Source organism: Caloramator proteoclasticus DSM 10124 (assembly GCF_900129265.1).
GTDB lineage: Bacteria > Bacillota > Clostridia > Clostridiales > Caloramatoraceae > Thermobrachium > Thermobrachium proteoclasticum.
In genome coordinates this window covers 1-99,930 of sequence record NZ_FQVG01000003.1, presented here as the reverse complement: position 1 = coordinate 99,930, position 99,930 = coordinate 1, and the positions used below count along the sequence as shown (strand labels likewise).

Genomic DNA, 99,930 nt, shown 5'->3' with positions numbered 1-99,930 from the left:
TAGATTTTGGCTTGGTGTTTTAAATGAACTTAAAAATAGAGGAGTAGAAGATGTATTGATATTTTCAGTGGATGGTTTAGCTGGTATTAAAGAAGCTATTCAAGCAGCTTTCCCAAATTCAGAAATTCAAAGATGTGTTATTCATCAATTAAGAAACTGTTTTAAATATGTTTCGTATAAACATTTAAAGGAATTTAGTAAGGATTTTAAAGCTGTATATCAAGCACCTAATGAAGAAATAGCAAGAGAAGAATTTGAAAAATTAAAAAGCAAATGGCAAGGTCAATATCCCTATGCTATTAAAAGCTGGGAAAATAATTGGGATGTATTGAGTCCATTTTATAAATTTCCTAATGAAATCAGAAAAATTATGTATACAACTAATATTATTGAAGGCTTTCATAGGCAATTGAGAAAAGTTACAAAATCAAAAACTATATTCCCTTCAGATGAATCACTAGAAAAAATGCTTTACCTTGTTAGTATGAATGTGGTAAAGAAATGGACTCAAAGATATAAAAATTGGGATATGGTATTAAACCAATTATTAATAATTTACCCAGGTAGAATAGAAAAATACATATAATATACACAAAAAGCAAAAAATTTTCTGGAGACCTTTTCAGACCAAGGTTTTCAAAGGTCTCCACAAAAACTCTATACTACCCCTTAATTAATTATTTTACCCAATTTTATTCGAATTAATGCATAAATTTTTAAAAAATTGGATATACTCTCAAATGAAATTACTAATTCGAACCCTATATTCTTACCTTGAAAAGAGGTATAATTACTAAAAATACACAAATTATTTTACACTACCTAAATAGGAGGGTTTAATACTTAAATATTTAATAAAGATTTAAGTTCGATATTTAGAATCAATATAACTTGTAATTGCTTACTGAATTAAAGTTAATAAATTTTTATTTTAAAAATCCAATACTTTTATTAACTTCATTTCTTTTACTTAATAGTTTTTCGTTATTTAGAAGAGCTTTTGTAGCTAATTCTATTTCTGAGATATTTATAGTATTAAAATCTAATGGGTTATTAATAGACTTATATTCAATTGCGGTTTTAAACAGTTTTCTCATAAGTCTACCATTTCCTAAGTTTGTAGATTGAAGTTTATTAATTTCATTTAAAAAGTTATAAATTATATTTTTTGTTCTTTCATAATCATCTAAATGATAATTTTCTTGCTTTAACATATAATTAAATATGTCAAACATTTCTTGATTACTATAATCTTTAAATTCAATAATTGCAGTGATTCTTGATCTTAAGCCTGTATTTGCCCTTTCAATAAAATCTATCATTTCCTTTGTATATCCTGCAAAAATTACAAGTGTATCTGGATTATTCTCCATTTGTTGTATGATTTCTGACAATGCTTCAGATGAAAAGCTTGCTGAACCATTTTCGTCCAACAAAGAATAGGCTTCATCTATAAATAAAGTTCCACCTTTTGCCTTTTCAAATACATCTGCAACAATATTTGATGTCCAACCTACATACTTGCCAATTAGGTCTTTTCTACTAACTTCTACAAATATGTTATTCTCTAATATACCTTCAGCACATAGTATTTGTCCTAACAATCTTGCCACTGTAGTTTTAGCGGTTCCTGGATTGCCCATAAAAACGAGTGCTTTATGAGTTAAAGAAGTAGTAAGATTGTTTTTTCTTCTCTCTGATTCATACTTAAATTGACAAACAAGTCTTTTGATTTGTTCTTTAACATCTTTTAGTCCTATCATATTATTTAGAACTTTAAAAGGGTCATTTGTATTTTCTTTGTTTAATGAATTAGAATTATTAACTATATTAAAATCTCTGCTTGTTAAAAGTAATGAATTTTTTCCCTTCTTTTTTGTTATTTTTGATACTAATGTATTTATATCTTCTAGCCCTAAAAATAAGTTTTTCCTAAAACTCATCAAATTAGATATTATATCAGTTGTATTAATGTTTTTATCAAGTTTATATCCGTTTTCCCCTATAAGTTGTAATAGGAATGATTCATAATAGCTAATATCTGGCTCATTTATTTCTATATATTCAAAGTTTGTTTCAAACAGCAAATTATTGATAAATTCATTAATATCAGTATTAGAAAAAGGTGAATTTGATAGATTTTCTTCTATTATGTAGATAATAAATCTTTTTTCCTCATTTAATTGATTTATGTGGCTAATATAAGGTTGAGTTGTTTGGTGTATAATTATTGGGAATTCATAGTCTTTGTATGAACCAAAATGAGTATTATGGCTAATATTAAAATCATCATCATCTATTAATTTAGGTATTGGTGAAAACTCGTAAGATGTAAAGCTATATGGGCTATCAAAATGATTTTTTGCTTCAACTATAGGTAATTTAGTTTGTCTTGAGTTTTTATATATTTCAACTTCACAATCATTTAATTCACAAAAATCATAGATTGTTTTATTATCCTGTTCATATTTTCTTATTATATACTGTGATGCAATTAGGGCAGTATGGAATTTGGATGTTTTTAGTATTATTCCATTAACTCCTGTAAAATCTATTGTATCTATTTCTTTTAGATGTTTAGCTATTTTAAAATCTTCTTTTAAAACATTGTAGTCAAATAAAGGAATGTTGATATAATTAATTTGAGTGCCTTTAATTTTTTTATCATTGTAGATTTTTGAAGATGTAATTTTTAGGGGCATATGGATTCCTCCCTTATTAAAAATTGAAATATGTATTGTTTGTTTTATAATATCAAGAGAATAAATGTGTTACAACAAATTACCACACAATGCTTAAATAAAAATATGTGATAAAAGGGAGGAAATATTTAAATATTATTTGCAAAAAAATGTACTTTAAAATTAACCAATGTTTTAAAGTGCTATTAAATAATAAAGGGCAGGTATTTTAGTTTAAATACTGCCCCAACTGTTGATAAATATTTTTATATTATAGAATGGTTATTGTATAAATAATAAATTGCAAATAAAAATTGATTGCTTATGATTTTTTAAGTCTTTAGTGTATAGAGGAAAGATTTATACTTTATTCTTAATTATATGGAAGATTGCAATACTCTAATTCTACAATAAAAACTTAAAAAGGAAAATCTACACTTGTTCCTAATGAAATATTAATACACTCAGAACTACTACTTCCATCAGGATATAAACAAACTTGATATATTTTTTTATCGTCAATACTATTAAGAAAATAATACAATATATTAAATTCTGAATTTTCTACTTTATTTTCAATTTTTAATAGTTCATCATACTCAACAGGTATAAAAAACCATACTTCTTCATTTTCTTCTTGATTAATCATAGTCGCTATAAAATATACTCCTTTTTCATTTTCACAACTAAAAGTTATTGGTTCTTCATACATTACAGAATCTAAAACTTTTCTCATTTTTACTTCCCCTATTTTATCAATATAATTATTTTTGAAATCCATTTTAAATACCTCCCATTCATAATTTTGAATAAGTAAAATTTTCGAAAAATGTATGTTTATAGTTTATCTAATGCTTGTTTGGATTTCAATATTAAAATACAGTATTTATTTTTAATAAAGTTATTTTTTCGAAAAACATAATGCCTGTGATTTTGTATAACTTATTAAATATATACAATCCAATAAGGATATGTTTAAATAATAATTTTATTTGCGTCAAGTTTTTGGTAGTGACGGATTACTAAAGATATAGTTATTATAGTTATATAAATTCTCATTTAATTGAAGTCTGTTTGAATTTTTAATGCCAAAAGAGTATATGTGTAGTGAAAAAATTATCACACAATAATATTTAAAAAATATGTATTAAAATGGAGGTTTATTATGTTAAATGAGGGGATATTACAATTCTATCTAAATCTATTATTTAAAAAAGATGAATTTTTGGAAAAGATTTATGATTTAGTAATTGACAGCATAAAAAGTACATTAGATGAAAGTGAAAGAGAAATTCATTTTCATACTTATATTGAACTTTTGAAGGAGGAATGTGATATCAATTGTAGTATTAAATTGATTGAATGTGATATAGAAGAAGAACCTGTAGTTCCAATAATGATAAAGGATATTAAAGAATATGTAGTAGAGGTGTTTTCTAATCAATATAAATCTTTATATATATCTTTAATTGAATGTAATGGGAAAATATATATTGTGAGGATTTTAAATAACTATGATAAAAGACCAGAAATAAGGTTAATTAAGATTGACAAAGATATAACAGATACTTGGGATGATGAATGGTGGGGTAAATATATTTTTCAAAGTATGATATTAGGTGATGTACTTTGGGATATCATTGAAGTTGAAGATGGAGGATATATTAAATATAAAAATGAAGAGTCCCAAGAACAATATAATAGAATACAAAAACTAATTAGTTTAGTAAAAAATATTATTTTAGATTATATGTTTGAAATGAAAAAGAATAACAAAGATAAATTAATTGAGAAAGAAGTATTAAAAAAATTTATAATAAATAAAAATGGTGAATATATAAAGGAAGTTTTAGATGAAAGAGCAAACATATTTAGCATAATAACAAATACAGAAGAGAAAATCACTTTTTCATATCACGAAATCAGTGCAAAATATAAAGATGCCCATAAAAAATATGTTGCAAAATATGCAGTAACTATTAAAGACGACATTGATGCATTAATTATAAAAGTGTCAATTGATGAGGAAAATTATGATTATTTTGTTGTATATGGATTCAAGAATAAAAAGTTTAATTTAAATAGAAAAGGTAGTAGATATACAGGATATATATATTTTGAAGATAAAAGTTTAGAAAAAATTTATAATACGAAAAATGAAGAAAATGGACTTAAAATAGTAAATATTAGTGAATATAACATAAATTTGTTGAAAAATTAAGAATAATGATATAAAATTAGTATATGTATTTAAGGAGGTGGAAGAATAATGGAAAAATTATATACATTAAAACAAATAGGAGAATTAAAAGATGATGAAGAAGTAAAAAAAGTATGGGAAAATGCAGAGAATAAGGGATGTAAAGAATTATTAGAAAGTATGGTAAATGGTTTAGGTGAAGAAATAAAATGTTCATATGGTGAAAATTTACATTTGTATAAAAAAGATTCAAAAGACAATTCCCAACAAGAGTATAGAATATGTTACGTTAGATTTATAAAAGAAAGTAAAATTGAGATTGGTAAGCAACTTGTTAGGGGTAATTATTTAATTTATGGTGAAGGTAAAGATAATGATGGTAAAGAAATTCAAGATATATTATTAAAAAAATTATTAAGTGTTTTAAAAGAAAAAAAAGGAATTAAAAATTTAAATATTGACTCTGAAATAATGGAAAGAAAGAAATTAGAGTATGGAATAAACCAATTTGATAAAGAAAATATATGGGATTTGATTAATGCTCTTAGAGAATTAGTAGGTAAAGAACCAATTGAAAAAGATAAAGGGGGAAAAAATATGATAGATATAAACAAGGGAATAAATGAAATAAAAGAAGAAATAAAATCAATTTTAAAACATAATCCTCAAATAGTTCTTACAGGAGCACCAGGAACAGGTAAAACATATATGGCAAAGGAAATATGTGAAGAATTGTTAAAAAAGCAGTTGAATAAAGAAAATCTAACTGATGAAGAAAAGAAAAAATATATATATTTTGTCCAATTCCATCCATCATACGATTATACAGACTTTGTAGAAGGATTAAGACCTGTTAAAAAAGGAAATGAAATTGGATTTGAGAGAAGAGATGGAATATTTATGGAATTATGCAGACAAGCAAAGGAAAATCCTAATAAAAATTACTATTTAATTATAGATGAAATAAATAGAGCAGATCTATCAAAGGTGTTTGGAGAATTAATGTATTGTTTAGAGTATAGAGGAGAAGAAGGAAGATTAAAAACACAATATAACAATTTAATGGAAGAAGATCATCCATTTAAAAAAGGTTTTTATGTACCAGAGAATGTATATATAATTGCAACAATGAATGATATAGATAGAAGTGTAGAAGCCTTTGATTTTGCATTGAGAAGAAGATTTTTCTGGTATGAAATAAAATCAAATGATGTAATGGGAGATGTTATGAAAAGTATGTTAGGTGAAAAATTAGAAGAAGAATTAGTTAATAAACTAATTGAAAGTACTAAAGAATTAAATAAAGCCATTTCAGATAAAGGTAAAGATTATGGACTAAATGAACATTACCATTTAGGCCCAGCATATTTTGGTAAGGTTAATGGCTTGTTGGAAGAAGAGGACAAAACAAAAAGTATAGATGAAAAGATAAAGATTATCAAGGATAAAATATGGAAATACAGAGTTGAACCAATATTGAGAGAATATGTAAGGGGATATGATAATGTAGATAAGTTTATAAAAGATTTAAAGGATGTTTTTGAAAAAGCTAATTCAGGTAATAGTGATAATTCAGGTAATAATAGCTCAAGTGATACTAATAGAAATGATAATAGTTCAAATACTGAAGGTTCAAATGATAAAGGTGAATAATTATGCAAAAAGTAATATTTAGATTTTCAGATTACAGTGGATCTAAAAATGAAGAAAATGGAAAAATCATAAAAAATGAACAATGTGTTGAAATAAAAGAAAAATATAAATTTAACAAAGAAGACAAAGAAGAAGACAAATATTTTAAGCTATTATGTAAATTTGCAGAGAATGTTGAATCAAAAAATAATGATAAGCAAAATGAAGAAGATGAATATGATATATACATAAGTTATGGTAAAAAGATTTCTTTAAATATAATGGATATAAATTTAGATACAGGAGAATTAAGAACAAAAGGTTATATTGGTGTTTTGAGGAAAATTGTAAAATTAGAAGAAGATTATGATGTTACAGTTGAAATAGGCTCAAGATTTGATAAGTGTGATAAACAGTTTTTTTTAAGGTACATACTTTCAAGTATTTCTAATTATAATAAAAATTATAATAAAAAATATGAAAATTTTAATCCTAAGTCAGACGAAAATGACTCAATTTGGGATTGGCTTTTGATATTTGCCTTTACATATCAATTGGAAAAGGCATATACAAGTGGACTGTTTAATAAATATAAAAGATTTGAATATAATGATTCTAAAGTCAAGGGTGTTGTTGATATTAATAGACACATTAAATACAACATACCATTCAATGGTAAAATTGCATATAACAAAAGAGAACTTACACATGATAATGAAATAATGCACTTAATTTTACATGCCTATGATATTTTAAATAAAAGATATCCAAATGAAATATTTGCATTTAAAGATAAAAATTCTAAAGCCTATGAAGCAATTTGTGCAATTAAAGAAGTAGCACCAAATTATAAAAGTGAAAATGTACAAGCATTGATTCACAAATGTTCAAGAAAGATAACTCATCCATATTACCACAGTTATGAACATTTAAGAAGGATTTGTTTATTGATAATTAAGAATAAAGGTATATCCTTCTTTGATGGAAATTCATCAGATATTATTGGGGTTATGGTAAACATTAGTAAGTTGTGGGAAGAGTTTTTGAAAAACATTGTTTTAAGTAAAATTAAAAACGAAAATACAAATGTAGAATATCAATATGAAATTAAATTAGAATTAAAAGGGAAACCAGAACAATTTATTTTAAAACCAGATTATGTAATACAAAAAGAAGATAAAAAATATGTGTTAGATGCAAAATATAAAATAGGTTGGGAAAAGTTTATTTCGGAGTTAAATATGGAATATATAATTGATGATTACAGGCAAATAACAAATTATGTATATTTACTAGATGCACAATGGGGAGGAGTAATTTTCCCTTATAAAGATAATAGCGATTTTAATGGATATTATTTTAATTATAATGGTGGTAAGCATTTTTACATATTTCCTTTAAAAGTTCCTAAATACGATGATGGAACTAATCCTGACGATTGGAAGAAAGAATTTGAAAATAATATAAGAGAAGTTATAGAAAGAATACAAAACAAAATGGAAATTAAAAAAGAAGATAAAAATCAATAATATACTTACATTTAATATGTTGGGGTATTCCCCCAACATTTATTTATGTTTTTATATTGCTTTTTTAAAAATATAGAAATAAAATATAATTAACTTGAAAAATTACCAAATTATTGGGGTGATATCTTGTTTGATAAAATTGTAAATGAAATAAAAAACAACAAAAGGGTTATATATCTTGCACCAACAAGAGAGCTTATAGAATTCGTTAGAGGTGAAATTTTAAAAAGGGCAGGTTGCTTATACAATGTAGATGTTATAACCTTTGATGACTTATCAAGAAGGATTTCTAAAAATCATTTAGGCAGTTCTGAATTAATCACCTATGAGGCTTCTCTTGTGCTTGTTGAAGAAATACTAAAGGAGCTTGGAGAAAAAAAGATTAAATATTTCTCTAAAGTTTATGATAAAAAGGGATTTGCAGTAAATGCACTTAATGCAATAAGAAGTTTAAAAAGGGAATATATGAATATAGATGAATTTAAAAATATTATAAACTCCATAGGAGATGAAGTATTAAAAAGAAAAACAGAGGATTTAATAACAATATATACAGCATATCAAGAAAAATTAGCCTCATTAAACCTCATAGATATGGACGATATAATAAAGATTGCAGTAGAAAATGTAGATAAAACTACATATTTTGAAAATGTATCTCTATTTATTATTGATGGATACATAGATATATTTAAAAGCGAGAAGAAACTACTTGAGGCAATAAAAAATAATTTTAGTGAAATTGAGTTTATATACCATATTCCTCTAAATGTCCCTTATGTGCTTAATTTTGCAGAAAAAGAAGCTTTAGGATTTGCAAAGGAATTAAAGTTTGAAATTAGTGATGATGATTTTTTAAATACAAAATACAGATACCTTGCCGAAACACTATTTACCGACAGAGCTTTAGATGAGACCTTTGATGTTAAAATACTTGATGCACCCTGCATTGAGGATGAGGTAAGGCAGGTGGCTTCAAATATAAAAGAACTATATAAAGAAAGAAAAATTGAACTTGATAAAATAGCAGTAATAGTTCCAGATAGGGAGGAATATGAGGATATACTGCTTGAAATATTCAATGAATATGGAATTCACATCTCCTTAAGTGATACAGAACTTCTCTCTAAAATACCATTTATAAAAACTATAATGGCACTGCTTCGACTTAAAAATGAAAGATATAATAAAAATCTTTTAGAGGATATAGCAACAAGTCCATATCTATCTATTCCTGAAAGAAATGATGTTTTAAGAGTTTTAGAGAGATATTTTATAGGTAAAGATACATCTGCTTTCCTTGAAAGACTTCCAGAGGAATTTAAGGTTAAAAATGAAGATGAAGAACAGCAGAGGGAATATACAGAAAAAATATCAAAATTAAGACAAAGCTATATTAAATTTGAAAATATGATAGATGAGAAACTTTCAAAAATAAAGTATAATGCAAGTTTTGAAGAGTATAAAAGGTCAGTAGTAGATATTTTAGATGAATTTGGTATAAAAAAGAGAATAGTGTGTCTGTATAACAAAGGAAATGGTAAAATATCACAGGATATAATGCTACGCGACCTAAAGTCTCTGTTTGGTTTTATTGAAATGTTAAATAATCTTGGTGAAGTATATAAATATCAAACTTCAAAAATAGATTATACAGAGTTTTTAGATATATTAGATGAAAATATAACTACTACCACAGTTACTTTAAGCCCTAAAAAGAGTTATGGTGTCAAGGTTTTAACTCCAGATTTAATAAGAGGAACAAGCTATGGCTATGTATTTATAATGGGGCTAAATGAAGGAAAATTCCCTAAAATATCAAAGGCAGCAGGCATATATACAACAAGAGAAAAGGAGATAATTTATAAGAAGGGTGTAAACTTTGGAAGCAGCATATTTGAGATGGAGAAGGAAAAGATAAGGTTTATATTATCAATAGCATCATCCAAGGAAGGACTATTTTTATCCTATAGAACATCTGGTGAGGACGGTTCTTATATTTCAAAATCACAATTTTTAGATGAGGTTATATATAAACTGGGACTTCACAAAAATTTTGAGGAAAGAAAAGTTAGAACTATGAGGGACAGGTTTAGCCTAAATAGAATCTACAGCAGAGAAGAGCTTGTTAAAAGATACTGCATAACAAAGGACAGTAGAATTAAAGAGGGTGGATTAGACTATTTAGACATAGCAATTCAGGTAGAGGAAAAGAGAAATGACGATAAGTTTACAGAGTATGATGGACTTGTTGATATAAATAAAATGAAGGACAGCAATAGGAGGGATGTATTTAGTGCCTCTAAGATTATGTCCTATAACAAATGTCCATTTAGGTATTTTATAGAGGATGTACTTAACATAAGAAAATGGGAAGATGATGTTTATTCAAATTTAAACTTTGGAAACATATATCACTATGTGCTTGAAAACTACTATAAGGATTATATAGAAAAAGAACTTGAATATAAGGAGGATAAAATAGAAGAACTTACAAAGGAAGCCTTTAAAAACTTTGGTTTGGTATTAGAGGATAACTATACAGATATAACAAGGGAACAGCTTCTTGAAAACATAAAGGGCTTTATTGATGTTGATGTGAAATATAAAAATGAAATCAAATTTAGACCATATCTTATAGAAAAGGAGTTCGAATTAGATAACTTAATTGAAGGAATAAAGATAAAGGGAAGAATAGATAGAGTTGATATGGAGTATAATGGAGACAAACCAACAGGAAGATATATAATACAGGACTACAAGATATCTAATGCAAAGTCCTTAGGAGATATGTTAAAGGGAGAGGCTATACAGGTGGTGCTGTACTATTATGTAGTAAACAGTATTTTAGAAGAGGAATTAGAAATAAAGCCAGAATGTGTTGGATTGTTATATTATGATATAAATAAAACTTTAGATGAAAACAAGAAAAAGCTAAGCGGTATTATCATAGAAGAGCATAATAATGACTTTGAAATAGTTAGCAAAAAAGCTTGGAATAGAACAACTGTTGCAAAGGAAAACTTTGATGTCGTTATAACCCACATAACCCAAAACTACATTAAAGAAAGTATAGAAAAAATCAAAAGGGCAGTATTTACGCTTCCTAAGATATGTGAAGTACAAAGTGCCTTTAATTTAAGCTGTGATTATGAAGATGTCTGCAGATACAATAAATTAAGGCTCTTAAATAAATGTGAGGTGGAAATATGAACATAGAATATATAAAGAATGTGTATGGGGTTAATGATGAACAGGCAAGAGCCCTTGATATAAGTAAAAACATTGCACTACACGCTGGGGCAGGTTCTGGTAAGACAAGGGTTTTAACAAGAAGGTTTTTAAGGCTTCTTCTTGAGGGGGGTGCCAATGTTGACGATATTGTTGCAATAACTTTTACTAAAAAGGCAGCCCTTGAGATGAAGGAGAGGGTTATAGATTTAGTAAATAAGTTTATAGAGCAGGAAAAGGACAGCAAAAAAAGAGACGCTTTAAGAAAAATAAAAGAAGAACTGCCTCTTGCCAACATATCAACCTTTCACAGCTTCTGCGATACGCTTGTAAAGGAAAATTATTATATTGTTGGCATTGAGCCTATGTATAAAATTGTTGAAGAGGTTGATACATTAACTTTACTTAACAGAATAGCCGATGAAGTACTTGATGAGTTTGTAAATAACTCTGAATATAGAGATAAATTTGAAACGGTTGCAGAAATTTTAGGGGTTGATTATTTAAGTAAAAAGAAAATAATAGAGGATGTAAAGCATTTATATAAAGAAATAAAGACAAAGGGAGACAGCATAGAGGAGGCAAAGAAATTTACAGAGAATAATATAAATAGGTTTAACGAACTTAATCCTAAAGAAAATGAGAAAAAGAAGGGAAAGAAATCAAATATAAATGAAGAAGATTTAGAAAAACTACAAAAAATAATCCATCTTGTTATGGAGATGGTGGAGGCTTTAGATAGAAGGTATTCAGAAGAAAAGAAAAGTCTTGGAGTATTAGATTTTAATGACCTTGAAAAATATACCCTTCAGATACTTGAAGTGGAGGAAGTTAGAAATAGGATAAAGGAAAGATATAAATACTATCTTGTGGATGAGTTTCAGGATACAAACGATGTTCAACTAAAGATATTAAGCTACCTAACAGAAGAAGGAAATAAAATAAAAGATGGTAAACTATTTGTTGTTGGAGATATAAAGCAGTCAATTTATCTTTTTAGAGGTGCAAATTATAAAGTATTTGAGGATGTTACAGATAAAATTAAAAATTCAGGTGGAGAAAAGCTAAACCTTTCAACAAACTACAGAAGCCACGACAAAATTGTTGATATTATAAATAATATGTTTGAAAATTTAATGGATGCCTATGAACCTTCAAATGTTTCAAATGGTGTAAAGGGTGAGGCAGGTTTTGATTTTTGTATATTAGAAACGGAAGAGAAAACAAATTTTGATACAAAACAGCTAAAGGAAAGAAGGGTAGAAGTAGAAGAGCTTAAGTTTTTTTTAGAAAAAGAGGACAAAGATGAAAAGAGGAGAAATGAAGCAGAATACGTTGCAGAAAAAATATTAGAATTAAAAGAAAAGGGAATAGAATATAAGGACATCGCAATTTTATTTAGAGGAAGAAGTGGAGTATTGGAATTTGAAAACTCACTAAAGAAGAGGCAGATACCCTATACAATTCTTGGAGGAATAGGATATTTTGAAAGACAGGAGATTAGGGATTTAATAAACATAATAAGGTTTATATATAGATATGAGGATAAGCTCTCTCTTCTTGGTGTATTAAGAAGCCCCTTTGTGGGACTTTCAGATAATGAGGTATTAGATGTATATAATATAATAAATGAAAATAAATATATAAGCTCAGCACAAAATTATAATGACAAGGTAAAAAGGCTCTTTGAACTTAAGGAAGAGGCTCCTTTATACAGTGTATCAAGTTTCTTAAAGAAGTTAGATAAGGAACTAAAAATAAAGGAGATACTTCTTCTTCAGGAGGATGGAGTACAAAAGTATAGAAACTTTGAAAAGTTTTTAGAGATTGCAGAGGAGTTTGATAGAAAGGGAATCTATTCATCAATTGAGTTTGTTGATTATTTAGAAAACCTAATAGAAGTATCCCAAAAAGAGGGGCAGGCCTTTTTAGATACAGAAAACAGCAATGCAGTAAAGATAATGACAATACACGCATCAAAGGGACTTGAATTTGAGGCGGTATTTATTCCTTCCCTTGATTATCAAATTGAAAAAAGCAATAGGAATAGGTTTGTTTATGATAAATTTAATGATGAAAAGGGAAGATATGGTATAGTAATAAACCACGATGCAATAAAAAAGGATGGTTTATACAAATATGTGGAAGAAAAACGAAAAGAGGAAGAAAAGAAGGAAGAAATAAGAATATTTTATGTTGGTGTAACAAGGGCAATAAGATATTTGTCCTTAAGTGCAGTTAGGAAAAAAAGCGAAAAAACATTGATAAATTATTTGGTAGATTGTGGAATAAATTTTGAGAGGTATGTTGAAGAAACAAGTACATTTAAGGACTATAAAAAGGAAAAAGAAGAAAATAATTATGAAGAAGACATCTTTGATATTAATAATGCTTTAGAAAATATCAACACAAAAATTGATTACATACCAAAATCAATATTCAGCATATCAAGGTATATGCTATATAAGGATTGCCCAAGAAGATACTTCTTTAGATATGTTGCAAAAATAGACGAAGGCTTATTGGATATTGATTTTTTAAATAAAAAAGAAGATGAAGATGAACAAAATGAAGCAGAAATAGTAAAAAACATAAACGCAGCAGAGGTTGGAAAATTTGTTCACAGCATCCTTGAGGATGTATCAAAGGGTTATAAAGTAGATATTGAAGATAGGATAAATAGAGAGTTATACGAAATTTCAAATGAACAAAAAGAAAAAATAAAAACAATGGTACAAAACTATGAAAAAATAGAAAAAAGTATAAAAATAAATGGAGAAAAGTTATTCTCCCATCAAGAGTTTAACTTTAGAGTACCTCTACCAAATACAGATATTATCTTAATGGGAATAATTGATAGATTAGACATATATCAAATTGGTGATACTAAAAAGGCAGTTGTTATCGACTACAAAACAAACAAGGTTAATAGCGAAGAGGATAAAGAGAGAATAAAAAATCATTACCTTCATCAATTTATTGCCTATAGATTTGCAGTAGACAAAATATACAATATAGATATTGAGAAGATGTATCTATATCTACTTGATACAGGTGAATATATAGAAATGGATATAAAGGATGAAGATATACAAAATGGTATAAATGATATTGTAGAAGTATTTAACTTTATGGAAACAAACAGGGAATTAAATAATTACGACAGATGTGAAAAATGCTACCTATGTAATTATAGATTTATCTGCGAATAAAATTAACCATATTTTTACCATATTAAAAGATAATTTTAGTAGAATAAAATTAATAAATATTAATGAGGTGGAAATTATGAGATATAGGGTTATAGGTGAAGGCTTGCCAGTTGTAATTTTAAACTTAGATAGGGGAGAAACAATAATAACAGAATCTGGCGGAATGTCCTGGATGAGCGATGGCATTGATATGTCAACTAATATGGAAGGTGGACTTTTTAAGGGAATTGCTCGTGCCTTTGGTGGTGAATCAGTATTTTTGACAAGATATACAAGCAAAAGAGACAACACAGAAATAGCTTTTTCGTCATCATTTCCCGGGAAAATTGTTCCTTTAAACCTATCACCAGGGCAGTCAATAATTTGTCAAAAGCACGCATTTTTGTGTGGAGAAAGCTCTATAAATCTTGATGTTATATTCAACAAAAGGCTTGGAGCAGGTTTCTTTGGAGGAGAAGGCTTTATTCTACAAAAAATAACAGGACCGGGTATTTGCTTCCTTGAAATAGATGGAGAGGCAGTTGAATACAACCTTGCCCCAGGTGAAATCCTAAAGGTTGATACAGGTCACGTTGCAGCCTTTGAACCATCCGTTAGCTATGATATTGTAACAGTAAAGGGCTTTAAAAATGTATTCTTTGGAGGAGAAGGACTATTCCTAACAGAATTAAGAGGCCCAGGCAAGGTTATATTACAATCACTACCAATTCAAAACCTTGCAAGAGAGATAATACCTTATATACCAGTTAAGCGTAATGATTAATTTTTAAAAAATTTACACAATTTCAAAGGGGATTATATTATAATAGTAGAATAAGGCAAATATTACCGCCTTATTTTACTATTTATTTTTTAGAGGGGGAACAATAATGCTTTCCAAGGAAGATTACCAAAAGATAGTAAATAGATTAATGTATATATTGGGTAAAAATATAAATATAATGGATATAAATGGAATAATAATTGCGTCGGGTGATGAGGAAAGAATTGGAACCCTTCACGAAGGTGCCAGGGAGGCTGCAACTTTTAAAAAGGAAGTAATAATATGCGATGATAATAAACATTTATATAAAGGAAGTAAAAAAGGAATAAACATCCCTATATTTAACAACGATGATGTTATCGGCGTTGTTGGAATTACAGGAGAACCTAATGAGGTATTAGGTTTTGGTAAGATTATAAAAGAGCTTGTAGAACTTATGGTTCAAGAATATGAAAACAACAAATTTCAAACCTTTCAATCAAGAGCTATCGAAAACTTTACAAAGGAGCTCTTTAAAAAGCAGACCTTTGAGAAGGAGGAGCTTTCTGTTTTAAAACATAGAGCAGAAATTGTAGGTTTTAATTTAAAAACAAAAAGATACATTATTGTACTTGATATAATAACCTTTAATAGTTATATTAACGCAAATTCTCTTAATGAATTTGACGTACAACAAATTAAGCAGAGTATTATAGATGATATTAAATTAAAGCTTTCGAAAAAAGATATAATTTACAATATCTCAGAGGATAGGTTTGTAATAATAACCCAAAATGAAAATCCATTAGATTTAAGTAGAAGTATCCAAAAGGAAATATATGAAAAATACAAACTTAAGTTTAATATTGGTATAGGAAAAGAATGTCAAGATATAGAGGATTATTCTATATCATTTAATATAGCAAATAAGCTAATTAAAATAGGAAGAATATTAAATGAAGAAATATTATACTATAAGGATTCATTACTTTATATAATGTTAGATGATGTTCCAGAATATATAAAAAAGCTATACATAAATGAACTTAAAACAAACTGTTTTGATTTAAACAAAAATGTAGAACTATAAAACACACTAAAGGTCTATTTTGAAACAGGTATGAATATAAAGGAAACGGCAGCAAGGCTTTATGTGCATACAAATACAATAAAATATAGACTCGACAAAATAGAAAAAATGTGCAATGTAAATATAAAGGATCCCTTCGAATGTATGAAAATATATTTTTATATAGCTTTAAAACAAATATCCCACTCATAGGGATATTTGTTTTTTTGGTACAAAAAATAAATTTTAAATCCTTAAAAAATTATATAATTTTTACATTTTATAGTCTTATAAAGAGTAATAGAATTAATATAGGTGGTGGTTATATGAGGGTATTAATTGCTCCAGACAAATTTAAGGGAAGTCTTTCAGCAATGGAAGTATGTAAAAACATAGAGATAGGAATAAAAAAGGTTTTTAATGATGTAGATATAGAAAATGTCCCAATGGCAGATGGAGGAGAGGGGACTGTTGAATCATTAGTAGATGCCACAGGAGGAAATATAATAAAAACTATTGTAAGAGATCCTATTTATAGGCAAATACTAAGCTTTTACGGAATATTAGGTGATGGCAAGACAGCAGTTATAGAAATGGCCGCAGCATCGGGACTTTATCTTTTAAAGGAATATGAAAGAAATCCACTTTTTACAACAACCTATGGAACAGGTCAACTGATTTTAGATGCATTAGATAAAGGGTGCAGAAAATTTATAATCGGCATTGGTGGAAGTGCTACAAACGATGCAGGTGCTGGTATGGCAATGGCACTTGGAGTAAAATTTTTCGACTCGCTTGGCAATGAAGTAGGATTTGGCGGAGGAGAGCTTGGGAAGGTATGTTATATAGATACATCTAAAATAGATAAAAGGATATTTGAAAGTGAATTTATTGTTGCCTGTGATGTAAAAAATCCTCTGATTGGTGAAAATGGTGCCAGCAGAGTATATGGGCCTCAAAAGGGAGCATCTGAGGAAGTAGTTGAAATACTTGAGAAAAATTTGAGCCATTTTGGAATGCTACTTGAAAATACATTCAATAAAGAGATAATAAACTACCCTGGTTCAGGGGCAGCAGGTGGACTTGGTGCAGGACTTCTTGCCTTTTTAAATGCAAAATTAAAAAGCGGTGTTGATATAGTTATGGATGTTTTAAACCTTGAAGAAAAGGTAAAGGAAGCAGATATTGTTGTATCAGGAGAAGGCAAGGTAGATTCCCAAACAGCCTATGGCAAAACAATATATGGTGTATCAAAGCTCTGCAAAAAGTATAACAAACCTTTAATTGTTATTGCAGGGGCGGTTGAGGATGTTGATGCACTGTATGATATGGGGGTTACAAGTGTATTTTCTATTTTAGATAAGCCAATGGTATTAGATGATGCTGTTAAGGAGGCACCAGTTTTAATTCAAAATATTTCAGAGAGGGTATTTAGGTGTATAAAAGCCTTTAAGGCTTAAAATATAAGGAGGGGGATTTATGTCAGGTCCATATTTAGTATTTGTTCTTTTACTTGCCATTGTTTTTATAGTAGTTACAACTTCAAAGTTTAAACTAAATCCATTTTTAGCTCTTATATTTGCTTCTTATTTACTTGCCTTTGCTGCAAAACTACCCTACGATAAAATCACAACAATAATTACACAGGGGTTTGGAAATACCTTAACAAATATAGGTATAGTGATTATAGCTGGTGTAATAATTGGAACAATACTTGAAAAATCAGGTGCGGCAATTAAAATGGCAGAGACAGTTATAAAGCTTGTTGGAGAAAAGAGGCCAACTTTAGCAATGAGCATTATAGGTTATATTGTTTCAATTCCTGTATTCTGTGATAGTGGTTTTGTAATTTTAACCCCACTTAATAAGGCACTTGCTAAAAAGACAAAGACCTCTTTAGTTGCTATGTCAATTGCACTTTCCACAGGTTTATATGCAACACACGTTTTAGTTCCACCAACACCAGGACCAATTGCAGCAGCTTCAAATTTAGAGCTAACTAATATTCTTCTTGTTATTGTTTTTGGTCTTATTCTTTCTATTCCTGCATTAATTGTAGGTAATGTGTATGCTAATAAGGTTGCATCAAAATATAGTTCAAATATTACAGATGATGTTAGCTATGAAGAGGTTATGAAAAACTATGGCAAGCTCCCAAGTGCTTGGAAATCCTTCGCACCAATAGTTGTTCCAATAATTTTAATGGCATTAGGTTCAATCGCAAAGTTTCCAGGAGATCCATTTGGCAAAGGACTTATATTTAAACTATTTGTTTTCCTTGGAACTCCTGTTAATGCACTATTATTTGGTATGTTCTTTGCCTTCTTGTTGATACCAAATGTAGATAAGGAAACAAAGAACAAATGGATACAGGAGGCTATGAAGGATTCAGCAATGATTTTAATAATAACAGCTGCAGGTGGTTCACTTGGAAATGTTATAAAAGAGATAAAGGTAGGCGAATATTTAGGACAAACATTAGCAGGCCTAAACATAGGTATAATCCTTCCATTTATAATTGCAGCGGCAATAAAGACAGCACAAGGTTCATCAACAGTTTCACTTTTAACAACATCAGCACTTATGCTCCCACTACTTCCAACACTCGGATTTACTTCTGAAGTTGCAAGAGTTCTTGTGGTTATGGCAATAGGAGCAGGTGCAATGACTGTAAGCCACGCAAATGACAGCTACTTCTGGGTTGTATCTCAATTTGGTGGAATGGATGTAAAAACAGCCTACAAGACACAAACAGTTGCAACTCTACTTATGGGTATAGTAACAATAATATCAGTTTATATTGCATCATTAATATTGTTGTAATGGATAGGCAGCCGCAAGGCTGCCTTGAAACATTTATTATGATAAAATATAATTTTTTATAAAGGATTTTCTATAAAAAAGAAGAAAATATAATTATAAAACAAAAGAAAGGCAGATAATTATGGGTGTTGAAAAGTTAGAATTACTAAACAGAGGATTGAAGGATATAGAATATAAAGATATAGGGGATGTATATAGAAAAATTGAAGAATTGTATAAAAGGCTTCAATTAAATCAGGGAATAGATTTAAAAAAATGTTTTACAGGTTGTAGTGATGTTTTTTTAACAGAACTTAAAAAAGCATTTGGTAGAGCCAATGAAATAAATATTATTGTATCATTCTTAATGGAATCAGGGGTTAGACTTATTTTAGATGATTTAATTTTTGCGAAAAATAGAGGAGCAAAAATTAGAATAATAACAGGTAGATATTTAAATATAACACAACCATCAGCAATATATCTTTTAAAAGACAGGTTAGGGGACTATGCTGATATAAGATTTTATAAGGAAGAAAATATATCGTTTCATCCTAAGGCATATATTTTTGATTATAATAATGGGGGAGATATATTTATAGGTTCATCTAACTTGTCAGAATCAGCATTAACAATGGGTGTAGAATGGAATTATAGGATAGAAAAAACAACAAATCCAGAGGATTTTCAAGAATTTAAAAGTGAATTTTTTAGAATATTTGAAGAGAATTCTTTGAGGGTGGATGATGACTTATTAAAAAAATATAGTATAGAATGGAAAAAGCCAAAGCTCATTTTTGATGAAAATAAAAAGGACAAAAATGTAATTAATCTTTTTAGACCTAAAGGTGTACAGATAGAAGCTTTGTATGAACTAAAAAGAAGTAGATTAGAGGGATTTAACAAGGGACTTGTTGTAGCTGCAACGGGTATAGGAAAAACATATTTAGCTGCTTTTGATTCTTTAGAATTTAAAAGGGTATTATTTGTTGCACATAGAGAAGAAATATTGAAACAAGCCGCTGAGTCCTTTAAAAATGTTAGGACGAAGGATAAAATAGGATTTTTTAATGCTGAAGTTAAGGATTTAGATTGCGAGATATTATTTGCATCTGTTCAAACACTTGGTAAAGAAGAATATTTAAGTGATGAGTATTTTGATAAAAATTTCTTTGATTATATTGTAATAGATGAATTTCATCACGCTGTATCTTCAAGGTATATGAATATAATTAAATATTTTGAACCTAAATTCTTATTAGGTCTTACAGCAACACCAGAGAGACTGGATAATAAGGATATATTTGAACTATGTGACTATAATGTTGTTTATGAATTAAGGTTAAAGGATGCAATAAACAAAGGGTATCTTGTTCCTTTTCATTATTATGGCATATATGATGAAACAGACTTTTCAAATATTCCAGTTATAAATGGAAAATATAACGAAGAAAAGTTAGAAGAAGTTTTAATGTTAAATAAAAGGGCTGATTTGATATTAAAAAACTACTTAAAATTTGATAAACAGAGGACAATAGCCTTCTGTTCCTCAAAAAGACACGCTGAATATATGGCAGAATACTTTAATGAAAATAAAATAAAGTCCTGTGCTGTGTATAGTGGTGAAAAGGGAGACTTTTCGTTGGAAAGAGATAAGGCAATAGAAAAATTAAAAGAAGGAGAAATAAAGGTTATTTTTGTTGTTGATATGTTTAATGAAGGAGTAGACATACCTGATATTGATATGGTAATGTTTCTAAGACCTACAGAGTCTCCGACTGTGTTTTTACAGCAATTGGGGAGAGGTTTAAGAAAATCAAAGAATAAAAATTATTTAACTGTTTTAGATTTTATAGGAAACTATAAAAAGGCAAATTTAATTCCATTTTTCTTAAGTGGTTCAGACTATGACATAGAAAGAATAAGAAAAAGTAAATATGTTGTTAAGGAAGAAGATTTTCCAGATGGATGTATTGTAGATTTTGATTTTAGAATAATAGATATTTTTAAAAAGCAGGCTAATGATTTGATGGGTATCGAAGAGATAATTCTTAATGAATACTTGAGAATAAAGGAATTTTTAGGGTATAAGCCATTGAGACACGATTTTTATAAATACATTGATGATGCAATATATTCTAATATGAAAAAAGCTTCTAAAATAAATATACTAAATGATTATATTGAGTTTCTACATAAAAATAATGAACTTGATGAAGATGAAGAAAAAATTTATGGTACACTTGCACATAAATTTATAAATTTTATAGAAAAAACATCAATGTCAAAAAGTTATAAAATGCCAGTACTTCTTGCTTTTTATAATAATGGCAATATAAAATTAAAACTGTCTGATGAGGATATATATAAAAGTTTTAAAGATTTTTATTCTAATCCCTCAAATGCTGTTGATATGCTTAAGGATAAAGGTACAGCAAATTATAAAAGTTGGGGGAAGAAGGAGTATTTAAAGCTTTCAAGAGAAAATCCAGAAAAATTTTTAGCAAAAACAAATCCAGAATTTTTCTATAGGGATGGAGAATACTTTTGCTTGGTTGATGACTTAAATGTTTATTTAGATAATAAAGCATTTATTAAACATTTTAAGGATGCAGTAGATTATAGAACAATTAGATATTATAAGGAGAGATTTAAAAATGAATGAAACAATAGAATATTACAATAAAAATGCATTAGATTTTTATATTAATACCAAGGATGTGGATATGCAGAAGCTATATGATTTTTTTCTAAAATATTTAGAAAAAGGAGCCAAGATACTTGATTTAGGATGCGGCTCTGGGAGAGATGCAAAGCATTTTTTGGATAATGGTTATGATGTAGTTGCATTAGACGCGTCAATAGAAATGGTTAGATTATCAAGTGAGTTAACAGGTAGAAAAACAGTACATAAAACTTTTAACGAATTGGATTATGAAAATGAGTTTGATGCTATTTGGGCTTGTGCTTCTTTACTACACGTATCAAGGAAAGAGATAGACGATATATTATACAAAATCTCAAGGGCTTTAAAACCAAATGGTATTTTATTTGCATCCTTTAAGTATGGAGATAAAGAGGAATTTAGAAATGGTAGGTTTTTTAATTTTTATGAAGAGAAGTCATTTAGAGAGCTAATAGAAAGACATAGATATTTTATTTTAAGTGAAACATTAATTACAACAGATGTAAGACAAGGTAGAGAGAGTGAAAAGTGGTTTAGTGTAATATTAAAAAAGATATAGAAGAATTAAAAAGTATCTAAATAATAAAGCAATTTTTAAAGAATTATCTTTAAAAAAGTTTAGGGATTTATTTTTAAATATTGTTTTAAAGTATATTTTAAAAAACTTTTTTAAAAACAAAACAATTAAATTGTATATGATATTTTGGGAAAATATAAATAAAGATAATTATTAGAAATAGTGTTTTTATAAATAAAAATAAATTAGAAAAGGACGAAAATCTAATATTAACGTCCTTTTTTCATTTACTAAGTTATTATTATTCATTAAATATAGAGGTGGATCCACCCAATACAATAATAAGAATTATAATAACAATGAATAAAGTTAAAATAATTTGAACTTGGATTCGGTATCACTTGCAGAATCCAAGTTTATGTTACCTTATGTGTATTTTAATATAAATGCCCATTGCTAATAGTTGTGACAGGTTTTTAATTAGAATACCTGTCTAATTTTGATTTTTTGGAAAATTTGAAGGAATATAAATTTTAATGTAGAAATATTAAATAAATGAAAGAAATAAATTTAAGGAGATGTTAAAGTGAAGTTTGATAATTCTATAGGTAATTTTAATAGCTCGATAATAGATAATGAAAAAAATAATAATCAAAATATTATTAGAGAAAAACTTGAAAAACGCATTTTAAAGGAGTTTAAAATTAAAAAACTTATTGGAGATATAATAATAAACGATAGTGAATATGAGATTCTAATTGAAGACTTTAGAAATAAATGTAAAATAATAGAAAATTCAGCATCACACTCAATTATTGATCCTCTCTTTGCAACAGCACTTGTATATATAGGTATTAAGTATTATGATGGAAGCTTTTGGCCTCATGTCGCGAAGATACTTTCTGTTGATAAGTTGACAATAAATTTTCAAGGATGGATAGGAGATTCATTTATAAATACATTAAAAAGGTATAATAAGGTTATAATTGATGAAAATGAAAAAGTAAAAAATATCTTAATGCATGGATTTGTATCTGATTATTATGCAAATGATATGTTTAATTTTTTGTTCAAATATTATGATATTGATTTAGAAAGGGATCTTAGCCGTAATAATAAAGAGATGATGAATAATCTTATAGAAATTATTCAAAGAAACGATAACACAGGAAGAACATATCTTCTAGTAAAACAAACAGCTAATGCAATAATAGCTAATAAACGTGGAGGAAAAATTAGAATAAGAAGACTACTTAAACTAATAGATAAGTGTTTTTATGATCAGGTTACACCAATTAATCCAGTCAGTAGAATGTCTATACTTTTCAACAAATGGCAAGAGAATAGTGAAGATTTTAAGATTAAAAGAAACCAATACAATTTATCATTTTCAAAGAAGAAAAGTTTTTCATCACCTTATTTAAAATGTGATTTAAAAAACACTAAGTTTAAACTGATTCTTCCATCACAACTTATAAAATTTGAAAATGAAGGCGAAATTAAATGGAAAATTAATACGTCTAATAAAAATATTATTGTTGATACATATACTTATGAAGCAGTAACAGGAAATAAAACACAGGAAATGTTTATAGATATTAATCCATTAGAAATATTTGATGAATTTATAGTAGAACTTTTAAACGATGAAAAAAGTATTAGGTGTTTTAAACTAAAATCTCATTGTATTAGATTTTTTGATAAAGATGGAAATCTATTAAATACTAATTCTAATCTACCAAAAGGGGAAGATGTGTATTCATTTACAAAAAAAGATGAAATACCTATATCAGAAGCAATATTAGATAACGAAATTATAGGAAATCTTTTAAGAACGTGTTTTAATTTTAGTTTGGGTGATTATGTAAGACTTCCTGATGGGAAAGTTATATCTATAGATAAAAAAATAGAAGAAGGTCTTTTATATAGAAATTCTTTAAAAGATTGCTATGCAGAATATAATAATGAGATATTACCCATATATAAATCTCCACCTGTTATATTAATAAAAATTCAAGAAAATAGAGCAAAAGGAACAATAATAAATATTAACGGAAAAAACAATAGGATGTTTGATGAAATAGCAATAAAAGTTGATTTGAATGATGGAAGTAATGAGGTTGGATATATTATAAATTTAAAAGATTATGGTTGTATAAAGGATGGAGTATATGAGGTGTTTATTGATGTTCCAAATGATAGGACAAACAGATATTGGAGATTTGCACTAATTAATGGAATTGAATATAGTTTTGAAGATGCTCCTTACATATTTAAAACTAAAGCAACAATTGTATTTAATGAAAATTTAAAAATTATTTCTAATGATATAACTACCGAAAAAAATCGAGATGACAATTCGTTTAATTTTGAAATAAATTCTAATAAAGATTATATTGATTTTTTATATGAATTTAATAATGAGAATATTAAATTGTTTTTTAAAGTTCCTGTTTTAAAATGGAGCTTAGACAATAATATATGGAATATTGAAAAAATGTTGGATATTTGGCATAGTGAATTTCCATCAAAAATATACATAAAAGGTCCTTTTGATAAAATGAAATTTAGCTTAGATGAAAATATAGGAAATGAGGAAAAAGTAGTTGAACAGGCAAAAAGCTATTTAAAATCCAAAGATGGAGTTTTTGTATGCGATATATCAGTTTTTAAATCTTGGTTTGGAAGGGAAAAAATAAAAAGAAGTATATTTATTGAATTTGATGGATATCGAATAGAGTTTTTAAATGTAATAACCAAAAGTGTTGTAGCGGATCATATACTAAAGGGTAATTTCACTGAAAATGAGCTTATTGGAAATTTTAAAATAATAGGAAATGCAAATTACTATGTAGATATAGTTTATACTAAAACATCAGAACCAATTGCAAGTAAACTTCCAATTATAAACGGTACTTTTTCGATAAAACAAAAGTTATTAAGTGGTAAATATGAATTAACTATATATGAAGATGAGGAAGATGACACAGGATTTGGTATAAGTAACTATTTATATGTTGATAGATTTTATGAAGAGATAATAAATCCATATGATTTATCAGGGAAAAGTTTGGAAATAAAAGGGATAAAAAAAGGAGAAAATAGTTTATTTGAAATAAATTTGAGCTGTAGATATGTAATAAATGATTTGAAGAAAATAGATGATAATAATTACGCTGGAGTACTTTTGGTAGATTTTCAAAATAAGAGTCCAATTAATTATAATGTTAAAGTTAATTTTTACGATTTAAATAAAATTAAGTTTGTCTATCTTACATTTTATGATGGATATGAGTATGTTGAATTTTTACTGGATAATTTTAAGAACATAATAGTTAAAGAAGAGGAAAAAGGATTAAAAGGTTCAGTTAAGTATAGAAGATATACAAGCCTTTATCCTGAGGATTATGTTTTTATAGTAGACTTTACAGATTCTATACCTATGTTAAAAGAGGATATAGTTAATTTTTCAAAATATAATAGTTTTAAAAATGATGATATAGATTTAATTCCAATTGAAAAATTGGGACTTAGTACGAATACATATAACATCCTTAAATCGGCACATATTAAAACTGCTAACACTATTGAAAAAATGACTTACAATGACTTATTAATGATAAAAAACTTAGATAAAAATGCAATTTTGGAAATTATAACAGCAATGAGAAGAATAGGAATAAAAGTAGATCATTTAAAATATAACAAACAAAATAAATAAAGAGGAAAACTAAATTTGAAATACAAAAGTTATAAAATTAATACAAAACAAGGGGGATGGGAAAATTGTCATTTTTACCAGTTAGTGCTTCTAAGACAATAGTTGATAAGTATATTAGATATTTAAAAACTATTTTTCAAATAAACGATAAAACTTATTCAGATCAATTTGAAAAAGCCCTTTATGATGAAAAATCCTTTGCTAAAGGACCTTATATAGAAATTTCAGCTTCATTTGTAAAAGGTAAATCAATAAATGAACTTATAAATGATGGAATATTATCAAGGGGATTTAAAAAAGTTAATATGCCACTTACAAGACCATTATATAAACATCAAGAAGAAGCTATATTAAAGGTCATTAATGAAAAAAATATAGTTGTGTCAACTGGTACAGGTTCAGGTAAAACAGAAAGCTTTTTGATACCAGTACTTAATTATTTGTTGTGTCAAGAAGAAATTGGACAATTAAGTTCTGGAGTTCGTGCACTTATTATATATCCTATGAACGCATTAGCGAATGATCAAATAGAAAGGTTAAGAGAATTATTAAAGGATACTAATATTACTTATGGATGTTATACAGGACAAACAAAGGAAAAATATGAAGATGCACTTGTTGAATATCAAAAATTAAATGATGGTAAAAAGCCCTATAAAAATGAGCTAATTTCAAGGGAACAGATGAAAAAAAATCCTCCTAATATATTAATAACTAATTATGCTATGCTTGAATATTTAATGGTTAGACCAGATGATAATGTATTTTTTGATGGTGAATATTCGGATAATTGGAAATTTATTATATTAGATGAAGCTCATGTTTATAGAGGTTCTACAGGCATTGAGGTTTCTATGCTTTTAAGAAGATTAAAAGCAAAATTAAAAAAAGATGATATAAGATATATTTTAACAAGTGCAACACTTGGAGGTGAAAAGGATAATATAGAAGTTGCTGAATTTGCGTCAAATTTATGTGATAGTAATTTTGACAAAGATAATATTATAAGAGCAAAGAGAATAAAAATAGAAGTTGAAGATTCATATAGAGAGATTAATCCAAACTTTTATAATGAAGTGGTGAAACTTTTAAATAATGGAGAATCTGATAACAAAATCATAGATTTTATTTGTAATTCTATTGATATAGAGCGAAATGAAAAAATAGAGGAGTTACTTTATGATATTGTCGTACACGATAAAAATTATTGGGCTATGAGAAGTTTTTTAGATATACCAAAGACGGTTTCAGATATTGCTCAATATATGAAATGGAGTGAGGAGGATGTTCAAAACTTTATAACTGTTGCTTCTAAATGTGAGAAAAACTTCGAAAGGTTATTAGATGCAAGATATCATATGTTTTTAAGGGCTACAGATAGTGTATTTATAACTTTAAAGCCAAGTTCAAAATTATTTTTAACAAGAAAAGAAAAACATTTTGAGGGTAAAGAAGAATATAGGGTTTTTGAAATTGCAACTTGTTCTTATTGTCATTCTATATATATTATTGGTAAAAAGGATGAAAATGATTACTTAGTTCAATCAAATTTTGCAAACGAAGAAATGGAATATGTATTTTTGCTTTCAGATAGTATTTCTAATGATGATGAAGAACATTCATTAGAAAATGAAGGACTAGAATTTGAAGAATATAATCTATGTTCAAGGTGTGGTAGATTAAATAGAATAGGTGCTAAAAAAGAAAATTGTTGTGAACATGATTCAAAATATTATGTTAAAGTTTTTAAAATTGAAATAAAAAATGATTCAAAAAGGCTTACTAAATGCCCAAATTGTGAAAATACTAATTCAACAGGTGTACTTAGAATGTTTTTTACTGGACAAGAGGCTGTAACAAGTGTTATTGGTACGGCATTATTTGAAGAACTTCCTTCTTATTCTATAAAACAGGAAATAATAGAAGAGGAAGATGATACAGGGTTTGGATTTAATCATACAATTGTAAACATTACTAAGACAAATTTAGCAAAGCAATTTATTGCTTTTTCAGATAATAGACAGGCTGCTGCTTTCTTTTCAAGTTATCTTGATCAAACTTATAGAAATATATTGTACAAAAGACTTATAATTGAAACTTTAAAAGATAGTAATTATTCAAAAAGAGGTAAAACATTTAATATCTTTATTGATGAATTAATAAGCAATTTTGAAAAATATAAAATTGCATCAAATAATGTAGATTTAATAAAGAAAGAAGCTTGGAAAGCAGGTCTTTTAGAACTTGTTGATAATAATGGTAATACATCTTTGAACAGCTTGGGATTAATAGGTATTTGTTTATCTGGTGAATTTAAAGAAAATAAAAGATATAATCTTTCGGCAAAAGATGTTGAAACTATATGTAATGTATTTGCACTTGGAATGATGACAGATTGTGCTATTTATTATGAAGCCAACTTAAATAGTTTTGATAAAGAATATTTTACATATAATCGTATAGAATGGAGTTATACATTATCAGATAATGATAATAAAAATTTTAAACGTTCCTTTGTACCATTAAAATACAACAAACGTTTTGATTATCTTTCAAAAGTACTTAAAAAAGCAGGTTTTGATTTGTTAGATGATGAAGTTAGACATCTTCTTGAAGGACTATGGAAATTATTTAGCACATTTTACCTTAAATCCTCAGATGGTGGATATAAAATAGATTGTGAAAAGATATTGATAAACCGTCCTTCAAAGTGGTACATATGTTCAAAATGCAAAAGAATAACTATTCACAATGCTTTTAATGTTTGTCCTTCTTTTAAATGTGATGGAGAACTTGTAGAAATAGATATTAATGAATATCTAAAGAACAATCATTATTATAATATATATAATCAACTTGATATAAAAGAGCTTAGAGTAGTTGAACATACTGCACAACTTAGCAAAGAGATGGCATATGAATATCAAAGAAAATTTAAAAATAAAGAAATTGATGTTTTAAGTTGTTCAACTACTTTTGAGATGGGAGTTGATGTTGGAACACTTGAAACAGTTTTCATGAGGAATATGCCTCCATCACCATCTAATTATGCACAAAGAGCAGGACGTGCAGGAAGAAGTAAGCATTCTTGTGCATATGCAATTACTTTTTGCAATAAAAGCTCACATGATTTTACTTTTTTTGTTACTCCAGAGAAAATGATAAAGGGAACCATAAGCCCTCCTAAATTTAAAATTGAAAATGAAAAGATAGCTATAAGGCATCTTTATGCATCCGCGTTAGGTTTCTTTTGGAAAAATATCCTGAATATTTCTCAAATGCATCTTCTATGAATGAAGAGTTTGAAAATAAAAGAAGTGGATATGATGTGTTTAGTGAATATTTAAACTCTCATCCACAGGATTTAAAAAATTATTTAAAGGCTTTTTTACCTAATGAACTTGCTAAAAGGTTTAAAATAGAAAGTTATGGTTGGATAGTTGGGCTTTTAGGAGATGAAAAGAATAATGAAGGTGTTTTAACAAAGGCAAAATTAGAATATGAATATGAAGTTAATACTCTTAATGAAGCGATAAATAAAGCACTTGAATCTAATGGTAGAGTTGATAATTTAAGAGAAAGAGTGAGAGTTTATAAAAATGAGGATATTTTATCATTTTTGTCACGAAAAAATGTGCTTCCTAAGTATGGTTTCCCTGTTGATACAGTTGAAATGTCTATAGTAGATAAAAAAAATAAAACTAAACTTGGGCTTCAACTACAACGTGACTTATCTATAGCTATTTCAGAATATGCTCCGGATTCACAAATAGTCGCAAATGGAAAGTTAATAACAAGTAGATATATACGAAAAATACCCAATATGAATTGGAAACAATATGAATATGTAATGTGTGATTGTAATACTTTAAACATAGAAGTATATACTTCTGATGATTCTTCAAAACTTAAAAATTGTAAAGTATGTGGAAAATCTTTAGAAGATAAAATGAAAAAGGTATTTTTAGTACCTCAATTTGGTTTTGAAGCTGATGGAGACAAGATTAGAAAACCTGGTCTTAAAAAACCTGAAAGAAGCTATAAAGGAGAGACAGCTTATGTTGGATATAGGAAGGATATAAATTTTGAAAATTTTAAAATAGGAAGAGGAAGTTTTCAAATAGGAATGAGTCAAGGAGATGAGATGGCTGTTTTAAATGAATCAAATTTCTATATTTGTGAATATTGTGGTTATGCTGTACTGAATGACAAAAAGTTTTCAAAAACAATAATAGAAAAGCACAAAACTTCAACAGGTTTTACATGTAAAAATGATGGAAGTAATAGATTAAAAAGATTTTCATTAGGTTATAGATTTGAAACTGACGTTGTTCAGATTAGATTCATAAATCCTGATTTAGTAGAATGGGATATTGCTCTTTCTGTATTGTATGGAGTCTTAAGAGGAACTTCAAGCTACTTAAATATAGAGGAAAACGATATTTCAGGATGTTTACAATATTTTTATAATGAAGTGACTTCAAGGCCTAATTTTGAATTAGTTTTATATGATAAAACGCCTGGGGGTGCTGGACATGTTAGAAGAATTAATGATGAAAAAATTTTTGAAGGAGTTTTAGTTGAGACTTTAAGACTTATGGAAAACTGTAGTTGTGGAGGCGACGATAGAGATTCCTCATGTTATTCTTGCCTAAGAGGTTATTATAACCAAAAACATCATGATAAACTAAAAAGAAAATATGTAATAGATTTTCTAAAAATGATATTATAAAAACCAACTATAGTAAAAGGGGATGATTAGATGGGATTTAGTTTTTTAGCAACTTCAGACCTGCATATTGGTATGAAGTTTAAAAACTATATTGATAATGTAAGTAGAGAACTTCAGGAGGCAAGGTTTAGAGCATTAGAGAATATGGTTAACATAGCAAATGAAAGAGGTTGCAGCCTATTTTTAATTGCAGGGGACCTTTTTGAAAGTGCAGCAGATACAAATAGAAAATACATAGATGAAATCATATCTATACTAAAGAAATTCCACGGTGAATATGTTGCAATTCTTCCAGGAAATCACGACTTTTTCAATGTTACAAACTTTTGGGTAACCTTTATAAACAGCATAAAGGATACAAATATAATACTTTTAAATGAGTATAAACCCTATGAACTTGAAATAAACGATGAAAAGGTTGTTCTATATCCTGCATATTGCGATTTAAAACACTCAAAGGAAAATAGGCTTGACTGGATAAAAGAGCATAGGGATTTTGACAAGGATGCCTTCAACATACTTGTTGCCCACGGTTCAATAAAGGGTATTTCACCAGATATGAAGGATGAATATTTCAGTATGAGTATTGATGAAATAAATTCCTTGGGAGTAGATATGGCTGTTGTAGGTCATATGCATATAAACTATCCCTTTGTAGATGAGGTTAAAAATCAAAAGCTTCTAATCCCAGGTACTCCAGAACCAGATGGACTTGATTGTAGACACGAGGGGTATGCCTGGGTTGTTGATGTGGTGGACAAAGGGAATTTTAGTGCAGCAAAGGTTAAAACAGGTACATACAGGTTTGTAGATGATAAATGCATAATTAACTCATATAAGGAACTTGAGGATTATAAAAATAAGCTTTTAGAGGACAATCCTAAGTTTAAGATTGTAAGAGTTTCTTTTTCAGGAAGTATTGAAGATGATTATAGTGATGAAAGAAAAAAGTGCTTTGATGACCTATCAAAGAAGCTCTTCTATTTTGAATACAGCGATAATATAAGAAAGAAATTTGATAAGAGCCAGATAGATAAAGAGTTTTCAATAGGTTCACTTCCACATAGAATTTTAAGCAAAATAGATGATAAAGAACTTTTAGAACTTGCCTATGAAAAGATAATGGAGGTGAAAAAATGAAGCTAAAGAAGGTAGAATGTAGACAGTTTGCTGGTTTGAGGGATAAGAAGGTTGAGTTTTCTGATGGGTTGAATGTAGTGTATGGTAAAAATGAGGCAGGAAAGAGTACAATTGTCGAGGCAATTTCAAACACAATCTTTAAGGATGCGAAATTAGGAAGTAGAAGTAAGGAGGATAAGGAGTTTAAGAAGCTGTTTTTTCCTTATCCAAATGGTGATTTTGCGGAATCTTTTTTAGAGATTGAAAATGATGGGGTTGACTTAAAAATAAGTAAAAAGTGGTCTGATAAAAATCCATCATCTTATTTAGAAATAAAGGGAACAAAAATATCAGATGAAAAAAGGATAAAGGAAGAGATACTTAAAATATTCTCCCAAGGGGAGGCAACATATAATAAGCTTGCATTTCAAAGGCAGAGGGATTTTAAAGAATCTATACAAAAAATTGCCGAGGATAAAGATATAAGAAATTCTATATTTGAATTTGTAAGTACATCAACCCTTGAACTTGATGGTGTATCTATAGAGGACTTAAAGGCTAATATAGATAATGAGATTAAGGAGTTGATAAATAGCTGGGATATGGATAAGGAAATGCCTCTTAATAATAGGGGAATAAATAATCCATATGTTAAAAATGTTGGATTAATTTTAGGAAGCTACTATAACAAAGAAAGAGCAAAGTTAGAGCTTGAGGAAGTAATAAAGAAAGAGGATGAGAGGGATGAAGTATTAAAGAGTTTAAAGGAGTTAGAAAAGGAATATACTGTTGTCAAAAGGGAGTTAGATGAGCTAAAGGCCTTTGAAAAGGATGCATTAAAAAGGGCAGCGATTGAACCTAAAAAGGATAGGCTAAAAGCTGAATATGATAAGCTAATTGAGGTTCAAAAAAATTGGCCACAGTATCAAACTAAATTAGATGATAAGAAAAAAGAATTAGTGGTGATTGAAGAGAATATTAAAAATCTAATAAAGGAAGAGGAACAAAATATAAAGGCAAAGGAAAAAGAAGAGATAGAAAAGAAGTTAAAGCAGGTAAAGGAAAAACTTGAACAAGTAGAGGATTTAAAGAAGAAGCTTGATGAATTAAAGGAGATTTCAGAACAGGATGTTAGAAACCTTGAAAAGATAAGAAGAGATATAGAAAGGTTGGAAAATCAAATTAATTTAGGGGAATTTACAGTAAGTATAAATATAAAAAATAGAAAGCCAATATATTTGACAAAGGATTTAGAGGAAAAAAGCAGAGTAGAAGAGTCGGTTCAGGCAACTGCAAAGGGATATGCAAAGGTTGAAACAGATGATTTTGATTTTGAGATAAAACTTAAAGATTTTGATGTAGAAAAGATAAGGGAAGAGTACGTAAAGTTAAAGAGTGATTATACTGGCATTTTAGAAAAGTTTGGGGTTAAGGATGTTGATGAGGCAAGGGAGATTGCAACAAAGAGAAGTTATTTAAGTATAGAAATAGTGAATAAAAAGAAGGAGATACAGATTGTTTTAGGTGAAGATACAGTGGATGAATTAGAAAAGAAGCTTGTTGAAATTGGGGTTGTTACTCTAACAAGGTCAATAGCAGAGATAAGAAAAGAGAAGATGGAATTAGAAAATAAGAAGATCACAATATTAGCCGAGATAAAAAATATAGAGTCAACTATAAAGGAATGGGAGAATAAGTATAAAACACCTGAGGAGTTATTTAATAGATTAGTAGATATTATGTCAGAAATAAAATTATTAGATAAGGAACTTGATAAATTAAAACCACTTCCTGAAGGGTTTACTTCGGTTATGGAGTTTAATGAGTATTTGAATGATATTAAGGAGAAGGAACAGAGTTTGTTTAATGAGAGAGGAAAACTACAACAGCAGTACTATACGATAGAGATTGAACTTCAAAACAAAAAGTCAAGTAAGGATCTTGAGGAAGAGATAAAGATATATGAGGAAAACTATAAAAACTATCTAAAGAAGGCAAAAAATTTAATTAAATTAAAGAAGTTAATAGATGAAACTTTAGATGATATAAATAGTAATACCTTTGATCCAATTGTAGATAGCTTTAATAAGTATTTAGCATATATAACAGGCAATAAGTATAAGGTTAAGGACTTTAATGAATCATTGGAGTTTGAAATAGGAAATGATGCATCTAATCTTTCAGTAGACCTATTATCAACAGGAACGTATGATACTGTTGCCCTTGCACTTAAGTTTGCACTGATTGAAAATATGTTTGACAATGAAACTTTTATAGTGTTAGATGATTGTTTAGTTGATTTAGATGAAGAGAGAAAACAAAAGGCAGCAGAGCTTATAAAGGAATTTGCAAAGAAGCATCAGGTGATTTTTACAACCTGTAGTATGGATACAGCAAAATTATTAGAAGGAAAATTGATTAATTTATAGTAGAGTGATATGGCTTCCATATCACTTATTTTTATTATTTAATATTTTCTTTTATAAATAAGAGGAATATTATATAAGAAAATTGTGTTGTTGCAATTATTAAACATTTACCACATTAATGCGGAAATATAAATATAGGCTACAAGTATTGAAAAAACTATATTTTTAGAAATATAATATAATTAAGAAATGTAAATAAAATAAAATTAATTGAATAAGTATTACCATATTCAATGTGGTAAAAAGGGGATAAATATGAGCCAAGATAGAGTAGATAAAATTGTAGAAATTTTATTAGAAACAAATCAGTCTTATATAACAATTGATGAAATTGCTGAAAAATTAAATGTATCAAATAAAACAGTTAGAAATGATTTGAAGGAAGTTGAAAAAATTCTATTTAATAACGGAGTTTATCTTGAAAAGAAGCCAAGATATGGGATAAGAATAAAAGTTGATGAAGAAAAACGAGTAGAGTTACTACAAAATTATAAATTTAGAAGTGGTTTTATAGAACCATATACTCCAGAGTTCAGAAGAGATTATATTATAAAAAGGTTATTAATGAAAAAATCAAATATAACAATCGCAGAACTTGCACAAGAACTGTATGTTAGTAAAGTTACAATTCATAAAGATATTGATTATGTACAAAAATGGTTAATGAATTTTAATCTTAAACTCATTAAAAAGACAAATTATGGTATTCAAATAATTGGGAATGAAGAAAATTTTAGAAATGCAATAGCACATTTGATTGTAAGTGAAAAAGATAAAAAGGAATTAGAAGAAATTTTATTTAACAATATTACAACAAGATTAGATTTTAAAACAATTGAAAAATTAAAAGAGTTGGTAGATTTAGATTATAAATTGTTAGAAAAAATAGTAGAAAATTCAGAAGAAAAAATGGGAGTTAGATTTACAGATGATGCTTTTATAAGTCTTATAATTCACATTGCAATATCTATCAAAAGGTTAAAAGAAGGTAATGATATAGATATACCACAAGATATAGTTTATGAAATTAAGGAAAAGGAAGAATTTAATGTTGCGTTAGAGGTTACTAAAAATATAGAAAAGGCCTTTGACGTAAAATTCCCAAAATCAGAAGTTATATATATTCTCCTACATATACTTGGAGCAAAAATGCAACAAAATAAAAAGGACGATGTGTTTAATTTAGTAAACAATATAAAAGAAGATGATTTGTCTGTTGTGATGGCAAAGGAAATAATTGATATTGCACAGAGGTCATTAGGTACATATTTAGAAAAAGATGAACAACTATTAAATGGACTTATACTACATTTAAGGCCAACAATAAACAGATTAAAATATGGTTTAGCCTTGAGAAATCCAGTTTTAAATGAAATTAAAGAAAATTATTCAGAATTTTTTGGTGTAGCTTGGATGGCCAGCACTGTATTTAATAAATATTTAGGTGTAAAAATTCCAGAAGAAGAAATTGGATATATAGCATTACATATAGGTGCAGCTGTTGAGAGAAATATAAAACCATTCAAAGTATTTGTTGTTTGTTCAAGTGGAATAGGTACATCACAGTTATTGGCTGCCAGAATACAAAAAAGTTTTAGAGAAATTGATATAGTCGATACAGTATCATATTTAGAGCTTGAAAAACTTAAATTGGATGAAATTGACTTTATAATTTCTACTATACCAATATATAGTATAAAGCCAGTGCTACAAGTAAAGCCAATTCTAACTCAAGCTGATATAAAAAAAATAGAGTATTACATTAATTATATGAAAAACAAAAAAGATAGTAAGTTTTTTGTAGAGAGGATTATTGATGAAAATTTGATATTTTTAAATTGTAATTTTAAAAAACAAAATGAAGTGTTAAAGTTTTTATCAAATGAACTTATAAAGAGAGACTATGTAGATAAAGAATACTATAAAAACTTAGTAGAAAGAGAAAAAATGACATATACATCTATTGGAAATGGTGTAGCTATACCACATGCAAATCCTGAGTTAGTAAAAAAATCAAAAATATCGTTGCTAACCTTAAAAGAACCCATAATATGGGGGAATGAATATGTTGATGTTATATTAATGATAAGCATAGCACAAAAGGATTTAAAAGAAGGAAAATTTCTATTTAAGAATCTTTACAATGCTATAGAAGATAAAAGTTTTATTAAAAAAATTAAAACTTCAAAGGAAATCATAGAAGTAAAACAAATAATAGGGTGAGTTTTAAATGGTGATTGATCAAAATTTAATAGTATTGAATTTGAAATCAAATAGAAAGGAGGAGGTAATTAAAGAATTAGCAGAGTTAGCATTTGCTCAAGGCAAAATTACATCTGTTAATGATTATGTACAAACTGTTTTAGACAGAGAAAAATTATTTACAACAGGAGTTGGAAATGGTATAGCAATACCTCATGGTAAAACAGATTCTGTCAAAGAATCAATGATGGTTTTTGCAAAGCTTAATCAACAAATTGAATGGGAATCATTAGATGGTAAACCGGTTGATTTAGTATTTTTGTTAGGAGTTCCTGAAAAAGATGCGAATGATTTACACCTACAGATTTTATCACGAATTTCAAGAAAGTTAATGGATGACACTTTTGTAGACAAGCTCAGAAGATCCCAAACAAAAGATGAAGTTATGGATATTTTGAATTCAATTTAAACAGAAGGACTTATTAGTTCTAATAAATATTAAATTAATGAGGGGGATTTAAAATGAAAGAAGAATTAAAGAAAATCAGAGAGTATTTGATGACTGGTGTGTCCTATATGATACCAATAGTAGTTATTGGTGGTGTGCTTATAGCATTTTCAATTGCACTAAGCGGTGTTAAAGCAGGAGAGGGTGCTGTAGTTACAAATCCTATGTTAAAAAGTATGATGGATATAGGAGTAGCAGCTTTTAGTATGATGGTTCCAGTACTTGCAGGATTTATAGCATTTGGTATTGCAGATAGACCGGGTATAGCTCCTGGACTTGTAGGTGGTGTACTTGCAAACAATCTTAAAGCAGGCTTTTTAGGAGGTATTGTTGCAGGATTTATAGCGGGATATACTGCAAGATGGATTAAAGGATGGAAAGTTCATAAAAACTTAAGACCTATTATGCCAATATTTGTTATACCTTTACTTACTTCACTAATTGTAGGTTTCTTAATGATTTATGTTATAGGTTCTCCAATAAGTAGTTTAATGACAAGTTTAACTAATACGTTAAAGTCAATGAGTACTGGAAACGCAGTTGTATTAGCACTTATAATGGGAGCAATGATTGCGTTTGATATGGGTGGACCAGTTAATAAAGTAGCATTTATGTTTGCAGCAGCTATGATTGGTGAAGGTGTAGTAACAATAATGGGACCAGTAGCTGTAGCTATATGTATACCACCACTTGGAATGGGAGTTGCAACATTGTTAAACAAGAAAAAATATACTAAGGCTGAGCAAGAAGCAGGTATAGGTGCAATTGCTATGGGGTTAATTGGTATAACAGAAGGAGCAATTCCTTTTGCAGCAGCAGATCCATTAAGAGTAATTCCTTCCATAATGACTGGTTCAGCAGTAGGTGCAGCAATTGCTGCTATAGGTAAAGTTGGGGATCATGCTCCGCATGGTGGACCAATAGTTCTTCCAGTTGTAGATAATAGATTGATGTTTATAGTGGCTGTTATTGTAGGTGTTATTGTGACAGCACTTATGGTAAATGCATTAAAGAAGAATGTTGAAGTTGTTGAGGAATAAGTTTTATAATATAGAGAGGTGAGACAAATGAAGATAGTAGCAGTGACAGCTTGTCCAACAGGGATAGCACATACTTATATGGCTGCAGAAGCATTAGAAAGAGCCGCAAAAAGCTTAGGATATAGTATCAAAGTAGAAACACAAGGATCAATAGGTATAGAAAACAAAATATCTCAAAAAGAAGCAAATGAGGCAGATTTAGTTATATTTGCAGCTGATGTAGCAGTTAAAGAAGAAAATAGGTTTAAAGATAAGGCTATATTTAGAGTTGAGGCTCAAAAGGTAATAAAAAATGCAAAGGCTGTAATAGAAGAGGCAGTAAATCAACTAAAAAATAAATAACAGCTTTAATTAGTACAATAATTGGCCACTTAAGTGATTTAGTTACTTAAGCGGCTTAATTTTTTATTTATATAAAGGGGTAACCAAGGTAGAAAAAACTTTAGAAGTTAAAATAGAAAATTTGAGAATAAATAGTATAAAAATGTTTTATTGTAAATTCATATAAAAGCAAATTATGCTGTGTTTTTACTTTGTGAGTTTATTTATAAGTTGCAAACAAAGTCTTTTGATATTAAATTAAAATAAATTGAAAGTAAATAGTTGATTATATATATTTTTCATTTTTTAATTATGATAATATTATAATGAAATTGAGGCATTATAATGATCTGTGTATACTAAAGCTTCGTTACAATAAATGAATAATGTCACATTTCACCTGGGTGGCACTTTTAGGAGGGATAGTATGTGTGGAAGAGTTATTCTTGAGAGCGATTTTCAGGATATTTTGAAGAGGTATATGGTTCAAGAATATAATAGGTTTGAATATAAAAAAGGAGAAGGATTTCCAGGAGACAATCTTCCTGTTATAATAAAGGAGAATAAAAAAATGGCAGATGTGTTTTTGTGGGGATTTTTGCTTGATAATAAAAGGGTTATAAACGCAAGAAGTGAAACTATATTAGATAAGCCTCTTTTTAAAAATGCCTTTTTATCAGGAAGGTGCATAGTGCCTGTAAATGGATTTTTTGAGTGGAAAAATGAAAAGGGTAAAAAAATTAAATATAGAATAACTTTAAAGGATGAAGATATTTTTTCACTGGCAGGGATTTATAGGGACTTTAAAGACAAGGATGGAAGCATAAAAAGATGTGTAACAATACTAACAACCGAACCAAATGATGATATGAGAGAAATTCATAATAGGATGCCTGTTATAATAGATGAAAAGGATGAGGAATTATACCTATATGAAGGCTTTGATAAAAGTATAATGGATCTATTAAAGCCCTTTGAGAATGGGAGGCTGGTTATCAAAAGGGAAGATAGGGTAAGGTATGAGAATGTTAGTTTTTTATAGATCAAGGAGGGGGATGAGGTGCAAAGTTTAAGACGAAGGCTACTTGGAGGTTTAGATGGCAATGCCTATTATAGTATAATAATGGAGCCTCTTTGGGCTGTTTTTGGAGGAATGATTTTTTTCTATCAGCCACTTTATATGAAACATTTAAATGTAACAGAGGTGCAGATGGGATTTTTAAACTCTCTTGCAGCGGCACTTGCAGTAATTACATCCTTTGTAGCAGGCCCAATAACAGATAGATTTGGTAGAAAGAGAACAACACTTGTTTTTGATCTTGTTTGTTGGAGTATGACTATGTTTGTTTGGGCAATATCCCAAAACTATTGGTATTTCCTGCTTGCTGTAATTTTAAATTCCTTCAATAAAATATCCTATATTTCTTGGACTTGTCTATCCATTGAGGATACGCCAGAGGATAAAAGGGTATACTTTTTTAGCCTTATTATGATAATAAATTTAGCATCAGGAATTTTTGCTCCTCTTGCTGGTGTTTTAGTAGAAAAAATTGGTGTTGTGGATGCGATGAGGATAATTTATGGTTTAGGCTGTATTAGTATGACGACAATGTTTTTGATTAGAAATAAGTATGTTAAGGAAACAGAAATAGGTAAGAGGATGATGAAGGAACACAGCGAGTTTTCTGTTAAGGATAAAATAAGGGATTATAAAGAGGCGATAGTGTATTTTTATAAAAGCAAGGTTACTCTTCTTATGTTCTTTATTTTATTAATAGGACAACTTCAAATGTCGTTTTTGTATTTTCAATCAGTCTATTTAAAGGATGTTATAGGTATAAAGGAATCATTAACATCAATGGTTCCAGGAATTTCAGCAGTAGTAAATTTGATAGTCTATTTTGTGTTTATGGATAAGCTAAGAATAATTGGTGATAAGAAAAGTTTATTTTACGGTTTAGCCTTTAACACTATTGGAGTACTGCTTTTAATACTTGTTAGGCCGAGAGAATACTTATTATTATTTATTAGCATTGTATTTATGGCGGCAGGCAACTTAATTACAATAGTATTTAGAGAAACTATATGGAATAATGTTATTGGTGAGAGGGAGAGGGCAAAGATATTCTCAGCAGCCAGTGCATTTATTGCCCTAATCTCAATTCCAGCAGGTTATGTTTCGGGATATATGTACAATCTAAATCCTATATTCCCATTTTATGCGAGTCTAATTTTATACATAGTTGCAGTATTGCTGTCTATGAGGGTAAATAGGATTTATAAAAACAACATTGAAGAAGCAGGGATATAAACTGCTTCTTTTTTATATAAAGATGAATGGTTTATAGTACAGGATAAAAGATAAAAGCAAAATATTCAGAAAAATATTGAAAAGTAATATCCTGTTTGATATAATAATATATAGAAATAGTTAAAATATTAACAATAAAGGGGGGATACACGTGTTGTGGGAAACAAAAATGCCCATTAATGAAGTAAGGGAAATTAGATGTAAAACAACAGTATTCTTTGGGGTTGGAGCAATAAAGAAGATTTTTGACATCTGCAAAGACCTAAAAGAGAGAGGAATTGACAAGGTTGTAGTAGTTACAGGAAAAGGTGCATATGAAAAGACAGGAGCTTGGAAGTATGTTGTTGATGCATTTAAGGAATATGGAATAGAATATGCACTATATAACAAGGTTACTCCAAATCCAACAACCCATCAAGTTGATGAGGCAACACAATTAGGTAGAGAACTTGGAGCAAAGGCTGTAATTGGTATTGGTGGAGGAAGCCCAATAGATGCAGCAAAGAGTGTTGCTATATTATTAGAATATCCAGACAAGAACTGTCAAGAGCTTTATGAATACAAATTTACACCAAATAAAGCTGTGCCTATAATTGCTATTAATTTAACACACGGTACAGGAACAGAGGCAGATAGATTTGCAGTTGTTAGCATACCAGAGAATGAATATAAGCCAGCAATTGCATATGACTGCATATATCCTCTTTATTCAATAGATGATCCAGCACTTATGACAATGCTTCCAAGAAACCAAACACTTTATGTTTCTGTTGATGCAATAAACCACATTATAGAAGCAGCAACAACAAAATCAACTAACCCATATTCTGTACTTCTTGCAAAAGAAACATTTAGACTTATATCAAAATATCTTCCACAGGCACTTATGCACCCAGAAGACTTAACAGCAAGATACTATTTACTATATGCTTCAATGATTGCAGGAATATCCTTTGATAATGGACTATTACACTTTACACACGCATTAGAGCATCCATTAAGTGCTGTAAAGCCAGAACTTGCCCACGGATTAGGTCTTGGAATGCTTCTACCTGCTGTTATTAAGCATATTTACCCAGCTTGTTCAGAAGTTTTAGCAGACATATTATCGCCAATTGCACCTGATTTGATGGGCGTTCCAGGAGAGGCAGAATATGCAGCAGAAGCAATGGAAAATTGGTTAAATCAAATGGGACTTGTTGAAAAGTTAACTGATTTGGGATTTGGTGAGGAAGACTTAGATAAGTTAACAGACCTTGCAATGAATACTCCAAGTTTAGATTTACTTTTAAGTATGGCACCAATTCCAGCAACAAGGGAGACAATAAGAAGGATATATGAGGATTCACTATAAAGATTAAAAGACTGTTAGAGTATTATAAAATTAAAAAGCCCTATGAGATTTTAAGTCATAGGGCTTTTAGTTTTTTAAATAATCTAAAATTTATTAATAGGAATCTAAGTGATTTTGTGTATCAAAGTATTTATAAAAATATACATTAATACACAAAATCACTATTTATTTAGTTATAAAATTAAAAATTAAGAGCTAATTGTATCAAAAGATAAATTATAAATGTATCAATAGACTCATTAACAATATTATTTTCCTTGTAAAACAATAATTTTTAAATTATATAAATTTTGGTATGATATTTGCTTTATAAATGTCAAATCTGTTGAGGGGGGAAGATAATGAGTAAGGTGAAAATTAGACTTCTTTCAAGGTTAATGGCATTTTTAATGTTTTTTTCCGTATTAAATTTAGGACAGTATAAAGTAAAGGCTTTCGAAGGTGAAGTAGTACCATTATATAAATATGGTACTCAAACACCTATTCAAATTCACCAACAAAATGTTTATATACCTAAATATTATCAGCAACTTAAAAGGCAGTTTAGAACAGCTTGGGTATCAACAGTTACAAATTTAGATTTTCCAAGTAGACCAGGTTTAACTGAAGAAGAATTTAAACAAGAATATCTTAAGATTTTAGATGAATTTGAAGAATTGAACTTTAATGCAATTACAGTTCAAGTAAGACCAAAGTTAGACGCATTTTATAAATCAGATTTAAATCCATGGTCAGAATATCTAACAGGTGTGCAAGGAAAAGACCCTGGCTGGGATCCATTAGAATGGATGATAAAAGTTACACACGAAAGAAATATGGAGTTTCATGCTTGGTTTAATCCATACAGAGTTACAAATACATATGAACCTAATAAAACTATAGATGAAATTTTAGCTACTTTAGCAGATAATAACTGGGCTAAAATGCATCCTCAATATGTATTAAAGTTTGATGGTAAACTTTTATTAAACCCTGGGGAACCTGAAGTAATTAATTATATAAAAGAAAGTATAGTTGAAGTTGTTCAAAAGTATGATGTAGATGCAATTCATTTTGATGATTATTTTTACCCATATAAAGTAACAAGAAATGGAGTAACGTATTACTTTGGTGATGCTAATGAAGACTTAGAAACCTTCCAAAAATATGGACAAGGTTTTACTGATATAAAAGATTGGAGAAGAAATAATGTTAATACATTAATAAAGGAAGTATCAAAAGCAATAAAAGAAAAGAAGCCTTATGTTAAGTTTGGTATTAGTCCATTCGGTATTTGGGGACATTATGATAAGCATCCAGAAGGTAGTGCTGAAGGTGTAGGTTCACATACACCAATTACTTCATCAGCAAGCTATGATGATATATATGCTGATACAAGGAAATGGGTTAAAGAGGGCTGGATTGATTATATTACTCCTCAAATTTACTGGGCTTTTGGAACTACGGCTGCACCATATGGAGAACTTGTAGATTGGTGGGCAGATGTTGTAAAGGGTACAAATTGTCACTTATATATAGGACATGCGAATTATAAAATAAATTCAAATGATAACGATTGGAAGAATCCTGAAGAAATTGGAAATCAGCTTAAATTTAATTTATTATATAACGAGGTAAAGGGTAGCTCGTTCTTTAGTTTAAAACAATTAAGATTAAATAATTTAGGTGATACAGACAAGATAAAGAATGACTATTTTAAAACAAAAGCATTTGTACCTGCTATGCCGTGGATTGATGATAAGGCACCAAATAAAGTACAAAATGTTTCATATAAATTATTAGGCGAAAACAAAATAGAGGTATTATGGAAAGATGATTTTAACAATGATTCAACATATTATGCAGTATATAGATTTGAGGGAAAAAGCCTTGGAAATATAGAAAATCCATCCAATGTTATTGGAATAGTAAGAAGAGATAACAATAAAGAGGAATATTCCTATATTGATAATTCAGCAGATAAAAATAAACAATATGTATATGCTGTAACAGCATTTGATAGGTTGCATAATGAAAGCAGGCCAGAATTAGTATTCTATCCTAAGGTGCAGTATATAAAAGAAAAGATAATGCTGAAGGATATAATTAATAATAAAATTGAACTTGAATATAGAGGATATCTTGATATAGCACAAGATGTACTTGTATATCAAATTCTTGATAATAAAGTTATAGAAAAAAGTTTATCAGATGTTATGGTTGGAGCTGAAAATGTAACTTTATATTTAAATAAGAATAATCAAGTTGATTTGATAATAATTGATGGAGAAACAAAAATAGATAAGATAAGAATTGGAATAAGAAGTGATGTAAACAATCCAGCAGATATTAATTTGCTTGATTATTTAAATATTGAAATGAAGGCATCAAGTGGATTTAAGTTAATAGATAAAAAAAGCAATGTTAGCTTTGATATATTAAATAATGATTTAATAAGTTTCAAAGTTGAAGAAGGGAAAATTTCAGTATACAAGAACGGAAATTTAATTTATAAAACTTTGAATAGATTATATGCTGAACCTATTAATGAAGATGAAAAAATAACTGTTACGACATTAAGAAGAGGAAGCCCCGTATTTAATCCTTCCTACAGAGGAACATTAGAAATTACTCTATCTAAAAATGGTGATAAACTAAATTTAATAAATGAAATACAAATTGAAAAGTATTTATATCAGGTTGTACCAAGTGAAATGCCAGCATCATTTGGATTAGAAGCATTAAAGGCACAAGCAGTAGCAGCAAGAACATATGCATTAGGAGATTATTTTAGCAGCAGATTTGCAGATAGAGGATTTCATGTAGATGATAGTACGTTAAGCCAAGTATATAACAATACTCCCGAGAATCCAACAGCTACTCAAGCAGTAAATGAAACAAAAGGAATGGTTATGAAAAATGGAGATCAACTTGTTGATGCAAGGTATTATTCAACTTCAGGAGGGTATAGTGCAGCAAAACATGAAGTATGGTCAGAACCAGTCTCTAATATGTTCCCAGGAATTCGAGTTCCATATTTGATAGGCAGAAGTTATACATTTGATCCACAAGATAATACAAAATTATTAACTATTAATACACAAGATGAAAAGGAAATTTCGGAGTTTTATAAAAATATATCATTAAGGGCGTATGATTCTGATTCAGCATGGTTTAGATGGAAACTAAGCTTGAGTAAACAAGAATTACAAAACACAATAAATTCTAATATAAAGTTAAGGTATGAAGCTGATCCACAATTTATACTTACTAAAGATTCAGATGGAAACTTTATAAGCAAACCAATACCTGAAGAAGGAACAGGTGAAATACTAAATATGTATGTCGCTAAACGTGGAGAAGGAGGCAATATAACAGAACTTGTTATTGTAGGTACTACTGGAACGTATAAGATAGTTAAAGAATTTAATATAAGATTTATCATAAGACCAAGAGCAGTAGATACAAAGGGGAGTGATGTAATTTTATATAGGGCAACAGGAGGATCACAAGACTATAATGCAAGTTCATTAAAGAATTATAGTATATTACCATCTGCCTTCTTTACATTCGATACGATTAAAGATGAAAATAATAATTTAATTAGTGTTGTTTTCTATGGTGGAGGAAACGGACATGGAGTAGGAATGAGTCAATATGGAGCAAAGGGCTTATCAGATAAAGGATGGACATATGATAAGATACTAATGACTTATTATACTAACGTTGAGCTTGTTAATGTGTACAATCAAACTAACAATCAAGAAAATAATCCTTTAAAGCTTTTAATTTTAATGTCTGAAGATTTGTTTAATAGTGCAGATGAAGGAAAAAAACAAGGAAATTATTTAGAGGGTTCAAAAGCTAAATTTAGAATTGTAATTGATAAGGCTGTTAACATTTTAAAAGATGAAAATTTAGATAAAGATCTAATTGAAAGTACAACTGATGAGCTGAAGGCAGCAATGAGAAAATTTATTGATTCAAAGGTATCAGAAGAACAGGCAAACCAATATGCAAAAGAACAAGCTGCAATAGATGCGATAGCTTCATTGCCAGATGTTGAGAATTTGACTTTAGAAGATGAAGACGCTATAAAAAATGCAAGAAGCTTAGTAAATATAGCAAATAATGATTCAAATATTGTAAATCTTAATAAACTGATTGCACTTGAAGAAAAGTTATTAGAACTAAAGAATAAAGATAATAAAAATACAGAAGAAAGTGATAAAAACAATGAACAAAATAATCAAAATGAATCTATTGAAAATTTACCTAAAACAGGACAATTATTAGATGCAAATATATTGGTTTTAATAAGTTTTGTATTAATTTTATGTGGTATATCATTACTTTTAATTAGAAAGAAGAAAGATAACATTTAATTAGTATCAACTATTAATTAAGGTAGTGTATCAAATAATTTGATTTTGATACACTACCTTACAAAGTATAGTAGATACAATATATTTACAACTTGGCACGCTATTTGCTTATGTATAAATGAAAAAATTTAGATAGGAGGGAAGATGATGAAAGTATTGATGGTTTGTTCAGGGGGAATGTCAAGTGCCATAGTAGTAAAGGCAATAAAACAAGAAGCAGACAAACAAAACTTTCCACTTGAAATTAAAGCTGTTGGAACAGGTGAATTCGAAGATGAGCTAAAGACAGGGGGATATGATTTAGCAATAGTAGCACCACAAGTAAAACATAGAATGGATGTATTTAAAGAACAAGCTGCTAATGCAAATGTTCCAATAGAATTAATTGTTCCAACTGGATATACTCCAATAGGGGCTCCAAAGGTATTAGAACAGATTAAAAAATATTCTAAATAAAAAATAATTAAGAGGGGGAAAAAAGAATGGAAAAGTTTTTGAAATGGATTGAAGAAAAGTTTATGCCTCCTATGGCAAGACTGGCAGAACAAAGACATTTAAGAGCAATAAGAGACGGTATTATCTCAACATTATCATTAATTATAGTTGGTAGCTTTTTCTTGATTATTGCATTTCCACCAGTTAAATCTTGGGCAGATGCTGTTGCACCTAATGTGGGGAAAATACTTATACCATTTAGAATGACAATGGGACTTATGGCTCTATACGCGGCATATGGTATGGGATATAGCTTAGCAAAGTCATATAAATTAGACGGAGTATCAGGTGGAGTTCTTTCCTTAGCAGCATTTTTGATGATGACTATTCCAGTGAATGTTGATGGTGTTTTAAAGAAGGCAGCAGAAGCAGGTATACAAGGTGCAAATCCAATAGGTTGGGCACTACCTATGGGTAATTTAGGTGGAGCTGGTATGTTTGCAGCGATTCTTGCTATGATATTTGCAGTTGAAGTTTTAAGAATTTTAAAGAAATACAATGTTACATTAAAAATGCCAGAACAAGTTCCAGAGTCAGTTTCAAGATCCTTTGAAGCATTAATACCAGCAGCAGTTATTATTGTTGTACTATGGTTTATAAGAGTATGGTTAAATTTTGATATACAAAAATTCATTATGGATATCTTTGCACCAGTAAAGGGTGTGGCTGGTAACTCAATTTGGGGTGTACTTGTTCCAATTTTCCTTATTACATTATTGTGGTCAGCAGGTATTCACGGAGCGTCAGTTATAGGTTCAGTACTTAGACCAATTTGGTTAGTTTTATTAGAAGAAAATGCAGCAGCACTTGCAGCTGGACAACCACTTCCAAATATTGCACCAGAACAATTCTTCCAATGGCTTGTATGGATTGGAGGTGCAGGAGCGACTTTAGGACTTGCAATTTTACTATGCTTCTCAAAATCTGAATATCTAAAGAAGGTTGGTAGATTCTCAATAATACCAGCAATATTTAATATCAATGAACCAATGATGTTTGGTGTACCATTAGTAATGAACCCAATCCTTGCAATACCATTTATAGTTGCACCACTTGTAATAGGTATAATTTCTTATATTGCTGTATCAATAGGTATCGTTGGAAGATTTGCAATAAATGCACCTTGGACACTTCCGGCACCAATTGGAGCATATTTCGCAACAAATGGTAGTATATCAGCTGTTATTTTGGTAATAATAAACATTTTAATTTCAATGGTAATTTATTATCCATTCTTTAAGGTATATGAAAAGAAAATGATTGAGGAAGAAAAGGCTCAAATTGCAGCTACTGAATCAACTTTAAATATGTAAAACTTAAGCACCAGGGTTTGACCCTGGTGCATATATAAAAAATATTAGAGAAATGTTTAGCATAACTCTAATATTTACCAATCAAGTTAGATTTGTTGTATGAATTAAATTTTATATTCAATTCATACAACAAATCTTATAGAAAAATTTAATTTTAAATTAATGACTCAATTTTAAAATCGCAGATTGGAGGGTTATTTATGGAAAATGAAATCTTTGAAATAATATCACATGGAGGAAATGCCAGAGCATATGCCTTTGAAGCTGTTAAAAAGGCCCAAGAGGGAAATATTAAAGAGGCTGAAGAATTACTTGCAAAGGCTCAAGAGGAATTAGATATTGCTCACAATACTCAGACAAAGCTTATTCAGGCTGAAATAAATGGTGAAAATCTACAGATGAATTTACTTATGGTTCATGCACAAGACCATTTAATGACTGCAATTTCAGAAAAAAATTTAATAGAACAAATCGTAAACTTGTGTAAAAAATTAGAAGAGAAAAAGTAGTATGGAGGAGATATAGATGCCTTCAAAACTGTTTTATATAATCTTTTTCATAGCTTTAATTGTAGGTTCGGTTAAATTTACTAATTATATAATGAAAAAAATAAAACTGAATAGATGGATTATAGGTTTTTCAGCATTTTTAGTATTAATAGTCCCAAGCTTTTTATTCAATAAAATTAATCCCGTTATTTGGAACATATTGTTGATTGTATCTTCTGTATTGTGTATTATGTTTTTTGAGATTACAAGACAGATGTTAGAAAAGGATGAATACAAAGGTATTGTAAAGATAGCAAATAAAAAAAATAAATAAATTTTATAAGGCGGGATTAGTGTGAAATATAAAAAGGTATACGATGTCATTAAGGAAGAATGTATAAAACAAAAAAAGCAAACAGGGAAAGTAATTGGGGTAACTGCACAGGAAATAGCTCAAATAATGAATATGCAAAGAAGTAATGTAGTAAGAGAATTTAGTAGACTTGTTAATGAAGGAAGTATTAAAAAATCATCAGGAAGGCCAGTAAGATACTTTGTAAATGAAGAAAAATTAATAAAAGAAGAAGTTAATAAAAGTCTTTCTGTATTTGATACCATTATTGGAAATAATGGAAGTTTAAAAAATCAAATTTCGTTAGCAAAGGCTGCTATTGTTTATCCACCAAAGGGATTGCATACTTTAATAGTTGGAGAAACTGGGGTTGGAAAATCTTATTTTGCAAAGATAATGTTTAAATATGCTGTAGAGTCAAAGATGATAAATGATAGTAATAAATTTGCAATCTTTAACTGTGCAGACTATGCAAATAATCCACAGCTTCTTATATCCTATTTATTTGGTGTAAAAAAAGGTGCATATACAGGAGCTACAGAGGACAGAGATGGAATAATTGAAAAAGCAAGAGATGGTATATTGTTTCTTGATGAAGTACATAGACTTCCACCAGAGGGGCAGGAGATGCTTTTCACATTAATAGATGAAGGAAGATATGTAAAATTAGGCTCAACTCAGGAGATACCTATAAATGTAATGATAATTGCGGCTACAACAGAAAATATAGAATCAACTCTTCTTAAAACATTTGTAAGAAGAATTCCAGTTATTATTTCACTTCCTCCTTTAAGAGAAAGACCAATTGAAGAAAGATTTGAGTTAATAAAAAATTTCTTTGAAGAAGAATCAAAAAGGATAAATAGAAAAATAGAAGTGGAACAGGATGCAATTACTGCCCTATTAAACTACGACTGCTTAAATAATATAGGTGAACTTAAGAGTGATATACAAATTGCTTGTGCAAAGGCCTATATAAGAAGTATGTTTGGTGGAGATGTTTTAAATGTTACACTTGATGATTTTAACGAAAAGGTAAAAGCAGGTTTACTTGTTGCAAGCAAAATAAATATGAGAAAATTAAAAATAAAAACAAATGAAATATCAAAAGACTTTATTGAGGATGATAAATATACTCTATCACAAAATATTTATGAGTTTATGGAAAAAAGAACTTCGTATTTTAAATCTAAGGGATTAGAAACAAATGAAATAAAAAATATTGTTTCAAATGAAGTTGAACAATATATAAATAAATATTTAAAGAATATCAATTTAAGAAATGAAGATGAAGAAGTCAAAAGATTAATAAATAACGATTTATTCGAATTTATAAAATCATTTATACCTTTGGCGGAGTATAAGTTAAAGAGAAAAATTTCAAAAAATACATTCTTAGGATTAGTCATACATATTGATACATTTTTAAATAGAGTTAAATTAAATAAAATGATAGAGAATCCAAAGTTAGAAGAAATACGAGAAAAATATCCACAGGAGTTTAAGATTGCAATGACTCTTGCTGAAAAGTTAGAGGAAAAGTTTAATGTTAGGGTTCCGTTAGATGAAATAGGTTTTATTGCAATGTTTTTTGCAGCAGAAATAAAGGAAAATAGTGGCAAGGTATTAGTTTTAGTAGCAATGCATGGAAGTAGCACAGCCACATCAATGGTCGAGGTAGTAAATCATTTGTTAAACACTAATCATGCATTAGCTTTTGATATGCCACTTTCAATGAAGCCAGAGGATGCACTAAAAAAGATTGAAGAAATAATAAAAGAGAAAAATGAAGGAAAAGGTGCATTACTTTTAGTTGATATGGGTTCATTGAGATATTTTGATAAAATGATTTCTAATAATACAGGAATAGATGTAGAATGTGTAGATATGGTTACTACACTTATGGCAATTAAAGCGACAAGAATGGCTTTAATGAATGCAAGTTTGAGTGATATTGTAAGTTCACTTAAGGCTGAAGAAAAAGAAATAGGTGAAGCTGAAAAAACGTTTAGTGCAAAAAATAAACCCATTATAATTTCAGCTTGTACAACTGGAGAAGGAACTGCACAAAAAATTAAGGATTTAATCTATCGAAAATTTGATAGAACTAAATATGATGTAGTTAACTTAGCTATTAAAGATAAAACAGAATTTTTAAAAGCAATTAATGCACTTAGAAAAAATTCTGAAATTGAAGCGATTGTTAGTCCGTTTAAAATAGAAATTGAAGGTATAAAGTATATTTCACTTGATTCACTATTTGAGCAGTATTATAAAGGATATATTAATTATACAACTTCAAGTGAAGAGTTTAAAAGAAATTTAACTATAGTTTTTAAGGAGTATTTGCAAATTGATGAGTCAGATGATTTGGTAGATTTTATTGTAAATATGTTTGATAATTTACTTAAGACTTTTAAGATTCATATTGATGAGGATGAGTTAAATGGTATTATTATACATTTAGGTTGTTTGATTGAAAAGTTAATCAACAAAGAGGAAACAGTGAAGTGTGAAAATAAAGAATTAATAAAAAATAAGTATATTGAAATCTATGACTATCTAAAAGAGAACCTATCTTTTATAGAAAGAAAATTTAGTATTATTTTTTCAGATGATGATTTGTGTAATATTTTAGAAATGATATTAAACTAAGAGGCTGGTGATAGTTTGCATTATATCATAGGTGTAGATGGAGGAGGAACTAAAACTGAAGCAGTAGCCTTTAGTATGAATGGAGATGTTATTTTTAAAAATGTCACAGGTTTTGGAAATGTGTTGGTTGATGAAACAAAGGCATTAGAGAATATAATAGAAGCAATTGGTGGCTGTATAAAGGGTGTATATGAAAAAAATAGAGAGATTAGATGCATATTTATATGTGCAGGTTTAGCAGGAGTTGAAGTGGGAAATTATAGCATTATTATTAAACAAAAAATAGAAGATTATTTTAAAGTAAGGACAAAAGTAGTAAATGATGCAGTTATAGCACACGCGTCTTTATTAAAAGGGGAAGATGGAATAATTACTATTTCAGGTACAGGTTCTATAAGTATAGGCAAAAGAGAAAATGAAATTGTAAGGGCCGGAGGATGGGGACATATTTTAGGTGATGAAGGAAGTGGATATCACATAGCACTAAAGGCTTTAAAAAAAGCAGTCAACGAATATGATATGGGATGTAAAGAGAGCCCTTTAACATTAAATATAATGAAAAAATTAAACATTAAAAGGGTAGAAGAGATCAAAGACTTTGTTTATCAGTCTGATAAGGCAAGTATTGCTGCATTAGTTCCAGTTATAGTAGAAAGCAGTTGTTATGACCTATACGCTAAACAGATATTAATTGATGCTGCTAATGATTTATCAGAAATAACATATATGGTTGCAAATAAACTAAATATGTTTAATAACGTAAAGATTGGAATTAAAGGTAGTGTCTTAACAAAAGTTGATATAGTTAGAGAAAATTTTGAAAAGATTTTAAGTAGAAAATTAAAGAAAGTAGATTTAATAGATGAAGATGTTCCATCATCAAAGGGTGCATTTTATTTAGCTCTTTTGGAATATAGTAAATTGGCTGGTGATAGTAATGTTTAAATATGCTGTAGGACTTATGTCAGGGACATCATTAGATGGAATTGATGCAGCACTTGTTAAAATAAAGGGAAGTGGTGAGAATACAGAAGTTGAACTAATAGAGTTTGTTAATTTAGATATGCCAGATTCTATAAAAAAAGAGATAAAAAGTTGCTGTAGAATAGAGGAGTCTAATGTTGAATTAATATGCAGTTTAAATTTTAAATTAGGATATATATTTGCAGATGCAGTAAAAGAGGTATGCAAAAGAGCAAATTTCCCTATTCATAAATTAGATTTTATAGGTTCACACGGGCAAACTGTATATCATATACCAACAGACAAAGCAGAAAGTATAAAATCAACACTTCAGATTGGAGAACCAGCAGTTATATCCTATGAGACAGGAACAACAGTTGTTTCTAATTTTAGAGTTATGGATATGGCAGCAGGAGGACAAGGTGCACCACTTGTACCTTATGTAGACTACATATTATTTAAAGGGGATAGAAATAGAGCACTACAGAATATAGGTGGAATAGGCAATGTTACTGTAATACCTAAAAATTGTACAGTTGATGATATTCTTGCCTTTGATACTGGGCCAGGTAATATGATTATTGATGAAGTTGTACAGAGACTCAAGGGAGTAAAATATGATAAAGATGGATATTTAGCTTCACAGGGAAGAATAATTGAAAATATGTTAAGAGAACTTTTAGATATACCATATATACAAAAAAAACCTCCTAAAACTACAGGGAGAGAATTGTTTGGTAGCCAATTTGTTGATGAACTTTTAACTAAATGGAAAAATAAAAGAGATGTTGATATTATAGCTACGGTAACTGCCTTTACAGCGTATTCAATATATGAAAACTATAAAAGGTTTATTTTTGATAAATACGATATTGACGAAGTAATCATAAGTGGTGGTGGAAGTTATAATAAAACTTTAATTAGTATGATAAAAAATTTATTGCCAAACTGCAAGGTTTTTATATTAGAGGATTTAGGATTTTCTTCAGATGCAAAAGAAGCAATTGCGTTTGCTATACTTGCAAATGAAACATTAAATGGAATATGTTCGAATGTAAGAGGGGCAACAGGAGCAAAACAAAGAGTTGTTTTAGGGAACATTACACCAAGTAAAAAATTTTTTAGGGGGAATAATATATGAAACAATTAGGAATTTCAATATATCCTGAAAAGGCCAGTTTACAGGAAAATATAGAGTATTTAAACTTAGCAGCAAAGTACGGTTTTAATAGGGTTTTTACTTGTCTTTTATCTGTTAATGGTGATAAAGAAAAAATAGTAAAGGATTTTAAGGAAATCATAAATGAAGCCAATAGATTAGGAATGAATGTAATAGCAGATGTAAGTCCAAGAGTTTTCGGAGAGCTGGGAATCAGCTATAAGGATTTAAGTTTTTTTAAAGAACTCAATGTATATGGTATAAGACTTGATATGGGATTTAGTGGATTAGAAGAATCGCTTATGACATTTAATCCTTATGGATTGAAAATTGAAATCAATATGAGTAATGGCACTAAGTACATTGAAAATATCTTAAGCTACAAGCCAAATTTAGAAAATCTAATTGCATGTCATAACTTTTATCCCCATAGATATACAGGTTTAAGCTATAGTCACTTTGTAAAGTGTAGTAAACAATTTAAAGAATTAGGTATAAGGACAGCCGCTTTTGTATCTTCAAACAACAGTACTTTTGGGCCTTGGCCTGTTAATGAAGGACTATGTACATTAGAAATGCATAGAAATTTACCAATAAAGATTCAAGCAAAGCATCTATTTGCAACAGGATTAATTGATGATGTCATAATTGCAAACTGCTTTGCTTCTGAAGATGAGATGAGGCAACTAAGTAAAGTTGATAGGGATATTCTTAAATTTGAGGTAGAGCTTGTTAAGGATATACCTGAGGTAGAAAGAAAAATAGTTTTAGAAGAATTACACTTTAACCGTGGAGATGTGTCAGAATATATGATTAGATCTACACAGAGCAGAGTTAAATATAAGGGACACGAGTTTGTACCATTTAATACACCAGATATTAAGAGAGGAGATATATTGATTGATACGTCACTATATGGACATTATGCTGGTGAGTTACAAATAGCATTAAAGGATATGAAAAATTCAGGTAAGACAAATGTTGTAGGAAGAATTAAGGAAGAAGAGTTATTCTTATTAGACTATATAGAACCCTGGCAGAAATTTGGTTTTGAACTTTAATGTTAGGAGTGAATTCAATGGACAAAATAAACTTAGCACATCTTACAACTGAATCAATAAATCCAAATACAAAGTATATAGATAGAGTAAGTACACTTGATATGGTTACTATGATTAATGAAGAGGATAAAAAGGTGGCATTTGCAATTGAAAAGGAGAAGGAAAGTATTGCAAAGGCAATTGATTTAATAGCAGAGAGGCTATTAGAGGGTGGAAGATTAATATATGTTGGTGCTGGTACAAGTGGAAGGCTTGGTATATTAGATGCTTCAGAGTGTCCCCCAACATTTGGTGTTGATTATGACTTGGTTCAGGGGGTTATAGCTGGAGGAAATACAGCAATGTTTAAAGCTGTTGAGGGTGCGGAAGATGATGAGGAACTTGGCAGAAAAGATATGATTGAAAAAAATTTAAATGGAAAGGATGTTGTTTGTGGAATTGCAGCATCGGGAAGAACTCCCTATGTTATTGGTGCAATGAAATATGCAAAGGAAATAGGTGCACTAACAATTGCAGTAAATATGAATAAAAAGAGTATTATGAATGACTATGCGGATGTTGCAATATCGGTTGAGGTTGGACCTGAAGTTATAATGGGATCAACAAGGATGAAGGCAGGAACAGCTCAAAAAATGATTTTAAATATGCTTTCAACCGGAACAATGATAAAACTTGGTAAAGTTTATCAAAATTTAATGGTGGATGTTCAGGCATCAAATAAAAAACTATATGAGAGGGCAAAAAGAATAGTTAAAATTGCAACAGGTGAAGATGATTTGGTGATAGAAACTATTTTAGATAAAACAGATTATAATGTAAAACTTAGCATACTTATGATAAAAACCGGGCTTACAAAGGAAGAAGCCAAGAGGCTTTTAGAAAAAAACAGAGGATATATTGTAAAGGCATTAAAAGAATATGAAGAAGGGCTGATAAAATGAAGGCAATAATCAATGGGAAAATAATAACTGAAGGTGAAATACTTAAGGGTAAAGCTTTGATTTTTGATGAAAAGATTGTTGATATTGTGGATGAAGAAAAAATAAATAAAAATGATTGTGAAATAATAGATGCTAAAGGTAACTATGTATCACCAGGTTTTATTGACATACACATACACGGCTTAGGCGGAAGTGATACAATGGATGCAAACTTTGAGGCACTTCAAAATATAAGTAAAACACTTGCACAATGTGGAACTACAGCCTTTTTACCGACGACTATGACTATGTCAAGGGATAGAATATATATGGCACTTGAAAATATAAAGAGTAATAAAGATAAAGTAAAGGGAGCGAAGGTATTAGGAGTGCATTTAGAAGGCCCCTTTATAAGCAAAAAATATAAAGGGGCACAGGATGATAAGTATATAATTCCTCCAAGCTATGATTTTATTATGGATTATATAGATGTAATAAAGATAATAACAGTTGCACCAGAAGTAGATGAGGAATTTAAATTTATAGATAGTATATCAAAAATTAAAGACATAGTTATTTCTATGGGACATACAAGTGCCAACTATGAAGTTGCAGTTAATGCAATAAAAAAGGGAATAAGCCACGCAACGCATACCTTTAATGCAATGAGTCCCTTTAATCATAGAGAACCGGGTGCTGTTGGAGCTGTATTTAATACAGATATAACCTGTGAAGTTATTGCGGACCTTATCCACGTTCATCCTGAAGCTTTAAGGTTATTAATTAAAATAAAAGGAATTGACAAAGTGGTTTTAATAACAGATTCAATGAGGGCAGGATGTATGGAAGAAGGCATATATGATTTAGGAGGTCAGAAGGTTTTTGTAGATAAAACTTCTGCAAGGCTTGAGGATGGTACACTGGCAGGAAGTATTCTAACTTTAAACAGGGCTGTGTATAATGTTGTAAATAAATTGGGAATAAATATAGTTGATGCTGTTAGGATGGCATCTTTAAATCCAGCAAAGGTAATTAAAGAAGATTGTAGGATTGGTAGTATACAAAAAGGAAAAGATGCAGATATTATAATTTTTAATGAAGATATAGATGTTATGCTGACAATAGAAGAGGGGAAAATTGTATTTACAGCATAGCATAGGAGGGGTTTTTATGAGAATAATTGTTACAGAAAACTATGATGAATTAAGTAAAAAGGCAGCAGACATTGTTGCAAGCCAACTAATATTAAAGCCAAGAAGTGTAATAGGGTTTGCAACAGGAGGAACTCCTATTGGTATGTATAAGGAAATTGTAAAAATGTATCGTGAAGGAAAGTTTAGCTTTAAAGATGTAGTTACATTTAATTTAGATGAGTATTATGGACTTGATAGAGAAAATCCACAGAGCTACTATTTTTATATGATGGAACACTTGTTTAAGTATGTAGATATAGATAAAAATAACATAAACATTCCAGATGGAAGGGCAGAGGATATAGAAAAAGAATGTATAGAATATGAAGAAAAAATAGAAAAGGCTGGAGGAATCGACCTTCAGATTTTAGGAATAGGGAAAAATGGTCATATTGGGTTTAATGAACCAGATGTTAAATTTGAAGCAAAGACACATCTTGTAAGGCTTGATGAGGATACAATAAAGGCAAATTCAAGATTTTTTAATTCAATAGAAGAGGTACCAACAAAGGCAATAAGTATGGGAATAAAGACAATAATGCATACAAGAAAGATAGTTCTTTTAGCATCAGGTAAAGAGAAGGCAGAGATAATTGAAAAGATGGTAAATGGTCCTATAACACCAGATGTACCTGCATCAATACTGCAGCTTCATCCTGATGTAACTTTAATTTTAGATAGAGAGGCAGCAAGCCAACTTAATATTAAATAAATGGAGGGTTCAAAATGGTTGAGGCAAAGGCAATAGTACAAAACAAAACAGGTCTTCACGCAAGACCAGCAACAATAGTTGTAACAGAATCTAAAAAGTTTAAGAGCAATATATTCTTCAAAAAAGGAGATAAGGAAGTTAATATAAAGAGTCTTTTAGGGCTTCTTAGCCTCGCGGTAAAGCAGGGAGATGAAATAGTAATTAAGGCAGATGGCGAGGATGAAAGGGAAGCAGTTGAGACAATGAAAAATTTAGTTGAGAATATGAATGAGTAAAAGGTCAGGCTGTTGAAAAAGTTATATATTGATTAGCCCCATGAAGGATTTCTTGGGCATCGATTCATTTCGCTAAGCAATTCTAAGCTTTTCTTTGTTTGAAAAAGTCCTACCCTCGCGATGCCATCGTCCTGATGGCCGCTCGGCTCGGCACGTCCTGTGCCGAATTACGGACTTTTTCAAAGTCGAAAAGCAATAATTGCTAAAGCTCATGAAATATGCCATTTTGAAATCCTTTCATGGGGCTTTTTCATATTTTAGCTAACAAACATGTTTGTCAACAATCTGAAGGTCGGGTATTAGCCCGACCTTTATTAATTAAATAATTTTCTATAATAATCAAGTTCGAGTATTTTTTCTGATAAGAAAAATTTAATATCAACCATATTTTTAATTCTTTTTATATAATTATCATCTACATTTACACCCTCATTAGGTATAAATTTATTTTGTATTGAATCATACCTACCTTTATCAGTTATAAAACTTTTATTTTGGAATATAACAAGAGGTTCAGAGTTTGAAAATATATCAGTTCCCATTAAAAGCCTTGAATCATACTCTAAACCTAAAAGGTTAGATATGGTTGGTATAATATCAAGACTTGAGCAGGGCTTGTCTATAACTTTAGGCTCAATATTTTTGGTATATATTATAAGGGTACTTTTATAAAGTTCAAAATTTTTCTCAACCTTATGACCAGCAAGTTCGTCTATTGTTACTTCACTTAAACCATATGGATAGTGGTCTGGGCTTATTACAATTAAAGTTCTTTTTAATAAATCTTTTTCTTCAAGTTTGTTTAAAAGATATTCTAAGGCTCTATCTAATTCTATTTGAGCGGCTATATATGCCTTTGCTTCATCAGAGAGATTTAAATTTTCTACAAACTTTTTGTTTTTTATAGACATTGCATTTCCAGAAAAGGAATAGCGTAAATGCCCACTAACGGTCATATAGTATACGTGAAATGGCTCACTATTTATATATTCTGGAATAGTTTTTTCCATCATTTCGAGGTCGGACTCAGGCCAAGATTTTTTAACATCAAGCCCATTGCCAACTCCTTTATATATGTATCCCATATTAGGATGGGATAGATTTCTTTTATAGTATGTATATGTATGGTTGTGGTATGCTAATGTTTTAAAACCAAGTTTTTTAAATTGATTTCCCATTACAAATGGTAAATAGTTTTTAGAGGATTCTTTAAAACTCCAAATGCCAGCTTTAGGAATAAGTCCTGTACAGGCAACGTATTCACCATCAGTTGTACTGACACCCCAAATAGGATTGTAGAAGTTAGTGAACCTATATCCTTCATTTACGAGTTTATATAAAGTTGGAGTTAAATCTTTATTTAAAGCATAAGGAGAGAGACTTTCAGCAGTAATAAATATGAGATTATACCCCTTATATTTACCTGTATAATCGTTTTTTTCTGTTGGAGATAAATTCTTAAAGTATGAATGCATTTGCTTTAATGTTGCATTTTTTTCTTTTGAAATTAACTCATCAAAATTAATATTCATCATATTATATTCAACTTTTTTCTCTTCTTTCTTTTCGTTTTTTGTTTTTTGTATGTTCTCTTCCTCTTCTATTTTTTGACTCAGCGTTTCTATTGATTTAGATTTTGCTTTATTATTAAAAATAAATTTTTTTATATCCATATTAACTGAAGCAAGTAATCCTAATTTGTGAGCTGTGACTGTTGATGAATTAGTATTGTTTTTAAGTTCAAGCAATAATTCTCTTCTTTCTTTTGAGGTATATATATATAAAGAGTTTATTATTTGTGATAAAAAGAATAACAATACTAAGAATATTACCTCTAATTTTGATAGTTTATTAGATGAAATAATATACTTTTTAAAGAAAATCAAAACAAAAAAAGGAATAAAGAATAAAAAGACAAAATGTAGATTTTTACCTAATATAAAGAATATATCTTTCCAAAATTCAATTACTTGGGATGCGTTTGCAGCAGAATATAATGTATAAAATGTTTTAAATATCTTAAAATATATAAATTGGCTTGCAAATATTAGGCAAAATATAAAAACTATTATCTTAGAAATAATATAACTTGTTTTTTCATTAAATATATTAGATATAATACAAAAAAATACCGAGATAGTAATGCAAAAGATTATTGTATAGATAAAAAGAGAATTGAAGGAATGAATATTTGTAAGTATTTTAAACAAAATTTCAAGAAATAAAAATGAAGATATATAATACGATAGATTTTTTACAAAATTTATACCACTCATTATAATCCCCCCTAAAATGATTATAAATTAAAATTACAAAAAAATATATATATTATAAAAATTTATGTTATAATTATCTTACATATATTTTCAATTTAAAGGGGTTTGGTATCTTGAAAAAAAGATTTGTAAAGATTAATGACTGCTGCATTGGTGATAAAGTTGCATTAGATGTAATTACTGAAACAGGAGCAGTAATTGTTACAGAGGGAACAGTTTTAAATGAGTTTATAATAAACAAACTAAGAAATTTAGGGATAAATAATATACATATTTATTCTGAAAGTGAAAATTTAGATAGATCAAATATTGCCTTTGAAAATTTAAGCAAGGAATATTCAAAAAATGTTGATACAGTTAAAAATATAATAGGTGACTTAGCTTTAGGTAAAAAGCTTGACTATGGAGTTATATCAAATATAGCAGATGATATAAAATTAGAAATGGAAAATAAGGATAATGTGATTAAGTTTTTATCAACATTTAAAGCCTATGATGAATACACATATAATCATAGTCTAAATGTGGCCTTTTACAGTATGCTTCTTGGAAAATGGCTTGGACTTAGAGAAGATGTAATAACAGAATTGACAAAGGCGGCAGTTATGCACGATTTAGGAAAGGCTAAAATACCAGAAGAAATATTAAATAAAAAGGGTCCACTTACTCAAAAAGAATTTGAAATAATGAAAAAGCACGCACAGTATGGTTATGAAATAGCAAAGCAGGATACTCGCATTAGCCTTGAAGTATTAAAGGGAATACTAATGCATCACGAAAATGAAGATGGTTCAGGATATCCTCTAAAAATAAAGGGTGATAAGATAAATTTATTTGCAAAGATTATTTCCATATGTGATGTATATGATGCATTAACGCAGGAGAGGGTTTATAAGGGCAGGATGACTCCCTTTGATGCCTTTAAGATAATTGAATTAGATGGATATACTAAGTTTGATACAAAAATTTTATTGACCTTTTTACATAACATTGCAAGCTATTACATAGGAATGCAGGTGATTTTAAGTGATGGACGAGCAGGCGAAATTGTTTACGTTACACCACAAAATGTTTCATATCCAATTGTAAAGGTTGGAGATGAGTTAATAGATTTAATGAATAGAAAGGACTTAAGAATAGTGTCTTTACTCAACTAAAGTGCCACCCAGGTGAAATGTGAAATTATCCAAATTTTTTATGGGGTGTTTCTATGAAGAGGTATAGATTTAAATTTTATGGTAGAGTTCAGGGAGTTGGATTTAGGTATTTTGTTTATACAAAAGCATATACTTTAGGATTAAGTGGTTATGTGAAAAATTTAGATGATGGATCAGTTGAGGCAGAAGTTGAGGGAGAAGAGGAAAAAATATATAAATTTTTAGAATTAATCTTAAAGGGAAATGGATTTTCAAGGATTGATGATATAGATAAAGAACAAGTAGATGTAAAAGGAGATAAAAAATTTAAGATACTTTACTAATAGTATTTTTGTTTATTAGCACCGTAATTTACGGTCAGATTGTTGATAAACATGTTTGTTAGCTAAAATATGAAAAAGCCCCATGAAAGGATTTCAAAATGGCATATTTCATGAGCTTTAGCAATTATTGCTTTTCGACTTTGAAAAAGTCCGTAATTCGGCACAGGACGTGCCGAGCCGAGCGGCCATCAGGACGATGGCATCGCGAGGGCAGGACTTTTTCAAACAAAGAAAAGCTTAGAATTGCTTAAGCCGTAGAATCGATGCCCAAGAAATCCTTCATGGGGCTACTCAATATATAACTTTTTCAACAGCCTGACCGTAATTTACGGTGCTTTTTTATAATAAACATATAAAAATTTATTTATGTGATATAAATCACTGAATCCCCAAAATATAGCAAGTATAATTAAGACATAAATAAATTTTAGGAGGGATTCGGATGAGTATGTTCTGTTATCAATGTCAGGAGGCTGCAGGTGGAAAGGGATGTAGCTTAAGAGGTGTATGTGGTAAGAACGATGTGGTTGCAAAGAGCCAAGACCTACTTATGTATACACTAAAGGGCTTATCAATGGTAAACCTTTCAGCAAAGGAAAATGGAATCCAAAGAGATGATGTAGATAAGTTTATAATGGAGAGTTTATTTGTAACTATTACCAATGTAAATTTTGACGACAAAGTTATATATGAAAGAGTATTAGAAGGTATAAAAATTAGAGAAGATATAAAGAATGAACTTAAGGAAAAAGGAATAGATATAACAAGTTTAACTCACGATGCAGCAAATTTTATAGTTTCTATTGAAGACGTACAAAAGAAGGCAGAGGAAGTTTCAATATTAAAAACAGAAAATGAAGATATAAGATCCCTAAGAGAGCTTATAACTTATGGTGTTAAGGGAATGGCAGCATATGCAAATCACGCCTATGTTTTAAAACACGTTGATAAGGAAATATTTAAGTTTATGCAAAGGGCACTTGCTTCAACTTTAGATGATACACTTGGTGCAGATGAACTTGTTTCACTTGCACTTGAAACAGGAAAGTATGCTGTTGATGTTATGGCACTGCTTGATAAGGCTAATACATCAACCTATGGTAATCCAGAGATTACAAAGGTAAATATAGGTGTTAGAAACAATCCAGCAATACTAATAAGTGGACACGATTTAAAGGATTTAGAACAATTACTTGAACAAACAAAGGGAACAGGTGTAGATGTTTATACGCACGGAGAGATGCTTCCAGCCCATTACTATCCAGCATTTAAGAAGTATGAACACTTTGTAGGAAACTACGGAAATGCTTGGTGGTTACAAGATAAGGAGTTTGAATTATTCAATGGACCAATTCTAATGACAACAAACTGCTTAGTACCACCAAAGGATTCATATAAGGATAGATTATATACAACAGGTGTTGTAGGATTCCCAGGTGTAAGGCACATTAAGGAAGATGAAAATGGTAATAAAGACTTTAGTGAAATTATAGAACACGCAAAGAAGTGTAAGCCACCTGTACAAATAGAGCAAGGTGAAATAATCGGAGGATTTGCCCACAATCAAGTACTACAGCTTGCTGATAAGGTTGTTGAAGCAGTAAAGAGTGGTGCAATCAGAAAATTTGTGGTTATGGCTGGCTGCGATGGAAGAATGAAGTCAAGAGATTATTACACAGAATTTGCAAAGAAGCTTCCAAAGGACACTGTAATTTTAACAGCAGGATGTGCAAAATATAGATATAACAAGCTTGAACTTGGGGATATAGCAGGAATTCCAAGAGTTTTAGATGCCGGACAATGTAATGATTCATATTCACTTGCAGTAATTGCACTAAAGCTTAAGGAAGTATTTGAATTAAATGATATAAATGAATTACCAATTGCATACAATATTGCTTGGTATGAACAAAAGGCAGTAACTGTACTTTTAGCTCTATTATACCTTGGAGTTAAGAATATTCACCTTGGACCAACACTACCAGCCTTCCTATCACCAAATGTTGCAAAGGTTCTTGTTGAAAACTTTGGGATAGGTGGAATAACAAACGTGGATGATGATATTAAGATTATGATTGGATAATAAATGTAAAAGGACAGTAGGAAAACCTACTGTCCTTTTTAAGTTAAAGATTCATTCTTTATTTTATCTATTAAATTTTCAATAAAATTATTTATATCGTTCATATTTTCAAAACTTCCTTGGGCAAATTTTGGCCCTCCTCCACCTCTGCCATTAAAATTTGGTAAGATCTCCTTAAAAATTTGTCCACAGTTTATTTTAATATTGCCATTGTGGGTGAGTATAACTTTTTTATCAGGTATAGATGATAGAATAACAACTTTGCTACATAAAGAAGATATTTTATTTGCTATCATTTGTATTTCATCAAACAATTTATCTTCATATACTTTTGAAATTATATCCCCTTCACATTTATTTATTAAGTCCTTTGCAATATATTCTGAGTTTATTTCCCTTTGTAGATTAAATTCCTTTGATAGATTTTTTATTTCATTTTGCATTAAATCAATTTTAACTAATATTTCATTTTGTGGAACAGATAATTTTTTGTTTAGGTTATTTATTATTGAATTCTTTTCTTGAAAATCCTTAAGTAGCCTTCTGCCACATTTAAAATATACTCTTGTCATATTTTTATATTTTTCAGTCTTTAATATTTTAACCATTCCAATTTCCCCAAGGTTTCTAACGTGGGTACCACAACAGGGAGAGTAGTCTATTCCATCTATTTCAACAATTCTTATATCAACATCTGTAGGAGGAAGCTTTCTTAAAGGTAATTTTTTAGCTTCATCATAATCTAATATATAGGATTTTACTTGTATATCTTTAAAAATCAGCTCATTTACTCTATCTTCAACCCTTTTAACCATTTCATCTGTTATATTTTCTAAACCTACATCAATGCTTACATAATCATCTCCTAAATGAAAACTATTAGTTGGAGCATTATAAAGTTCTATAAAAATAGAGGATAGAAGATGCTGACCAGTATGGTTTTGCATATGGTCAAATCTTCTTTCAAAATCAATTTTGCACTTCACAGTATTCTTTTCAATTTTTTTGTTAACAACGTGGTAGATTGTATCGTTTTCTTCAAATAAATCAACAACCTCAATCCCATCGATTGTTCCATAGTCCCTTGGCTGTCCACCACCTTCTGGATAAAAGGATGTGGTAGAGAGTTCAACAATATAAAAATTATCCTTTTCCCTTTGGTTTACTACTTTGGCCTCCCATTCAAAAATATATGGATTTTCATAATATAGTTTTTGCATTATATCCTCCCCTTTTCTCAAAAGTGCCACCCAGGTGAATTGTGACATTTCCAATAATATACAAAACAATATATGAAATATTAAGTATATTATAACTTTTTTAATGGTATTGTTAAATGGTATCTTGAATAAATAAGTTAATTTTGTTTATTAACATAACACAATATAAGCTTTATATGATTGATTTTTATTTTATTGTTTATAAACATAAAATTATATGTATAAGAAAATAATGTTAATGCTTTACTTTTTTTAAAAGTTTTCGATAACAAAAATAAATTGCAAATGAAAAATTAATTCCAATAAGGCTTTGTTATATTTTACCCGTACTTAAGGAGGGATAGGTTTGAAGAGTATTGCACTTGTTACAAATAGAAAAGGCCCGCTATCTGAGTTTTTACGTGAAAACTTAAATGAAGTTTTTGCTAATAAGATTGATATAAATAACTATTATTTATATGAAATGAAGGAAGGAGAAAAGATAAAAGATAATGTAATTTTAGTTATGATAGATGAAAAGGCGTACGAAATTCAAAAATTTGCTTCAATAGAGAGTTGTATTATTGTTATAGAAAGAACACTAAGAGAAAAAGAAATCTATAAAATTGCTGCAATCCCAAATGATACAAAGGTTTTAGTAGTTAATGATACTAAAGAGACTACTATTGAAACAGTTAACTTACTTCATAGAATAGGTATAAGTCATTTAAAACTAATACCTTATTTGGATAATAAAGTATATGAAGATGTAAAGGTGGCAATAACGCCAGGAGAGAGTGACAAGGTGCCAGATTTTATTGAAACAACAATAGATGTAGGTCATAGGTGTATTGATATAGCAACATTTTTAAAAATATTTAATTGTTTAGAAATAAAGGATAAAGAGATAGAAGAAAATTTAATAAAGTATTCTGAAGGTATTGTAAGCAAGGATATGGGTATAAAAAGACAATATATGGACTTATTTATAAAGGGGCAGCAATTGGAGGTTCTAATTGAACATATACAGGATGCTATTGCTATTGTTGATAATGAGGAAAAGGTTGTTTTAACTAACAGTTCTTTTAATAATTTATTTAACTTTAAAATAGGTAGCAGTTTAATTTTTAATAATGAAGAAATAGATAATTTAATTAAAAAGGATGAGATAAAGGGTGAAATAATAAGGTACAGAAACCAAATTTTTAGTGTCAATAAGGAACCTATTAAATATTTAAATTACAAATCGGGATATATAATAAGCTTTGCAGATATTACAAATATAAAAAGGATAGAACAGAATATATCAAAAAAGATACGAGAAAAGGGTTTTTATGCAAAATACAATTTTGATATGATTATAACATATTCTAATAGGATGAAGGAATGTATAGATATAGCTAAAAAAATTTCAAAATCAGATTATACAGTATTAATTACTGGAGAGAGTGGTACAGGAAAGGAGATGATGGCACAGTCTATTCATAATTATAGTAATCGTTCTAATTATCCCTTTGTTGCAGTAAATTGTGCTGCACTGCCTGAAAATTTATTAGAAAGTGAACTTTTTGGATATGAAAAGGGTGCATTTACAGGGGCATTAAAGGAAGGAAAAACAGGTCTTTTTGAGATAGCCAATAATGGTACTATATTTTTAGATGAAATAGGGGATATGCCTTTAAAGCTTCAGACAAGGCTTTTAAGGGTTCTTCAGGAGAAACAGATAATGAGGGTTGGTTCAGAGAATATTATTAATGTTAATGTTAGGGTTATTGCGGCTACAAATAAAGATTTAAAAAAATTAGTAGATCAGGGTTTGTTTAGAGAGGATTTGTATTTTAGACTAAATGTATTACCCATAAATTTACCTCCACTTAGGGAAAGAAGAGAAGATATAATGCCATTATTAAAATGTTATCTTGAAAGAGATATAAAGTTTGAAAATGAAGTAGAGAAGTTACTTTTAAATTATAGATGGCCAGGCAATATAAGGGAACTTAAAAATATTGCTATCTATTTAAATGCATTGGAATTTGAAAGGGTTGCATTAAATGATTTGCCACAATATATTTTAAACTCAGAACTAAATTTTGATAAGGAATTAGATTTTATAAAAAATAATTATAATTTTGAAAAGGTTTTGGATGTACTTGAATGTATAGAAAAAAGTGAAGGCGTTGGAAGAAGGTGTATAAGTGAAAAATTATCGTATATAGGTGAAGGGGAAGTAAGGGGAATATTAGAATTGCTTAATGATTTAGGAATGATTAATAAAAATATAGGCAGAAGTGGAACGAAAATTAATAATAAGGGTAGAATGTTTTTAAATTGGACAAGAAACGGGATAAAATAGGTCTATTTTTTCCCGTTTCTTTTTGATTGTAATGAGGCTAAAATATATAAATGAATTTTATATAATGAATAACAAGACTAATATATTATTCAAATTACAAAAAAGTTAGAAATTTTAAATTTGGCATCAAATTTGCTTATTTTTATATAAAGGAGGCGTTGAAGATGAGACCAGTAATCGGAGTATTAGGAAACATACTAATAATGGAAGGAGGAATATTGCCAGGTATTGAGAGAGCATATGTTAATTACGATTATATTGACGCAATAATTAAGGTGGGTGGAGTACCTTATATTGTTCCTATGAATTTGGAGGAAGAAATTATTGCAAAACAAATAAGTTTATTAGATGGTCTAATATTATCAGGAGGATTTGATGTAAATCCACTACTTTATGGTGAACAACCTTCAAAACATCAGGACTATACGTATCCAGAAATAGATGAATTTTATCTTAAGAGCATAAATTTTGCATTGGACAAAAATATACCAATTTTAGGTATATGTAAGGGTATGCAAATGTTAAATGTAGCACTTGGTGGTAGTTTATATCAGGATATATCGCAGGTTGAAGGTTCATATATTAAGCACGTACAATCAGCAAAAAGAAGTACACCAACCCATAGTGTTAGTTTTAATAAGGGTTCAAAACTATATAAAATATTTGGTGAAAAGACCTTTATAAACTCATATCATCACCAATGTGTTAAAAAGTTAGGACAAGGACTTATGGCGGTTGCCTTCTCAGATGACAATATAGTTGAAGCAATAGAACTTGAAGGTAAAGATTTTGTAGTAGGAGTTCAATGGCATCCAGAAATGATGGTTCAAAATCCAAAATCAAATATGATAAAACTGTTTGAGGAATTCATTAAATTTGCAGGGAGGGAGTAGTTATGGGAGATAGTAAAAAGTTTGGTTTTTGGAGTATAGTTTTATTAGGTATTAATGGTGTTATTGGTTCAGGAATATATCTTTTGCCAGGTAAGGCTATGAAGATAATAGGACCAGGAAGTATATGGATTTATATTTTTGATACTTTGTTGGTTATGTCAATGGCGTTATGTTTTGCTGAAGTTGGTGGTCTTTTTAATAAAAATGGAGGCCCCTATGTATATGCAAGGGAAGCATTTGGAGAATTTGTAGGTTTTGAAGTTGGAATAATGAAATGGGCAATAAGCATCATTGCTTGGGCAACAATGGCAGTAGGATTTGCAACAGCATTATCGAAATTTATACCAGCAGCATCAACGCCCATTGCAAAGAATCTAATTGCAACAACAATTTTGGTGGGACTTGGATTAGTTAATATTTCTGGTGTAAAAGCTACAAAATATTTAAATAATATTGTAACAGTCGCTAAATTATTGCCTCTCATCTTATTTGTAATTATAGGTTTATTCTTTATAAAAGGTGGAAATTTTACTCCTATGTTTCCTAATGGAACAAGCGGTGCAACTATAGGTTCAGCTGCTATTCTAATCTTCTATGCCTTTACAGGTTTTGAATCAATTGCTGTTGCAGCAGAAGATATGGATGAACCACAAAAAAATATACCAAGAGCAATTATAGCAACTATGATTTTAGCATCAATTGTCTATATTCTTGTTCAAATTATTGCTGTTGGTATCTTAGGAGGAGCACTTGCTGAAAGTACAACACCTGTAGCTGATGCAGCAAAGGTATTTATGGGAGGTTTTGGTGAAAAGTTTGTAGCAATTGCAACCCTATTATCAATTGGAGGTATAAACATAGCAGCTTCATTTAATGCCCCAAGATCAGGTGTTGCACTTGCAGAGGATGGAATACTTCCAAATTATATAGCAAAGAAAAATAAGCACGACGTACCTTATATAGCTGTAATTATAACTGTTCTTCTTGCAATACCTGTTGCAGTATCAGGTACATTTACACAACTTGCTATGATATCTGTTATATCAAGATTTGCACAATATATTCCAACTTGTCTTTCTGTAATAGTATTTAGAAAACGTGGTATGAAGAGTACCTATAATATGCCTTTTGGCAGCTTACTACCAATAATTTCGGTTATAGTTAGTATATGGTTACTAACTAAAGCAACAAAGGAACAAATGTTATGGGGCCTTGGTGCACTTATAATAGGAATACCATTATATTTTGTTTTAAAATGGGTACAAAATAGAAATACTGGAGTAGCTAAAGGTATGTAAATAATTTTCACCCCAGACTTTTACATAAAAATCACCATATATAAACATATTATATATGGTGATTTTTTTAGGTATAAAAAGATACAAATATTCTATTGATAATTATTATTAAATAATATAAAATTAAAGTAAGATATTTTTAAGGGGTGAATATTATGAAGGTTATAATAATTGGTTGTACCCACGCGGGTACAGCAGCCGCAATAAACACATCTAAGCTTTATAAGGATGCTAAAATAACCGTCTATGAAAGAAATGATACTATTTCCTTTTTATCCTGTGGAATTGCTCTTTATGTTGGTGGCGTTATAAAGGATGTTAAGGGGCTATTTTATTCATCTCCAGAACATTTAAAGAGTCTTGGTGTAGACACGAAAATGCAGCACGAAGTATTAGATGTTGATTTTGACAAGAAAGAGGTAAGTGTTAAAGATTTAAAAACAGGTAAAGAGTTTACAGATTCATATGATAAGTTAATAATAACTACAGGTTCTTGGCCAATTCTTCCTAAGATTGAGGGCTTTAATTTAAAAAATATACTGCTATCTAAGAATTACTATCACGCCAACGATATAATAGAAAAAGTAAAAGAGGTTCAAAATGTAGTTGTTGTTGGGGCAGGATATATTGGGGTAGAGCTTGTAGAGGCTTTTAGAGAAAAAGGAAAGAATGTAACTTTAATTGATACGCAGGAGAGAATTTTAAGTAAGTATTTAGACAAGGAATTCACAGATATAGCAGAAGAAGAACTTAAAAAACACGATATTAATTTAGCTTTATCCCAAACAGTAGTAAGGTTTGAAGGTGAAGATGGAAAGGTAAAAAGGGTTATAACTGATAAGGGTGAATATGATGCAGATGTTGTTATAGTATGTGTAGGATTTAAACCTTCAACTGAAATGTTTAAAGGTAAACTTAATATGCTTTCAAATGGAGCAATAATTGTAGATGAATATATGAGAACATCAAGGGAAGATGTTTTTGCAGCAGGGGACTGTGCAGCAGTTTGGTATAATCCTACTAAGTCATATGAATATATACCGCTTGCAACAAATGCAGTAAGAATGGGAACATTGGCTGCAAGAAATCTTGTAGACAGAAGTATAAAGTGGAGAGGAACTCAAGGAACATCGGGTATTAAGATATATGATTATAATATTGCATCAACGGGATTAATAGAAGAGGTTGCAAAACAAAAGGGACTAAATATACAATCTGTTACAATAGAAGACAATTATAGACCAGAGTTTATGCCAACATATGAAAAGGCAAAACTTAAAGTAGTTTATGAAAGTGATACAGGAAGAATACTTGGTTCACAGATATTATCAAAACACGATTTGACACCACTTATGAATACAATGTCTGTTTTTATACAAAATGGAATGACAATTGAGGATTTAGCCTTTACCGATTTCTTCTTCCAACCTCATTTCAATAAACCTTGGAATTTGTTAAATATAGCAGGCCTAAATGCGATTTAATTAAGAAATCAATAAATCTAATTTATAAGCTAAACCCCTACCAAAACAATTGTATATTTTGGTAGGGGTTTTTTATATGTAAAGTTTATAATGATATTAATATAAAAAATTATGTTTGTTTTATAACTATTTTATATCTATAATATACATAGATATTTATTATAATGCAATATGAAGGCAGGTAATGAGATATGATTGATTTTGAATTTTTAGAAAATGTTTTTGAAAATTTAGATAGGGAATATTTAAAAAGAGGAAAGGCCTATTATGAACAGGGTAGAGTCCTTGATGTTTGGGTAGAGGAAATAGGAGATAAGATAAGATTTATGGGTGAAATAGAGGGAAATGAAATATATACACCAATTATTAATTTCAAAAGAAAAGGTGAAAATAATGAGGTAGGTGTTAAATGTGATTGCCCTTTTTTTAATAAATATAGATATGTATGCAAACATATTACTGCCCTTTATTATTACATTATAAATAATAAAGATGAGATGCAGCCTTTAGATCAAAATATGATTGAAAATAATTTTAAGGCTACATTATTGCTTGATAAGTTAAAAAAGAATGTAGATAGTGATGAAAAATTAAAAATAAATGTTGAATATGATATTGAATTTATAAAGGCAAGTTACTTAGAATATGATGCAGAATTAACTCTTAGGGTAGGACTTGATAAGTTGTATGTAACAAAAAATATAGCAAGATTCATTGATTCTATTGAGAGCAACGTTGAATATGAATTTGGTAAAAAATTTGTATTCAATCCAATAATACACGATTTTAAGGATGAAGATAAACCAATAATTGATTACTTAAAGCATCTGTATTATGCGGATACGATGAAAAGACAGGTAGGCTATTCGGTTAAGGGCGAAAATGTTATATTTTCAGGTAAAACGGTTTATTTAAAAAATAATATGATTAGATATATTTTAGAAAAATTAAAAGAAAGAAATATTAATATAAAGGTGGGCTATGATGAATTATCAAATGTTAAAATTGAGTTTAAAAAGGCTCCCTTTATGGTTGAGTTAGAGGAAAAGAACGAAAATATTGTTTTAAAGTTAAAGAGAGATAGTGAACCTATGAAGCTTAATAAGAAGGGAGATTTGTTTTTATTAGATAATAAAATATATGTTTTAGACGATAGAGATTTAACTTTTTATGTATCAAATTTGATGGATAGAAATAATATGATTGAGTTTAGTGGTTCTTTAAAAAATGAACTATTGAAACAATTACCTAAAATAATAAAAAGTGATAATGTAATTATAAAAGGGGATTTAAACAAGAAAATTGTTGTAGAAGATTTAAAGACTTTAATTTATATTGATAAATATAAAAAGGGAATAAAATTAGATGTGGTATTTAAATATGGAGAAAAAGAGATTAAGGCATTTACAAGTGACGAAAATACTTCTTTAATAATCAGAAATTTTGAAGCAGAGGGTAAAGTATTAAATTTACTTGAACAATCAGGCTTTAAGCAGGTTAATAATTATTTGGTATTAGAAGATGAAGGTAGATTATATATGTTTTTAAAACATATAATGCCAGCCTTAAAAGATTTAGCAGAAATATTCTATACAGATGCTGTTAAAGGAATTTATAGAGAAAGAAGTATATCAGTTAGTACCAAGATAAAAAATAATGGGAGTAATCTTATTGGATTTGAATTTGAAATAAGTGATATAGATAAAAAAGAAATAGTAAATGTATTAAAGTCAATAAAGGAGAAGAAAAATTATCACAGGTTAAAAAGTGGAGAAATAATTTCTTTAGAAGAAAAGAATATAGAAGAAGTAAAAAAGATACTGAACGAATTTGAAGATAGTGAAATAATTGAAAATGAAATTGATATACCAAAATATAGAGCATTAGCATTTTTAAATAAATTTGGTGATCATTTAAATATAGAGGGCAGAAAGGAAATTGATATTTTTTTAAGCAAAATAAAGAATGCAAAAGAAGAGATGATAGAAATTCCTGCATCATTGAAAAATATATTAAGAGATTATCAAGTAATAGGTTTTAAATGGTTAAAAACTTTATCTAACCTTGATTTAGGGGGAATCCTTGCGGATGATATGGGGCTTGGTAAAACATTACAAACAATTGCATTAATTTTAAGTGAAACCAAAAACAAGAAATTTTTAATTGTTGCACCATCTTCACTGCTATTTAATTGGAAGAGTGAATTTGAAAGGTTTGCTCCTGAAGTAAAGGTTTTGATAGTTGAAGGTGATAGAAAAAAACGGGAAGAACTTATATCAGAAATAGAAAATAATGATGTAATAATAACATCATATCCATTAATAAGAAGAGATATAGAGTTTTATAAAAACTATGAGTTTGATATGTGTATATTAGATGAAGCACAACATATAAAAAATCCTGAATCACTTAATGCCAGAAGTGTAAAAAAGATAAACAGTAGAGTAAGATTTGCGTTAACTGGAACTCCAATGGAAAATAATTTAAGTGAGCTTTGGTCTATATTTGATTTTGTACTACCTGGACTTTTATACTCAAAAAATGAATTTTTAGATAAATATGAAAAACCTATTTTAAAGTATAATGATAAAAATACATTGGAGTATTTAAAAAAGACAATTGCTCCATTTATCTTAAGAAGAAAAAAATCTGATGTGTTAAATGAATTACCTGAAAAGATTGAAACAAAGCTTATATGTGAAATGACAAAAAAACAAAATGAACTTTATAAAGCGTATCTTTTAAAGGCTCGGGAAGATGTAGAAAGGCTCATAAAAAATGGTGAATTTGAATCAAATAAAATACAGGTATTAAAGCTTCTTACAAGGCTTAGACAGATATGTTGTCATCCTTCAATTTTTTTAGAGGATTATAAGGGAGATAGTGGAAAATTTAATCAGCTTGAGGAACTGTTAGAAGAGTTAATCGAAGGAAACCATAAGGTTTTAATATTTTCACAATTCACATCGTTGTTAGATTTAACTAAGAAAATTCTTGAGGAGAAAAAGATAAAATATTCATATTTAGATGGTTCTACTGATGTTTCTAAAAGAAAAGTAATAGTAGATGAGTTTAACAATGGAAAAACAGATATTTTTCTTCTTTCATTAAAGGCAGGAGGGACAGGTTTAAATCTTACAACTGCAGATACTGTAATACATTTAGATCCTTGGTGGAATCCGGCTGTTGAAGAACAAGCATCCGATAGAGCACATAGAATAGGTCAAAAGAAAGTTGTACAAGTATTTAAAATGATAACTAAGGATTCTATTGAAGAAAAAATATATGATTTACAAAATAAGAAAAAAGAATTAATTGATTCTATAATAAAAGAAGGAGAAGTTTTTATAAGTTCATTATCTGAAAAAGAAATATTGGATATATTAAAATAAGAAAAGATAGGGTGCCTATCACCCTATCTTTTCTTATTTAATTTTTCTTAAAATTTTCAAAAAAATATTGTCTAACTTGTACGTACATGATATTATATAAATGTAAATAAAGTTGTACGTACAAGTTAGGATGGAGGGGAACAAAGGTGAGTAAATTTGCAAATGATGTAAAAGAACTTTTAGAGTACGTGGGAGGAAAAGAAAATATAGCAGCAGTATCCCACTGTGCAACAAGAATGAGATTTGTTTTAAATGATCCAAAGAAGGCAGATGTAAAAAAGATTGATGCGATGAAGATTGTTAAGGGAACCTTCACTCAAGCAGGACAGTTCCAGGTAATCATTGGAAATGAAGTTGCTGTTTTCTACAATGAGTTTGTAAGATATGCAGGCATCGAAGGTGTTAGCAAAGAAGAAGCAAAGAAGGCAGCAAGACAAAATATGAGTCTAATTCAAAGACTTATATCACATCTTGGTGAAATATTTGCACCACTTATTCCAGCAATTGTTGTTGGAGGTCTTATACTTGGTTTTAGAAATATAATAGGCGATATTAAGATGTTTGAAAATGGAACAAAGAGTTTAACTGAAATATCTCAATTTTGGGCTGGTGTTCACCACTTCCTATGGCTTATAGGTGAAGCAATATTCTTCTTCTTACCAGTTGGTATAACTTGGTCAATATCAAAGAAGATGGGTACAACACAAATACTTGGTATAGTACTTGGTATAACACTTGTTTCACCACAGCTACTGAATGCCTATGCAGTTGCAACAGCAAAGGAAATACCAGTATGGAACTTTGGTTTTGCACAAGTTAAGATGATTGGTTACCAAGCCCAAGTAATACCAGCAATACTTGCAGGATTTACACTTTCATTCTTTGAATCCAAGCTTAGAGATATAGTTCCTTCATATATATCAATGATAGTAGTTCCATTCTTTGCACTTGTTCCAACAGTGTTAATTGCCCATACAATATTAGGACCTCTTGGATGGGCAATAGGTTCAGCAATATCAAAGGTTGTTTATGCAGGACTTACATCAGCATTTGGATGGCTATTTGCAGCAATATTTGGATTTACTTATGCTCCACTTGTTATAACAGGTCTACATCATATGACAAATGCAATAGACCTACAATTAATGAGCGAACTTGGTGGAACAAACCTATGGCCAATGATTGCACTATCTAATATTGCACAAGGTTCTGCAGTACTTGCAATTATCTATTTAAATAAGCACGATGAAGAAGAAAAGCAAGTTTCAATTCCAGCTTGTATATCCTGCTACCTTGGAGTAACTGAACCAGCAATGTTTGGTATCAACTTAAAATATGTATATCCATTCCTTGCAGCAATGATTGGTTCATCAATTGCAGCAGTATTTTCAGTAGGAACTGGTGTTTTAGCAAACTCAATTGGTGTTGGAGGACTTCCAGGAATCCTTTCAATAAAGCCACAATTTATGTTTAAGTTCTTTATAGCAATGCTAATTGCAATTGTAGTTCCATTTATGCTTACAGTACTGTTTAAGAAGAATAATATTCTTGTTAAGGATAACAAGTAATAATGTTGAATATACTTTCCCCTAATTTAAAACTCACAATTGGGCTGTTTTCAAAACAGCCCAATTGTGTTAAAAAAAATTAAAGAATAGGAGTGACGAGATGAAGGACTTTAAAAAGAGTGTTGTATATCAAATTTACCCAAAATCCTTTAAAGACTCAAATGGAGATGGTTTTGGAGATTTAAGAGGTGTCATTGAGAAACTTGACTATTTAAAGTTTTTAGGGGTTGACTATATTTGGCTAACTCCTTTTTATGTTTCACCCCAAAGGGATAATGGGTATGATGTTGCAGATTATTATAATATAGATAGTAGATTTGGAACGATGGAGGATTTCGAAACTTTAGTTGAGGAAGCACAAAAGAGGGATATTGGTATAATGCTTGATATGGTTTTAAACCATACTTCGACAGAACACGAGTGGTTTAAAAGAGCTCTTCAAGGTGATAAAAAGTATAAAGGCTTTTATATATTTAAAGAAAAACCAACAAACTGGCAGTCTAAGTTTGGAGGAAGTGCTTGGGAATACGTAGAAAAGTTTGGTGAATATTACCTACACTTGTTTGATGTAACCCAGGCGGATTTAAATTGGGATAACGAAGAGGTAAGAAAAAATGTATATGAAATAGTAAACTTTTGGCTACAAAAGGGAGTAAAGGGACTAAGATTTGACGTTATAAATCTTATATCAAAACCAGCAGTATTTGAAGATGATTTAATAGGTGATGGAAGAAGATTTTATACTGATGGCCCAAACATTCATAAATACTTAAAAGAACTTAACAAAAATACATTTGGTAGATATGATGATATAATTACAGTAGGAGAGATGTCATCTACTTCAATTGATAACTGCATAAAATACACAAATCCAGAAGAAAAAGAGCTTTCAATGGTATTTAACTTTCATCATCTTAAGGTAGATTATAAAGACGGAGATAAATGGGCTCTTATGGATTTTGATTTTAAAGAGCTAAAGAAGATATTTAACGATTGGCAAATAGGTATGCAGAAGGGTAATGGTTGGAGTGCAGTGTTTTGGTGTAACCACGACCAACCAAGAGTTGTTTCGAGATTTGGAGATGATAAAAAATATCATAAAGAATCGGCCAAGATGCTTGCAACCTCAATCCATATGCTAAGGGGAACCCCATATATATACCAAGGTGAAGAAATAGGTATGACAAATCCATATTTTGACAAAATAGAGTACTATAAGGATGTTGAGTCTATAAACTATTATAGAATTTTAAAAGAAAAGGGAATGGATGACGAAGAAGTAATGAAAATTATAATGGAAAGGTCAAGGGACAACTCAAGAACCCCAATGCAGTGGGATGATAGTGATAATGCTGGTTTTACAGATGGACAACCTTGGATATCAGTTTCAAATAATTTTAAAGGAATAAATGTTGAAGCTCAGATAAATGATGCTGATTCAATTTTAAGCCATTACAGGGAACTTATAAGAATAAGAAAAGAGTATGACGTTGTTGCATACGGTGATTATATTCCACTTTGTGTAGAGCACAAAAGCGTATTTGCTTATGCAAGAAGCTATAAAGATGAGCTACTTGTTGTTGTAAATAACTTCTATGGAGAGCCTACTAAGGTTAACTTAGAAGGAGAAATAGACTTAAAGGGTAGAGTAGAAATATTATTATCAAATTATAGGGATAGTGGATTAGATTTATCTAATTTAACATTAAGGCCTTATGAATCTGTAGTTTACTATATTGTAAAGTAATGTAAGGCGTGTTACAATATCATTGGTGATGAGGATGGAAAATAGTAAATACCTAATAATATATAATGATATTGTGGAAAAAATAGAAAAGGCAGAATATGAACCAAATGCCAAACTTCCTTCAGAAAACGAACTGATGCAGATGTACGATGTATCAAGGGATACTGTAAGAAAAGCCCTACTGCGTCTTGAACAGAATGGTTATATACAAAAGATTAAGGGTAAGGGTTCCTTTGTTCTTGATATTAATAAGTTTGATTTTCAGGTTTCAGGCCTTATAAGTTTTAAAGAACTTGCAAGTAAAATGGGCGGTTCTGTCCAAACAATAGTTGAGGAGCTTGAAGTTGTAAAGCCTGATAAATATCTTCAAAAACAGCTTCAAATAAGTGAACAAGATGAGGTTTGGAAGATAGTTAGGGCCAGAAAAATAAAGGATAAAAGAATAATACTTGACAAGGATTTTATTTTAAAGAGGGTGGCTGATGGATTTACAAAGGAAATCTGCCAAAATTCTATTTATGAGTATATTGAAAATGTGTTAGGGTTAAAGATATCCTTTGCTAAGAAGGAGATAGTTGTAAAGAATGCAACCGATGAGGATAAGAGGTATTTGGATTTAGATGGATATGATGTTGTTGTGGTGGTGAAAAACTATGTGTACTTGGAAGATATGACTCTTTTCCAGTATACAGAATCAAGACATAGACCAGATAAATTTAAATTTATAGACTTTGCAAGAAGACATAAATAAAGAGCTAACAGGTTTTATGTTGTTAGCTCTTTATTATATATCAATAATGCAAGGGGATAAACTATATAGGATAGGGGTAAACTAATGAAAACTATATGGAATTTATCTTTTATCTGCCTTCAAAGGCATTTATATACATTTCTTTAATTTCGCTTATTAATGGATATCTTGGGTTAGCACCTGTACATTGATCGTCAAATGCTTGTTCAGCCATTTCATCAAGTGTTGCATAGAATTTCTTTTCTGAAACTCCAGCTTCCTTTATTGATTTTGGTATATTTAGCTTTTCCTTAAGTTCATCTATAGCTTTAATTAAAAGTTCTACCTTTTCTTCTTCAGTCTTTCCACCAAGTCCAAGGTAATCTGCAATTCTTGCATATCTCCACTTAGCGTTTGGATACTTATATTGTGGGAATGCAGCTTGCTTTCTTGGATTATCTACCGCATTAAATCTGATTACTTCATTAATTAGTAGAGCATTTGCTATACCGTGTGGTATATGATGCATTGCACCAAGTTTATGTGCCATTGAGTGGCATACACCAAGGAAAGCATTTGCAAATGCCATACCAGCCATAGTTGATGCGTGTGCCATCTTTTCTCTTGCCTTTTGGTTAGTTGGGCCTTCACTATATGCAAGAGGTAGATACTTAAATATCAATCTTATTGCCTCAAGTGCAAGTCCATTTGTATATTCTGATGCAAGAACTGAAACATAAGCCTCTATTGCGTGAGTTAGGGCATCTATACCTGAAGCTGCTGTTAATCCCTTTGGCATATTCATCATAAGTTCAGTATCAACAATTGCCATATCAGGAGTTAATTCATAATCAGCAAGAGGGTACTTAATTCCAGTCTTTTCATCAGTTATAACTGCAAAAGGAGTAACTTCTGAACCTGTACCAGCTGATGTTGGAATTGCCACCATCATAGCCTTTTGTCCAAGTTCTGGGAATCTGTAAACTCTCTTTCTTATATCCATAAATCTCATTGCAAGATCTTCAAATCTAACCTCTGGATGTTCATACATTACCCACATAATCTTTGCAGCATCCATTGGTGATCCACCACCAAGTGCTATTATAACATCTGGGTTAAATGCTCTCATTAAATCAGCACCCTTTTTAGCACAAGCAAGTGTTGGATCTGGTTCAACCTCAAAGAATACGCTTGTTTCAATTCCTATACTATCTAACACGTTAGTAACCTTTTCAGCATATCCTAAATCAAACAGTACCTTATCAGTTACTATAAATGCTCTTTTCTTGCCCATATCCTTTAGCTCTTGTAGTGCTACAGGAAGACAACCATATTTGAAGTATATTTTTTCTGGTACTCTAAACCAAAGCATATTTTCTCTCCTCTCAGCTACGTTCTTAATGTTTAGAAGATGCTTAACTCCTACATTTTCAGAAACAGAGTTTCCACCCCAAGAACCGCAGCCTAAAGTTAGAGATGGAGCAAGTCTGAAGTTATAAATATCTCCAATTGCACCCTGTGAAGAAGGCATATTTATTATTGTTCTTCCTGTCTTCATTGCCATACTGAATTTTTCAACTCTGTCCTTGCACTTTATTGTGTCTGTGTATAGAACTGAAGTATGACCAAATCCGCCGTGCTTAACAAGTGTTACTGCCTTATCAAGTGCTTCATCAAAGGAATTAGCTCTATACATTGCAAGAACTGGAGATAACTTTTCATAGGAGAATGGTTCATCTATTTCAACTGACTCAACTTCAGCAATTATTATTCTTGCATTGTCTGGTACCTTAACACCAGCCATTTCACCTATCTTTTGTGGGCTTTGTCCAACTATATTTGGGTTTATTGAGCCGTTAACAAGAAGAATCTTTCTAACCTTGTCAACCTCATCTCCCTTTAAGATATATGCTCCTCTTTCAATAAATTCATTTTTTACTTCATCATATACTTCATCAAGTACTATTACAGATTGTTCTGATGCACAGATAACACCATTGTCGAAGCTCTTTGAAAGAAGTATTGAGTTTACTGCCATTTTAATATGTGCATACTCATCGATTATAGCAGGTGTATTACCAGCACCAACCCCTATTGCAGGTTTTCCTGAAGAATATGCAGCTTTTACCATTCCAGGTCCACCAGTTGCAAGAATTAAGTCAGATTCTGCCATAACAAGCTGTGAAAGTTCAACAGATGGTTCATCAATCCATCCTATTATATTCTTTGGTGCACCAGCCTTAACAGCAGCGTCAAGTATTATTCGTGCAGCTTCTATAGTTGATTTTTTAGCACGTGGGTGAGGAGAGAATATTATACCGTTTCTTGTCTTTAAAGCAAGTAGTGCCTTGAATATTGCTGTTGATGTTGGGTTTGTTGTTGGAACTATAGCAGCAATAACTCCTATTGGTTCTGCTATCTTTGTAAGTCCCATAGTTTCATCCTTTTCAATAACGCCACAAGTCTTTTCGTCTTTGTACTTGTTGTAGATGTATTCTGATGCGAAGTGGTTCTTTATAACCTTGTCTTCTACTATACCCATTCCTGTTTCTTCAACAGCCATCTTTGCAAGATATATTCTTGCATTGTTTGCAGCCATTGCTGCTTGTCTGAAAATCTCGTCAACCTGTTCTTGTGTATAAGTTGCAAATTTCTTTTGAGCTTCTCTTATTTCAGAGATTTTTTGAAGTAGTTCCTCTCTGTTTGTTACTGCCATAAAAAACACCTCACTTGTCAAAATAATAACATTAATAGAAATGTCGATAATGTTGAAGAAGATTAATTATACTTAATAGTTAAATTATTAACAAAAACAATAAATAAAAATTGAATTAATTAAACTGTTAGTTTGTTAATTAATTCACAATTACATTGTAATATAGTCCAACAAAAAAATCAATACCTAAAACAAAAAAAGTTAAAAAAATAACAAAGTCTACACAAAAATACTTGTTGAATAAATACTTATATGTGAAATATAATAAAATACGATATTTTAAAAAAAGGAGGATAAGAATGAGCGAAAATAAGCTTGCGGGGACTGGTTGTCCTATATTAGTTCCCTTTAGTGAAAGAAAACCTTTAAAGGATATAGAAAGAAGTATTATTAAAACATATAGAAATAAACTTTGGACTAAATTTGTTAAGGCAATAGATGAATTTAAACTTGTTGAAGATGGGGATAAGGTTGCTGTTGCCGTATCAGGCGGAAAAGACAGTATGCTTATGGCAAAGCTGTTTCAAGAGCTAAAAAGGCACGGTAAGATTAATTTTGAGCTTGAGTTTATAGCAATGGATCCAGGGTATCACGAAAGCATAAGAGCACTTCTTATTGACAACTGCAACTATTTAAATATACCAATAAAAATATTTGAATCTGGAATATTTGAAGTTGCAGATAGAATAGCAAAGGATTATCCCTGCTATATGTGTGCAAGGATGAGAAGAGGTGCCCTATATTCAAAGGCAAAGGAACTTGGTTGTAATAAGCTTGCACTTGGCCATCATTTTAATGATGTTATAGAGACTATTATGCTAAATGTTTTGTATTCTGGTAATTTTAAAACAATGATGCCAAAGTTAAAGTCAGAAAATTTTGAGGGGATAGAGTTAATTCGTCCAATGTATTATATAGAGGAGAGACATATAGAACAGTTTACTAAAGCAAATGGTATATGGCCTATTAACTGTGCTTGTATGGTAGCTGCAGAAAAGATAGCAAATAAGAGATACGAAATTAAAGAGCTTATAAAGGAATTAAAAAAGAAGTTTAATGATGTTGATAAATCTATTTTCAATGCTTCAAAAAATGTAAATATGGACTGTATATTAGGCTGGAAAAAAGGAGATAAGGAATATTCCTTTTTAGATTTTTATGATGAATAGGATAAGGCTTAATAATGAATTTTTAAATTGTTGATAAACCTGTTTGTTAGCTAAAGTATGAAAAAGCCTCATGAAAGGATTTCGAATTGGCATATTTCGTGAGCTTTAGCAATTCTTAGCTTTTCGACTTTGGAAAAGTCCGTAATTCGGCACAGGACGTGCCGAGCCGAGCGGCCATCAGGACGATGGCATCGCGAGGGTAGGACTTTTTCAAACAAAGAAAAGCTTAGAATTGATTAGCGAAATGAACGAATGCCTAAGAAATCCTTCATGGGGCTAATCAATACATAACTTTTTAAACAGCTTGAGCCCTACAAAAGTAGGGCTCTAAATTAATCACTTCTTATTTAATTTGCTGTACATATGGTATCCAACAAAGCCTAACATTCCAACAAGAATTACTACTGCTGAAATTAGTGCATAATTTGTTGTCTTTTCATATAGAACATATGCTGTCTTTGGTGGAAGTGTAAGAGTTCCACCGCTTACAGTTTCAAGTGTTTTAACACCTGCCTTTTGTCCGTTTACAACAACACAATATTTTCCACGGCTTGGAAGAGTAATCTTTTGTTCTTTTTCAGTTCCATTGAAGGCAACTACAATATTCTTCCACTTATCTCCGTTTGCATTGTCCTTTAGAGTATATGCGATAACATTTGTTGGTGTATCTAAAAATTCAAGATGTTTTTTAATCATTTCAGCAGTTGGCATTCTAAATGCAGGGTGATTTTTTCTAAGCTCTATTAATCCTTTATAATATTCAACTACATCAATGTTTTGGTCTTTTCTATCCCAGTCAAGTCTGTTTATTTCATCACTTGCATTGTAGCTGTTGTCATTTCCCTGTTTTGTTCTCATAAACTCTTGTCCTGCGTGTAGGAAAGGAATTCCCTGTGATGTTAGAACAATAGCACCAGCGAGTTTATGCATTGCTTTTATTTCTTCTTCAGATGCATTTGGATTAGTAAACTTTAGTTTATCGTACAGGGTATTGTTGTCGTGGGCTTCACAGTAAACAACAGACTGAACAGGTTCAATATTACCCCAAGTGCTTATTCCACTTGAATAATCTATTCCGCCTACAATACCAGACATAACTTTAAATTGTGAAGAACGACTTCCATTAACAAATCCAGGTTCGTTGTGGTTAAATACGCTTCCCTTTATTCCATCTCTTATAGTGTCATTAAAATGGGCAATTCTTGGCATCTTTGCAGCATTCTTTTGGTTTGCCTTTAGGCTGTCATCAAGTGCTGTTGAGAGGTTCCAACCTTCTCCTATTATTAATATAGATGGGTCTATTTTATCAAGTTCAGCTCTTATTGTATTCATAGTTTCAATATCTAAAAGTCCCATTAGGTCAAATCTAAATCCATCAACGTTATATTCCTTAGCCCAATAAACAACAGATTCAACTATAAATTTTCTTGCCATACTTCTTTCAGAAGCAACATCATTTCCACATCCAGAACCATTTGTGAGTTTACCTGATGCATCAGTCCTAAAGAAGTATCCTGGTACAAGTTTGTTAAAATTAGCAGCTTCTGCACTGTACATATGGTTGTAAACAACATCCATAATTACTCTTAAACCGTTGTCGTGTAGTGTTTGAACCATTGTCTTAAGCTCAGATACTCTTGATATTGGGTTATATGGGTCAGTTGAATAGCTTCCCTCTGGTGCATTGTAGTTTTTAGGATCATATCCCCAGTTAAATTGAGGTTTTGTTGAAGTTTCATCAATTGATGCAAAATCAAACATTGGCAATATTTCTATATGGGTTACCCCTAAACTTTTAATATAATCAAGCCCAGTAGGTGTTCCCTTCTTTGTTTTAGTTCCTGTTTCTGTTAAACCTAAAAACTTTCCTTTATTTTTAATTCCGCTATTTGGATGAACGGATAAGTCCCTTATATGAAGCTCGTAGATTACTGCATCTACAGGGTTTTTAAATTGTGGTTTTGATTTTGGATTCCATTTTTCAGGGTTAGTTTTTGATAAATCAATAACAACCCCCTTATCGCCATTTACAGTAACACTCTTTGCATAAGGGTCAACAGCTTCGTTCCAGCTGTCGCCTATTTTTACCTTATAGGTATAAATTGTTCCGTTTTGGTCACCATCTAATGTATATGACCATACACCCTTTTCTTCCTTTTTCATTGCAAGTTCCTTACCCTGTTTATCATCCCATTTTGAGTAGATAACAAGCTTTGCTTCACTTGCAGTTGGTGCCCATACCTTAAAGGTTGTTTTTTCCTTTGAGTAGTTTGCACCAAGGTCATTTCCTGAATAGAAGTAAAGTTCATCAAATTCCTTAGAGCTAAATATTTGACCAAAGGTTGCAGTTTTTATTCCATAATCTTTAAATTCTACTGTAATTGTTTTATCAAGTGCTAATTTTTCATTAAGCACTATACTTAGTCTTCTTGCTTTATTGTCAACCTTTGTAGATTCGTCAACTTTTATCTCTTTAATTGTATATGTTTTTTCGTTATCCTTAATAGTTATCTTGTCCTTTAGGGTATCATTAATTTCAAATGGGAAGTTAACCTCAATATTTATAGTGCTAATGCCATCAATTGAAGCAGAAACTAATTTTTGTGTTAAATCAAGTGTATCCATAGAATAGTGAACCCTTTCATCTCCTTGCATCAACCATATTTCAGCAGAGCCATCTTCTTTAAACTTAGTTATAAATCTATCACCAAATTCCTTTTCAGCCCAGTCATTGTTAGGTTCACTTCTTCTTGTTATGATTCCAAGTTTATCTACGCCTAAGGTATCATCAATAACAAATGTACTAACAACTCCAAAGCTGTCTTTACCTGTAAAATTGTATCCTTTTCCCTGCTTACCAAAAGGCCAAATCCAAAGATTCCAGCCATCGTATTTTCCATCATATCTATAATAATGAACAGTAACCTTTGTTTGTTCTTTAAGCTTTACAGGTGTAGAATTTTTCTTATCTGGCTTTGAATAATAAATTTCAGCATCACCTGGAAGTAGCCATATTTCAGCCACACCATCCTTAAATTTATCAACAAATCTGTCCTCTGCAACATCCTTTTCCCAATCATCAGTTCTTACTATAAACCCAACCTTATCATAGCTTTCATCAAATTCTATAACTGCATAGGGACCAAAGTCATCCTTTTTAGTAAACTCATATTTTTTACCATCTTTTCCTGCAGGCCAAATCCAAAGGTTCCAGTCCTTGTTGGTATTTGGGTCCTTTGCATAGTGAATGATTAGTTTTGTTTTGCCTTGAGCAAACGTTTGCTTTGGCGGGAAAAAGTAAAATAGATTGATAAGCATAAAAACCACCAAAGTAAACGCAGCAAGTGATTTCTTTTTAGTCATAAAGATTCCCCCTTCTAAATTAACATTCAATTTAATAAAATTCGACACGTACTTTATTTTTCCTTCTTTTGTAGATGTAAATTCTCAATATATAAATATTATTTCTTTTTTAATTTTAAAAAAACAATATTCAGAAAAATTTTAAAATAAAAAATAATTCTTTTTGAATTGACACCATGTTTATATTAGATTAAAATTTTAAAAAATACACTTTAAATTGGTCCCGTGAGGCCAGAAAGGAGTATGATAAATATGACAATTTTTTGTAATTTAATTAAAACTATTGCTTTGCCAACATATTTTTATAAAACATAATGGACACTTAAGGGATTAGTGTTTATAATCTCTTGAGTGTCCTTTTTAATTCTTAGGTAATATAGTGCATTAAAAATTATCCTAATTTAAATGATTTAATTTAGCCTCTAAAGGGTTTAAAGGAGGGAAAATATGAAGGCAAAGCTAATACTTGAAAATGGAATAGAGTTCATTGGTAATGCATTCGGAGACCTGCAAGAAACAGTTGGTGAAGTAGTATTTAATACTGGTATGACAGGGTATCAGGAGGTTTTAACTGATCCTTCATATTATGGACAAATAGTTGTTATGACATATCCTCTTATAGGAAATTACGGTATAAACTTTGAGGATATTGAATCTGAAAAAATTAAAGTTAAGGGATTTATTGTAAAAGAAAAATGCAAATTTCCAAGCAATTTTAGGTGTGAAGTGAGCTTAGATGAATATTTTAAATTAAATAAAATAGTAGGATTAGAGGGGATAGATACAAGAGCCTTAACTAAAATACTAAGAGATGCAGGTACAATGAGGGGGGTTATAGTACCTGCAGACTGTAATTTTGATAGAGCAATGGAAATGATGCAAAACTTTTCAAACAAGGATGCAGTGTTTAAGGTAACTACAAAGCAAAAATATCAAATAGAAGGGAAAGGTAAGCACGTTGCGGTATATGATTTTGGAGTAAAACAGAATATAATAAGAAGCTTTATAAAAAGAGGATGCAGATTAACCGTATTTCCAGCTATAGCATCATATAAGGAAATTTTAGAGGTAAACCCTGATTTGGTATTTTTATCAAATGGGCCAGGAGACCCAGAGGAGCTGCAAGATGTTATTCAAAATATAAAAGAATTAATAAATAAAAAACCAATTGTAGGCATATGCTTAGGGCACCAGTTAATAGCCCTAAGTCTTGGGGGAAGAACTAAAAAACTTAAATATGGACATAGAGGCTGTAACCATCCTGTAAAGGATTTAGTGAAGAACAAAATATATATAACATCTCAAAACCACGGATATTATGTTGATCTTGTTCCAGAAGATACGGAGGTAACACATATTAGCTTAAATGATGGTACAATCGAAGGAATGAGACACAAAAAACTTCCAATTTATTCAGTTCAATTTCATCCAGAAGCTTGTCCTGGTCCAAAAGACAACGACTACATATTTGATGAATTTTTAAAATTAGCACTATAGGAGGGATACTATGCCACTTAATAGAGATATAAAAAAGGTACTTGTTATAGGTTCAGGGCCAATCATTATAGGACAAGCAGCAGAGTTTGATTATTCAGGAACTCAAGCCTGTATGGCAATAAAGGAGGAAGGAATTGAGGTTGTATTAGTAAATTCAAATCCAGCTACAATTATGACGGATAAAGAGGTGGCAGATAAGGTATACATAGAACCGTTAACAGCAGAGGTTTTAGAGAGGATAATAGAAAAGGAGAGGCCAGATTCACTTCTTGCAGGAATGGGTGGACAGACAGGCCTTAATTTAGCTGTTGAACTTTATGAGAAGGGCATACTTCAAAAATACAATGTTAACGTTATAGGTACAAAGATTGAGGCAATAAAGCGTGGAGAAGATAGGGAATTGTTTAGAGAACTTATGAAAAAAATAAATCAACCAATAATTGATAGTGAAATTGTTACAACTCTTGAGGATGGTTTAAAGTTTGCAAAGAAAATTGGCTATCCTGTAATAGTAAGACCTGCCTATACATTAGGGGGAACAGGTGGTGGAATTGCAGAAAATGAAGAGGAGCTAGAGAAAATTTTAGATACAGGATTAAAGCTAAGTTCAATAGGGCAAGTATTGATTGAAAAGAGTGTAAAGGGATGGAAGGAAATAGAGTATGAGGTTATACGCGACAGTCAGGGAAATTGTATAACAGTTTGCAATATGGAAAATATAGACCCTGTTGGAGTGCACACTGGAGACAGCATAGTCGTTGCACCAAGCCAAACATTATCAGATAGAGAATATCAGATGTTAAGAACTGCAGCTATTGATATAATAAATGCAGTTGGAATTGAGGGAGGATGTAACGTTCAGTTTGCACTAAATCCTGATTCTTTTCAGTATGCAGTAATTGAAATAAATCCAAGGGTGTCGCGTTCATCTGCCCTTGCTTCAAAGGCAACAGGCTATCCTATTGCAAAGGTTGCAACAAAGATTGCCCTTGGATATAGCCTTGATGAGATAAAAAATGAAATAACAAATAAAACCTATGCCTGCTTTGAGCCAAGTTTAGATTATGTAGTTGTAAAGATACCAAAATGGCCCTTTGATAAGTTTGCCCAAGCAGATAACACCCTTGGAACAAAGATGATGGCAACTGGAGAAGTTATGGCAATAGGAAGAAACTTTGAGGAGGCACTTTTAAAGGGAGTCCGTTCCCTTGAGATAGGTGCATATTCATTGGAATTTAAAAAATACAGAAATATAGATATAGATGAATTAAAACAAAGTATAAAGGAGCCTACTGATGAAGGTCTATTTATAATAGCAGAACTTTTAAGAAGGGGCATAGGTGCTACAGAAATTTCAAATATAACTAAGATAGATAAATTTTTTATATATAAGATTAAGAATATAGTTGATAAAGAAGAAAAATTAAAGAAGTTAAGTTTAAGGGATATAAATAGAGAGGTATTAATTGAATATAAAAAGATTGGTTTTTCTGATAGAGCAATTGCCGAATTTTTAAATGTAGATGTAGAAAAGATAAAGAATTTAAGAAGAGAATGGAACATAAATCCAGCTTACAAGATGGTGGATACCTGTGCAGGTGAATTTGAAGCAGAAACTCCATATTACTATTCAACCTATGAGGACTTTGATGAAGTGATAGTTACAAATAATAAAAAAGTTGTAGTAATAGGCTCAGGCCCAATTAGAATAGGTCAGGGTATAGAGTTTGACTACTCCTCAGTTCACTGTGTACTTGCATTAAAAAGGCTTGGTTTTGAAACTATAATAATAAATAACAACCCTGAAACAGTAAGCACTGATTTTAATATCTCGGATAAATTGTATTTTGAGCCTTTAACAGAAGAAGATGTTTTAAATGTTATAGAAAAGGAGAAACCCTATGGAGTAATACTTCAATTTGGAGGACAGACTGCTATTAAGCTTGCTAAATATTTAGATAAAAGGGGAATAACAATACTTGGAACTTCATCGGAGCAGATAGATTTAGCAGAGGACAGGGAAAGGTTTGATGAACTTCTTGAAGGGCTAAATATAAAAAGGCCAAAGGGAAGGGCAGTGTGGTCAGTAGAGGAAGGAATAAAGGCTTCAAAAGAAATAGGTTTTCCTCTTTTAGTTAGGCCATCCTATGTGCTTGGTGGACAGGGTATGGAGATAACAAGGAGTGAAGATGAACTTAAATTCTATTTAATGTCTGCCTTTGAAAGGGATAATAAAAACCCTGTACTTATTGATAAATATATTTGTGGAAGAGAGATTGAGGTTGATGCAATTTCAGATGGTGAAGATGTGTTAATTCCGGGGATAATGGAACATTTAGAAAGTGCAGGTGTCCATTCAGGAGATAGTATAACAATATATCCAACGCAGGGTGTTTCACAAAAAATAAAGGAGAAGGTTTTAGAATATACAAAAAAGATTTCAAAGGCAATAGGCATTAAAGGAATGCTAAATATACAGTTTATAGAGCATCAAGATGAGCTATATGTTATAGAGGTAAATCCGAGGGCATCAAGAACAGTTCCTTTTATAAGCAAGGTTACAAAAGTTCCGATTGTTGAAGTTGCAACAAGAGTAATGCTTGGGGAAAAATTAAAGGATATAGGATATGGAGTGAATATATATAAAGAAGCAGAAATTGTTGCAGTAAAGGTTCCTGTTTTCTCAACCGAAAAACTTAAGAATGCTGAAATTGCATTAGGACCTCAAATGAAATCCACAGGAGAGGTTTTAGGTGTGGGAAGAAGCTTAAACGAAGCCCTTTACAAGGGATTTTTAGGTGTAGGTTTAGATATAAGAAAAATTAAAAATATATTTGCATCAGTAAATGATTATGATAAATATGAATTTATCAATTTAGCCAAGAGATTGAAAAAATTAGGGTGTGAAATCTATGCAACAGATGGAACTTATAGGGCATTAAATAGTGGAGGAATAGAGGTAAGATTGGTAAAGGACGATGACATACTTAACTTTATAGATAGAGAAAATATAAATTTAGTTATAAATACACCGACAAAGGGTAATGATTTAGAAAGATATGGATTTAAAATAAGAAGAAGAGCAATAGAGAGAAACATTAGAGTATTAACTTCGCTTGACACCCTAAGGGCTGTTATTGAGGTTATGGAAAATAGAGGGGATTATGATGTTTATAATTTATAAAAATATTAAAAGCTACTTTATGCTATAAATAGTAGCTCAGGCTTTGGAAAAAGATATATATTGATTAGCCCTATGGAGGATTTTTAGGCATTCGTTCATTTTACTAAGCAATTCTAAGCTTTTCTTTGTTTGAAAAAGTCCTACCCTCGCGATGCCATCGTTCTGATGGCCGCTCGGCTCGGCACGTCCTGTGCCAAATTACGGACTTTTTCAAAGTCGAAAAGCTAAGGATTGCTAAAGCTAACGAAAGAGCCTGTTGAAATCCTTTCATAGGGCTTTTTCATACTTTAGCTAACAAGTGGGTTTCTCAACAATTGGAGCTACTTTATGCTTAAAATTATCTGGGTGTTATTGTACTTATGTACACAAATTGTTAATACAATTTTAGTAAAAAATATTATATAATAATTATTAAATAGTTGATGTAAGGGGGATTTTTATGTATAAGGAGGCACCTTGGAGTTTAAAGGGTGATGGGTATATATTGCTCTATAAATTTAAAAAAAGCTTTATAAAGAATCACATATTTTCACAGGATTTTTTAAAGGATTGTCACTGTGGTGGATTAGGGTGTGTTATGATTGTGGACTACAAGGAGTCGGATGTAGGGCCGTATAGGGAGCTTCTTTTTATACCAGGGAAATTTAAATTCAATGGTAAAAAATTAAATACCATATCAAAAATATATGTAACAACACAAGAAAGCGTTGTAAATGGAATAAGGAATTGGGCTATACCAAAGGAGATTGCGGATTGCAACATAAAACAAAATGGGAATGTGAGTCAAGTAGAATTTTCAAAGGGAGAAGAAAGGATATTAAAAATAACTTTTAAAGATGGAAAAATAAAGTTTCCTGTAAATACAAAACTTTTACCATTTCCATTAGTTCAAAAACAAGAGGACAAATTATATTACACAAATTTTTATGGCAGCGGTAAGGGGAGTTTTGCAAGGATAGAACAGATAGAAATTAATGAAAAGTATTTTCCTAATATACAATACTATAAACCAATTGCTGTTGTTAAAGTTACTGATTTTAATATTGTATTTCCAAAGGCTGAAATAGAGGGGATGAAATTATGAATTTAATGGGTAAAAATATTATATTAACAGGTGCATCATCTGGTATAGGTCTTGAGCTTTTATATATGATGTCACAAAAAGGGTGTAAAATAATAGCTGTTTCAAGGGATGTAGATAAAATACCTAAAATAAATAATGTATATCCCTATCAATGTGATGTTTCAAATAAAGAGGAATTAGATAAACTATTTGATTTTGCTTTAGAATTGTTTGATAAAATAGATATATTTATAGCTAATGCAGGTTTTGCATATTATGAAAAAATTGAAGAGGCAAATTATGAACATATAGAAAGGATATTTAAGACAAATGTATTTGCACCAATATATTGTTTAGAGAAGATGAAAAATATAAATAAAAATAATAGTTTTATGTATGTTATAACCGATTCAGCTGTTGCAAAGATGCCTCTTCCTGGATATGCACTTTATTCTGCAACAAAGAGTGCAGTAGATTCTTTCCAAAATGCATACAGATTTGAGATGGATAAAAACTGTCATCTAATGATTGTATATCCTATAGCAACAAGAACAAATTTCTTTAAAACATCAACAAAAACTGCACCAGTACCTTTCCCAAGTCAGTCTGCCCACTATGTTGCAGGATGTATAATAAAAGGTATGGAGAGAAATAAAAAATATGTATATCCATCAAAAACATTTGTTATAATTTCTATATTAAATAGGATTTTTCCTTTTATTTATAAACTTTATCAGAAATCTCAGTATAATAAATTTAAGAGATGGTTAGAAAAGGTATAAGAGGTGAGAAGATTTGAAGAAGGCTAAAAAAATTGCAGGAGTCTTATTAAGTTTAATTTGCATATTGACTATTATATTTTTAGTATGGGCAGTTCCAGCATACAAACCAAATTTTGATGTAGAAGCATTTATAAAATCTAATGAAAAAGTAAAAATACAAATAGACAGAAACATTGTTATAAATCCTTTAGATAAAAAAGCAGAAAAGGGAGTTATATTTTATCCTGGAGGAAAGGTTGAATCTTCAGCATATATTAAGATAGCATCTAAAATTGCAGAAAAAGGTTATAGGGTAGTTATAACCCCTATGCCCCTTAATTTAGCGATATTTGGTAAAAATAAGGCGGAGGAAGTTATAAAGGAAAATAGTGATATAGACATTTGGGTTATAGGAGGACATTCTTTAGGAGGAGTTATGGCATCAGACTATGCCTACAATCATTTAGATAAAATAAAGGGACTTTTTCTTCTTGCATCCTATCCACAGGAAAAATTTAATTTTAAAGATAAAGATATAAAGGCTCTTTCAATATGGGGAAGTGAAGATAAAGTAGCAAACTTAGATAAAATAAAATCTTCAAAAAATATTATGCCTAATGATACAGTATTTGTAGAAATAAAAGGTGGAAATCACGGTCAGTTTGGAAGCTATGGAAAGCAAAAGGGAGATGGGGAAGCAAAAATAAGTGAAGAAGAGCAGCAGAATATAACATCTGAATATATCGTAAAGTTTTTGGATATAATCAAATAGGAAATATATACAAATGAGGAGATGTTATGATAGTTTTTTTTATACTAATAACAATTGTTGTATATGGACTTGGCAATTATTATTTAGGACTTAGAATGTTTAGAAACATAAAAAGAATAATGCCCTTTTTAAGTGCAAAGCTTTATTGGGTTGTAATTATATTTTTGTCCTTAAGTTTTATACTTGAAAGGTTTTTAAGAAAATACCTATCAAAAAATTTAAACTACATTATAAGCCTTTTAGGTTCCTATTATATTGCTGTTTTATTCTATGTAATGATTGCCTTCTTTTTGGTAGATATCTTAAGGTTTGCACTTAAAATCCTAATAAAGGGATATAAAACGCCTGCAGTCCTGGCCTATGCTAATATTTTTGTTGCAGCCTTAATTATATTATTAATAATTGTAGGTACAATAAATGCACTAAATACTAAAGTCGCAGAATATAAATTATCAACTAAAAAAGAGATTGATGAAGATTTGAATATAGTTATGGTAAGTGATGTTCATCTTGGAACAATCATCACAGAGAGAAGATTGAATAAACTTGTCAATCTAATTAACAGACAATCTCCTGATATTGTTATATTTGCAGGAGATTTGATAGATGATGATATTGATATCTTTGAAAAAAGAAGATATGGAGAAATATTAAAGAATATAAAATCAAAATATGGTGTGTATGCTGTACTTGGAAATCACGAATATATATCAAGAGATATAGAAAAAGTAAAAAAATGTTATGGTGAGGCAGGTATAGGATTAATTATCGATGATGTGAAGAAAGTAGATGGAGTATATTTAGTAGGTAGAGATGACCTATCTTCATCAAGGGTTAATGGAAAAGAGAGAAGGAGCATAAAGGATTTAGTAGAGGGTTTAGATAAAAATAAATATATAATAGTAGTTGACCATCAGCCAAGAAATATACAGGAGGTAAAAGAGGCAGAAGTAGATTTGCAACTAAGTGGTCACACCCATAAGGGTCAGTTCTTCCCTATAAATTATATTACAGGAAAGATATATGATATCGACCACGGTATAATGCAGGAGGGTGATTTTACTCTCGTTGTTTCGAGTGGATATGGTACTTGGGGACCACCGATTAGAGTTGCAACATTGAGTGAAATTGTAAGCATAAAAGTTTCAAAAAGTAGATAAAAATTTTTGAAAGAGTCCTATGTAAGATTAAAAATCTTAAATGGGACTCTTTTATTGTTTACAAACTTAATTTTTTTAAAAAAATAAGTTTGTAAATTATTGAAAAGATTTCAAAAAATCTTTACAATTATAATGAACAAACGATTGCATAGAGGGGGGCTAAAAAATGCAAAAAATCAAAAAACCTCTAAGCTGGCTATTGGTGTTCTTTTTTATGTTTACTCTATTTCCAAGGTTAACACCAAGGGCAAGTGCAGAGGTAAACTATTTATCTGCTGACTTAATCGTTTCACTTGTTGGTAACTTTACTCCAGATGGCGACAATAAGGATTCAAACTGGAGGCCAGAAAATCCTGAAGGTTTTATGAAACTATACCAAAATGGTGTCTATGAAAAGGTAGTAACCTTCAAAAAAGCAGGAGACTATGAGTATAAGGTTGCCTTCAATGGCAAGTGGGATGGATGCATCCCAGGTGGGGATAATAGAAAATTAAAGGTTCCTGCTGACAATACTAAGGTAATTTTCAGATTTGATGCAAAGAATAAGGAAGTTTATGACTCCATTAATGAATCTCAAAGATTTAAAAACAGTGCAACACTTGTAGGTACACTTAATGGCTTTTTACAAAATGGACAAGATTGGAATCCAGCAGATACAAATTTCGACCTTGAGTATATAGGAGGAGGATTCTATAAGGGTACATTTACTTTAACTCCTCAGGATAAGGATTTTGAATATAAGGTTGCCTACAACCACGTTTGGGGAGCAGGAGAAATACAAGGAAGCAATAGAGTTATTAAAAAGGATAAGTTAACAGACAATGTTAATGTTACATTCCTTGCTAATCCAGAATTAAATTTATGTGTAGATTCAGTAAACAATCCAGATATTAATACTGTTGTTTCACTAATTGGGCCAATAAGAGAAGTTCAAAGTGGAGAGTGGGATGCAGCACTTAAGGGATTTGAGTTTTATTATTTAGATGGACAAGGAAAATTTATTTTCTCAAAGTATTTTGCACCACAAAGTGAAGATAGAACCTTTGATTATAAGGCTTGTGAAAATTACAGCTGGGATGGAGGAGGCATACCTTCAAGTGGTAATTTAAGAGTAACAATACCAAAGGAAGGTAAAATAGTCTACTTCATAGCTGATGTAAAGGAAAGAAAACTTTATGACAGCATAAATAATACTGATAAAGTTGCAGAAATATTAGGTCTTGAGGCACCTATTGTAAGTCCAGAAATTTATCCAGATGGAAGAGTTATATTTAGATATAAAAATAATAATGCTAATAAAGTTTATTTAGCTGGGGATTTTAATGGATGGAATGCAGAAAAAGATTTAATGGTAAAGGATGAAAAGGGAGTTTGGAGTATTGAATTAACTTTAAACCCAGGTGAATATAAATATAAATTTGTAGTAGATGGAAATTGGATAACTGATCCATCAAATCCAAACCAAGCAGATGATGGATATGGTGGGAAAAATTCTGTTGTTAAAGTTCCAGCAAGGGTTAAAAGTCCAGTAGTAAACGGAACAAGTGTTACATTTAATTACTTAGATTTGACAGGAAAGGTTAGGAAGGTAGAACTTGCAGGTTCAATATTAGATAAAGACTGGAAGGAAAGAAGAACCTTTGAAAAGCAAGGAGACATATTTACAATAACTTTAGATAATGTATTGCCTGGAGTTTATCAATATAAATTTATTGTTGATGGAAACTGGATGTTTGACCCAGTAAACCCAAGAAAAACAGGGGATGGTGCCTTTGATAATTCGGTTGTATATGTTCCAGGATTAATTGAGCTACTTGTTCCTTTTGAAATGCAAATGGATTCAGAACTTACTTTAAAGGGAAGAGTACTTAAAGAAGATGGAAGTGTAGAAGACTATTTAGATGTTGAATGGAGCCTTGTTGAAAATCCAAATAATATTGCAAAAATAGAAAATGGAAAGCTTGTTGTTTCAACATTACCAGAGGGTGTTGAAGAGGTTGTTTTAAAATTAAAGGGAAAGGATAAAAATTCAGGTATTGAATTAACAAAGGAAACAAAGGTTGTTAGGGAGCTTTCTGAAGTTCCTGGCGGAAGAACAGCAATATTAGCAGGTACGCTACAGCATTTTGTAGGCGGAGGAGACTGGGATCCATCAAATCAAAATACAAGAATGAAGCATATAGGAGACAATCTATATAAATTAACAATTAAAAATCTTCCAGCAGGTATATATGAATATAAAGTTGCTATGGGTTCTTGGAATGAAAACTACGGAAACAATGGAGAAAGAAACGGTGCAAACATAACAATGCAAAATCCAAAGACTCAGGATGTAACCTTCTACTATTCTGATATAAGCCACATAGTAACTGATTCAACAAAATATATACCAAGGCTATCAGATGAAGAAAGACCAAAATTAGTAATAGATAATAAAGAATATGTTATGAAGGACTTAGAGTTAAGAGGTGTTTATTCAACAGAAGTTGAATTAGGTGCAGCAACTTATTCAAATATCAAAGTTAAGGTAGACGATAAAGAATTTGTATATCAAGATATTACATTAACAGAAGGTAAAAGGGTTAAATTCAGCTATGATTTAATCACAGGTTTAATATTTAATAATGCTGTTTCAAGTTCTATTGATGTGTCTAAAATTTTCTATGATTCAAGAAGCAGTGAATATAAGGTTCCATTTGGTGCAGTAAAGGTTGGTGAAGAGGTAACACTTAGACTAAAGACAGGTAGAGATATAGCACAGGCAAAGCTTGTTGTATTTACTCCAAATGGACAATTAAGTTTTGATATGACAAGGGAACAAAAGGATGAATATTACCTATGGACAGCAAAATTTACTCCAAATGAAAAGGGAATGTATAAATACTATTTTATAGTATCCAATGGTTCAGATGTTAAGGCCTACGGTGATGATGATGGTCTTTACGGTAGGGGTAAGGCAGATGAGCTTGGCAAGGTAATGTACTATGGTTTAAATGTTTATTTAAATGATTACAAGACACCAGACTGGATGAAGAATGCTGTTATATATCACATATTCCCTGATAGATTCTACAATGGAGATAAAAATAATGATTATGCACAGAAATTAGCAAGAGGTTTCTTGCCATACGAGTTCTATGAAGATTGGTATGCAATACCTGAGGTTCCTTCAATAGAAAACAATGATGGTTATAAAGGAACCAAGGGCGATGGTGAATGGTGTAATGAAATGTATGGTGGAGATATTAGAGGAGTTATTCAAAAGCTTGACTACCTACAATCTTTAGGTGTAAATGTTCTATACTTTAACCCAATATCAAAATCAATTTCAAACCACAGATATGATGCAACAGACTATAGAGAACTTGATCCACTACTTGGTTCAATGGATGACTTTGTAGAACTTGCAAATAAGGCAAAGCAAAGAGGAATGAAAATAATATTAGATGGAGTATTTAACCACGTTTCAGACGACTCAATTTACTTTGATAGGTATGGTAAACATATGACAAAGGGTAAACCACTTGGTGCATACCAATATTGGTCAAGGGTTTACGACTTAATGAACGAAAAGGGACTAACTCAACAAGAGGCAGAAAAACAAGTTCAAGATTACTTTAGATCAATTGGAATAACTGATTTCCATTATAAGGATTGGTTTAAGATTGAAAATAGAAAAGTTGATGTAGGTACAAAGAATGAACATTATGCCTATGAAGGCTGGTGGGGATTCGATTCGATGCCAGTAATTCAGGCATTAAATGGTTCAGAGTATAAGGTTGAGTCTTGGGCAGATGAAATAATAGATGGACAAGATTCAAATTCAAGATTCTGGTTAAGACAAGGTTCAAACGGTTGGAGACTTGATGTGGCAAATGAAGTATCAGATGAAACTTGGCAGCATTTTAGAAGGGCAGTAAAGGAAGAGGGCGACAATGTAATAATAGGCGAAATATGGGACGATGCATCAAGATACTTACTTGGAGATATGTATGATTCTGTTATGAACTATAGATTTAGAGCTGCTGTTTTAGATTATCTAATGGGTAAAAAGGATGCAAAAGAAACAATGGAAGTCTTAGAGTTAGTGAGAGAGCAATATCCAAAGGAAGCCTTCTATGCGATGTTTAACTTAATAGATTCCCACGACACACAAAGGGCAATTTCTGCTTTTGATGGTTACGAAAAGAGCCAAAAGGCTGTTGCAGAGGCTCCAACTGAAAATGCAAAGAAGCTTCTAAAGCTTGCTGTACTAATGCAGATGACTTACCCAGGTGCACCAGTTATTTATTATGGAGATGAAGCAGCACAAGCAGGTGCAGATGACCCAGATAACAGAAGGGCATTCCCTTGGGGTAAGGGCGACAAGGATATGGTTGAATGGTATGCTAAACTTGCAAATATGAGAAATACTTATGAAGTGTTAAGAACAGGAGAAATATCACCGATAGAACTTGATGGTGTATTTGCCTTTAAGAGAACACTAAAAAATGAAACTGCCTTTGTATTAATAAATAATGGTGAAACAAAAACAATTGAATTAGATGTACCACAAAATATAAGTAAGTTAACAGATGCTGTTACTGGAAGAGAATATACTGTACAAAATGGTAAGGTTAATGTACAAGTTTTAGAAAAACAAGGTGTTGTATTAGTAGATAACTTTAGACAGGTTGCTGTTGATTCAGAAAAGTTAAAGGATGCATATGATCCAAGTTTTATAGTGAATAAAAAAGAAGTAAAAAATGCAATGGAAGATATTAATACTATATTAAGTAACGATACTAAGGAAGGTTCAGAGGTTAAAGTAAGATTAAATGATGATAAGGTATTAAGGGATGTATTATCATTGGCAGCAACTAAGAATTTGACACTTGTTGTAGATGTAGATGGAGTAGAGTTTAAATTTAATGCAAAGGATATTGTAATTAATGTAGATGGAGACCTAAAACTTTCAGTTGAAGAAAAATTGGATAATATTGATGTGATAAATAAGCTACTTAAAAATAGCTACTATATTCCATTAAATATTAAGAGTAACTTTGGAATTTTAGTTGGAACTGATGTAAAGGTATCTGTTAAAGTAGATAATGATAAGTTTAGTGAAAAGAAAGCTTATGTATATTACTTTAATCCAGCAACACAAAAGTTTGAAGAAATTGAATGTACCTTTGAAAATGGAGTAGTTACATTTGTAATAACTCACTGCAGCGATTATATAATAACAAATAAAAAGATTGAAATTAAAGAAGACGTAAAGGATAAAGAAGAAAAAGAGCAAAAGGATAATGGAAAAATTGATGACAAACAGAATGAAAATGATAAACTTCCAAAAACAGGTGGATTCCCATTAGAAGGAGTAGTATTTATATCTTTAGCATTAATAATAACTGGTATGTTTATTTTAAGAAAATCTTCAAAAAAGTATGTTATTAATAGAGGCTGATAAATTTCAGCCTCTATTAATTGGCTCTTTGTCAATTGTTGGGGCGGGTATTCAATTAGAATGCCTGTCCTTTCTTGTTTGAGAGTGATTTTATAAAGATAGGTTGGATGGGGGAGAGTCCCCTGCAAAAAATTGCAGGACAAAAAGACCAACGGGAGTTGGTTTTCTAAAATTTGGTATTATAATTTACTTTAATTACAGCAATGAAGAATTCTATTTCTAAACCTATCAAAGTTTTTAAAGCCGAAGGCATTTCTTTTAATAACTTTAATTTTGTTATTAAAGCCTTCAGTACAAGCATTTGTATA

General features: G+C 30.1%; 63 protein-coding genes and 1 pseudogene. 57 read left to right on the top strand and 7 right to left on the bottom strand.

Annotated features, from left to right (window positions below):
* On the top strand, window positions 1–586 hold a 586-nt coding region (locus tag BUB63_RS01590), incomplete at its 5' end, for an IS256 family transposase (protein ID WP_143290225.1).
* A 340-nt stretch (window positions 587–926) separates the two neighbouring features.
* Here the strand turns inward: BUB63_RS01590 and BUB63_RS01585 are convergent.
* On the bottom strand, window positions 927–2,702 hold the full coding sequence (locus BUB63_RS01585) for an ATP-binding protein (protein WP_073247724.1): 1,776 nt from the start codon (window positions 2,700–2,702) through the stop codon (window positions 927–929).
* A 397-nt stretch (window positions 2,703–3,099) separates the two neighbouring features.
* Window positions 3,100–3,462 carry a DUF6575 domain-containing protein gene (locus BUB63_RS01580; protein ID WP_073247723.1) on the bottom strand — a complete coding sequence of 121 codons (363 nt, stop codon included), beginning with the start codon at window positions 3,460–3,462 and terminating at the stop codon, window positions 3,100–3,102.
* Between the two features lie 384 nt (window positions 3,463–3,846).
* Between BUB63_RS01580 and BUB63_RS01575 the strand changes: the two genes are divergently transcribed.
* From BUB63_RS01575 to BUB63_RS01400, 37 genes and pseudogenes are all read left to right on the top strand, one after another.
* Window positions 3,847–4,902, top strand: a complete 1,056-nt coding sequence (locus BUB63_RS01575; protein WP_073247722.1) for a hypothetical protein — start codon at window positions 3,847–3,849, stop codon at window positions 4,900–4,902.
* A gap of 48 nt (window positions 4,903–4,950) precedes the next feature.
* Window positions 4,951–6,534: an McrB family protein gene (locus tag BUB63_RS01570; RefSeq protein WP_073247721.1), complete on the top strand. Its 1,584-nt coding sequence runs from the start codon at window positions 4,951–4,953 to the stop codon at window positions 6,532–6,534.
* Window positions 6,535–6,536: 2 nt separating this feature from the next.
* A complete protein-coding gene (locus BUB63_RS01565; RefSeq protein ID WP_073247720.1) occupies window positions 6,537–8,042 on the top strand; it encodes a 5-methylcytosine restriction system specificity protein McrC in 1,506 nt (501 codons plus the stop codon).
* 126 nt (window positions 8,043–8,168) lie between these two features.
* The gene (locus BUB63_RS01560; protein ID WP_073247719.1) at window positions 8,169–11,255 is read left to right on the top strand and encodes a PD-(D/E)XK nuclease family protein; all 3,087 of its coding nucleotides are present in this window, start codon (window positions 8,169–8,171) and stop codon (window positions 11,253–11,255) included.
* A complete protein-coding gene (locus BUB63_RS01555; RefSeq protein WP_073247718.1) occupies window positions 11,252–14,485 on the top strand; it encodes a UvrD-helicase domain-containing protein in 3,234 nt (1,077 codons plus the stop codon). The genes BUB63_RS01560 and BUB63_RS01555 overlap by 4 nt, the downstream gene beginning before the upstream one ends.
* Before the next feature lie 76 nt (window positions 14,486–14,561).
* Window positions 14,562–15,248 carry a TIGR00266 family protein gene (locus BUB63_RS01550; RefSeq protein ID WP_073247717.1) on the top strand — a complete coding sequence of 229 codons (687 nt, stop codon included), beginning with the start codon at window positions 14,562–14,564 and terminating at the stop codon, window positions 15,246–15,248.
* Window positions 15,249–15,354: 106 nt separating this feature from the next.
* Window positions 15,355–16,317 carry a CdaR family transcriptional regulator gene (locus BUB63_RS01545; protein ID WP_200790121.1) on the top strand — a complete coding sequence of 321 codons (963 nt, stop codon included), beginning with the start codon at window positions 15,355–15,357 and terminating at the stop codon, window positions 16,315–16,317.
* A 15-nt stretch (window positions 16,318–16,332) separates the two neighbouring features.
* Window positions 16,333–16,509: pseudogene (locus tag BUB63_RS14090) on the top strand (helix-turn-helix domain-containing protein); the annotation flags it as partial.
* Between the two features lie 113 nt (window positions 16,510–16,622).
* Window positions 16,623–17,756 carry a glycerate kinase family protein gene (locus tag BUB63_RS01540; protein ID WP_073247727.1) on the top strand — a complete coding sequence of 378 codons (1,134 nt, stop codon included), beginning with the start codon at window positions 16,623–16,625 and terminating at the stop codon, window positions 17,754–17,756.
* A 19-nt stretch (window positions 17,757–17,775) separates the two neighbouring features.
* Entirely contained in the window at window positions 17,776–19,119 is a 1,344-nt protein-coding gene (locus tag BUB63_RS01535; protein ID WP_073247716.1) for a GntP family permease, read from the top strand.
* A 121-nt stretch (window positions 19,120–19,240) separates the two neighbouring features.
* Complete coding sequence (locus tag BUB63_RS01530; protein WP_084106411.1) at window positions 19,241–21,763, top strand: DEAD/DEAH box helicase family protein; 2,523 nt, start codon at window positions 19,241–19,243, stop codon at window positions 21,761–21,763.
* Window positions 21,756–22,343: a class I SAM-dependent methyltransferase gene (locus tag BUB63_RS01525; RefSeq protein WP_073247715.1), complete on the top strand. Its 588-nt coding sequence runs from the start codon at window positions 21,756–21,758 to the stop codon at window positions 22,341–22,343. Before BUB63_RS01530 ends, BUB63_RS01525 begins: the two co-directional genes overlap by 8 nt.
* A 544-nt stretch (window positions 22,344–22,887) precedes the next feature.
* On the top strand, window positions 22,888–26,022 hold the full coding sequence (locus tag BUB63_RS01520) for a DNA-directed RNA polymerase subunit alpha C-terminal domain-containing protein (RefSeq protein WP_073247714.1): 3,135 nt from the start codon (window positions 22,888–22,890) through the stop codon (window positions 26,020–26,022).
* A 65-nt stretch (window positions 26,023–26,087) separates the two neighbouring features.
* Window positions 26,088–29,315, top strand: coding sequence for a DEAD/DEAH box helicase (locus BUB63_RS01515; protein ID WP_073247713.1), 3,228 nt, complete (start codon window positions 26,088–26,090; stop codon window positions 29,313–29,315).
* Window positions 29,273–30,754: a DUF1998 domain-containing protein gene (locus tag BUB63_RS01510; RefSeq protein ID WP_073247712.1), complete on the top strand. Its 1,482-nt coding sequence runs from the start codon at window positions 29,273–29,275 to the stop codon at window positions 30,752–30,754. Before BUB63_RS01515 ends, BUB63_RS01510 begins: the two co-directional genes overlap by 43 nt.
* A gap of 30 nt (window positions 30,755–30,784) precedes the next feature.
* Window positions 30,785–31,894, top strand: a complete 1,110-nt coding sequence (locus tag BUB63_RS01505) for a metallophosphoesterase family protein (RefSeq protein WP_073247711.1) — start codon at window positions 30,785–30,787, stop codon at window positions 31,892–31,894.
* Window positions 31,891–34,302 (top strand): AAA family ATPase, encoded by a 2,412-nt coding sequence (locus BUB63_RS01500; protein ID WP_073247710.1) that lies wholly within the window; start codon window positions 31,891–31,893, stop codon window positions 34,300–34,302. Before BUB63_RS01505 ends, BUB63_RS01500 begins: the two co-directional genes overlap by 4 nt.
* 255 nt (window positions 34,303–34,557) lie before the next feature.
* The gene (locus BUB63_RS01495; RefSeq protein WP_073247709.1) at window positions 34,558–36,525 is read left to right on the top strand and encodes a BglG family transcription antiterminator; all 1,968 of its coding nucleotides are present in this window, start codon (window positions 34,558–34,560) and stop codon (window positions 36,523–36,525) included.
* A gap of 7 nt (window positions 36,526–36,532) precedes the next feature.
* On the top strand, window positions 36,533–36,973 hold the full coding sequence (locus BUB63_RS01490; protein ID WP_027308522.1) for a PTS sugar transporter subunit IIA: 441 nt from the start codon (window positions 36,533–36,535) through the stop codon (window positions 36,971–36,973).
* 53 nt (window positions 36,974–37,026) lie between these two features.
* On the top strand, window positions 37,027–38,052 hold the full coding sequence (locus BUB63_RS01485) for a PTS fructose transporter subunit IIC (RefSeq protein ID WP_027308523.1): 1,026 nt from the start codon (window positions 37,027–37,029) through the stop codon (window positions 38,050–38,052).
* A 27-nt stretch (window positions 38,053–38,079) separates the two neighbouring features.
* A complete protein-coding gene (locus BUB63_RS01480; protein WP_027308524.1) occupies window positions 38,080–38,394 on the top strand; it encodes a PTS fructose transporter subunit IIB in 315 nt (104 codons plus the stop codon).
* 406 nt (window positions 38,395–38,800) lie between these two features.
* Window positions 38,801–39,415 carry an SOS response-associated peptidase gene (locus BUB63_RS01475; protein ID WP_073247708.1) on the top strand — a complete coding sequence of 205 codons (615 nt, stop codon included), beginning with the start codon at window positions 38,801–38,803 and terminating at the stop codon, window positions 39,413–39,415.
* An 18-nt stretch (window positions 39,416–39,433) separates the two neighbouring features.
* The gene (locus BUB63_RS01470; protein WP_073247707.1) at window positions 39,434–40,684 is read left to right on the top strand and encodes an MFS transporter; all 1,251 of its coding nucleotides are present in this window, start codon (window positions 39,434–39,436) and stop codon (window positions 40,682–40,684) included.
* A 154-nt stretch (window positions 40,685–40,838) separates the two neighbouring features.
* Complete coding sequence (locus BUB63_RS01465; protein ID WP_027308109.1) at window positions 40,839–42,038, top strand: iron-containing alcohol dehydrogenase; 1,200 nt, start codon at window positions 40,839–40,841, stop codon at window positions 42,036–42,038.
* A 341-nt stretch (window positions 42,039–42,379) separates the two neighbouring features.
* Complete coding sequence (locus tag BUB63_RS01460; protein ID WP_073247706.1) at window positions 42,380–46,402, top strand: family 10 glycosylhydrolase; 4,023 nt, start codon at window positions 42,380–42,382, stop codon at window positions 46,400–46,402.
* A 147-nt stretch (window positions 46,403–46,549) separates the two neighbouring features.
* Complete coding sequence (locus BUB63_RS01455; RefSeq protein ID WP_073247705.1) at window positions 46,550–46,858, top strand: PTS sugar transporter subunit IIB; 309 nt, start codon at window positions 46,550–46,552, stop codon at window positions 46,856–46,858.
* A gap of 26 nt (window positions 46,859–46,884) precedes the next feature.
* Window positions 46,885–48,210, top strand: coding sequence for a PTS sugar transporter subunit IIC (locus BUB63_RS01450; RefSeq protein ID WP_073247704.1), 1,326 nt, complete (start codon window positions 46,885–46,887; stop codon window positions 48,208–48,210).
* A gap of 200 nt (window positions 48,211–48,410) precedes the next feature.
* A complete protein-coding gene (locus BUB63_RS01445) occupies window positions 48,411–48,719 on the top strand; it encodes a PTS lactose/cellobiose transporter subunit IIA (RefSeq protein ID WP_073247703.1) in 309 nt (102 codons plus the stop codon).
* A gap of 16 nt (window positions 48,720–48,735) precedes the next feature.
* A complete protein-coding gene (locus BUB63_RS01440; protein WP_073247702.1) occupies window positions 48,736–49,032 on the top strand; it encodes a hypothetical protein in 297 nt (98 codons plus the stop codon).
* 21 nt (window positions 49,033–49,053) lie between these two features.
* Window positions 49,054–51,705, top strand: a complete 2,652-nt coding sequence (locus tag BUB63_RS01435) for a sigma-54-dependent transcriptional regulator (protein ID WP_073247701.1) — start codon at window positions 49,054–49,056, stop codon at window positions 51,703–51,705.
* Between the two features lie 15 nt (window positions 51,706–51,720).
* Window positions 51,721–52,650: a BadF/BadG/BcrA/BcrD ATPase family protein gene (locus tag BUB63_RS01430; RefSeq protein ID WP_073247700.1), complete on the top strand. Its 930-nt coding sequence runs from the start codon at window positions 51,721–51,723 to the stop codon at window positions 52,648–52,650.
* The gene (gene anmK / locus BUB63_RS01425; RefSeq protein ID WP_073247699.1) at window positions 52,643–53,809 is read left to right on the top strand and encodes an anhydro-N-acetylmuramic acid kinase AnmK; all 1,167 of its coding nucleotides are present in this window, start codon (window positions 52,643–52,645) and stop codon (window positions 53,807–53,809) included. Before BUB63_RS01430 ends, anmK begins: the two co-directional genes overlap by 8 nt.
* Window positions 53,806–54,888 (top strand): DUF871 domain-containing protein, encoded by a 1,083-nt coding sequence (locus tag BUB63_RS01420; RefSeq protein WP_073247698.1) that lies wholly within the window; start codon window positions 53,806–53,808, stop codon window positions 54,886–54,888. Before anmK ends, BUB63_RS01420 begins: the two co-directional genes overlap by 4 nt.
* A gap of 17 nt (window positions 54,889–54,905) precedes the next feature.
* Entirely contained in the window at window positions 54,906–55,829 is a 924-nt protein-coding gene (gene murQ, locus BUB63_RS01415) for an N-acetylmuramic acid 6-phosphate etherase (protein ID WP_073247697.1), read from the top strand.
* A complete protein-coding gene (gene nagA, locus BUB63_RS01410) occupies window positions 55,826–56,962 on the top strand; it encodes an N-acetylglucosamine-6-phosphate deacetylase (protein WP_073247696.1) in 1,137 nt (378 codons plus the stop codon). Before murQ ends, nagA begins: the two co-directional genes overlap by 4 nt.
* 16 nt (window positions 56,963–56,978) lie before the next feature.
* A complete protein-coding gene (gene nagB / locus BUB63_RS01405; protein ID WP_073247695.1) occupies window positions 56,979–57,713 on the top strand; it encodes a glucosamine-6-phosphate deaminase in 735 nt (244 codons plus the stop codon).
* Between the two features lie 14 nt (window positions 57,714–57,727).
* Window positions 57,728–57,988: an HPr family phosphocarrier protein gene (locus BUB63_RS01400; protein WP_073247694.1), complete on the top strand. Its 261-nt coding sequence runs from the start codon at window positions 57,728–57,730 to the stop codon at window positions 57,986–57,988.
* A 314-nt stretch (window positions 57,989–58,302) separates the two neighbouring features.
* Here the strand turns inward: BUB63_RS01400 and BUB63_RS01395 are convergent, their stop codons facing one another.
* Window positions 58,303–60,264 carry an LTA synthase family protein gene (locus BUB63_RS01395; protein WP_073247693.1) on the bottom strand — a complete coding sequence of 654 codons (1,962 nt, stop codon included), beginning with the start codon at window positions 60,262–60,264 and terminating at the stop codon, window positions 58,303–58,305.
* Window positions 60,265–60,377: 113 nt separating this feature from the next.
* Here BUB63_RS01395 and BUB63_RS01390 point away from each other — a divergent pair, with 113 nt between their 5' ends.
* The 3 genes from BUB63_RS01390 (at window position 60,378) to hcp (ending at window position 63,827) form a co-directional block, all read left to right on the top strand.
* Complete coding sequence (locus tag BUB63_RS01390) at window positions 60,378–61,421, top strand: HD-GYP domain-containing protein (RefSeq protein WP_073247692.1); 1,044 nt, start codon at window positions 60,378–60,380, stop codon at window positions 61,419–61,421.
* 53 nt (window positions 61,422–61,474) lie between these two features.
* Complete coding sequence (locus BUB63_RS01385) at window positions 61,475–61,744, top strand: acylphosphatase (protein ID WP_027308122.1); 270 nt, start codon at window positions 61,475–61,477, stop codon at window positions 61,742–61,744.
* Window positions 61,745–62,186: 442 nt separating this feature from the next.
* A complete protein-coding gene (gene hcp / locus BUB63_RS01380; protein ID WP_073247691.1) occupies window positions 62,187–63,827 on the top strand; it encodes a hydroxylamine reductase in 1,641 nt (546 codons plus the stop codon).
* Window positions 63,828–63,865: 38 nt separating this feature from the next.
* On the opposite strand, the gene BUB63_RS01375 is transcribed toward hcp, so the two are convergent.
* Window positions 63,866–65,047, bottom strand: a complete 1,182-nt coding sequence (locus BUB63_RS01375) for an alanyl-tRNA editing protein (RefSeq protein ID WP_159431440.1) — start codon at window positions 65,045–65,047, stop codon at window positions 63,866–63,868.
* 346 nt (window positions 65,048–65,393) lie between these two features.
* Between BUB63_RS01375 and BUB63_RS01370 the strand changes: the two genes are divergently transcribed.
* From BUB63_RS01370 to treR, 8 genes are all read left to right on the top strand, one after another.
* Window positions 65,394–67,379: a sigma-54 interaction domain-containing protein gene (locus BUB63_RS01370; RefSeq protein WP_073247690.1), complete on the top strand. Its 1,986-nt coding sequence runs from the start codon at window positions 65,394–65,396 to the stop codon at window positions 67,377–67,379.
* Between the two features lie 164 nt (window positions 67,380–67,543).
* Window positions 67,544–68,272 carry a gamma-glutamyl-gamma-aminobutyrate hydrolase family protein gene (locus BUB63_RS01365; protein ID WP_073247689.1) on the top strand — a complete coding sequence of 243 codons (729 nt, stop codon included), beginning with the start codon at window positions 67,544–67,546 and terminating at the stop codon, window positions 68,270–68,272.
* A gap of 2 nt (window positions 68,273–68,274) precedes the next feature.
* Window positions 68,275–69,570 (top strand): APC family permease, encoded by a 1,296-nt coding sequence (locus BUB63_RS01360; RefSeq protein WP_027308127.1) that lies wholly within the window; start codon window positions 68,275–68,277, stop codon window positions 69,568–69,570.
* Window positions 69,571–69,725: 155 nt separating this feature from the next.
* Complete coding sequence (locus BUB63_RS01355) at window positions 69,726–71,054, top strand: FAD-dependent oxidoreductase (protein ID WP_073247688.1); 1,329 nt, start codon at window positions 69,726–69,728, stop codon at window positions 71,052–71,054.
* Window positions 71,055–71,245: 191 nt separating this feature from the next.
* A complete protein-coding gene (locus tag BUB63_RS01350) occupies window positions 71,246–74,446 on the top strand; it encodes a DEAD/DEAH box helicase (RefSeq protein WP_073247687.1) in 3,201 nt (1,066 codons plus the stop codon).
* 146 nt (window positions 74,447–74,592) lie between these two features.
* Entirely contained in the window at window positions 74,593–76,014 is a 1,422-nt protein-coding gene (treP, locus tag BUB63_RS01345; RefSeq protein WP_073247686.1) for a PTS system trehalose-specific EIIBC component, read from the top strand.
* A gap of 100 nt (window positions 76,015–76,114) precedes the next feature.
* Complete coding sequence (gene treC, locus BUB63_RS01340; RefSeq protein WP_073247685.1) at window positions 76,115–77,761, top strand: alpha,alpha-phosphotrehalase; 1,647 nt, start codon at window positions 76,115–76,117, stop codon at window positions 77,759–77,761.
* A 34-nt stretch (window positions 77,762–77,795) separates the two neighbouring features.
* Entirely contained in the window at window positions 77,796–78,512 is a 717-nt protein-coding gene (treR, locus tag BUB63_RS01335) for a trehalose operon repressor (RefSeq protein WP_073247684.1), read from the top strand.
* Window positions 78,513–78,621: 109 nt separating this feature from the next.
* On the opposite strand, the gene adhE is transcribed toward treR, so the two are convergent.
* The gene (gene adhE / locus BUB63_RS01330) at window positions 78,622–81,207 is read right to left on the bottom strand and encodes a bifunctional acetaldehyde-CoA/alcohol dehydrogenase (protein ID WP_073247683.1); all 2,586 of its coding nucleotides are present in this window, start codon (window positions 81,205–81,207) and stop codon (window positions 78,622–78,624) included.
* Window positions 81,208–81,506: 299 nt separating this feature from the next.
* Here adhE and BUB63_RS01325 point away from each other — a divergent pair, with 299 nt between their 5' ends.
* On the top strand, window positions 81,507–82,376 hold the full coding sequence (locus BUB63_RS01325; protein WP_027308133.1) for a tRNA 2-thiocytidine biosynthesis TtcA family protein: 870 nt from the start codon (window positions 81,507–81,509) through the stop codon (window positions 82,374–82,376).
* A gap of 336 nt (window positions 82,377–82,712) precedes the next feature.
* Here the strand turns inward: BUB63_RS01325 and pulA are convergent, their stop codons facing one another.
* Window positions 82,713–85,739, bottom strand: a complete 3,027-nt coding sequence (gene pulA / locus BUB63_RS01320; protein WP_073247682.1) for a type I pullulanase — start codon at window positions 85,737–85,739, stop codon at window positions 82,713–82,715.
* 447 nt (window positions 85,740–86,186) lie between these two features.
* On the opposite strand from pulA, the gene BUB63_RS01315 reads away from it, so the two are divergent.
* The 7 genes from BUB63_RS01315 to BUB63_RS01285 all read left to right on the top strand — a co-directional run bounded on the left by BUB63_RS01315 (window position 86,187) and on the right by BUB63_RS01285 (window position 99,622).
* On the top strand, window positions 86,187–87,236 hold the full coding sequence (locus BUB63_RS01315) for a carbamoyl phosphate synthase small subunit (RefSeq protein ID WP_073247681.1): 1,050 nt from the start codon (window positions 86,187–86,189) through the stop codon (window positions 87,234–87,236).
* A 10-nt stretch (window positions 87,237–87,246) separates the two neighbouring features.
* Window positions 87,247–90,420: a carbamoyl-phosphate synthase (glutamine-hydrolyzing) large subunit gene (carB, locus tag BUB63_RS01310; RefSeq protein WP_073247680.1), complete on the top strand. Its 3,174-nt coding sequence runs from the start codon at window positions 87,247–87,249 to the stop codon at window positions 90,418–90,420.
* Window positions 90,421–90,859: 439 nt separating this feature from the next.
* Window positions 90,860–91,504, top strand: coding sequence for an acetoacetate decarboxylase family protein (locus BUB63_RS01305; RefSeq protein ID WP_073247679.1), 645 nt, complete (start codon window positions 90,860–90,862; stop codon window positions 91,502–91,504).
* Window positions 91,501–92,265 (top strand): SDR family NAD(P)-dependent oxidoreductase, encoded by a 765-nt coding sequence (locus tag BUB63_RS01300; RefSeq protein WP_073247678.1) that lies wholly within the window; start codon window positions 91,501–91,503, stop codon window positions 92,263–92,265. Before BUB63_RS01305 ends, BUB63_RS01300 begins: the two co-directional genes overlap by 4 nt.
* A gap of 13 nt (window positions 92,266–92,278) precedes the next feature.
* Complete coding sequence (locus BUB63_RS01295; protein WP_073247677.1) at window positions 92,279–93,016, top strand: alpha/beta hydrolase; 738 nt, start codon at window positions 92,279–92,281, stop codon at window positions 93,014–93,016.
* Window positions 93,017–93,042: 26 nt separating this feature from the next.
* Window positions 93,043–94,176, top strand: coding sequence for a metallophosphoesterase (locus tag BUB63_RS01290; RefSeq protein WP_073247676.1), 1,134 nt, complete (start codon window positions 93,043–93,045; stop codon window positions 94,174–94,176).
* Window positions 94,177–94,342: 166 nt separating this feature from the next.
* The gene (locus BUB63_RS01285) at window positions 94,343–99,622 is read left to right on the top strand and encodes a pullulanase X25 domain-containing protein (RefSeq protein ID WP_073247675.1); all 5,280 of its coding nucleotides are present in this window, start codon (window positions 94,343–94,345) and stop codon (window positions 99,620–99,622) included.
* Between the two features lie 191 nt (window positions 99,623–99,813).
* On the opposite strand, the gene BUB63_RS01280 is transcribed toward BUB63_RS01285, so the two are convergent.
* Window positions 99,814–99,930, bottom strand: a 117-nt coding sequence (locus BUB63_RS01280) for a transposase (RefSeq protein ID WP_143290224.1), incomplete at its 5' end; no start/stop codon positions are given.

Excerpts from the sequence above, each read along its gene's own strand:
- BUB63_RS01445 (WP_073247703.1), top strand. The coding sequence starts at position 48,411 with ATGGAAAATGAAATCTTTGAAATAATATCACATGGAGGAAATGCCAGA.
- nagB (WP_073247695.1), top strand. The coding sequence starts at position 56,979 with ATGAGAATAATTGTTACAGAAAACTATGATGAATTAAGTAAAAAGGCA.
- BUB63_RS01500 (WP_073247710.1), top strand. The coding sequence starts at position 31,891 with ATGAAGCTAAAGAAGGTAGAATGTAGACAGTTTGCTGGTTTGAGGGAT.
- BUB63_RS01290 (WP_073247676.1), top strand. The coding sequence starts at position 93,043 with ATGATAGTTTTTTTTATACTAATAACAATTGTTGTATATGGACTTGGC.
- BUB63_RS01420 (WP_073247698.1), top strand. The coding sequence starts at position 53,806 with ATGAAACAATTAGGAATTTCAATATATCCTGAAAAGGCCAGTTTACAG.
- adhE (WP_073247683.1), bottom strand. The coding sequence starts at position 81,207 with ATGGCAGTAACAAACAGAGAGGAACTACTTCAAAAAATCTCTGAAATA.
- BUB63_RS01530 (WP_084106411.1), top strand. The coding sequence starts at position 19,241 with ATGGGTGTTGAAAAGTTAGAATTACTAAACAGAGGATTGAAGGATATA.
- BUB63_RS01385 (WP_027308122.1), top strand. The coding sequence starts at position 61,475 with ATGAAGAGGTATAGATTTAAATTTTATGGTAGAGTTCAGGGAGTTGGA.
- BUB63_RS01440 (WP_073247702.1), top strand. The coding sequence starts at position 48,736 with ATGCCTTCAAAACTGTTTTATATAATCTTTTTCATAGCTTTAATTGTA.
- BUB63_RS01505 (WP_073247711.1), top strand. The coding sequence starts at position 30,785 with ATGGGATTTAGTTTTTTAGCAACTTCAGACCTGCATATTGGTATGAAG.
- treR (WP_073247684.1), top strand. The coding sequence starts at position 77,796 with ATGGAAAATAGTAAATACCTAATAATATATAATGATATTGTGGAAAAA.
- BUB63_RS01490 (WP_027308522.1), top strand. The coding sequence starts at position 36,533 with ATGGTGATTGATCAAAATTTAATAGTATTGAATTTGAAATCAAATAGA.
- nagA (WP_073247696.1), top strand. The coding sequence starts at position 55,826 with ATGAAGGCAATAATCAATGGGAAAATAATAACTGAAGGTGAAATACTT.
- BUB63_RS01305 (WP_073247679.1), top strand. The coding sequence starts at position 90,860 with ATGTATAAGGAGGCACCTTGGAGTTTAAAGGGTGATGGGTATATATTG.
- BUB63_RS01545 (WP_200790121.1), top strand. The coding sequence starts at position 15,355 with ATGCTTTCCAAGGAAGATTACCAAAAGATAGTAAATAGATTAATGTAT.
- BUB63_RS01580 (WP_073247723.1), bottom strand. The coding sequence starts at position 3,462 with ATGGATTTCAAAAATAATTATATTGATAAAATAGGGGAAGTAAAAATG.
- BUB63_RS01550 (WP_073247717.1), top strand. The coding sequence starts at position 14,562 with ATGAGATATAGGGTTATAGGTGAAGGCTTGCCAGTTGTAATTTTAAAC.
- BUB63_RS01555 (WP_073247718.1), top strand. The coding sequence starts at position 11,252 with ATGAACATAGAATATATAAAGAATGTGTATGGGGTTAATGATGAACAG.
- BUB63_RS01525 (WP_073247715.1), top strand. The coding sequence starts at position 21,756 with ATGAATGAAACAATAGAATATTACAATAAAAATGCATTAGATTTTTAT.
- BUB63_RS01350 (WP_073247687.1), top strand. The coding sequence starts at position 71,246 with ATGATTGATTTTGAATTTTTAGAAAATGTTTTTGAAAATTTAGATAGG.
- carB (WP_073247680.1), top strand. The coding sequence starts at position 87,247 with ATGCCACTTAATAGAGATATAAAAAAGGTACTTGTTATAGGTTCAGGG.
- BUB63_RS01400 (WP_073247694.1), top strand. The coding sequence starts at position 57,728 with ATGGTTGAGGCAAAGGCAATAGTACAAAACAAAACAGGTCTTCACGCA.
- BUB63_RS01455 (WP_073247705.1), top strand. The coding sequence starts at position 46,550 with ATGAAAGTATTGATGGTTTGTTCAGGGGGAATGTCAAGTGCCATAGTA.
- treC (WP_073247685.1), top strand. The coding sequence starts at position 76,115 with ATGAAGGACTTTAAAAAGAGTGTTGTATATCAAATTTACCCAAAATCC.
- pulA (WP_073247682.1), bottom strand. The coding sequence starts at position 85,739 with ATGACTAAAAAGAAATCACTTGCTGCGTTTACTTTGGTGGTTTTTATG.
- BUB63_RS01365 (WP_073247689.1), top strand. The coding sequence starts at position 67,544 with ATGAGACCAGTAATCGGAGTATTAGGAAACATACTAATAATGGAAGGA.
- BUB63_RS01450 (WP_073247704.1), top strand. The coding sequence starts at position 46,885 with ATGGAAAAGTTTTTGAAATGGATTGAAGAAAAGTTTATGCCTCCTATG.
- BUB63_RS01285 (WP_073247675.1), top strand. The coding sequence starts at position 94,343 with ATGCAAAAAATCAAAAAACCTCTAAGCTGGCTATTGGTGTTCTTTTTT.
- BUB63_RS01325 (WP_027308133.1), top strand. The coding sequence starts at position 81,507 with ATGAGCGAAAATAAGCTTGCGGGGACTGGTTGTCCTATATTAGTTCCC.
- BUB63_RS01375 (WP_159431440.1), bottom strand. The coding sequence starts at position 65,047 with ATGCAAAAACTATATTATGAAAATCCATATATTTTTGAATGGGAGGCC.
- BUB63_RS01540 (WP_073247727.1), top strand. The coding sequence starts at position 16,623 with ATGAGGGTATTAATTGCTCCAGACAAATTTAAGGGAAGTCTTTCAGCA.
- BUB63_RS01360 (WP_027308127.1), top strand. The coding sequence starts at position 68,275 with ATGGGAGATAGTAAAAAGTTTGGTTTTTGGAGTATAGTTTTATTAGGT.
- BUB63_RS01475 (WP_073247708.1), top strand. The coding sequence starts at position 38,801 with ATGTGTGGAAGAGTTATTCTTGAGAGCGATTTTCAGGATATTTTGAAG.
- BUB63_RS01460 (WP_073247706.1), top strand. The coding sequence starts at position 42,380 with ATGAGTAAGGTGAAAATTAGACTTCTTTCAAGGTTAATGGCATTTTTA.
- BUB63_RS01585 (WP_073247724.1), bottom strand. The coding sequence starts at position 2,702 with ATGCCCCTAAAAATTACATCTTCAAAAATCTACAATGATAAAAAAATT.
- BUB63_RS01495 (WP_073247709.1), top strand. The coding sequence starts at position 34,558 with ATGAGCCAAGATAGAGTAGATAAAATTGTAGAAATTTTATTAGAAACA.
- BUB63_RS01570 (WP_073247721.1), top strand. The coding sequence starts at position 4,951 with ATGGAAAAATTATATACATTAAAACAAATAGGAGAATTAAAAGATGAT.
- BUB63_RS01355 (WP_073247688.1), top strand. The coding sequence starts at position 69,726 with ATGAAGGTTATAATAATTGGTTGTACCCACGCGGGTACAGCAGCCGCA.
- BUB63_RS01535 (WP_073247716.1), top strand. The coding sequence starts at position 17,776 with ATGTCAGGTCCATATTTAGTATTTGTTCTTTTACTTGCCATTGTTTTT.
- BUB63_RS01485 (WP_027308523.1), top strand. The coding sequence starts at position 37,027 with ATGAAAGAAGAATTAAAGAAAATCAGAGAGTATTTGATGACTGGTGTG.
- BUB63_RS01315 (WP_073247681.1), top strand. The coding sequence starts at position 86,187 with ATGAAGGCAAAGCTAATACTTGAAAATGGAATAGAGTTCATTGGTAAT.
- BUB63_RS01300 (WP_073247678.1), top strand. The coding sequence starts at position 91,501 with ATGAATTTAATGGGTAAAAATATTATATTAACAGGTGCATCATCTGGT.
- BUB63_RS01575 (WP_073247722.1), top strand. The coding sequence starts at position 3,847 with ATGTTAAATGAGGGGATATTACAATTCTATCTAAATCTATTATTTAAA.
- hcp (WP_073247691.1), top strand. The coding sequence starts at position 62,187 with ATGAGTATGTTCTGTTATCAATGTCAGGAGGCTGCAGGTGGAAAGGGA.
- anmK (WP_073247699.1), top strand. The coding sequence starts at position 52,643 with ATGTTTAAATATGCTGTAGGACTTATGTCAGGGACATCATTAGATGGA.
- murQ (WP_073247697.1), top strand. The coding sequence starts at position 54,906 with ATGGACAAAATAAACTTAGCACATCTTACAACTGAATCAATAAATCCA.
- BUB63_RS01395 (WP_073247693.1), bottom strand. The coding sequence starts at position 60,264 with ATGAGTGGTATAAATTTTGTAAAAAATCTATCGTATTATATATCTTCA.
- BUB63_RS01480 (WP_027308524.1), top strand. The coding sequence starts at position 38,080 with ATGAAGATAGTAGCAGTGACAGCTTGTCCAACAGGGATAGCACATACT.
- BUB63_RS01565 (WP_073247720.1), top strand. The coding sequence starts at position 6,537 with ATGCAAAAAGTAATATTTAGATTTTCAGATTACAGTGGATCTAAAAAT.